This window comes from Haladaptatus sp. QDMS2 (assembly GCF_029338295.1).
Lineage (GTDB): Archaea > Halobacteriota > Halobacteria > Halobacteriales > Halococcaceae > QDMS2.
Window position 1 is genome coordinate 876,156 of record NZ_CP119791.1, and the last position, 109,365, is coordinate 985,520.

The window sequence follows — 109,365 nt, forward strand, 5'->3', positions numbered from 1 at the left end:
GCCTTCGGGACGACAGACCCGATGGAAATCATCCCCGAGGTCATCAAACGCGGTGAGATACAGATTACCGCAGAGCAGCGCCGGGAGATGCAAGAACAGAAGCGCAAACAGCTCATCGCGACCATCGCCCGCAACGCCATCAACCCGCAGATGGACGACGCCCCCCACCCGCCAGACCGCATCGAGAAGGCCTTGGAGCAGGCGGGATTCAAGGTCGACCCGATGGAGCGCGTCGAAAACCAGGTCGAAGACGCCCTAGAGGCGCTGCGCCCAGTCATCCCGATTCGCTTCGACACGGTCACCATCGCGGCGAAGATTCCGGCCCAGTACGCAGGCAGCGCACAGGCTCGCATCCGGAAGTTCGGCGACTTAGACCGCGAGGAGTGGCAAAACGACGGCTCGTGGGTCGGCGTCCTGACCTTCCCTGCAGGGTTGCAAAACGACTTCTACAGCCTGGTAAACGAACTGTCGAGCGGGGAAGCAGAGACCCAGATAATAAAGGACGAAGACGACATAAAAACGCGGTAGCGAGAGCGACCTGAAACACGGAGCCGAAAGGAGCCTGAAAACGACAGACAGGGTCGCCTCGGCAATCGCCTTTTTACAGCCTGACTGCTGAGTCTGTGACATGTTCGGTCAATTCGGGGCTCCCTTCGGACTGCCCACAGCACTCGCAGATTACCAGGAGGTTCTCGCCGAAATCGTCGCGTTCCTCGTCGGAGCGACAATCGTCTATTTCGTCGGCAGAATTCTCCTCTCACCGCTCATCCTTCGGGTCGTCAGGGCGCGCAATCACAACAACCCGACTATCGAGACGGCAGTCGAGACGTACCTCAAGGTCGCCTTCGCGCTCCTCGCCATCTTCACGGGCATCATCGCTGCCGGACACGGGGACGTTCTCACCGGGTCTGCGGTCATCATCGCTGCGCTCACCTTCTTGCTCGGTATCTCCGGTCAGGAGGTGTTCGGGTCGCTCATCAGTGGCATGTTCCTCGTCGCGGACCCCGATTTCAACGTCGGCGACTGGATTTCGTGGTCGGGCGGGGCAGGCACCATAGAGGCGGTCGACTTTCGGGTGACGCGGATTCGGACCGCGAACAACGAGACGATAACCGTCCCGAACACCGAACTCACGACCAACTCGCTCACGCGTCCGTTCGGTCGGGCGACGTTTCGCGTCACCGAGCGGGCGTTCGTCCCGTACAACGAGGACACAGAACAGGCACTCTTGGCGCTACAGCAGGTGGCGGCGAATCAGCCACAGGCACTCTCGGACCCGGCTCCGAACTCGCGCATCACCGACCTCGGAGCGAACGCCATCACCCTCCAGGCTGAGTTCTGGGTGGACGACCCCGCACGGAGCAACGTCGCGACGATTCGCTCTGACTTCAGACGCGAGTTGAAACGTCGGTTCGAAGAGGCGGGACTGACCCTCGCCCCGCCGTCGGGCCAGGAACTCTCCGGGTCGATTCGTGTCGAACGCGAGGCTGTCGAGAACTGAGTTCGAAAAAGCGGGGATTGGGCCTATCCTTTGCGGAAGCCAAGGAGGAAGCCGGCGGTGAAGGCGGCTCCAACCGAGAGCGTTTCGAGAATCGACGTGAGCCACGACGGCGGGGTCGCAGACGTGGCTTCCTCGCCGACCTTGACGAAACCGGCGGTGAGTCGCTCCCAGTCGACGGTGAGAATCTGGCGCGATTCTAAGAATTTGAACAGGGCAAGTTCGAGGCCGATGATGACGGCGATGAGCTTTGCCACCTTCTTGGCCGCAAAGCCGATTATCGCCCCGATGAGGGCACCACCCCCGGCTTCGATGCCGAGTTGTTGGAGGTTGATATCCACCATACCCCACACTCCGCACGTAACTGTTAAGACTTTTGTCCTGAATGGGCCGGTTCCACGTCGGTCACCGCGGGTGGTACGCCGTGACATTGAAGATGCGAGGGCGCATACAGGCGGGCATGAACGTCAGGAGAACAGCGGAGGTGGTCCGCCGTCGATAAGTTGGACCACGATGTGGTGTCGTACCGCATCGAGACGGGTGTATCGTCGCTCCGTGACGCTGCTGACGGGGACCTGCTATGAAGGCCGTTATCGTCAAACGCGTCGACCGGGGGAGTGCCGATGTTGGAGAGATCTGTGACCTCGCGCAAGCGGCCGGCTACACTGTCGCTGGCACGCTCACGCAAACGCGCGAGCAGGACGCCGCCCTCCACATCGGTTCAGGGAAAGCGGACGAACTCGCCGACCTCGTCGTCCAGACGGGAGCCGGCATCGTCATTTTCGACAATCGGCTTGGACCGTATCAGGTGTTCAACCTCGGAAAGCGCCTCCCAGACGGTGTCGAGGTCGTAGACCGCTTCAAACTCGTCCTCGAAATCTTCGGCCAGCGGGCTCGCACGCGCAAAGCACAGTTGCAGGTCGAACTCGCGAATCTTCGGTACGAACTGCCGCGAGCGGAAGCAAAAGCCAGCCTCGCAAAGCGCGACGAGCGTCCGGGGTTCATGGGACTCGGTGAGTACGACCAGAACCGCGAACGTGACATCAAATCGCAGATTTCCCGCGTCCGCGACGAACTCTCGCGCATCGAACAGCGCGAAGAGCAGCGCCGCGAGCACCGCCGGGAGACGGGATTCGACCTCGTCGCCCTCGCCGGGTACACGAACGCGGGTAAATCGACGCTTCTGCGCCAACTCGCCCGCGACATCGAGGTCGACGAAAACGACGACTTACACCCCGACATCGAGGCGACCGCCGAGTCTGAAGACCGCCTCTTTACGACGCTCGGAACCACGACCCGGCGGGCAGACATGGAGCGAAACGTCCTCGTCACGGACACGGTTGGGTTCATCATCAACCTCCCCCACTGGCTGGTCGAATCGTTCAAATCCACGCTGGATGCGGTGTACCACGCAGACCTCGTGCTCCTCGTCGTGGACGTTTCAGAGCCAATCGAGGACATTCGCGAAAAACTCGTCACCTGCCACGACACGCTCTACGAGCGCAACGAAGCACCCATCGTCACCGTCTTGAACAAGGCAGACGCGGTCGAACAGGCGGAGATTCAGGAGAAAATCGAGGCGCTCTCCGCGCTCGCACCTGACCCCGTCGTCATCAGCGCGAAGGAGGACCTGAACATGGACCTCCTGCGCGACCGTATCGAACGCGCCCTGCCACCGTTCGAACACGAGCGCCTCGTCCTCCCGATGACGGACGAAACCATGAGTCTCGTCTCGTGGATTCACGACAACGCCCGCGTCAACGACGTGGATTACGGCGACCAAGTCATCGTAGACTTCGAGGCGCGGCCAGCCATCGTCGAAAAGTCCCGCTCGAAGGCTGGCGACCTGCCAGTTGCAGAATCAGCCTGAATATTCGAGCCTGCGGAGCGTTCCCATCCGGTCGTCGAAGACGTACATTTCTGACTGGGAGACGACAGTGAGTTTGATGGGCCTGTTGTCGAGGTTAGCACTCCACTGCTCGGTTCCGTCGGCGGCGAACTTGACGAGTGCATCGTCCGCCGAAAGGGCATACACGTTACCCTCGGTGACGTCCACGAAGTGAATGGTGTGCTCCTCACTTCGCCACTGCACTGCGCCAGTTTCTACGTCGAGTGCGGTCATCGGGCCCGCACCGTCCGGGTCTTTACTCCAGCGAAACGCGGGAATCTGCCCCCAGAGATACACCTGCGAATCGACGAGCGGCGACCGACTGGGATTGTAGTCCGTCTCTCGGTCCCACACCTGCTCACCAGTCGCCGGGTCGAACGCCGTGGCTGACCCTTCGCCAACCGCGACGACGGCATCCGAGGATGCGCCGACGAACGAATCGAGGCCCACCTCGCTTGTCCATAGTTTGCTCCCGTCTGCCGGGTCGATTACGATGACCTCGGTCACGGCGGCGAAGAACGCGCGTGTTCCGTCGGTTGCGTAATCTCGAATTTCGGTATGGCTCACGGCATCGCTTTCCCACACCTGCTCGCCAGTCGTCGCCGCCACTGCTTCGAGGGCTCCATCTTTCGTCCCGATGAGCGCCATATCCTCGAACAGGTGAAATTCGATGAGTTCCGTCTCGTCGAACGTCCGTTCCCAGACTTCGGTCCCGTCGAAATCCATCGCCAGGATTCGTAGTTCCGCGGCGACGAGGACGACGTCGTCGACGACGTATGGACCAAACCACACGGCTGAGCCATGCCGCGTCGAATCGTCGAAGTCGTACGATGCAGTGACGTCGCCCGTTTCCCGGTCGATGAGATGCACCTGGCCGTCGTACTCGCTCCCCGTCACCACCGTGTCCGACGTGAACGCGAGTTTGCCGACCGGTGAACCCCCGCTTATCTCTGCACTCCAGACTTCTGATACGGGTTCAGGTAGTGGATTTGCTGAACAGCCAGCGAGTGCTGCACTCGCGCCTGCAACAGTAGCGAGAAACGACCGGCGTGACGACGGCTGCATTGCGCCAGACTCCTCAACCATCCAGCAAGTGCTTTCCGGTCAGTCCAGTGACTTCTTTTCTTTGTCCAGCACGCGAACGTTCGAAATCTGCGTCGCTGGATACTGGCCGTCTTCGTCCTTCTCGACGGCTTTCACCATGTCCCAGACGACGTTAAGGCCGGTGGTGACGCCTTCGAGCGCTTCCATCTCACAGCCTGTTTTGCCGGTGGTTTCGACGGCCACGGTCAGCGTAATTTTCTCGTCTCCCACGTCGAACTCCGTGTCCACGTTCGTAATCGGAATCTGGTGACACATCGGGATGGTCTCCCATGTGTGCTTGACCGCCTGAATCGCGCCGACGCGGGCGGTTGCGAGCACGTCGCCTTTACCGATTTCGCTTTCGCGAATCGCGTCGATAGTCGAAGCTTTGAGATGAATCTCACCGCGCGCGACGGCGCGGCGGGCGATGTCGGGTTTCTCCCCGACGTTCACCATCTGGACCTCACCCGTTTCGGTCGTGTGGGTCAGGTCGTCACTCATCGCGCTCACCCCAGAGCGCAATCGGGAGGTTCGAGAGCAGGTCAGTTGCCATCATGCCATAGCCTCTTTCCTCTGCGACTATATCACCAGCGCGTCCCGTCGCGTAGGCGGCGATGGCCGCGGCCTGTGGTGGGTCGTGCGTCGCGGCGAGTGCACCAGTCGCACCCGCGAGGACATCGCCGGTTCCGCCGACGGTCATGCCGGGGTTCCCGGTTCGATTCACGCGAATCGTCTCGCCGTCTGAAATCACGTCGTAGGCGCCTTTCACGAGCAGCGGCTGCTCCAGTTCGGCGGCGAAATCGGCGACGAGGTCTTTGCGAGTGCGCCAGTCCGAGTCAGTTTCCCCGCCCATCTTCTGGAGTTCACCCTGATGGGGCGTGCAGATGAGTGTGGCCTCTGTCTCGACGTTCGGAACGACTTGCAGGGCGTCTGCGTCGATGACGGCGGTTCCGTCGAGCGATTCGAGGAACTCACCGACGGCCTCAAGCGTCTCATCTGCGCTCCCGAGGCCCGGACCGAATACGACGGTGTCGTGGTCTGCGGCGAGTTCGAGGAGCGACTCGACGTGGGCGGGTTCGAGCTGGTCGCCGTCGAAGGGCCGTACGATGAGGTTCTCGCTGTAGCCCTGAATCTCGCGAGCGATTGATTCGGGACAGGCGACGCGCACGAGGTCGGCCCCGGCGCGGAGGGCAGACTGGGCGGAGAGTGCGGGCGCACCGGTGTACGGGCCGCCCCCGACGACGAGCACCTCGCCGTGGTCGCCCTTGTGGCTGTCCGACTGGCGCGTGAGCGACTGGAGGTCGCCCGGCCCGACGAACAGTTCGGCGGCTGCCGGAATGCCGATGTCCGCGACTGTTACGTTCGGGAAGTTCTCGAGGCCGGGTTTCATGTCGTGGAAGGTAACGACGTGGTCTGCGCCGACGGCGATTCCTTCCGAGGACCCAGTATCTGCGTCCATGCCCGTTGGAACGTCTACCGAGACGACCGTCGCGCCGGCAGCGTTGATGGCTTCTGCCGCCGATTTCTCGGGTTCGCGGAGTGCGCCGGTCACGCCCGTGCCGAGCATTCCGTCGATGATGAGGTCGGGGCTTCCGAGGTCGAGGTCAGTCGAGTCGCGAACTTCGCGGGAGTCGTACTCCGCTTCTTGCAGGGCTTCCCAGTTCTCGCGGGCGATGTCGGTCGAGATGGTCTCCTCGCGGCCGAGGAGGTGGACCGTCACGTCGTACTCGTCGAGAAACCGGGCGGCGACGAAGGCGTCACCGCCGTTGTTCCCCCGGCCCGCGACGATGGCGACGGCTGCCCCGGGTGCTACGAGGTCGCTGACGACGCGGGCGACGGCGTTGCCACTCGACTCCATCAACTGCTTCTGTGGAACTCCGAGGGCCGCGGCGTTCGCGTCGACGGCGGCCATCCGGTCGCTCGAAATCATGGCAGGGAGTTGTTCCCCATCCCGGTTAAACGTGCGGGGGCGGTGGAGTCAAATTCCTCCGACCCCTCCTCTCGCGTGTGAACGTCTTCTGGTTGGACGAAGACCCCCGAAAAGCCGCCCGCTATCACTGCGACCAGCACGTGAACAAGATGCTGCTCGAAGCCGCACAAATCCTCTCGACGACGCTCCGCGCCCACGGCCACGACGAGGCGTTTCTATACCAGCCGACTCACACGGGCCATCCGACCGTGAAGTGGGCCTCGCACTCGCGAGAGAACTGGCTCCGGCTCTACGAATTCGCTGGCGCACTGAACGAGGAGTTCATGGAGCGATTCGGCCACGACGAGGTCCATGCGAGTTGGCGTATGCTTCAGTTAATCGACCGCGACAGCATCGCCATTCCGGCGCGAGAGCCAACAGAACCGCCTCAGTGCATGCCCGAGGAGTACTGCCGCGAGGACCTCGTGGACGCCTATCGCGCCTACTACGCCAACGACAAGGAGTGGGCCGAGTGGAAGTACACGGCGGAACCCGACTGGCTGCTCGAATACCGACTCAACGCTTAATTTCGAATCCGTCGAGGCCTTCTGGTGGCTCGAACTCGGATTCGACGCTCGTCACGTCGGCGGCCGGACTGCCGGTGTAACACCACTCGATCATCGACTTCACGCGGTCTTTTTCACCCTCGAAGATGGCTTCGACGCGGCCGTCGTCCAGATTTCGCACCCAGCCGTCGACGCCGAGTTCCGTCGCTCTGTCTCGGGTGTTTGCACGGTAGTAGACTCCCTGTACGGTTCCAGTCACGTACACGTGAGCGCGCGTTCGCTCAGGCATGTGCATGCGTGCAAGCGCGAGGAGCAAAAATGTCCGGACTCACTCGTCGTTGGCCGGGCCGCCGGTCCGGAGATAGTGGAACACGTACGTCTGGGCGTACCCTGCGTACTCACCGCCGAACTGCGCGCGGATGGACCGCGACGTGTTCGTGTAGTTCCCCTGGTCGCAGTCGGGATAGTGGTCGGCGATGGCCGATTGAATCCACGTGTCGAGTGGGACCGCTTCGAGGTAGCCGAGTGAGAACAGCAATACGCAGTCTGCCACTTTATCCCCCACACCGACGAACGTTTTGAGTTCCTCGCGGGCGTTCTCGTAGTCCAGACCTACGGCATCTTCGGGATGGGCGAGCCCCTGCGCGACGATTTCAGCGGAGCGTTGTACGTAGGGTGCGCGGTAGCCAAGGTTCAGGTTGCGAAGTTGCGCCTCGCTCGCGCCCGCGAGTGCTTCGGGCGTTGGGAACGCGTGGTACGTCCGGCCGTCGAACTCGACTTTCTCGCCGAAGGTGCGCGCGAGGCCGAGTTGCATCTGATGGATGCGGGCGACGCGCATCTGCGCAGAGCAGATAAACGAGATGAGCGTCTGGAACGGTGGGTCGCGCACGAGGCGCATCCCCTCGTAGGCGTCGTAGGCCGCGTCGACGAGTGGGTCTGTCGGGATGGCGTCGAAAATCGCGGGCAGGTCGTCGTCCAGGCGGAGCAGGTGGCCGAGCGTCTCCGCGGCGTCGAACTGCGATTCCCACTCTAGCTTGTCCCCGCGCTGGCGGACGCGCAGGACGGCTGGGTCCCCGTCAGCGTAGGTCCCGGGAAGGACGGTGTAGTACCACGCTTCGCCGCCGTAAGCGGGCGTCTGTTCGTACATCCGTCCGTCTTCGCGTCGCCACAGGTAGGACTGACCGCTTTCCACCGTCGATTGCAGGTCGAATTCTCCCTTCAGGTTGCCAAGTGCGAGGGTGCCCGACTCCATTATCACCGCAAAGGAGTGGCGGGCGTTTTGCGCTTTCGACTCCAAAATGACAAACAGGTCACAAACGCGACGTATGACGATTTTGCCTAACCTTCTTACGATAGCGGCGTGAATAATACTCTATGGACTGCAGAGTTGTCGTCGAAGCCGCAGTCCCGGTGTACGACGTCGGAACGCCGGACGAGGCGGTACGCATCGCCATCTCAAAGACTGGTGAGATGCTCAACCCCGACTTGAATTACGTAGAAATCAACATGGGAGAACGGGTCTGTCCGCACTGCAAGGAAGACCTCGACCCCGCTTTCCTGAGCGCAGACGAGAGTCTGGTCGCGCTCGAACTCGAGATGACGGTGTTCAACGTCGAACGGGAGGAACACGCCTCACGCATCGCGCGCAAGGAAATCGGCCAACGACTCCACAACATCCCACTCGAAGTGCTCGACGTGCGGGTACTCGACGAGGACGACGACGAACCAGCGACGGAGGAAGAAGACGACGACCTGCTCGAAATCGAAGAAGTCGCGGACAACTGATGGCTCGCTTTTTTCGAGCGTTGTGACTCGGCGGTGAGTTAGGTCCGGAAGAACGGCGTCTTCGGCGACGCGCTTAATCGGCCGTGGCGGAGATCTTTTCGGATTCCGCCTCGGTCATCTCTGCGGTGATACCGTCTGCGAGTGCGAACACTGCTGCTTTGTGGTCAGTTTTCGATTTGTGGATTGAAGTCGGTCGTACACCGAGAGACTCGTACGCTTCGTGTTCAATTGTAATTCCAAACTCTGTCTCGTAGTGGTTGCATACCTCCGAGAGGAGGCCGTGCAGGTGGATGAGCTCCTGCTTCTTCATAACAACACCATCTAACGAGCGGAGGGTTATATTACTATCTTGAGTCTCGTTAGCATACTTACCGGTTTAGACGGGCTGTATCGACAGTATTCGCCGGAATTTCGTCCGGCTCCCTTCGGGCAGTTGACGGGTCTATTGCGTGACCTTTGACTATGGTTGTCACACGAGTTAGGCTCCGGCAAACTGATTTTTACGAATTCCTAACGAGCCACTCCCACAGACCGTCCCTCGTGTTGACCACAAGTAGGAAACGCAGGTGCTTTCGAGTTGAGCTGATGCGTCGCGAAAAAAATCGAGAGTACGGTTTTGCAGACCGTCACCGCGTCTATTCGAACTGTTTCACCGTGTCGAGGTCGTGGTCCGTGCGCATGAACTCAGAGAGCCGACGGCTCGCGTGACAGTTCGGACAATGAAAGGTCGTTTTGAGGGGCGGAAGTTCACCCGGCGTCGATTCCCAGTCTTTTCCACATTCAGGACAGAGTAGACGGACGTATGCTTCCACCATGTGTGCCTACCTTTCGCAGGGGTAAATGAAAAAGGTTGTTGCCTTGCTCACATCGGGACGTCGCTGCCCTGCGCTTCGAGGAGTTCCTTGTAGCGGTTTCGGATGGTGACTTCGCTGATGTTCGCCACGTCTGAGACCTCGCTCTGGGTGACCTTCTCGTTCGAGAGCAGTGCGGCGGCGTAGACGGCGGCGGCGGCGAGGCCGACCGGCGACTTGCCGCTGATGATGCCGAGTTCCTTCGCGTTGCGGAGCAGGTCGCGTGCCCGGCGCTCTGCCTCGTCAGAGAGGTCTAAGTCGGAGGCGAACCGGGGCACGTAGCTCTCTGGGTCCGCGGGCTTGATTTCGAGGTTGAGCTGGCGGACGATGTAGCGGTAGGTCCGGGTGAGTTCCATCTTGTCCACCCGCGAGACCGTCGCAATTTCGTCTAAGCTCCGGGGCATGCCGGCCTGGCGGGCGGCGGCGTAGACTGCCGCCGTCGCGACGCCCTCGATGGAGCGTCCGGGCAGGAGATTCTCGGAGAGCGCGCGGCGGTAAATAACCGACGCCGTCTCGCGAACCGTGCTCGGAAGCCCAAGGGCCGAAGACATGCGGTCGATTTCCCCAAGCGCCTGTTTGAGGTTGCGCTCTTTCGAGTCACGCGTGCGGAATCGTTCGTTCCAGGTGCGAAGGCGCTGCATCTTCGCGCGCTGGCGGCTGCCGAGGGACTTCCCGTAGGCGTCCTTGTCGCGCCAGTCGATGTTGGTCGAAAGCCCCTTGTCGTGCATCATCTTCGTCGTCGGCGCACCGACACGGGACTTCGAGTCTCGCTCGCCGGCGTCGAAGGCGCGCCACTCCGGGCCGCGGTCGATTTCTGCTTCCTCGACCACGAGGCCGCAGTTGCGACAGACCGTCTCACCGTGCTCTGAATCGGAGACGAGCGGCCCAGCGCACTCTGGACACACCTCAGTCTCGTCTACCCTCCGTTTCTCTTTTTCCTGTGGCTGTTCGCCAGTGTATGTCCTGATTGTTGTGTCACTCATGATTGTCTCTCCGTCGGGCCAGGGATGCGGGCGTCTACCGGGGGGTGGAAAACCCTAAAAAGCCGGGCGCTTGACCTTACGTATAGTTAGTCCGTAAAGCTTATAAATGTTTTGCTTGTGTGCACAAGCCAAAAACACACGACTGCAACCGGACGATTCGGATTTACTCGAAGTAACCGTCGAGGGCCGACATCGCCGCTTCGTCGGTCACCTGTTCGAAAGTTTCATAAAACTGTCCCACGGCGGTGAAGTACGCTGGCGTCATCTCGCAGATGACCTCGTCGGCCTCGCTCATGAGTCGCTCTGCGCCCGACTCAGAGGACACTGGAACCGCCAAAATCACGCGACTCGCTCCGGCGGCTTTGGCCAGTCGAACGCACGCAAGCGCCGTCGCGCCCGTGGCGATTCCGTCGTCCACGATGACGACGCGCTTGTCGTTCAGGTCCGGCGTCTCGCGCTTTCCTCGATACCGCTCTGCTTTCTCGTGGGCGTTTTCCCGCTCTTTCGCAATCGTCTCCTCTAGATACCCCTCTGTCACGCCGAGCGAGTCGATGAGCATCTCGTTTCGCCAGACGCTCCCGTCTGCCGCCACCGCGCCGATGGCCAGTTCTGGGTTGCCGGGCGCGCCGAGTTTTCTGGCGACGATGATGTCGAGCGGCGTGCCGAGCAAGTCGGCGACGATGCGTCCGACTGGAACCCCTCCCCGCGGAATCGCGAGGACGATGTCGGCTGCAACGTCGTGGGCGTCCACGACGCGAGCCAGTTTCTCCCCCGCGTCCGTTCGATCTCGGTACATTGTCTGAGATAGGCGCGGCCGGGGCTTAAACCTCGGTAGCGACGCCCCTCACGTCGTCGTCTCGGTACCGTCGTCTGTGGTGGTCGTTTCGGCACCGTCGTCGGTGGTCGTGGTCTCCGTTCCCTCTCCGTCCGTCGGTTCCTCACCGGGTTCTCCACCGCCGTCCTCCGAGAACAGTTCCTCGGGGTCGAAGGTCGGAATCTCGCCTTCGAGGTCGGTCCACGCAACCGGACCGTTTTCGACGATGTTCTCGGGTCGAAGCCGGTCTGCGTCGAGGACGGCCGCGACTGGAGGTGGAAGCTGGTCGCTTCCAGCCGGTGCTTCGGGCGCTTCACAGCTCTTCTTGGTGACGACGACGCGCATCACCATTCCCAGTTCGAAGTGGGGCAGACACTGAATGTCGTAGACGCCGGGTTCCGTAAACCGATAGAGCCAGTTCTCGTCGGTCATTACCGGCGGTGAGGAGAACGGCGCTGCGCTCTCGGGGATGCGCTGGGGGAGCCCGAAGAAGCGCGGATGGATGGCCGTCACCGTGTGCAGGTCCGCCGAGGGATTCTGGAACTCGATTACGTCCCCTGCCTCGACGGCGATGCCGACCGGGTCGAAGTAGAAGTCGGGGAAGCCCTCCGTTCCTTCGCCTTGCCCGTCCGTGTCGGTCTGCTCGTCTGCCGGCGTCTGCTCCCCGTCTGCTTCCTCGGGAAACAGCACGTCCGCGTCGTCCACTCGCATCTCGACTGTGTGCTGGGGTCTGAGCGCCGTCGGCACATCGAGTTCCGTCGTCAGCGAGGCGTACCCTGCGAGGTCGTCGATGCAGGGCGGACAGTCTGTCTCCTGTAGCCCCCACGTTCCCTGTTTTTCGTCACTTTTCGTTTGTGCCGTCGCCACCCCGCCGAACGACGCCACGGCAGTCCCTGCCCCGAGCGTGCGCAGGACGGTGCGCCGCGTTCGTTGCCAATCCCTCGTTTGCTCGCCAGTTTCCCGTGACATGGCGACAGAAGATTCACCGCGAGGGTTCGTTATTATCCAGATGCCAAGGTATCACCCCACAGGAACGCAGAAAGTGGTGGCCGCCGCGGCGAAACCTGGTTCTAACTAATGTGCATGCCGTGGGTCGGTTTATTGAACGGTCAGAAGGCTAGACTCGAACCAGCGTCAGTCCCACGCCGTCCAGGAGAGAAACAGCAAGCCGACGAACTGCAAGACAGCGAGCAGCATCATCGACTGCCAGACGATGGTCGGAACGGCGGAAGCGTACCACGCAGAGAGGTCCGGGTCGATGAGGTAGTAGTAGAGCGTGAGCGCGTTTTGGGCGAGCAAGAACACCGAGAACATGAACAACCCGATGGTGTGTTTCGAGCGGAACTTCAGGTAGTTTCGGCCCCACACGTAGCCGAGACCCGCGAGGAGGAGCACGTTCAGCGCGGTCGCGCCCTGTGCGACCGTAACCCAGATACTCATCTACCTTCACCTTCCCAACGGGTTGTAATAACGACTAGCCCAAATTCGGCCATAATCACTCCACCTGCTCGATGATTTGTTCGATGGTATCCCAGTGGTGGCGGGCGTTTTCGCTCGGCAAGTAAATCGCTCCGTAGTCGTCGCCGCTTGTAATCACGATGTTGTTTTCCATGAGCACCTCGAGGTGGTGGCGAATCGTCTTGTAGTTCAAATCCAGATCCTCCGCGAGCTGGTTTGCGTTCCGGGGTTGGTCGTGGAGGGCCTTCAACAGTCGAACCCGGTTGGCTCCGCCTCGGGTACCGGTTAACACGTACCAGAGGGCAGCCTCCATTGAAACAACCCTCTCTCCCCGGCCATGTAAGCCCATCGACAGGGGAAGGTGTCGTACCGGCGTCGTCGGCCGCTTCAGCCGCAGTTCGGGCCAGTCAGACGGTGAACAGGTGACCCTCGTCTGGCACCTTGAACAGCCCAATGCGAGCGCCGGCGTCCATCCAGCCGTGACCGTAAGAGAAAGAGGCGAGCGCGTTCACGAGGTCGTCGTTCGCCTTGAAGTGACGGCCATCGTCCAGATACGACTGGGCCATCTCGCGGTACTCGGCGGCTGACTCGCCGAGGGGCGTGTTCGGCGGGTTCACGTCCTCTGCGGCGTCCAGTGCCTCTGCGAGTAACCGCTCGTACCGGTTCGTCTTCTCCGCTAAGTCCGCAGGCATGTTCGATGCTTGCTCGGGTGGGCATATGGGCCTTCCCACCGTCGGCCGAATTCTGCCTGAACGAACACCCGGAATCGCACCCCGACTGCAAGACAGCGCAAGGTAAATACTTGTCCACGGTCAAGTTGTTCGCATGTCGAAAGGGGACGCAACCGAGGTCGAGCACCACCGACTCGTCATCGCCGGGTCAGGCATCGCTGGGCTCACCGCGGCCATTTATGCTGCTCGCTCGAACAACGAACCGCTCGTCTTAGAGGGCACAGAACCCGGTGGCCAGCTCACGCTGACCACCGAAGTGGACAACTATCCGGGCTTCCCGGAGGGAATCAGCGGGCCCGAACTCGTGAACAACATGAAAGCGCAGGCAAAGCGCTTTGGCGCAACCGTGAAAAATCGCGTCGTCAAATCCGTCGACGCATCCGAGCGCCCGTTCAAAATCGAACTCACGACGGGCGACGTCATCACGGCCGACGCCTTCATCGCCGCCTCGGGTGCGAGCGCCCGAACGCTCGGCATCCCCGGCGAGGACGACCTGATGGGCTACGGCGTCTCGACGTGTGCGACCTGTGACGGCGCGTTCTTCCGCGACCAGGAGATGGTCGTCATCGGCGGCGGCGACGCCGCGATGGAGGAAGCCTCTTTCCTCACGAAGTTCGCCTCGAAAGTCTACCTCGTCCATCGCCGCGAGGAGTTCCGCGCCGAGGACTACTGGATCGACCGCGTGAACGAGCAGGTCGAAGACGGTACAATCGAAATCCTTCGCAACACCGAAGTCACCGAGATTCACGGCACGCCAGAAGACGGCGTCAGCCACGTCCGGATGGTCCGCCACCCCGAGGGCCACCCGACCGAGAAACTCGACGACCCCGAGACCGAGGAATTCGACTTCGAGACGGGTGCCGTGTTCCTCGCAATCGGCCACACGCCGAACACGGACTACCTCGAAGGCACGGGCGTCCAGCTGGACGACGCGGGCTACATGATCACGAAGGGCGGCAAGGGCGCACAGCAGACCGCCACGGACGTGGCCGGCATCTTCGGCGCGGGCGACGTGGTGGACTTCCACTACCAGCAGGCCATCACCGCAGGCGGGATGGGCTGTCAGGCCGCCATCGACGCGGACGATTACTTAGAGGACTTAGACCGCGAGAAACGGGCCGAAGAACCAGTCGCCGCGGCAGAGTCAGACGACTAAGCTGTATTTCTCTTCGTTTTCCACGCCAGCGAGCGCCAGCCACGTTTGTGCGCACACCGGGCACGCATTCCACAGGCCCTTTACGTCCGGACGCGAAGTCCCTCCCATGTCCGACTCCCTAGACACAGCCACGTTCACCATCGAATCGTCCGACGGCTCGACCGACGAGGTCGAACTCCCGACCGAACTCATTGACATCCTCTCGGAAGAAGAGACGACGGCCGAGGCCGTCACCGACGTCGTCCTCATCGGGTTCGCCCAGCGCGCCCACGCCATCGTCCACCACGCGCAGGCCGACTTCGACGCCGACGTCGAAGCCCTCGAAGAAGCCGTCCTCGACACCTTCGAAGAGCGTTTCGGCATGACGTTCGCCGAGATGACCGGCCACGACCACTAGAGTCGACGATTGGTGTCGGCCCACGACCGCAGCCGGTCGAGCACTCGCTTTTCTCGCCGCGAAATTTCGTCGTCACGGCCGAGTTCGTCGCTCTCGAGGGCGTTGACCACGGCCACCGTCGCCGGGTCCAGCCACTCGAACAATCGAGTGACGTCGCTCCCGGCCGCCTGAAACGGAATCGTCGCGTCGTTTACGAACGCTGCCGTGGGCGTCGGGGCCGTTTCGAGCAGCGAGCGTGCCCGAGTTGCGTTCTCACCCGCAAGTTGGGACGCTTCGGCGGGTGAGGAGGCAGCGGCCCGCGGTGCGTGAGCGTCGATGACTCCGTACCAGACGCCCTCTGGAATGTCGAGAAACCGCGTGAGTCGGCCGCCGAGAAGTCGCCCGTCGCGTTCTACCTCGGGGGCGAAGTCGAGGACGACCACGCCCTCGGTTCCGTGGCCTTCGACCCACGCCTGCAATGCCTCGGCGGTTCGTTTCGTCTTTCCGACGTTGGAGGGCCCGGTGAAGAGCAATCGTCCGGCGGGAGGGCTTTCGCGTGTCATCACTGGGTGGCGGCCCGGGGCGTCTCTTCTCTGAGCGCGGTTCGGACGGCCAGTCCGAGGACGACGAGCGTCGCGGTGCCGAGCACTGCGGCGAAAACGAGGACGAACGCGCTCAGCGGTTCCCCGGGCGTCGAGAGGTGGCCGCGGACGAACGACCCGGCGGTGAGCACGGTGATGCAGATGAGCACGACGCCGCCGAGATTCGTCCACGGAGCGGGGGTCTCGCCGACCACTCGCCGGTCGTTCAACAGCGCGAGGACGATGGCGATGGCGAAGGGTGTCCCGACGAGGCCGAACGCGAGCACCAGCACGAGCAGCGGGAAGAACGACCCGCCGACGAACGGGCCAACGGCGGAGACGAGCGCGAACCCGGCAAGGAGCAGGCGGTAGCGCGAATCCTCGACGGTGGTTCCCCAACCGAGTTTGTCCGCGAGCAGAAATGGCGGGACGACGGTGTTGCCTCCGAGCGTGGAGACGGCGGCCCCCCAGAGGCCGAGCAGGAACAGCCACTTCGCGTTCGCGCCGACGAGCGGGCCGAGCGCCTGCGAGGCCGAGACGTGCGTGAGTCCCTCGGGCGAAACGGCCCCGTGGAGCACGCTCGCGGCGACGAGGAAGATAGCGAGGCTGTAGATGCCGAAGGCGACGAACATCGACGCCACGATGTCGGTGGTGGCGATGTCTGTGTCGTCGCGGGTCCAGCCACGGGCACGCATGGTGTAGGAGTGCATCGTGATGAGCGTGATGTGGACCGCTCCACCGAGGATGCCGGCGACGACGAGCGCCCCCGACAGCCCAGCGGGCATCGTCGGGACGAGGCCGGCGATCGCCGCACTGGGGTCGATTGGGACGACGAAGAGGGACGCGATGAAGGCGCAAACGACGGCCGAGACGAGAAGTTTTGCACCGAGTTCTGCCACGCGGTACCCTCCCCCCGCGAGACCGAACGCGAGGACGAGTGCCCACGCAACGCCCCAGATGCGGGCGTCGATGCCGGTGATGGTCGCGCTGATGTCGGCGACGCCCTTCATGATGACGAGTTGGGCAAGTCCCGCGGCGAGGACGGCGTCTGCGACGAGCAGCCACGCCCAGCCACCGCCGAGGTGTCGTTCGACGGCAGCGACAAGGCCGGTTTCAGTCCGGAGACCGAGACGCATCGCGAGGTACTGAGCGAACGTTCCGAGGATTGCAGAGAGCACGACGACCCAGAGAAGCGCGAATCCGAACGACGTGCCGGCGGTCAGCAGTGAGGCCATCGTCGCCGGGCCCGCCGCAATCGCCCCGGCGAGCCACGAGGGCCCCATCTTTGCGTACAGTTTAGCGCCGCCACTTCTGAGCGCGGTGAATGTCATACACCTCTCTCGACGAGGCCGGATGATAAATGGGTGGTATTACTGGGTGGTTTCCGGAACGTAGCTGAGCACTACGCCGTCGTCCATCCGCTGGACGTCGGTCAGTTCGAGGCGGGGGAACCCAGCGACGAATCCCTCACCGTCCGCGAGCGTCGGGGCTTCGCGCCCGCCGATGATCAGCGAGCCGACGAACACGGTGAGTTCGTCGACGAGTCCCTCCTCGAACAGCGAGAAGATGAGTTCGCCCCCGCCCTCGACCATGATGGACTCGATGCCGTGGTCTGCGAGCGCATCGAAGGCGGCGGTGAGGTTCACCCGGTCTTCGCCGGCGACGATGACGGTCACCCCTTCGCGCTCCAGTTTGCGGATGCGCACGGGATGGGCGGATTCGGTCACGAGTAGGTAGGTGTGTGCCCGGTCGTCGAACACCTGGGATTCGCGGGGGCAGCGGGCGTGGGAGTCTGCGACGATGCGGGCGGGATTCTCGGGGACGCCGCGGGCCTCACGGGCGGCCCGGCGGTCGGGGTCGTCAACCGTCAGGCTGGGGTCGTCGGCGACGACGGTTCCCGCGCCGACCATCACGGCGTCGTTTTCGGCGCGGATGGCGTCCATCCGGTCGAAGTCGTCGTCTCCGCTGATGACCACCTGTTTGCGGCGGCGGTGGGAGAGCTTTCCATCCACGCTCATGGCTGCATTGACGACGACGCGCATGGATGGTGATACGTCAGAGGGGTGAAAACCGCTTTCGGTGGGGAGTTCCGCGAACGCTTTTTATGGCATCCGGACGAAGATTCGGTGATGAGTCTCGACGACACCGCCGAAGAGCTCGCCTCCGCTCTCGGCGCAGACAAAGCGGAGGTCAAACGCGACTTAGAAAACCTCGTCCAGTACAGCGTTCCACTGGAGGAAGCAAAACAGAGCGTCCGTCGGAAGTACGGTGGCGGCGGGGGGAGCGCACCCACGCCCGAAACCGTCTCCATCTCGGACATCACCACCGACAACTCGAACGTGACGGTGACGGCGAAGGTGCTCACGGTCGGCAAGCGCTCGATTCGCTATCAGAACGAAGACCACCTCATCCACGAGGGTGAACTCGCAGACGAGACCGGCAAAATCTCGTACACCGATTGGCACGATTTCGGTCTCACCGCCGGCGATACCGTGACCATTACGAACGCCGGCGTCCGCGAGTGGGAGGGCAATCCCGAACTCAACCTCGGGGACAGTTCCTCGGTGGACCCGGCAGAGAGCATCGAGGTGCCGTTCGCCGTGGGCGGGGACAAACCGCTCACCGAACTCGCACCCGGTGACCGTGGGGTCAACGTCGACGTCGTCGTCAGTGAAGTAGAGGAGAAGACCATCAGCGGTCGCGACGGAGAGACGACGATTCTCTCCGGCGTCTTCGCCGACGAATCCGGTCGTTTGCCGTTCACCGACTGGGACCCCCACCCGGAACTCGAGGCCGGCGCGTCGATTCGCGTCAGTGGGGCGTACATCCGCGAGTTCCGTGGCATCCCCTCGGTGAACATCTCCGAGTTTTCGACGGTCGAAGCGCTCGATGCCGACCTCGAAGTGAGCGACGACGCGCCGCGAAAGCGCATCGACGAGGCCGTCGGCATGGGCGGCCTGTTCGACGTCGAACTCGTCGGCAACCTCCTGTCGGTGCGCGACGGTTCTGGCCTCATCCAGCGCTGCCCCGAGTGCAACCGCGTGACCCAGAAGGGGCAGTGTCGCTCCCACGGACAGGTCGACGGCTACGACGACCTGCGCGTGAAGGCCATCCTCGACGACGGCACGAGCGCGCTCACGGTCATTCTGGACCGTGACCTGACCGAGCAGGTGTACGGCGGGTCGCTCGAAGACGCCCTTGCCGCCGCCCGCGAGGCGATGAACCAGGAGGTCGTCGCCGACTCGATTCGTGAGAACATCGTTGGCGGCGAGTTCGTCGTCCGCGGCAGTCTGAGCGTCGACGACTACGGCGCGAACCTGGACGCGACCGCGTTCAGCGAGTCGGCGGACGACCCGGCCGCGCGTGCTGCGGCCGTGCTCTCGGAGGTGGACGCATGAGCGCCACGCCAGTCGGCCGCGAGGTCGCCCACCGCCTGTTCGCGGCCGAGTTCGACGACGCCTCGCTTTCCTACTCCGAATCGGACGAGGAACGCGCGCCGAACTACGTCGTCACCCCGACCGGCGCACGGGTCAACCGGATGTTCGCCGTTGGCGTCCTCACGGAGGTCAATACGGTGAACGAAGACCAGCTGCGCGCCCGCATCGTCGACCCGACCGGCGCGTTCGTGGTCTACGCCGGCCAGTACCAGCCAGAGGCGCTCACGTTCCTCGAAAACGCCGCCGTCCCGACGTTCGTCGCGGTGACGGGCAAGGCACGGACCTTCGAACCGGAGGACTCCGACCGCGTCTACACGTCCATCCGGCCCGAGAGCATCAGCGAGGTGGACGCAGAGACCCGAGAGCGGTGGACGGTCACCACCGCAGAGCGCACCTTAGAACGCATCGAAACGTTCGCCGGGGCGCTCGACGTGGACGCCCGCGGTGAAGACCTGCGTGCGCAGTTGCTCGCACAGGGAGTAAGCGAGAGTCTCGCCGCGGGCATCCCGAAGGCAATCGAACATTACGGCACCACGAAGGCTTACCTCGAAGCGATGGAGACGCTCGCGACGCAAGCACTCGAAGTCGTCACCGGCGACCGCGACTCGGTTCCGTCGTTCGATGCGGAGCCGTCGATGGCCGGCCCGGAGACGCCAAAACGCGTCCGCTCGTTCGAGTCGGTCGAGACGGCCGCAGACGCCGATTCAGCAGGGGCAGACGCCGTCGAAGCGGAAGTAGAAGCCGAACTCGAAGTCGACGGCGACGATTCTGCGGCCGTGGCCGAGACGACGGAACCCGAACCGAGCGACGTCGAAACCGACGAACCAGTCATCGAGGACAGTCCGCCCGAGGAGTCAGAACAAGTCGTCGAAACGGAGCCAGCCATCGACACGGAACCACCTGAAGACGACGCGACTGGTACGGTTCCCGAGGCCGAACCCGTCGACGCTGCGGAGGCGACGGCGACGAGGCAGGGGGAACCGGACGACGATGTGGACGACGCACTCGGCGAACCAGCCGAGAACGCACTCGATGAGGTGGCGGAGTCAGTCTCGGACCCGGACGACGACGTGGAGGACTTCGACCCCGGCGAGGTAGACGAGATGTACGAGATGGACGAGGAAGAGCGCCAGCAGGTCGAAGAAGAGTTCGGCACGGAGTTCTCGACGGGCTCTGAAGTCGGCCCCGCGGGCGAGGCGGGCATCGACGTGCCAGACCCCGAAGAAGTCGAAGCAGAGGCGGCTGAAACGGCCGCCGAACCGGAACCCGAACCTGAAGCCGACGAACCGGAAGCAGAAACCGACTCCGAAGCAGATGGTGACGTGGACCTCGAAGACGCCGTCCTCTCGGCCATGCGCGAACTCGACGACGGCGACGGTGCGGACCGCGAAGCCGTCATCGCCGCCGTGGTCGAAGAACACGGTGTGGCCGTCGACGCCGTCGAAGACGCGATTCAGGACGCGCTCATGGACGGCCAGTGCTACGAACCTGACGAGAACACGCTGACCGCCATCTGATGGCGAGTTCGGTCGAGCCGATTCCGGGGCAGGCGGCGGCGATAGCTGACCTGTCCGGGGAGCGTGCGCTCGTCGTCGCCGACTACCACGCGGGCCTCGAAGTCGCCCTCCGGTGGGATGGCGTTTCCGTCCCGAGCAAGGCCCCAGAGCGACGCGAGCAGCTCGTCCGCCTGCGAGAGGAATCGAACACAGACCGCGTCATCGTTTTAGGTGACTTCGGCAACGCAATCGGCGCAGGCTCGAACGAAGAAATCGAGGAAATTCACACGCTCCTCGCCGCCCTCGACTGCCCCGTAACCGTCGTCAAGGGCAACCACGACGGCGATATCGAGGAACATATCGATGGCATCGACGTGACGCCCGCCCACGGCATCCGCCTCGGTGATGTTGGCTTCGCCCACGGTCACACCTGGCCGGCCCCAGACGTTCTCGACGCCGAGATTCTCTGTACCGCCCACGAACATCCACAGGTCAGACTGACCGACGACGTGGGTGGGCAGCGCACCGAGCGCGTCTGGCTTCGCGGGACGGTGGACCCTGCGCCGTTCGCGGAGTTCCACGGCCGCGAGTTCGACGGCGGCGCGCCGTTCGTCGTCTTCCCGGCGTTCAACGACCTCGTCGGCGGGACGTGGGTGAACGTCCAAGAAGATGGCTTTCTCTCGCCGTTTCTCCCCGCGGGTCTCCGCGACGGCGAGGCCTATCTGCTCGATGGGACTCGGCTCGGGAACTACGACCGAATCTGACTGGCCGCGCTGCTTATTCTCCTCTGGCCATTAGGAGTGGCAATGACTGACGGCGAGGTCGCGGGAGCCGACGCATTCACTCACCTCGGCGAGGCGGTTCGCGAGGCCCTCTCTGCGCGTGGCTTTTCGACGCCGACGGCTCCCCAGCGGCGGGCGATTCCGCCGCTCGCATCCGGTCGGGACGCGCTCGTCATCGCGCCGACTGGGACTGGAAAGACGGAGACAGCCATGCTGCCCGTCTTCGACGCCATCGTCGCGAAATCGCCCGAGGAGCGCGCGGGCATCTCTGCGCTCTACATCACGCCACTTCGCGCTCTGAATCGCGACATGCGCAGTCGCCTCGAATGGTGGGGCGAGACCCTCGACGTGGACGTGGACGTTCGTCACGGGGATACGACGCAGTACCACCGGAGCAAGCAGGCGAACGACCCGCCAGACGTGCTCGTGACCACGCCGGAGACGCTGCAAGCGATGCTCACGGGGAAGAAACTCCGCAAAGCCCTCGAAGACGTTTCGCACGTCGTCGTCGACGAGGTACACGAACTCGCCGCATCGAAACGCGGCGCGCAATTGACCATCGGTCTGGAGCGGCTGCGCGAACTCGCTGGCCCGTTCCAGCGAATCGGCCTCTCGGCGACCGTCGGCGACCCGAGGGAGGTCGGGAAGTTCCTCACTGGCGACCGAGGGTGTGCCATCGTCGAGGTGGACGTGGGCAGTCGAATTGACCTCACCGTCCACGAACCTGAACTCGTCGACGAGGACGAGATGCTCGCCGGGAAACTGCTGACCGACCCGGACATCGCGAGCCACGTCCGCGTCATTCGCGACCTCGTGGCCGACCACGAATCCACGCTCATCTTCGTGAACACCCGACAGACGGCGGAAGCCCTCGGGTCGCGGTTCAAGGAACTCGACCTGAACATCGGCGTCCACCACGGGTCGCTCTCCCGAGACGCCCGCGTCGAGGTCGAAGACCAGTTCAAGGCGGGCGAACTCGACGCCCTGCTCTGTACCTCGTCGATGGAACTCGGCATCGACGTGGGCCGAGTCGACCACGTCATCCAGTATTCGAGTCCCCGCGAAGTCTCGCGGATGCTCCAGCGCGTCGGGCGGGCGGGCCATCGCCGAGACGCCACCTCCCACGGCACTATCGTCACGACGCGCCCGGACGACACCTTCGAGGCGATGGTCATCGCTCGCCGCGCCGGGGTCAACGAGGTCGAGGAGGCGAACATCCACCACGGTAGCCTCGACACCGTCGCCAACCAGATTGCGGGCATCGTCATGGATTTCGGCGACGTGTCGGGGCGCAAAGCCTACGACATCGTGACGCGAGCCTATCCGTTCGCCGACCTCACCGAAGAACAGTTCAAGGAGGTCGTCGAGGAACTCTCGTACAACCGCATCGTCTGGCTGGACGAGGAGAAAGACCTCCTCTCGAAGAGCGGCGGGACGTGGCGTTACTTCTACGCGAACCTCTCGATGATTCCCGACGAGGAAACCTTCGAGGTGTACGACATGGCGAGTGGGCGGCAGGTCGGCACCCTGGACGAGCGGTTCGTCGTCAACTTCGCTGGCCCGGGCGAGGTGTTCATCCAGCGCGGCGAGATGTGGCGCATCACGGAAATCGACGACGAGAAACAGCGCGTGCAGGTGACGCCCATCGAGGACCCCTCCGGCGAAGTGCCCTCGTGGACGGGCAGCGAGATTCCCGTCCCGTTCGAGGTTGCCCAGGAAGTCGGCGAACTCCGAGGGGTCGCCAGCGACCAAATCGACGACGACGAGGACCGCGAAGCGGTCGCCCGGTTCATCGCCGGGCGGTATCCGGCCGACCACCGCACCATCGAGGAAGCCCTGAACCCCATCGCTCGCCAACGCGAACAGGGTCACCCAATTCCGACCGACGACCGCGTCGTCATCGAGTTCCAGGGGCGGACCGTGGTCGTAAACGCCTGCTTCGGACACAAGGTAAACGAGACGCTCGGCCGCGTGCTCTCCGCGCTTATCGGCCAGCGAACGGGTTCATCCGTGGGCCTCGACGTAGACCCCTACCGCATCGAACTGGAGGTGCCCCGCGACGTGACCGCGAGCACGGTGGTCGAGGTGCTCGAAGCGACCGACCCCGACCACCTCCAGCCACTCATCGAACTGAGCCTGAAGAACGCAGACGCGCTCAAGTTCAAACTCGCGCAAGTTGCGGCGAAGTTCGGTTCGCTGCAGAGTTGGCAGGGCGATTCGAACCGCCAGTTCGGCCTCAGCCGCCTGCTCTCGGCACTCGCGGAGACGCCCGTCTACGACGAGGCGGTCCGCGAAATACTCCACGAGGACTTAGACATCGCCCGCGCGGCGGCCGTCCTCGAACGGATACAGTCCGGTGACATCGAACTCGTCAAGGTGGGCGGACGCACCGCCATCGGGGTGGACGGCCGCTCCTCGGGACGCGAACTGCTCGCCCCGGAGAACGCAGACGCGAGCGTCATCCAGACCGTCCGCGAGCGCATTCAGAACGACCGAATGTTGCTGTTCTGTCTGCACTGTCAGGAGTGGGAGCGAAAACAGAAGGTCAGCCGAATCCCCGACCAGCCCCAGTGCCCGCTGTGTGACTCAAGTCGCATCGCTGCGCTCAATCCCTGGGCCGACGAGGTAGTGTCGGCGGTCAAGGCACGGGAGAAAGACGACGAACAGGAGAAGATGACGCGCCGAGCCTATCGTTCGGCCAGTCTCGTCCAGAGTCACGGCAAGAAGGCAATCATCGCGCTCGCGGCGCGCGGCGTCGGCCCGCACAACGCCGCGCGTATCATCGGAAAGTTACGCGAAAATGAAAACGAGTTCTACCGCGATATTCTGGGCCAGGAACGCCAGTACGCTCGAACGAAGTCCTTCTGGGACTAATCAGGTGAGGTGCGGTCGCGGGTACCTCCGCGCCCAACGGGCGAGTTGGAAGGCGTGTTCGAGGAAGTCGAGGTACTCCCGTAGAGACAGCTTCGACTCGCCGTGCTCGCGTTGGTGGAACACGTAGGGAACGTCGACGACGAGCGTGTACTCACACCGAACGAGGAGTTCGAGAAGAATCTTGTAGCCGATCGGAGCGAGCGTCACTCCGGAGACGAGCTCCCGTCGAAACGCGAAGAAGCCGCTCATCGGGTCGGTCACGCTTCGCACCTGCGGGATGAGGAGTTTTGCGATGACGAGCGCTCCACGACTTACGAACCGCCGGTACGGCGACCAGTTCTCAATGCCGCCGCCGGCGGTGTATCTGCTGGCGATGGCGATGTCAGCCCCCGACTCGAGGGCCGCGAGGAGCGCCGGAATCTTCTCTGGTGGGTGTTGCAAGTCCGCGTCGAGGATTACACAGCAGTCGTACGTCGCGGCGCGGATACCGTGTGAGACTGCCGTCGCGAGCCCACGCTCCTCGGTTCGTCGGATGACGCGTATTCGACTGTCACCTGCGTACACGGTACTCACAACTCGCCAGGTGCCATCCGGCGAGTCGTCGTCCACGATAACGATCTCGAACGGATGGCCGGCGAGTGCCGTTCGACACCGGTCTATCACGCGTTCGACGTTCTCGGATTCGTTATACGTTGGGATGATAACCGACACCGAAAGGCCACTCGTTGTCTTCACCGACTCGTCGTACGTTCGGTCTTCTCTAACTGCTCCCTGCTGAACCGGTGGTCGGGTAGGTAGCTGGGCTGCCGGTGGCGCTGTTGACGTTGCCATCTTCGCTCGTTGAGAGAGCCAAGTGCAGACCCGCGTAAAAACGCCGAATATCGTTCACGAATATGGGTCCGCGTTAATTGCCGTCGTATTCACAGTGTATGGAAAAACGGAGTGTTATAGATCATCGTACCAACTCGTTGTGGTGAGACGGTCACGTTCGCAAGCAGGTAGACTCACGGTGTAACCAGCGCGGGTAGCCGTCACGCCATCGCTTTTTTCGGGCGATTGCTCGTCCGGCCTGTGCCCATGAGCATCTGGGTTCAGGGCAGGCTGAGTGTCGAGAGTACTGGACCGTTATCGCCAATCGTTCCAGTTGTGTTTCCGTTCACACGACCCCGTTAATCGACCTCCATTCCTGACCGACAGAATTAACAGAAGTATACTAATCACGTCGCTTCTCCTCCCTACGGGACAATGGAGAGTCAGCGATCTCGTACGTTCTGTGCGCAGGTTCTATTCGACGTAGAGGGCTAATGCGCGTCGTCCTCTGTCCCCACCTCTCGCTCGAACACTATCGCGGGGGTGAAAAATGGACCGCAGCACTCGCAAACCGCCTGGTCGAAGATGGCGTCTCGGTCGCCGTCCGAGCGCTCCCCTACGCGCCCGATGGAGTCAGACGGGTCGCCGTCCGCGACGTCCTCGACAGCCGTGTCTCCTACCGGGAGGCCTGGCACCACGACCTCTCGGCGTTCGACACTGCGTACCTCTTCTACAATCCTCTCTCGCAGTTGTTTTTTACCGGGGCACCTCGGTACGTCGCGGGTATCCACTCGTGGCTGTTCGTCACCGACAGACTGTACGAACCGTTCTACGGCGTCGTTCCCACTGGCGTCAAACTCCTCTACCGGCTGGTAGGTCCGCTCGACTTACGGCGATTCGACGTCGTCCACTCGGTCACGCGGGCCTACCGCGCTGTCCACCCGCGGACGGTGTACATTCCGAACTTCGTGGATACCCATCGTTTCTCTCCCGACCGCGCTCCGCTCGCATCCGAATTTACGATTCTCGTGACGGCGGCGCACATCCCCGAGAAGGGGTGGGACCTCGTCAGGGAGACGGCAGACCGGTTGCCGATGGACATGCGCCTCGTCACGACGGGAACGTGCGACGATGCGCGCATCGACGGTCTCGGGTTCGTCACCGAGGACGAACTGGCGATGGCGTACGCTCGCGCACACGTCGTCTTGCACCCGGCGCGAGTGGACACCGACAGCATGGTGATAAACGAGGCGTGTGCGTCTGGAACTCCGGTCATCACCACGCCAATCGCGACCCATCTGCCGGCAACAGACGCGGTGCTTCACGCCGAAACGGTAGAGGAGATATTCATACATCTCCGATTGCTTCGAACGGAGTGGGAACAGAACACCGGCTACACGGCGCGGTGTGAAGCTGCCCGCGCTGCCGGAGAAGCTCACGATTTCGACCTCATCTACCCGCAGCTCAAATCACTGCTTCTCGGTTCCGGAGGAGAGGCCGCGTGAGTGTAGTCACTGAATTTCTGCAAGCGCGACTCCCGGTCGAATCCCAGACGCGCCGGTTCGTCCAATACCTGCTGGTCGGCGTGCTTGGACTCGCGATCAACGAAGGGACGCTCTTTCTCGTCACGTCGGTCGCCGGGGCGTCCTACGTCATTGGCGGCGTCCTCGGACGGGTCGTGAGCATCCTCGCAAACTACGCGGTAAACGACGTCTGGACGTGGCGCTCTCGCGGCGACCCGGGCGCTAGGAACTGGCTCCTGCGGGGCGGGAAGTACGTCCTCACGCGCGTTGTCGGCATCGCTATCGGACTCGCCACGCTCATCGTCCTGGTCGAACTGTTCTCGATGCACTACCTCATCGCGAACGTACTCGCGGTTGGGGTCGGCGTTATCTGGGGGTTCGGAGCGAGCGACCGCTGGGTTTGGCCCACGACGGCGAGCGTCCCTGTCACCGACCGGGTCGAGACGCTCTGGACGCGAACGGCGGCTACCCGTCGCCGGTTTTGGACGCGACTCGGAGCGATAGACCGGCCGACGTGGTATGTCATCGGTCTCGCCGGCGTGCTGTTCGTCTGGTTCTCGTTTTACACCAGCCTCCTCTATCGAGGCTACATCCTCACCGGTGCCGACCTCGGCACGTACGTCCACATGTTCTCGACCACGCTGGACGGCCACGGCTGGCTCTTACAGGGGAAATATCGCGTTAGCCACCCCGGTGGTTCCTACTGGGGGGCACACTTTACGCTCACGCTGCTCGCCTTCCTCGTGCCGTACGCAATCGCTCCCTCCGCGATAACGCTTCTCGTCGCGAAGGCGTTCGTCTTAGCGGCGAGCATTCCCCTGTGCTGGCTGGTCGTCCGGACGCACGTTGCTGACGTTCGCCTCGCTGGCCTCGTGACGGTTTCCTACGCGTTCAATCCTTTCTTCTGGTCTGCGTGGTCGTTCGACTTCCAGGAACAGGCAGTCTTGCCGCTGCTCATCTTTCTCACCTACTACGCGTTCGTCAAGGGGCGCGACGCGCTCTTTCTCGGCGCGTTTTCGCTGATGGTGCTCACCAACGAGTTCATGATTTTCATCGCCTTTGGCTTCCTCGTTGGCCTCACGTTGCTGAGTCATCGCGAGAACAGGCTCGCGTCTCGCTCCCGAATGCTCGGCTCGGGTTTCGTCATCGCCGTCGGCGCACAACTGCTCGCCGGCTACGTCATCTCTCAGTTCAGCGTCGAATCCGGCATCCCCACCCGGGCGGTTGCTGTTCCCTTCCAGCAGTACATCGAGGGGACCCGAGTCGCGGTCGGCAGCCTCGTCGGCATCGTTCTCGCCCACCCTCAGGTGCTCATCGACTCGCTGTCCATCAGTCTCTCTGCTAAGTTCCTGTTCTTCATCGCGCTGCTGTTACCGGTGGCGTTTCTCTCGCTCACGGACGAACTGACGCTCTCGTCGCTCACGCCGTATCTCCTCTTCGCGTGGTTCCTCGGCCACAAGCAGGCGTACTTCGCCTTTGGTGCCCACTACCCGTTCTACTTCTTGCCCGTGCTCTACATCGGAACTGCGCGGATTCTCTCTCGCGTCCAGTTGCCGCGTCTCTCCCGGGAGACGGCGAGTCGAGCGCTGGTGTACGTCATCTTACTCAACGTGGCGAGCGGACTCATTATCGCCGGCGGGAACATCCAGCCGTTCCCCGTCATCGACGACCACACCCGGACGCTCGACGCGGCAATAGCCACGGTTCCCGAGGATGCGACGTTGGTGACTCAGAACAACATCTATCCGCACGTCGCAAATCGCCCCGGTGCCTCTTTCATCATCAGCCCGTACGAAATCGAGGTGTATCAGGCTGCGTACGGAGTGCTCACGCCGGAGTACGTGCTCTACGATTCCCAATCGAAGTGGGCGCGCGTCGTCGAAGACACGTTCGTAGACCGTCTCGACGGAGAGTACAGTCTGTACCGGTACGAAGACGGTATCTGGGTGTTCAAGCGAGGGTACGACGGCCAAGCGACGACGATAACGTCCGGTGAACCTCTCTCGTGGTTCGCGGGCACAGAGCGGCGGTACGATGCACAAACCCTCTCGGTCGGGTCGGGAACCCAGGTCGAAGGGACTATCGTCGGAGGCGGTGGGCCTCCAGGCGAAGCCATCTGGTACGGACCCTACGAGACGCTCGCACCGGGAATCTACACGGTGACCTACCGCGTGTTCGTAGCGGGAGAGACGACCGGCTCGGTCGCTCGCCTCGACGTGGTCGGCGGCGAGGACCACCGCGTGCTCACCAGAAAGACGGTCATGCCGGCGAATCGCTGGCAAGAGGTGACGACCACCTTCACGCTCACGCGACCCCAGTCGAAAGTCGAGTTCCGCGGTCACTCGACCGGGAGAGCGGGAACCGTCACGCTCGATTGGGTCAGAATCGAACGCCGGGAGGCCACATCGTGAACATTCTTCTCATCACCATCGATGCGTGGCGGGCGTCGCACGCGTCGTTCAACCCCGGAAGCGACCCGACCTATACGCCGACCCTCGCCGCGTTCGCCGAGACGGGCACCGTATTCACGCAAGCGGTCAGCCATGGTCCGTCGACACCCTACGCATTTCCCGCAGTGTTCTCCTCGTCGCTTCCGCTCGATTACGGCGGGTACGAGCGACTCAGCGACGAGCGTGTCCTCCTGAGCGAGGTGCTCTCGACCAACGGATATCGGTGCGTTGGCGTCCACGGCAACCCGTGGCTCGGTGGTAAGTACGGCTACGCCCGCGGCTACGACGAGTACCGCGACATCGGGGAGTTTTCAATCCCGTTTCTCGACAGTGGGCGAGAGGTCCTGATTCGACGATTCGGCCTCGACCACCCGGTCTACCGGATGGTTCAGTACCTCTACCGGTACGCAAGCGACCCGATTCGCAGATTCTGGAGCGGCACGTCGGAGGTGGATGTGGCGCTCGAAGCGCTCGATTCGGCTGTGAGTGACCAGTTCACCTGGGTGCACATACTGACGCCGCACGCTCCTTACACCCCGCCAGCGCGTCACCGGGCCGCCGTTTCGATGCCCGCATTCTCCGGGTCGGCGACGACGCTCGTCACGCGCGCTCAGCACGACCCAGAGCGCCTCACCGAACGCGAACGAGCAGTCGTCCGTGGACTCTACGCCGCTTCGGTTCGCCACGCGGACGAGCAGGTGGGCCGCCTGCTCGAACGCGTCCCTGACGACACGCTCGTCATCGTGACTGCAGACCACGGCGAGGCGCTGTTCGACCATGGTCAACTCGGGCACGAACCGGCGTTGTACGACGAACTCATCCGCGTTCCATTGCTCGTTCGACCACCTGGTGGCCGCGCGGGGAGCGTCGGCACACAGGTCAGACACATCGATATCGCCCCCACGATACTCGACTACGCCGGTATCGAGTCGCCCGCGTCGTTCATCGGTCGGTCGTTGCGTCCGGCAATCGAGGGCGCGGTGGACGTCGACCAGATCTCAATCGCCGAGGTGGCATCGACGGCGCAAACGCCCGGTCGAATCGACGCTGACGCGCTCCAAGTGTCTGTGCGGCTACCCCACCGAAAATTGCTGTACAGAAACGGGACGACGGTCGGGTTTGATCTCACGACCGACGCGACAGAACAGCACCCCATCTCGGACCGTACGGGCGTCGAGTGGGACCCGCTCAAAACGGCGCTTGCAGATCGGTTGGCTTCGCTCGACGTTCGGAGCGGCGCACGGATCGACTACGACCCGCGAACAGAGGAACGACTGCGAGACCTCGGCTATCTCGACTGACTATTCGACTGGCGGGTCTTTTTTGAGGACGGTTCACCTTGTGGACAGTGGACCAGTTTCACCGGATGAATGTAGTGTCCACAGGGCCTGAACACGCCGTTGTCGGGCCCACTGATGATTGTTCCAGTGACTGGCCTGTCGCAAACGGGACAGGAGCGAAGGTACGTGAGTTTGGGTGTGTTTCTCTCCCGCATACACTCTCAATCAACGTGATAATATACTAATATATCGGATTGCTAGAGATTGTCACTCACTATTCCAGAATCGCTCGATTTGCGAGTCGAGGAACATCGGCGTCATACGAACCTGCTCGGTGCGTTCTTCGGCGGAGAGACACGCCCTGACGCCGTCTCTGCGTGCGGTGTCGCAGTATCGCTGGTCGAGCAACGCGCGAACGCCCCGCTCCTCTGGGCCACGGATGACGCGCCCGAGTGCCTGCCGCGTTCGGCGCACGGCGGGCACGGTGAGCGCGTATTCGAACGCATTCTCGGGGCCGAACGCGTCCGCGTAGGCGTTGCGGACGGCTCGCACGCGGGGTGAGCGCGTGTTCACGAGGGGGACGCCGACGACGGCGCAGGTGCCGAGTTTGTCGCCGTCGTAATCGACGCCCTCGGTGAGCGTGCCGCGGGTGCTGGTCACGAGCACTTTCTCCTCGCCGTCGAAGAATGCCTGTTTGAGCGCCTCCGTCTCCTCGTTCGACGAACTCTCGTCTACGAGCACTGGTTTGTCGATTTCTGCGCGGAGTCGTTCCGCGGCCCACGTCGCTTCCCGATAGTTCGGCATACAGATGAGCACGTTTCCGGGACTGCGGGCAAGTTCCCGCAGGGCGTAAGCGTACTCCTCGCGAACGGCATTGTCGTCCCCTGCGGTCGGTGACCCTCTGTTCCGCGCGGTAAACGGAGTGAGGTCCACGCCCCACGTCGCCCGGTTCTCGCGAGGGAAGCGCAGGTCGAACGTGTGGGTATCCACAGGACGGTCTGCGTCGAACTCGTCGAGGCCGACCACCTCCTGAAACACCGAGAGCGGTTCGAGCGTCGCACTCATCAGGACGCCGCCACCGACGGTTTCGAACACGTCACGACACTCGGCCGCGGGCAGGCAGTTGTACATCACGAGCGCCGGGGTGAACGCACGCTCCCAGACGTTTGCCGTCTCGCCGAGGTCTTTCGGCGAGTATTCGAGGACGAGTTCTCGGAAGTAGGTCGCCCGGCTCTGTGTCCACCAGCGAGTCAGAAGCGTGCCGACGGCCCCACAGACGGTGCTTCGATTCGGGTCGATTTCTTCGAGCACGGCCCCTGCCGCCACGCCGAGCGGACCCATCGATTGCCAGAGATTCTCGCCGTATCCCTCTCCCTCCGCCCACGCGGAGAGGGCGTCTACCTCCTCGGTTTCGGGCGGTCTGAGGGGGATTTCGATGTCCTCCTCGGGCAGGTCGCCGTACTGGATGGCTCGTTGCCAGTCGTCGAACTCCGCGTCCAGGTGGGCGGTGATGCGTTCGTCTAGCCAGTCGGCGATGGCGTCGTAGAACTCGATGGCCCGCCGGACGTGGTCGAGCGAGACTTCGTACGTCGCGAGGGCTTCTTCGACCTCCGTTTTGTGTTCGCGGGTCTTGTTCGCGTGCTGGACGAGCATGCGAAGGTCACCACGCGCCCGCCGCAGCGAGTGGAGACCGATGCGGTCTGAGAGGATGTCTCGGACGCGCTCTTCGACGCGGTGGGCCTCGTCGACGATGACGAACGTGTTCTCGTCCAGAATTGCGTCGGTGAGCACGCGCGTCTGGCGGTCGAACAGGTGCATGTAGTTTCCAATGACAACCTCCGCGTTCTGGAGGAGCACCTGCATCACGCGGTGGGGACAGGTGCCGTGCTCGACCGACTGCGGGAGGAGTTCGTCGATGGTCACGACGCCGCTTTCTGCGTCAGCAAAGCCCACGGGCGACCCCTTGTCGCGGGCGTACCAGTCGGCCTCGAACGGGCAGTAGAGCGGGTTGTTGCCGTTCGAGGAGTCGAGTGCGTCGTCGGGCGCGGTGGGCTGATGAGTCGGATACGGTGACTTCGCGCCGGCGGTTTCGAGCGTGGCGGTGTTCAGCGACTGCCAGGATTCTGCGTCCTGTCTGGCCGCGGCAGCGAGTTTTTCGGCGCGTGCCGGGTCCCACCACTTCTCTGCGTCCTCGCGTATGCCGGGGACCGCGCTCTCCTTTGGCAGGCCCCCTTTCTCGCCGTCGTCGAGTTTGACGAGCGAACTCGTCTGGTCGCGGAGGTCCTCACATCGGTCGTGGACGCTCGCGTCCTCGGGAAAGATGCCTTCTCGTTCGTAGGGACAGAGGTCGCCCTTGCTGTCGAGGGCGACGGTGGAGAGTGGCTCTTCGCGTCCGGCGTTGAGCGCGCGCATGTCGGCGACGAACTGGGCGAGTTGCTGTTTGACCGGCGTCACGACGACGACGCGGTCGTACAGGTCGGTCTCGCGGACGAGGTAGGAGGCGGCGGTGAGCGCGGCCATCGTCTTGCCCGTCCCGCAGGGGCCTTCGAAGAGGAAGTAGCCCTTGCCCCTCGCGGTGCGGATGGTGCGCTCGATGACCTTCGCTTGCTGGTCGTAGGGGGCGTCGAATCCGAAGTAGTCGCGCCAGTCTGCGTCTGTGGACGCGGTCGCCCCCGGCTGGTCACTCATTCGAATACGGACTAGTTCGCCATCGCCTAAGAGTGATTGGGTTCGTACGGTTCCCACCCGGTGCGGTAGCCGTCCAGCCCGATGACGCGAACTTCGATGCCGTCGTCGCGCTCGCGGAGTTCGACCATGCCGTCGAACACCTGCTTTATCGTGTTGACCGCCTGCTCGTCGTGGACGCCCGTGTCGAGGGTGAACACGCCGAGGTAGCCGACCGATTCGAGGCGGGCGGTGAGGACGTGACAGAACTTGAACACCGTCCTGACATCGACGTACGAGAGCAGCGTCGAGACGGAGTCGAGGGCGAACCGCGTCTGGCGGATGCCGTTCTTGTTGAACCGCTGCATGAACTCGGATACCCCGATGCCGATGCCCGTGAGGTCGGCGGGAGACGTGACGGAGTGGACGAACGACTCATGCATCGTCGCCCCCGATTCCGTCGTTTCGACGATGCCGAGGGCAGCTTGATTCGGCGCGGCCACCAGCGTTTGGTAGTCAGCGAGCGTCGCCTCCGCGCCGTGGTCGGTGGAGACGAAGATGTTGCCTTCTTCTGCGTTCGCTCCCTGTGCGAGAATCGAGAGGGTAAGCTCGCGCTTTCCGCTCATTGGCGGTCCGGCGACGAGCAGGTTCGTGCCCGGTGAAACGTGAATCGTTTCCGTGGGAAGCACCGCGTCGAGTTCGTATCGCATTTGTGGGTCGTCGTTGTTGTCAGTTCGATTGCGCTCCATCCATCCCCCCGATGTCCCGGAGTGCGCTGATGAAATCAGCCTCGTCTGTGAACCCTCCGAGCGTTTCGTTCAACTGCGTCCGGACGGCATCGAGTTCGGCTTCGAGTGCCTGGTACTCCTCGTTGCCTTCGAGTTCCTCCCGGCGCTTGCCGGTCGTGAGCGCCGCCTTGGTCTCTGCGAGCGAGTAGTACTCCTGTAGCAAGGTGGAGTACTCCGCCCGTTCGAGGAGCAACTCGACCGTCTCGTGTAACTGTGCCTTGCTCACCGGTTTGCTGAGATAAGCGTCGAACCCCATCCGGATGATGTCGAAGTCGGGTTCGACGGCGGTCACCATGGCGACCCGACAGTCCAGTTCGCGTTCTCGGATCGTCTCCAGCACCTGGTCGCCCGTGAGCCCCGGCATCATGCGGTCCAGGAGCACGACGGCCACGTCGTCGGTGATGGCGTCGAGTGCATCGCGCCCGTTCGGTGCGACGATGACCTCGTAGTCATCACTGAGCCAGATTTCGTACGTTTCTGCCACGTCAGCTTCGTCCTCGACAACGAGAATGACTGGCCTGTCTCCGTCACCCATCAGTTCTACTCCACGTTTCAGTTCAATCGTGAAAGCATTACTGTTTTTTCACTGTCATTTGCGCGCGCCTGAACTCGAATCGAGGCCGAAGCGGTCAGGTCAGCGACGGTTCGACCTGTTCGAGCGCCCGGGCGAAGTGGGCCGCCGTAATCACGAGTTCGTCCGCGCGGGCGTTCGCCTCCGCTGGGCCGATGTCCGCCGCCAGGTCACGGATGGCGAACATCGCGGCCTGGCGGACGAGCGACCGCAAGTCGGCCCCTGAGTACCCGCGGGTGTCGGTTGCCAACTGCGCCTGGTCTACGTCGTCTGCGAGCGGTTTCCCCGCCAAGTGGACCGCGAGAATCGCCTTCCGGGCCGGTTCGTCGGGCGCTGGCACCTCGATGTGGGTTTCGAGGCGGCCCGCCCGCACCAGCGCGGGGTCAAGCACCTCCCGGCGGTTCGTCGCGGCGAGCACCATCAGGTTCGGGTTGTCCACGACGCCGTCCATCTCGGTGAGCAATTGGGAGACGACGCGCTCTGTGACCTCGTGGCTGTCGTCGCGACGCGCCGCGATGGCGTCGATTTCGTCGAAGAAGACGATTGCGGGGGCGGCCTGTCGCGCCCGGTCGAACACCTTCCGGACGGCCTTCTCCGACTCGCCGACGTAGCGGTCGAGCAACTCTGGCCCCGCGACGTGGATGAAGTTCACTTCGCTCTCCCCGGCGAGAGCGCGCGCGAGGAGGGTCTTACCCGTCCCAGGAGGCCCGTAGAGCAGCACACCGGAAGGCGGGTCCGTGTCTGCGGCGTCGAACAGCGCCCCGTATTCGAGCGGCCAGATGACCGCCTCTTCGAGGGTCTGTTTCGCCTCGTCGAGGCCGCCGACGGCGCTGAAGTTCACGCTCGGCGTCTCCGCGACGTACTCGCGCATGGCGGAGGGGTCGACCGCCGCCATCGCCGCGTCGAAATCCGCCCGGGTCACGGTGAGCGGTTTTCCTTCTTCCCGGCCGCGAAGCGCGTGCATCGCCGCCTCCGTGACGAGCGTCTTCAGGTCCGCGCCGACGAACCCGTGGGTTCGCTTCGCGATGCGTTCTACGTCCACGTCGTCGGCGAGGGGCATCCCGCGGGTGTGAACGTCGAGAATTTCTCGACGCCCCTCGATTCCGGGGACGCCGATTTCGATTTCGCGGTCGAACCGGCCGCCGCGGCGGAGGGCGGGGTCGATGGCATCCACGCGGTTGGTCGCGCCGATGACGACGACCTGTCCGCGTTCGTTCAGGCCGTCGAGCAGGGTCAGCAACTGGGCGACGACGCGTGTTTCCATGTCTGCGTCGTCGTCGCGGGTGCCGGCGATGGAGTCGATCTCGTCGATGAAGATGATGGCCGGCGCGTTCGCCGTCGCCGTCTCGAAGGCTTCACGCAGCTTTTCCTCTGACTCGCCTTTGTACTTCGAGACGATTTCGGGGCCGGAAATCACCGAGAAGTGGGCGTTCACCTCGTTGGCGACGGCTTTGGCGATGAGCGTCTTGCCCGTCCCGGGCGGCCCGTAGAGCAGGACGCCCTTCGGCGGGTCGATGCCCAACTGGGTGAACAGGTCGGGTTCCGAGAGCGGGAGTTCTATCATCTCCCGAACCTGCTCTAGCTCGTCGTCCAGGCCGCCGATGTCCTCGTAGTTCACCCCAGAGGGGCGAGTCGGCGCGGTGCTACTCACGGCCGGTTTCTGTGGGGAGTCAGGTTCGAGTAACGTGATACGCGTCGTCTGGGTCACCCGGACGATGCCGTCTGGCCGGGTCCGCGATACCGTGAGCGGGCCGTTGCCGAGTCGCTGGACGTGAATCTGTTCGCCAGCGGTGAGCGGGCGGTCCATGAGTGCCTCGCGGATGGCCCGCGTCGCCTCATCGTCGTCCGCGAAGTCGCTTTCCGGCTTGACCTCGATGCTCGTCGCGTCTGCCACCTCGACCGGTCTGACGGTGACTTCGTCACCGATGTTGACCCCGGCGTTGGCGCGGGTGTCAGCGTCGATGCGGACGGCCTTCTTCGACAGTCCGGCCCCGGCGGGCCACACTTTCGCGACGGTCGCGGCCGCCCCCTCGATGATGACGGTGTCGCCGCTCAACACGCCGAGTTGTCTGCGGGCGGCCTCCGGCAGACGTGCGACACCCCGCCCGGCATCGCGTTTCTCTGCACTCTGGACGGTGAGTGTAAGTCCCTCGTCTCTGACACCCGAACTCATAGCAGACCGTTGACGCCCCGCACTCTTTACGGTTCGCTCGGAGAAACGAATTTACCGCCCCACGCCAGTTGTTACCTATGGTCTCTACGACTGAACGCGATGGCATGACCTGGTATCAGTGTGATAGCTGCGGGCTCATGTTCGACGTCGAAGAAGACGCGCGTCAGCACGAGAAAAACTGCGAGGGTGAGGACGCAGATTACATCATGTAGCTACGCGTCGGCGGGTGGAGAGACGATTTCGAACGAGCGTTCGCCCATATCGTCCTCTTCGAAGACGAACACACGGCCACGGACCGTCTCCGGGTCCGCCTCGACTTCGACGCGATAGCCACCCGCATCGCGAATCGTCACGCCGGGGAAGATAGACGTTTCCTCGTTTTCGTCGAGCAGGACGCGGCCGACGCCCGTCGATTCGAGAATTTCGTCCGCCGTGTTGCGGTCGTTGACGTAGACGATGACGCCCTCCGTCTCGGTGGGGTCGGTGACGAGAATGTGGACGTCTTTCGCGGGAGCGGTCTTGACCGTCCCTTCGACCTTCGCGGGAACCCCGTTGTAGAACACCTCTCTGCCGTCCGTGTAGTGGACCACGACGCCGCCCTCGGTGAGTTCGATGCCGAGCGTCTCGGGCGAGATGTCGTTTCGCAGGCTCATACCCAGTGTTCGCCCGTCGCCGGGAAAAACCCGGCGTTGTCCGTCGGCTAAATCCGCACCAACCGCCACGTGTAAGTAGGCCCGTCGGGGAGGAGAACCTGTACCATGGAGGGCACGGCACAGGCACCCGCCGCAGGAACCATCCTCAACGCGCTCGCCACCGGCACGGGCGCGGCGTTCGCCATCGACCGCTACACCACCGCGCACGTTACGCTGAGCGACGACCCCGGCGTGACCGGCGAGATCGCGAACGCGCCGGACGCGGACACTCGCCTCGTCGAACGTTGCGTCGAACTCGTCACCGAACGCTTCGGCGACGGGCAGGGCGGGCATGTCCGCACCGAAAGCGATGTGCCGATGGCCTCCGGCCTGAAGAGTTCGAGCGCCGCGGCCAACGCCACGGTGCTCGCAACCCTCTCCGCCCTCGACGCAGAACTCGACCGTGAGGACGCCGCACGTATCGGCGTCACCGCCGCCCGCGAGACCGGCGTCGCCGTCACCGGCGCGTTCGACGACGCGAGCGCGAGCATGCTCGGCGGCGCGACGGTCACGGACAACACGGCTGACGAACTCCTCCACCGCGAGGAAGTCGACTGGGACGTGCTGGTCTGGACGCCCGACGAGCAATCGTTCAGCGCGGACGCGGATGTGGCTCGCTGCAAGCAAGTCGCCCCGATGGCCGACCTCGTCGCCGACCTCGCGCTCGCTGGGGATTACGAACGGGCGATGACGGTAAACGGCCTCGCCTTCTGTGCGGCCCTCGACTTTCCCACCGACCCGCTCGTCGAGGCGATGCCCCTCTCGAAGGGCGTCTCACTCTCGGGAACGGGGCCGAGTTTTACGGCGGTCGGCGACCGAGACGCACTGGAACAACTCGAAGACATCTGGAGCACTAACGACGGACACACATGGCTAACGACGACACAGAATCACGGCGCGCGACTGAAGTGACGCTCGACGAACACCGCGAGGAGATACAGGAAATCGACCGCGAACTGGTCGAACTCATCGCCCGGCGGACCTACGTCGCGGACACGATTGCGCAGGTCAAGGAGGAACTCGACCTGCCGACGACCGACGAGGAACAGGAGGACAAGGTGATGGAACGCGCCGGGAAGAACGCAGAGCGATTCGAGGTGGACGCGAACCTCGTGAAGGCCATCTTCCGGTTGCTCATCGAGTTGAACAAGGTCCACCAGCGCGAGAATCGGTAGCCGAAACGGCGTCGCCAGTGTCATTTTGCCGTAGTACGAGAAAAAAGAAGCATGGGTGTAACAGTCCTGGCGGCGGAACGACGACACGTCGATGGTATCTGCCGCGTCTGCGCCGACGGCTGGCGTGCGACGTACACTGGTATCCTTCCCGAGAGGGAAATCGAGGCGACTATCGAGGAGTTCTACACTCCCGAGCGCGTCGCACGAGAGGTCCGCTCGCCAGAGGACTGGGACGGATGGCTCGTCGCACTCGAAGATGGGGGCGGTCGTCGGCGCGGGTGGCGGTGGTCTCACTGCCCCGACCGTCGGTGAAGTGTTCGTATTGTACGTTGACCCGGCGAAGAAGCGGCAGGGAATCGGTTCTCGATTGCTGGAAACGATGACGAGACAGCAACGCGAACGAGGTGCGACTGAGCAATGGGTGTCTACGGTCCCCGACAACGAGATTGGGATTTCGTTCTATCAGAAACACGGCTTCGAGGTCGTGGGTGCGCGAAATTCCTACGGCGAGGCGAGTGACCGCACGTCGCTTCGACTCAAACGACCTCTCTGAACGACGTTGTGGTTTGAGATGACGACGTGAATACCATCTGCAATGCCAGTGGGAGCGCGAACACGGTACCTCGGCGCGAGACGCGGGAACGCGCATTTGCTCGCACGGAACGTTATCATCACTCCACGCGAAGGCTTCGACGATGCCCGACTGGTCCCACGTAGAGCGTGACCTGGCTGCCGTCGACTACGAGGACTTTGAATTCGATTCCGGCAAAACCGCTGTTCCTGGGCTTTCAGGGGAGTGGTTGGTTGGTAAAATCGACCGGCAGGGGCCTCTCAAGCGAGAGAACTTGTCACTCCGATTGCGACTCTGGGATGCCCTTCCCGGCGTCGCATCGATTCCAACCGAACCCGAATACGCGCCAGCAAACATCCGCGAGATTGCAGCGCGACACGAGCTTGATGTCGTTCTGATTAGCGCCGGGCGCGATTGGGTGCGGGTGGCGCTCGTCGCGCCGGAGTCAGCTTCGACTTCGTAGCGAACCACCCAGTCATACTTCGATCCACGACGAGACGGTCGCGGTCGCGTTCTTAGTCCCGGCCGGGCACACGACGTAGCCAAGCCGCCTGTCGTCGGCGGGGACGTTCTCGAAGGTGAGTTCCGGCGGCGGGGTGTCACACTCGACGGCGACCGTCACCGACGAGAGGCCGACGTTCTGCTGATTTTCGAGTATTACGGCCACCCGGAGGTCGCCGTTCGGGAGGGGCGTCACGTTGCCTACCGCGGCGGTCGGTGCGGCGAACGTCGGCGTCGCCACTCCCTGCCAGACGACGAAGACGAACAGCGCGATGGTGAACGCCGTACTCACCACGATGAGCACCCGTTCGGGCAGGGAATCGAGGTCGCCCTCACGCTCGCTCATCCGAGTACCACCCGCGCCCCGCTCGCGCCAATCGTCGCCGGGAAGCCGAGTACGATGGCCAACTGAACCCAGACCGCGAGCGGGGCCGCCCTGAACTGTCCGAAGGCAGCGAGTAGCGCGACGGCGACGACGACACCGACTGTGTAGGAGACGAACGCGTGACCCACCTGGTCTGCGAGCGTCTTTTCGAACGACCGGGTGCGCTGGCCGCGGAATTCGAGTTCGTAGAGAACGAGGTAGGCGACGACGAGGCTCAGGACGAGGACGAGTGCCAGTCGCGTCCAGTTCGCGTGGGCGGCCATGAGCGCCATTTCGTCGGTCGGCGCGAGGGTCAGCCCAACGAACAGTGCGCCGACGGCGAACACGCCGAGGTGTCGGTAGAACGGGCGGTCGGGGGATGGCTCGGTTTCTGCTTCGTACAGCAACTCGTCTGCGAGTGCCGCGCCGAAGCCGAGGGGGACGACGAAAAAGAGCCCGAGCCGGGCGATGAGAACCGGCGGGTCGCTCAGTTCGATGATGCCGAACAACAACAGGACCGCGTAGGCAGTGAGAAAGCTCTGGAGCAACAGTTCGGTGAAGTCGGTCACGACGGTGGCGACGGTCAGCGGGGTCTCGTCTCCCTTCCGCGACCCGATGGACTCCCGGATGGCGATGACGACGGCGAGCCCGACGACGGCGTACACGAGCAACCACGCGGTCGGGAGGTGCGACCCCTGGACCCACATCTCCGTCGTGAACAGCAACTCCACGCTGACGATGAGGGCACCAACGACGCCGCGAATCTGTCTTCTGAGAACTGTGCCGACACCCTGTGCCATGGGATATCAATCGATGGGTTGACAGATAAAGTGGCAGGAGAGACCACCCGTCGCTTTCGAGTCGTTCAGTACTCCCAGACGCGGTCGACCCACTCGCCGAGTTCTGGATGTTCCTCACGAAGGCCTTCTGCGCTGCGGTTCCCGTTCACGTTGACGACGTACACCTTGCCTCGCGGCCCTCCGTACACGTCCATGAAGTCGTAGACGACGCCGATAACGTCTACGTCGTCGGGAATGTCGCCGCTCTCTTTTAAGAACTCGACCTGCCAATCGACGTTGTACTCGACGAGCCGATTGATGGCTCCGTTTCGGTCTACGTCGTCCGGGAGCAGGTCCAGGGCCGGTTCGAGGTGCGGTTTCAGGAGGTCGATACAGTGTTCGATTCCCGGCGGCTCAGAGAGGCCGTCGGTGAGTTCGTCGTAGGTGGCTGTAACTGCTCCACAGCCAGAGTGACCAATGACGACGATTGTCTTCGTCCCGGTGTGTTCGACGGGGTAGAGCACGTCGCCGGAGACTTCCTCGCCCACGGCGGTTTGCTGAACCACTCGGTTGCCGATGTTCCCGACGGTGAAGATTTGGCCTGGCTCGTCGTTCCCCCAGATGTGGTCTTGCAGGACGCGGGAGTCCGAACAGCAGACGGTGACGACGCCCGGGTGTTGGCTGTCCTGAACGTCGTCGAACCGGGATTTGAAGGTCTCTACGTGCTTTTCGTTGCTCTCCAGTAGTTCCACGACCGTCTCGCACATATGTGACCAGATTCGCGACTGGGTAGTTAGGTTTCGTGGTTCAGGTTCGATTCGCCTCAGCGGTCCCATCACGCTGCGCTCTCGTCACCGGAACAATCCGATTACGGCCGCAATCTCAAATCCTCGTCTTCGAGCGTAAAGCCGGTCGATTCGAGCGAGTGCTTCGAGACGGTGACGATGCGGAGCATGTAGGAACTGAGCAGGACGTACGGCGACAGCGCGACGACGAAGGCGATGGCGATGTAGAGAAAACGACGCTCGATGCTGAGGACGGTAAATCGCGGGAATAGGCCCGCATCGATGGCGAGGAGCACGTAGGCAGTGAAGACGATGACTGGTAGCGCGAGGATGAGGAGGTCGTTCGACAGGTTTCGCAGTTCGCGCTTGAAATAGAGCGTCGTGAAGTATTCGCGCCCGGAGGCGAACAGCACGAGCACCTCAGAGAGGTTGTTGAGCGATTTGAGCTTTCGCTCGGGGAGGGCGCTGCTCAACTCGGCCTGGAGGCGTCGCGCGGCGTTGATGTGGCTCGCGTAGTCGTAATCGAGTCCCGCGAGCAGGACGGTGGACAGGCGTCGATTGTCAGCCCGGAGGCGATTTTCGATTTTCGAGAGCTCTGCCTCCACGTTTTCGACGAGCGAGAGCAACGAGTCGCGCTGGTCTGCGTCCGAAACGTCGGTCGCGCCGCGTTTGAGTTGGTCGGTTTCGCGCCGAAGCGCCCGCAGGATGAATGCGAAAAACGGGCCGATACCGGCCGGACTGACCCCCAGTTGGGCGATTTCTTCGAGTTCCATCTGAAACTCGATTGAATCGACGATTTGGGCCTGCTTGACCTGGAGTGTGCCGAACTCCTGTGAGAGCGCGGCCGTGTTGATGGAGAGCACCACCGAGACGAACAGAATCACGCCGCCGAGCAGCGTGTTGAACAGCGCCTGGACGGCTCTGGTTTCTGTGACCAGTCGCTCCATTTCAAATTCAAAAATCGTTCCGATGACGAGGAGCAAGAGGAGAATCATCGCGGAGATGAAAAACGCAATCCACCGCCGATTTCCATACAGCAACACCCACTGTCGGAACGTCGGGTCTACCGCGTTCGACGACGATGTCTGGGACGTGGCTGGCGCAGACTGCGTGGAGAACAACTGTCGAAACGGGCGCATCGGGGTCTCCGTACTGTTGGAGAGCTAACAGCATAACCCTTCGCGGAGGCGACGTGCTGTCCGACTACCGATTCGTCTCGAACCACTCAACGGCGAAGTCAACGAGCGCCGGCTGGTCGACGAGTTTTACTGTCGCTGCGCCGACCGTGCCTTCTGTGATTCCGTGTTCGCGCTCGAATGCTGCGCCGACCTCCTCGAAGTCGTCGGTGTCGGTTTCGATGTCCTCGAATTCGACGAACACGCGCTCGCCGTCGCGTTCCACAGGGACGCGCTCGGTGAGCACCTCCTGGTCAAGGTCGGCGCGGTACTCGGCGAGGTGTATCGACGTGTTGTTCGCGTGACCGACGCCGAGCAGCAGTACCTTCGCGTCCCTGTCGTAGAGTTTGGCGAGCGGCGACCCTTCGCCGAGGCCGTAGGCGAGTTCGTGGTCCGCGACGAGGTCCGCAGCGCCAGTACCCCACGCAGCGAATGAAGTTATCGGGTGCTGGCTTCGGACGACCCCCGCGTAGTTCCGGAAGCACTCCCCTATCGCGCCCATGCCCCGAGTCGGGGTACTCTCCGGTCTGTAGGCCGGTCGCAGGTCTTTGATAACCTCGACCCAGTCGTCGGGAACCGGCGGTTGCGACCAGAACTCGGGATTCGAGTATTGGGAGGTGAAACTCGGCATCACGAGCGTTCCCGTCTCCGTGAGAACGTCCATCAGGGCGTCGACGACGGCGGGGGCGTCACCACAGACCCAGCCGAGCGAGCTTAGCGACGAGTGGACGATGACGGTGTCGCCGGCGGAGAGACCGAGGTCGCGAAAATCGGCAGCGAGAGACGAGACGGTGGCAGGAGCATCCACCTGCTCGATTGCATCCTGTTCGGTCATGTTCGTCGCATCACGACAGGCTGGTATCAGCTTTCTCCTCTCGGTTCGCTCGCCGGGCCGTCCACGTTGATTGCAGGGGGGCCGGACCCGACGAAGCAGATGACAGCGACCCAGTCTTCTCGCGTCCCGTTTACCACCCGTCGAATCGTCTGCGGGGGAACGTAGACGAAGTCACCGGCCGCCATTTCGACCGATTCGTGTCCGCCTGGGCCGTATTCGAGCGTCGCCGTCCCCGAGACGACGTAAGCGTAGACGTGTCTATCGCCGTTGTGGTGCCACCCGGTTGCCGCGCCGGCGGCGACCCGTGACTGCACCATGAGCGTGTCCGCAGCGTCGAACGTGCTGGCTCTGAAGACACCTGGTGTGCTCTCTGTTTCTGCGATGTCCTCCTGTCTTCTGACGGTAATCCGGTCCATCTACATGCACCATCCGTAGAGACGACGCGCCAGTGCAAAGCCTCTCGTGGCCCAGTGCGCCCCGCTAACCGGTGTCCCGGGCGACTGCATAGCTCAAGTCGAATTTTGTCCTTACGACTCGTTTATGGTTTCTTCCAACCCTTCTTGACTATGAACATTCGTATCGGTCGTGAACTGCTGCTGTGCGCTAGTGGCGGCCTCCTGCTCCTCGTCGGCGCGAACCTGCCGTGGGCGCAGGTGAACCCGCACCTCCCCGCATCGGCCGAACTGCCCTTCCTCGTTAGCAACGGGCTGGCGATCGGGTTCGACGCGGTGGACCTCTACATCCTGCTCCCGGCCGGCGTGGTGCTCTGCTTGCTCTTGTTCGACGCCCACCCCACTGTCCGGTCCATACTCGCGATTCACTCGGGGGTACTGACGCTGTTTCTCGCGCTCAGGTACCTCCTCGGCAACTCCCTGTTGGCTGCTAATGCCACGCTCGTCCCCGCGGTCGGACTGTATCTCACGCTACTCGGCGGGGCGGTGCTGTTGATTGCGGGCTGGACAGGCTCCGAATCTGCCGCCCCTGTCCCGAGTCCCACCGCCCGATAGCCGGGCCTGCTGGGGGAAGGGGCCACGTAGATTTATCAATCTTCACGACTGATTTTCTGTATGAACAGACGGCGAGTACTCACGCTCTCCTCCAGTCTGTTGTTCCTCGCCGGGTGTGTCGGAACCACGGACGCCGCGAAACTCGCCCGCATCGAACTCGCAAACGAGAGGTCCTCTCGCGTCTCGATTTCCCTCTCGGTCGTCGATGCGGGTTCGTCGGTGTACTCGAACGAGTTCGCCGTCCCGGCGAAAACGGGCGACGAACAGCCGCCGCAGGTCGTCGTGAGCGACGCGCTCCCCGACTCGCCCGGAGAGTACGTCGTTCGCTACACGGTCAACGAGTTCCCGACGGAGACGTTCGACGTGGCTTCGAACGTGCTGACCGACTGCACCAAGCTTCGACTCACGATTCGAGAGGAGTTCACCGAACTCACCTACTCGAACGGGTGTTAACCGGCTGCCGGAGCGAACAGTCCTGAATCACGGTGTGTTGCTCAACGATAATCTAAGCTGCCGTCGAAGTAGTCGCTACCACTCGCGCTCAGTGAGTAGCGGGGGGTAGGTGGCAAAATGGCGACGACAGACGTTCATGCGGCGAACAAACGGTTGGTCCAGCGCGAGGTGCGCGAAGTGTGGGCAGAGGTAAACGACGAGAGCATCGCGGCGTTGTTCGCACCTGACGTCGTCATCGGAACTCGTCGGATGGGTGACGAAGAAACACTCGCCTCGCGTGACGACATTAGGGAACACCACCGTGAGTGGATGGATGGATTCCCCGATGCAACGTTCGAGATACACGAACTTCTCGCCGAGGGAGACGCCGTCATGTTTTACTGGACGATGGAGGCAACGCATACGGGGCAGTTTCGTGGCTATGCACTCACCGGAAACGCCGTCTCGATAGATGGCTTTGGCTTCCGTCGTATTCAGGACGGGAAAATCACCGTATCAACTGACTCAGCAAGCATGGTCACGCTCCTCGACCAGATTGGTGTGACGATTCCGTCGAGTTAGGTGAGCGGTCCGAGTGGAGAGTGGAAATGCTCGTCCGGGTGACAGTCACCACACCGAGCGTGTTGCTCAACAGTCTTCTTCCGTCCCAACGAAGGAAGTGGTGACGGTCGCTCGTACGACGGGCGGTGGTGAAACCATGGCAACAGCAGACGTATCCAACGCGAACAAGGACCTCGTGAACCGCGAGGTCAGGGAGGTGTGGACTGAAGACAACCTGGAGGTCATCGACGACCTCTACGCGCCAGACGTGAAAATCGGCACGCGCCGGATGGGCGAGCCACAGAAGCTCGCGACCCGAGAGGACATTAAAGCGATACACCGCGAGTGGGACGAGGGGTTCCCCAACGCAACGTTCACGACGAACGCGATGGCAGCCGAGGACGACGTGGTGTTCCTCTGGTGGACGATGCGGGCGACGCACACCGGGCAGTTCCGGGGATTCAAACCGACTGAAAATCCGGTCGAGGTAGATGGCTTTTCATTCCGTAGAATCGAGGACGGGAAAGTCGTCGAGGCCAAAGACAGCGCGAGCATGACCACGCTCCTCCGCCAAATTGGCGTCGAACTGCCGACCGAGTAGCCGGCTCCCTTTTTTGGACAGTCCTGCCAGTTAGTTTATCCGCCGTGGGTGAGCCATGCAGAACGATATGTTGCCCAACCGAGACCCACACCAAGACGACGAGCGCCGGGCCGTGACACGGCGCACGCTCCTTCGCGGCCTCGCGGCGAGCGCCGCAATTGGGGCGAGTGCGACGAGCGTCACGGCGACCGAGACGACCGAGAGCGACGCCTTCACCCGCACCCAGCGCGTCGACATCGAATCGTTCGACGGTACGACCATCGCGGCGAGCCTGTACGAACCAACAGCCGAGGGACCACACCCGGCCATCCTCATCACTCACGGCTGGGGCGCGGATAGAAACGCCGCCTACGTCCGTCGCTGGGCGGAGAACTACGCGAGCAATGGCTACGTGGTCCTGACCTACGACTCGCGGGGCTTCGGCGAATCGGGCGGCGAAGTGGGCGTCGACGGCCCGAAGGAGGTCGAGGACGCATCGACGCTCGTCTCGTGGCTGGCCGCCCACGACGCGGTCCAGACTGTCGAAGGTGAGCCGGACAACCCGCGAGTCGGCATGGACGGCCTCTCCTACGGTGGCGGCATCCAGCTCAACGTCGCGGCCGCGGACGACCGTCTCGACGCCATCGTTCCGCGATGGGCGTGGCACGACCTGCGCTACGCGCTCGAACCCAACGAGGTCGTCAAAGTCGGCTGGGCAGCACTGCTCTACGCTGCTGGCGTGGGTGGGTCGCGCGGTCTCACCTCCGGCGATGGCCTTCCCGACGAGGACGACGCGGAGTACGGCCTCCCGCCGAAACTCCACGAAATCAACACGAAAGCGGCGGCGACCAACGAAATCGACGAATCCGGAGAGGCCTACCTCGGTGTTCGCTCGCCCGCAGTTAAACTCGACCAACTCGACACACCGGCGCTATTCCTCCAGGGATGGCCCGACACGCTGTTCGTCCCGAACGCAGCCCTCTGGACGGCCCAGGCGCTCGAATCGAACGATGTGCCGACGCGACTCGTCTTCTTCGAGGGTGGCCACACCGCCACGGACGCCGCCGGGGAGGACCAACAGCAGCGACTCGACGCGATGGCGCTGTCGTGGCTCGACGCCTTCCTGAAAGCCCCGGCACAGGCCGACCAGACGGCACGCGCGGCGGACGCGAAGCTCGCTCCCGTGACGTACTACGAGGTCCAGACAGGCGAGTGGCGCGAGGCCGAAGACGTGCCGAAACCCGACGCAGAAACCCAGACGCGCCGATTCCGAGACACGAGCGACGGCGATTCGACGGTCGTTCTGAACAGCGTCATTCCGACCGCGACGAGCCACTTCGTCCCCGAGAACGAGGACACGGCTGGCACGGCGGTCGATTTCGATTTCCCTATCGAGCAGGCACAGGAGATTTTCGGCGCGCCGACAGCACGGCTCACCATCGAGCCACTTGGCCCCGAGACACGCCTCTTCGTTCGAGTGAAACACGTCCGCGACGGCGAAGAAACGCTCATTAACAATCAGGTGACGCCGGTTCGCGTCGAGGGACTGGAACCGACAGAAATCGACCTCGAACTCGTCGCCTTCCAGCGGACCTTCGAACCCGGCGACACCCTGCGGATGACGATTGCCACGACGGACGCAGGTTTCTTCGCGTCTCGTGAATCGGCGGGGGCGCGAATTCACCACACGGCGGAGCGCCCATCCACTGTCGAGTTCCCGACGGTCTACTGGTAAGTTTCGGCGAGTGCCGTCAGCGCCTCGTGGTGTTCTGTCGTATGCGGGGCGGTGAGCGGCGAGACGCTGATGCGCCCCTCGACGACGGCACGGCGGTCGCTTCCCCGCGGGTCGGGGATGTCGCCTGCGGCCATCTTGTCCCAGATGCGGTCGTGGAGGGTGACGGTTTTGCCGTTCTGTTCTGCGTCCATCTGGTAGACGTGAGAGGGCCGGGTGATTTCCATTTCGGCGGGGTCGTCACCGGGCATCGGCGCGTTCACGTTGAGATAATCGGCTTGCTCGAACACGCCGGCGTTGATGGCGTGGTCTGCGAGGTATTCGGTCGCGCGGACGGCCTCGCGGTAGGCGTCGGCCGACTCGCGGTGTTTCTTGAACTCCTCCCAGCCACCGGGAATGTACAGCGAGACGGCGATGGCGGGAATGCCGAAGAAGGCGGCTTCGACGGCGGCACTCACGGTTCCAGAACGTCCGAGAACGTACTCCCCGAGGTTCGCTCCGCGATTGATGCCCGCGACGACGAGGTCGGGGTCAGGGCCGAGCGACTGGACGCCCGCCACGACGCAGTCGGCCGGCGTTCCCTCGATGGCGTACCCCAGTTCGTGTTCGTGGACGCGGACCTCTCGGGACATCTTTCGCCCGACCGCACTCTGGTCTTCCTTCGGAGCGACGGCCGTCACGTTCCCGACCGTCGAGAGCGCATCGTACAGCACGCGAAACCCCGTGCTGTCGATGCCGTCGTCGTTCGTCAGCAGAATCTCCATGCTCATATCTCTCATGCGGACGCCGGGGCAAAAACACCTCGCCTACGCTGGCATCGAATCGACCGTCGTCTTGCCGTCCACGACGAGATTGTACGCCTCTTCGTCGTCGTTCCAGAGGACGAGCACGTTCTCGAAGATGAGCAGATCGCCGTAGTCGGCGTCGGCGAGCGGCGCGTTTAGCGACGTTTCTTTCGTCCGAACGGCGTAGTGGTCGATTCGCTCCGACCCGTCGCCGATTCTGAACAGTTGGTGGGAGTCACCGTCGGAGAGCGAGTGACTCAACTTCACCGCGAGCAGGTCGATGCGCTTCGTGACGTGCTTTTCCATCTCGTTCATCCGGGCGTACAGGTTGATGTTCGGGTCGATGTCGAGGCGCTGTTTGTCGTCCGTCCGGAGAACGGTCCAGGAGTACTGGACATCGACGTTTTCGAACTCACCGTAACCGCCGCCAGCCCGGTCGAGTTGCGCCTGAAACGGCGGCACTTCGAGGTCGGGTTTGACGTCGAACGACCAGCCCTCGTCTTCGGGTTTGAATCCTGGCCAGATACGCACCGCTGGTCCCCAGACCGAGAGGCCGTCTTCGACGGTTCGCTCGACCTGCCGAAGACCGATGCTCGTGTTCCGGTCTGCGGGGGCGATGGCGACGATAGAGCCGTCGTCTGCGAGGTGCTTTTCGTATTTCCTGACGACGGAAACGGGGTCTTCGAGTTCGCTCAGGACGTTCGAGAACAGCACGACGTCGTAGGTTTCGCTCGGCTGGAAGTCCTCTGCTGTCTCGCGATGGACAGTCGTCCGGAAGGTGTCGCGCGTCTCCGCGAGCATGTGCTCGAAGATGTCTGCGCTCTCGCTCGGTTCGAGCGCGTGGTAATCGACGAGCGCGTCCTCGGGGAACAGGTCGTGAATGCCGAGCGCCGGGCCACCCGTTCCTGCGCCCACGTCGAGGATTCTGGTGTGTTCACTCACGAGGCCGTGGCGAAGCATGTCCGCGAACACGTACTGGGTGCTCGCGTAGTAGTCGGGCAGGTGGTAGACGGCGTAGGCGAGCGCGGCCACCTCGTCGTACTCGACCGGGTTCTGGGCGAAGTAGTCCTCTTTCAGCTTGCGGATGGTGTGGCGGAGAACGTCGCCGCCCTCACCGTTGGGCCACCCCGGTCCGTACTGACCCACGATGCGGTCTTCGAGGCGTTCTGCGTACGCGGCGGGAAACGCCTTCACCCCGTGGAATGTGGTCGATATCGGGTCGTCAGAGGCCGGAACGAAAGTTCCGTCGCCCGCCTCGACGATACCGAGTTCGACGGCGTGTTCACGGAGCACCTGTCTGACGACGGCCGGGTGGGGTTGCCCGTCTACGTATTCGAAAATCTCGTCCGGGTCGATGGGTCTCACCGAGCGGAGGTACTTGGCGTTCGAAACGACCTGCGTGCGTTGTTTCTGTTTCATCGTCGTGATTCGCGATAGAGGGCTTCTACGCCCGCTGCATCTGATTCGGCGATTCTGCGTGCGGCTTCGGCGACGTCGGCTGCGCCCTCGAACGTCTCTTGAATCTCGGCATAGACACGCGGCGTCCCAGCGGTGACCTGTGAAACCAAGTCGAACAGTCCCGCCGAGATGGGCGTGTGAAACTCCGCTGGCACCTCTTCTGCGGCGAGTGCAAAGGCGAGAATGGCGGCGTGGGCCTTCGCCTGGACCGTCTCCATCGCCTCGTCGTGTTCGCGGGCCGTCGTCTCGAAAATCGTGTTCCCGGCGGCTTCGAGCAGTTGGATGAGGGTTTCGGTGACCGGCCCGCCGGTCTGGGAGACGGCCGCAATCGTCCCGGGTGCGTTGTCCGGGCCGAAGAGGGGGTGGAGGCTCACTCGCTCTGCATCGGGGGCGTGTTCTGCCATCACCGCAAGTGGCGTCTCCATGACGCCGCTCAAATCGAGGAGCGCGGCGGTCGCCTTCTGGGCGTGGGCTTCAATGGCCCGTCCGACGACGGACATGGGGACGGCCACGCAAACGACGTCGAACTGGTCGTCTGCCGCGAGTGAGACGGTGTCGCCGCCGACGGATTCTGCGGCGGCGGTTGCGGCCGCTGGGTCGGTGTCGGCAAACGTAATCTCCCATTCGTCTGCGACGCTCTGGGCGAACCAGCGGCCCATCGCGCCCGCGCCGACGACCAGCAGTTCCATGTCTGCGACCTACCGGGGCGGAAGCAAAAAGGGGTTCGTTTCCCTGAATGCGGAGTAAGCTATATCCCACATGTCTGAATAGTTGAATTATGTATTCTCGAATGATTTTTTCGTCTCTATGCTGTCTCTCCCTCGTCCTCGCTGGATGCTCTGGCGGCCCGTTCTCGTCGCTTACCGACGGGAATGACGTTCCGTTTGGTGGCTCACCGACACTTGATACGGTCGAGTATCCTCCCGGGGCGTCGAAAGCTGGGTTCACCGACCCCTCACGCATCGTGAATAATTCGAGTGTGGCACTCGCCGAGCGCAGTTACACCATGAGGGCTGTGATCAGTTCCACCGACGGCCAGCGGACGTGGAACCGAATCCAGTACTTCGAGAGCAACCCGACTGAACCCGCCGCGTACACGCTGCAAAAATTTCCAGGGGATACGCACGAAGAGTACGTCAATCGGTCGGGTCGGTACTTCAGGTGCTGTGACGAGGACCCGTCGTACGGTTACGACACACCGGAACAGTGGTCGCCACACGACGTTCATCAAGCCGGTATCGATACCAGCACGCGCTATCTGGAAGTCGCCCTCGAGATTGGCGAGTACACGGCCACGGACGTGATTCAACGGGAGGGAACGACACTCATCGTGTACAATTTGACCGAGCCCGCAGAGACGTACGACAATCGCTCAATCACGGCGGCGAAAGGGCACCTTCTCGTCGACCAACAGGGGGTCGTTCACGGAATCAATTTGTACGTCGCAGGAAGTCGACTCGACGAGCCACGAAGCTATACCCGCACGAAACTCACATACCGCGTGACGCTTACAGAGTCCGTAACCGTCGAAAAGCCGGCGTGGGTCGAGAACGTAACCACGAAGACTGCCTAGGGGAGGACGAATTCTTTGGGGTAATCGGTCAGATTCTCGTAGCCGTCCTCGGTGACGACGACGATGTCCTCGATGCGGACGCCACCCACTTCGGGGTCGTAGAGCCCCGGTTCGACCGTGATGATGTGGCCCTCTTCCAGTTCGTAGCCTTGCGGGGCGAGCGCCGGCCACTCGTGGATGTCGAGACCGACGCCGTGGCCCGTCGAGTGGATGAACCCGACTTCGGTCGTCTCGTCGGACCGGAGCGTCGGGTAGCCTGCCTCTTCGTAGATGTCACAGACGACGTTGTGAATTTCCTCGCCGGTCACGCCGGGTTTCACCGCGTCGAGTGCGGCTTCGAGCGCCTCGTCGGTGATGTCGTACCACGCCTGGAGTTCGTCGCTCGGCGTCCCCTTGACGAAGGTGCGGGTCATGTCGGCGAAGTACTTGCTCTCCTTGTCGCGGGGGAAGATGTCCACGATGATGGACTCGTTTGCGAGCAGTGGGCCACTGCCCCGGTCGTGGGGGTCTGCGGCGTCAGCGCCACAGGCGACGATGGTCTCGTCGAGGGCACACCCGTGGCGCAGCAGCGTCAGTTCGATTTCCTGGCGCACGCGCTCTGAAGTGAGCGGCTCGCCCTCGTAGTGGAGGACGCCGTCTTCGACCGTCGCCTCGCGGATGAGCATCTCGGCGGTGTGCATCGCCTGCTCGTTTGCCTTCTGTGCCGCCCGGACGTGGGCGATCTCCTGGGGCAATTTGACCGCGCGGATGTCTTTGAGGATGTCGTCTTCGTCTGCGGTCACCGCGATGCCCTGCTCGCGGAGGCCGTCTGCCTTTCCGACGGGGAAGTCCATCGGGACGAGGACGGATTCGACGTCGTGGGATTCGAGGAACCGTGCGTGGACGCGGTGGGAAGCCCCGATTCGCCCGTGCTCTTCGACGAGTTCGCGGTAGCCGAAGTCGCTCGGCCGCGAGAGCGAGGCCGCGCCGCTCTCTTTTTTCGCTCGTCCATATTCGAGCGGCGAGACGTGGAGGTGAACCGCGCCGTCGTAGAGGGCCATGAAGGGGTCGGGAGCGTCGAACCCGGAGAGGTAGCGCTGGTTCGAATCGTCGCTCGACGCGTAGATGAGAAAGCCGTCTGCACCTGCGTCGTCGAGGGCGTCGTCGAGTTTAGAGAAGTCCGGTTGCATATTCAGGGATGTGTGAGGGAGGGCTAAAACCCTACCGGGGCGACGCATTTTGACGTGGCAGACCTGTCCGTGTCCGGTATCCTGATACCGGGTCGTCCCATTGGTAGCGCCATGGACGTTGACATCTCTCACTCGACCGTGTCGGGGAGCGCGAAGGCCCCACCGTCGAAAAGCTACTCTCACCGGGCGATTCTCGCCGCCGGCTACGCCGACGGCGCACTCGTCTACGACCCCCTCATCAGTGCTGACACGAAGGCGACTATCCGGGCCGTGGAAGCCTTCGGCGGCAACGTCGAGGAAGTCGACGAGGGCCTCGATATCTCCGGCTTTGGCGGAAAACCAGGGACGCCCGCCGACATCATCGACTGTGCGAACAGCGGGACGACGATGCGCCTCGTGACGGCCACCGCCGCGCTCGCAGACGGCATCACCGTACTCACCGGCGACCGCTCGCTTCGCTCTCGGCCACAGGGACCACTGCTCACCGCGCTCACCGAACTCGGCGTCAGAGCCGAGAGCACCCGCGACAATGGGCAGGCCCCGCTCGTGATTCGCGGCGCGCTCTCCGGCGGCGAAGTCTCGATTCCGGGCGACGTGTCCTCCCAGTACATCACTGCCCTGCTCATGGCTGGGGCGACCACAGCGGACGGCATCGGCATCCACCTCGAAACCGAACTCAAATCGGCCCCCTACGTCGATATCACGCTCGAAGTGCTCGCCGACTTCGGCATCAAAGCTGAACCCACCCAGGACGGCTTTGCGGTCGCCGGCGGCCAGACCTACGAACCCGAAGACGGCGAGTACCACGTCCCCGGGGACTTCTCTTCGATGTCCTACCTGCTCGCGGCGGGCGCCATCGCCGCCGAGGACGAACTCACCGTCACCGGCGCGTACCCGAGCGCACAGGGCGACAGCGCCATCGTGGACGTACTCCTCGAAATGGGCGCGAATATCGACTGGGACGACGATGACGGTGTTATCACCGTCCGAAAATCCGACCTTTCTGGCATCGAGTTCGACGTGGGCGACACGCCCGACCTGCTCCCGACCATCGCCACGCTCGGTGCGGTGGCGGACGGGGAAACCAGAATTACGAACTGCGAACACGTCCGATTCAAGGAGACAGACCGCGTGAGCGCGATGGCCGAGGAACTCACGACGATGGGCGCGTCGGTCACCGAACGACAGGACGAACTCATCGTCAGGGGCGGCGAATCTGACCTGTCTGGGGCGACGGTCGATGGCTGGGCCGACCACCGCATCATCATGGCGCTGGCCGTGGCGGGACTGGTCGCAGAAGGGACGACGAAGGTGAAGGGCGCAGAACACGTAGACGTCTCGTTCCCGAACTTCTTCGACCTGCTCTACGACCTCGGCGCGCAGGTGGACCAGCGCGTGGGGTGACCTGCCAGACCGCAATCCTCTTTTTCTCGCTCCGTCCACGTCGTATCAATGCGACAAGACGACGTTGCCGCTTCCCTCCGCGACCGTCTCGTAGAAGACGGCTTTCTCTTTCCCGACTACGATGGCTTCTGCTTCGCCAACGTTCCCGACACGGTACTCTCCCTCTTCGATGCGCCGACCCGACGCACCCTCCCGGACAAGGCGTTCGCAGGCGTCGAAACCGACGCAGACCACGTCGTCGTGCTCCTGCTCGACGGCTTTGGCTACGAGCAGTGGACGCGCGACCAGCACAAGCATTCGCACCTCGAAGCGCTCGCCGAGCAGGGTACGGTGATGCCGCTCACTTCGACGTATCCCTCAGAAACGTCGGCAGCTATCACCACCATCTCGACGGGCACCCAGCCGGTCGAACACGGCCTGCTCGGCTGGTTCCAGTACTACGAGGAACTCAACGAAGTGCTCACGACGCTGCCGTTCTCGACGCTCGACGGCGACTACGCCCCGAAGAAGTTCGACGGCGTGGATGGCACGCTCCTCCTCTCGCCACCCGAGCAGACGGTATACGAACGCACTCGCCACGCCACACGTCGTCATGCCAGAGCGAATCGCGACGTCCGAACACTCGAATCTCGCCATGGCCGGGGCGGACGTGACCGGATACGGCGACCTCGCGCACATGGGCCGAGTCGTTCGCAAGACGCTCGAAGCCGCGGAAGGGCCGACATACACCTACGCATACGTCCCGCACATCGACGCCGTCTCCCACCAGCACGGGACCGAATCGCCCCAGTACGATGAGATGGTGGCGACAGTGCTGGGGCACGTTGAGCGCGAACTCATCGGGCGACTGGACGCAAATGTGGCCGAGAACACCCTCCTCGTCGCCACAGCGGACCACGGCCACCTCAACACCGACCCAGAGACGAACGTCGACCTGAACACGATTGCGGGCCTTCACGACCACCTGCAACGCCGTCCACACGGTGAGCCAATCCCGGCAGTTGGATGCGGGCGAAACCTCCAGTTCCACGTTCGCGAGGGGCACGTCGAACCGCTCCGCGACCTGCTCTCTGCCGAGTTGGACGTTCTCACGTTCGACCGCGAGGAGTACACGTCGCGTGGATTGTTCGGTGACCGCACTCCTTCCGCGCACTTCGAGGCGCACGCGCCTGACCTCGTGGCCGTTCACCGCGACAAATTCGTCTGGTACGACGACGGCGAACTGAACCAGGTTGGCTCCCACGGCAGCCTGAGTCCCGACGAGATGTTGTGTCCATTCGCGGTCTGTCGGCTTTCCGACCTCCAGTAAGCGGCAACTTTGCGCCACGTCCTGTAAACACTAAATGTGCGGCCACCCGAGTGGCCTGCAATGAACGGTAACGAATTTGGCCGCCTCTTCCGGGTCACCACCTATGGGGAGAGCCACGGCGACGCGATGGGGGTCACCGTCTCCGGGTGTCCCGCCGGGCTGGAACTCACAGAAGACGACATCCAGGGCGACCTGGACCGACGCAAACCGGGCCAGTCGATGATAACCACGAGTCGCGGCGAACCCGACGAAGTGAAGATTCACAGCGGGGTACAAGACGGCTACACCACGGGCACGCCAATCGGGATGACCATCCAGAACAAGGACGCTCGCTCGGGGAAGTACGAACCCTTCATCACCGCCCCACGTCCGAGCCACGGCGATTTCACCTACTCTGCGAAGTTCGGCACGCGCAACTGGGGCGGAGGCGGTCGCTCCTCGGCCCGGGAGACGGTCAACTGGGTCGCCGCCGGGGCAATCGCGAAGAAGATTCTCGCCACGCAAGATATCAAAATCAAGGCCCACGTCAACCAGATTGGCGACATCGTCGCGCCCGACGTGACGTTCGAGGAGATTCTCGAACATTCTGAGGAAAACGAGGTGCGGTGTGCGCATCCCGAGACGGCAGACGAGATGCGTGAGCGCATCAACGAGTATCAGGAGCAGGGCGACTCTATCGGCGGGAGCATCTACTTCGAGGCACAGGGCGTCCCTCGCGGCCTCGGCGCACCCCGTTTCGACTCGTTCTCCGCGCGCCTCGGACAGGCGATGATGGCCGTGCCCGCCGCTTCCGCGTTCGAGTTCGGTCTCGGCCGCGAGGCGCGAACCTACACCGGCTACGAGCGAAACGAAGACTGGACCTTCGACGAGAGTGGCGACCCGACGCCCGTCGGCAACGACCACGGCGGCATTCAGGGTGGCATCACGACGGGGCAGCCAATCTACGGCGAGGTGACGCTGCACGCGCCGACCTCGATTCCGAAGACCCAGACGACGGTCGACTGGGAGACGGGCGAGGAGAAGGAGGAGAAGGTCATCGGTCGCCACGACCCAGTCCTGCCCCCGCGCGGCGTCCCGGTGGTCGAGGCGATGTTCGCGCTCACCATCTTGGACTTCATGCTGCTCGCCGGGCGTATCAACCCGGACCGTCTCGACGGCAAGGTCGGCGAGTACCGAACCGATTATCACCCACGGAACCCCGAAAACGTCGAGTGATGGCGGCGAATCCCGACAACCTCAAGAATCCGTTCAACATGGACGAGGCGTGCGAGAACTGCGAGAAACTCTGCGAGACGCGCACGAACGTCGTCCACGGCTACGGCGACGTGAGCGCCGAGTTCGTCTTCGTCGGCGGCCAGCCGAGCGCGGGTCCAGACGAGACGGGAATTCCCTTCACCGGCAACGAAGGAGGTAAACGCCTCCAGCAGTTGCTCGGACGGGTCGGTTTCAGTTCGTCAGACCCGGACGCCGCCGAACCAGACCTGGAAAACGTCTTTCTCACCTACACCACGCGGTGTCGCCACCCCGAACGCGGGCCGACCGACGCGGAACTCATGGCCTGCGACGGCTATCTGACGGCCGAACTCCGGATGATAAACCCACAGATTATCGTACCGGTCGGCCAGCAGGCGCTCTCGGCGCTCGCGTTCGAATACACCACGCGTGACCCGGACGCCCTCGACATCGACGAGTGTCACGCGACGACGCTTCGCGGACGGGGTTTCGAGTTGATTCCGCTGCTCGACCCGGCAGACATGGACGACGACGAGTACGAACAGTTCGTCAAGCACCTCTCTGCCGAGATGGGACGCGACTACCGCCAGACGAAGGGCCGACGCGGGCGGTAGCTTACCAGTACGGGTTGGCGAGCCATTCTGCCGATTTTCTCGCGGTCCAGATAGCGCCGCCGAGCGCCACGAGAATGAGCGCAATCGTCACGAGCGACGCCGGGGTCGCGAGTTCGCCGGTCACCACGAGGTTCACCAGCGCCCCGGCGAAGGTGAGACCGGTGAGAAGGAGCACGAGTCGTACGAGCCACTGTTGCCACGTCATGTGCGAGTGCGCGTGCGGGGAACACATAAATATAGTCACCCGACGCGCTGGTCGTGCCCCGACGTCTCAGATTCTGTACAATTGGCAACATGACTATAGTGGTAATTCGCAAAGGGGGTTCTATGGCGACGCAGTTACGGACGCATCTCGTCGCTCTGGGACGCGAGTTACAGGGGACGTCGGGGTATCGACACCAGCAACGCGAGGCGGTCACGCTTTCGAGTCGCCGGAGTCTGGCGCAGTCGGAGGGGCTCGACTCGCGATGACGTTCGAGGCGCCGCCGTCGTGGCACGGCGATTCGACCGACCCGAACGACGAACAGTTCGGCGACGTGATTTCTCACGTCTCGCTCGACTCCGCCGACGAGTACGACGCGGTCATCGTCGGTGAACCGTACGACGGCGCGGTCATCGGGCGTCCCGGTGCCCACGGTGGGCCCTCTGCCCTGCGGGCGGAGCTGGCGACGACGAAGACCTACCACTTCTCGGGTCGCGAAATTCAGTCGGTCGCCGACCTCGGAGACGTTGCCCTGCCGGAGGGGACGGTGAGCCAGGTCCAACACGCCGCCTACGACGCGACGAGCGCGGTGTACGATACGGGCGTAGTCCCGGTGTTTCTCGGCGGTGACAACTCGCTCACCGTGCCGAACGTGAGTCCGCTCGTCGACCGCGGGTCGGTCGGCGTCATCAGTTTTGACGCGCACCTCGACTGCCGAGAGGTTGGAGACGAACCGACGAGCGGGACGCCCTACCGCCAGTTGTTCGAATCCGGCCTCGCCGAGTTTGCGGTGGTTGGCGCGCGTCACTTCGAGACGGCGGGACCCTACGCCGAATTCGTCGAAGAGAAGGGCGGCACCATCGTCACCGCCTCCGAGGTGGGAACCGAGGGCGTGACGGTCATCGACCGCATCCTCGACGACATGGCACACGTCGATTCGGTCTACCTGAGCGTGGATCTGGACGTCCTCGACACGACTGCGGCCCCCGGCGTGAGTGCGCCGACGCCGGGCGGACTCACCACGCGCGAACTGTTCGAACTCGTCCACCGCGCGGCCGAGGACCACCGCGTGGCCGGGTTCGAGGTGGTCGAATACTCACCGCCCCTCGACATCGACAAGCGAACCGCCCACGCCGGGGCGCGCGCCGTCGCCCACTTCCTCGCGGGACTCCACGGCGAGGTTCGCTATGTGTGACGGCCCGCTCGAAACCGACTTCACGCAATCCGACAAATTTGCAGGTATGCTCGCTGCACACGCTCTGTCGGGTGGTCACCGATGACCGAGTCGGTCGTCCTGGACGGCGAATCGCTGACGCCGGAAGCCGTGGCTCGCGTCGCCCGCGAAGACGCGCCCGTGGTCGTCGCCGAGGAGGCAAAACGTGCCGTCCGCGATGCCCGCGCTCGCGTCGAAGACGTCGTCGAGTCCGGAGAGGCGGTCTACGGGGTCAACACGGGATTCGGCCAACTCGTGAACGAACGCATCCCTCGCGAGGATATCGAACGACTCCAGACGAACCTGCTCCGCAGTCACGCGGCAGGCGCGGGACGTGAACTCGACCGCGAAGCGGTCCGGGCGATGCTCGTCACCCGGGTCAACGCGCTCGCGAAGGGCTACTCCGGGGTCCGACCTGTCGTCCTCGACCACCTCGTGACGTTCCTCAACGAAGGCGTCCACCCGGTCGTGAAATCTCGCGGGAGTCTCGGCGCAAGCGGCGACCTCGCCCCGCTCGCCCACATGGCGCTCGTACTCCTCGGTGAGGGAGAAGCGGTCGTAGACGGCGACCGCCTCTCGGGCGCTGACGCCCTCGCTCGCGTCGGTCTCGAACCGCTCACGCTCGCCTCGAAGGAGGGGCTCGCGCTCATCAACGGCACGCAGTTGACCGTCGGCCTCGCCGCGTTGCTCGTCGTGGACGCAGACTCACTCCTCCGGGCCGCCGACACGGCCGGCGCACTTACCACTGAGGTGACGATGGGGACGACAGCGTCCTGTGACCCTGCACTCTCGTCGATCCGCCCCCATCCCGGGCAGGCGGCTACCGCACGGAACGTAAAGCGACTCACCGCGGAATCAGAAGTCGTCGAATCCCACCGCAATTGTGACCGCGTGCAGGACGCCTACTCGATTCGGTGTCTGCCACAGGTCCATGGCTCGGTTCGAGAAGCCGTCTCCCACCTCCGCGATGCCGTCGAAATCGAACTCAACAGCGCGACCGACAACCCGCTCATTTTCCCCGGCGGACAGGTCGATTCGCGGGCGAGCGGCACCGACTCAGCAGCGGTGCTGTCCGGAGGCAACTTCCACGGCGAGGTGCTCGCCCTGCGCCTCGACTACGTCGCGAGCGCCCTCACCGAACTCGCCGCCATCAGCGAGCGGCGAACCGACCGCATGGTGAACCCGAACATCCAGGAAGCCCATCTGCCGCCGTTCCTGACCGAACACAGCGGCCTTCGGTCGGGACTGATGATCGCGCAGTACACGGCCGCCTCGCTGGTCAACGAGTGTCGATCCTTCGGACGAGCCTCCACGGACAACACGCCCGTCAGCGGCAATCAGGAGGACCACGTCAGCATGAGCGCACAGGCCGCCCACAACGCGCGACAGACGTTCGAAAACGCCCGTATGGTCGTCGCCGTCGAACTCCTCTGTGGCGCACAGGCCGCAGAATTCGTCGATGACGACCTCTCCCACGGCGTCGGGACGGCCGCGGCCTACGACGTGATTCGGGAGGTCGTCCCGCCACTCACCGACGACCGAGAGCTCCACATCGACATGGCCGCCGTGGACGACCTGCTCACCGCAGGCGTGCTGGACGACGCGCTCGCGGCGGCACTTCCAGAATCGCTCGAGTGAACCGCAAACGGCGGGTTCAAGGGCCCGCCGAACGGACCTGTTTTCATGACCATGGTGGCCGTACTCGCAGACCCGCCACGACCCGGACTCGTACTCCCCGAGTTGGCCGCGTCCACGCCACTCTCGGAAGACGAATGCGCTGACCTCTACGCCGCGATGCTGAAGGACGTGCTCCGCGCCGTCGAGAACAGCGGCGGCGACCTCCTCGTGAACTACCGGGCGGATGAAGACCTACCCGAAGAACACCAGTCGATTCAGGCCGTCGAGTCCGAACTGCGCGACCTGGCCGAGGACTGCCTCGACGCACCCGAGGACGCCCGCTTCGAGGTGCAGGTCGGCCAGACGTTCTCGGGCCGAGTTGGCAACACGCTCACCCATCTGCTCGACCGCGAGGAGGTCAAGACCGCCGCTGCCGTCGAACCGACCGCGATGTTCCTCACGCGCAAGGAAATCGACAACGCGGCGATGAAACTCCGCCGCCACCCGGTGATTCTCGGCCCCTCGACAGACGGGCGCGTCTACTACGCGGGGTTCGACGACCCAATCAACTTCGAGGGGGCATACACCTCCCCGGCAGTCGAGACGCTCACCGACCGCGGCCTCGACGCCGGGTTCGAGGTGGATTTCCTCCCGAACCTCCCCGTCGTCGAGACGGTGTCCGACCTCGTCACCGCCATCACCCTCATCAACGCCCGACAGGCGGCCGGTCGGATTTATCCGCGTCACTCCGCAGCGGTTATCGAAGCCCTCGGTCTCCGCGTCGAGAAGTCGGCCGACGGACTGGCCCTCATGCGCGACTGAAAAGCGACAGGCCTTAATCGGATGCCGAGGTATGTCGGGGTGTTGGTGAGATGGCAGAGTGGCCAAATGCGCCAGTCTTGAAAACTGGTAGCCGCAAGGCTTCATGGGTTCAAATCCCATTCTCACCGCTTCTTCAGGAACAACTCAGTGAGCGCCGCGGAGCGTACACTCCCCAACTCTGTTTTCAACTCGCCACCTGTTTGCAGATTAATTCAAGTGTCGGCAGGTGCTAGCAGAAGATATGACTACGCCCGGCCACCTCCGTATTGGCGTTTTGAGTCTCCACTCCTCGAAAGAGACGAAGGCGATTCTCAACGCCATCGACGCGCTGGGGCACGACCCGGAATGGCTCCGGCGAGACAACACGGAAATCCGGATTCAGGACGGGACGGCCACGCTGTCGCCCGACGTGGACATCGTGATAAATCGGCTGTTGCTCTCGAAGGCAGATTACACCATCGAGGCGCTCTGCCTCGCGGATAGCATCAAGGGGTTGAAGCCGGTGCTCAACGACCCGGCGAAGGTCCTCACGTCGATGCACAAGTACTCGACGGCGGTGCGCCTCTCGGAGGCGGGCCTGCCGGTTCCCGACCAACTACTCGCGCTCAATCCGGGTCGATTGAACGAACTGCGGTCTGCGTTCGACGACGAGGCGGTGTACAAGACCGCCATCGGAACCCACGGCGGGTGGACGTGGAAGGTCACGCCCGACGAGGTGCTCTCTCCGCAGGTTGGTAATCGGTGGGCCTTCTTACAGGAGTTCATCGAGGTGGACCCGGACCGCCATCGTGACCTTCGGGTGTACGTGGTCGGCGACGAAGTCGTCGCCGCGATGACGCGCCACGCGCCGGAGGGCGACTGGCGGACGAACGTGGCCCTCGGCGGCGAAATCGAAGATGCCACCGACGAACTCACAGCCGAGGTTCGAGACATCGCGCTCCGGGCGACGAACGTGGTTGGCGTCGATTACGCGGGTATCGACCTCGTGGAGGGAACAGACGGCTGGTACGTCCTCGAAGTCAACCCGACCGCCGGGTTCAAGGGGCTGTTTCGCGCGACCGGAATCAACCCGGCCCCGTACATCGCAGCCCTCGCCATCGAGCGGGCAGGCGGGTCGGTGGACCGAGCGCTCGTCGCCGACCTCGCGGCCGAATTTGACGACTCGACCCCCTCATTCGTCGTCGAACAGGCGGCGGATTCACGCTCGGAGGAGCGACAGATTATCGGCTACACGAACGAGGTGACGGTGTACGGCACGTCCGGCGCGAAGACGGTCACGGCGAAGTCGGACACGGGAGCGACCCGAACCAGCATCGACATCTCGCTCGCGGCGGAAATCGGGGCGGGCCCCATCACTGACCACACGCGCATCGTCTCCGGGAGCAACAAGAAAGGGAAGACGCGACCCGTCGTGGACGTCACCATCGAAATTGGTGGGCGGACGCACACCCTCATGGCGAGCGTCGAAGACCGCAGCCACATGACCTACCCGGTCATCATCGGACGGGACATCCTGAAGGACTATCAGGTGAACGTCGGGGCGTGACGGGCGATTAGCCGAGGAGGCCGGAAACGACGTGGGATTCCGCTTTCCTGAGATGTTCGTCTACGGTGCTCGGCGCACAGTCTAGATTCTTCGCGAGGTCCTTGTGTGTGGTCCGACGCGGCACTTCGTAGTAGCCTCGCTGGACGGCGGTCTTGAACACTTCCAGTTGTCGCTCGGTGAGCGGCGAGAGGAGTTCGCCGCGACCCGGTGTGTACTCGCCCGCTTGCTCGACGGAGATGTGGAGTTCGTCTGGAATCGAACAGAGCGCCTCCCTGAGCCTGTCGTGAGTGCCGACGAGCGTGACCCGAAGGCCGTCTTCCGTGTATTCGAGTGGCGTGTCGATAATGAGGGCGTTCTCGTGGACCAGCGAGATGAGTTCGCCACCGACTTCGTCTGCGTCCACCTGAATGTAGATGTGGAAGGCGTCATCGTCCATGTCCACGAGTTCGTATGCCCGCACGTCGGGGTGGGCGGTGAGCGACCGTCCCAGTGCTCCCGGATCGCCTCGCAACCGGTACAGCAAGACGCCAGCGCCGTCCGGAAGGGAATCGACGTGTAAGAGCGCCTCGTGCGTGACTTCCGGATGGTACTCGATTGTCTCATCGATTGGGTGGAGTGCTCGCGTGGTTGGTGAGATGACGAACTTGAGGTATTTCATGGTCGTTCATGCCTGCCCCCGGCACTGGCAGAAAGTCACCCAGAATCGGGGTTTAACATTGTGACAAACCCATCCAAACGTCCGGCCACCGCCGGAACATAAACCCTTTTGAGAGTTCGGGACTGTCAAAACGCATGGACTGGCCCCACGACCCAGACGGTGAGGAAGGCAGCGAGGGCATGCGTAAATACGGCCACGCCATCCTCGCGAAGAAGATAAACGAAGAAGCGGACTTCCCGCTCGCGAAGGCGGACTACGTCGAGCAGTATGGGGACCACCCGATTCGCATCAACTACCAGCGCGTCGTGAGCGTCGCTGACATCTTCGAACACGTTCCAGAGGAGTCCTTCGCGGACTTCGTCGAGTTCCACAAGGCCGTCGGTCGCGGAATGCGCCGCGGTGGCTTCTGGGACTACGACACGAACGTCGAGAACCCAGACCGGCAAAAAGCGTAAGTTACTCAGGTCGCCCGGGACTCGACGCCTCTCGTAATTCCGTCGCGGTGCCGTTGATTTCTGCCTGTACCTTGTCCGCGAGCAGGTTTACCGCCACCCGATTCGCTCCTTCTGGGATGATGAGGTCTGCGTGTTTCTTCGTCGGTTCGACGAACTGTTCGTGCATCGGTTTGACTGTGTTCAGATACTGCTGGATGACGCCGTCCAGGTCACGACCCCGGTCGATGACGTCGCGGCGGATGCGCCGGAGGATACGCACGTCGGCGTCGGTTTCGACGTACACCCGGAGGTCCATCATGTCGTTCAGCGCCTCGTCGTAGAGCGAGAAGATGCCTTCGAGGACGATGACGTCCGTTGGCGCGACGGTGATGCGTTCGTCCCGGCGGTTGTGGATAGTAAAGTCGTACTGGGGCATCTCGATGCGCTGGCCCTCCATGAGCGCGCGCATGTGCTCGCGGACGAGTTCCCACTCGAAGGCGTTCGGGTGGTCGTAGTTGACCTCGGCGCGTTCTTCCATGTCGAGGTGTGAGAGGTCCTTGTAGTAGTTGTCGAGCGGGATGCGGGTGACCGAATCGCCTGCGCCCTCGGTGAGTTCGCGGGCGACGGTCGTCTTCCCGGCACCGGTACCGCCCGCGATGCCGATGACGAACGAGGGAATCATCGTTTCCCGACTCCGTGGGCAGGCAGTTTTAATCTGCGGATTTCGATTGTTCTGGGTTCTACCGAGGGGCAGTCTTTCCTCTGGAAGTGCTCTCAGAACGGCAACATATATGCCTCCGAGATGAGATGTCAGGGTATGTTATCAGTGGGGAGTCACGCGCCGTCGTTTTCTTTGGCGGGCGTGCAAAATGGGGGACGTGAATCGTACGACCTAACAACGCACACGTCGGCCGGGAATGCAGTGTTGGTGCTGTTCTACCCGTTCGATTTTAGCCCGGCGTGTACGCAGGAACTGTGCAGTGTTCGGGACGCAGAGTGGTTTACGCTTGTTGACGACCTGCACGTGTGGGGCATCTCGACCGATTCGACGTACGCCCACGAGCAGTTCGCGGCGGCATACCAGTTTCAATTCCCCCTGCTGTCAGACACAGACGGCAGCGTGGCGTCGGCGTTCGGCGTCCTGTACGACGAGTGGGAGGAACACAAGCACGTCCCGAAGCGAGCGGTGTTTCTCGTCGATAGCGACCAGACGATTCGGTACGCCTGGGCCACCGACGACGCTTACGACGAACCGGAACTGTCCGCCATCAAACGAGCACTCGACGAATTGGGTTCGTTCCGAGCAGACTTCACGCAGTCGGACGGGGTGTTCGACTCGTAGACGAAATCACATCGAAAAGAAAGATACGCGCGGACTTCGTAGGGCCGACCAACCGTGACGAACACGCAGATAACGCTGATCCAAATCGACAACTACGGGCCCTGGACGGTCACGCCGGAACCACGCCGCGAAGTCGACCTCCAGACCCTCCAGTCGCGATTGTACGCCGACCTCTCACAACTGTTCGGGAACCGCGATGGCTACATCTTCTTCAGTCGCTTCGACAACATGATTGCCGTGAGCAATGGGCTCTCGATTGCGGACCACGCCCGGATTCAGGAGTCCGTGCGCAACCGCTACCCGGTGACTGTGAGCCTGAGCGTCGCGACGGGAACGACGCCGATTCAGGCGCTCGAAGACGCCACAAGTCAGTTACAGGAGGCGGGCAGCGCACAGGACAAGACGCGGACGGAAATCCTCCGGGGGCGCACCATCGACGAGGAGTTCCGAACGACTGAGGACGTGCAACTCGCTCACTTCGACGTAAACGACGCGACGGGCCAGTACACGGACCGACTGAACGAATTTGACACGTTCATCAACATCGAGCAGGGCTACGCCGAACTGATGCGCTACATGCGCGAGGAAAACGGGGCGCTCTCGTTTTTCGTCGGTGGGGACAACATCATCGCCGTCTGTCCTGACATGGACGAGGCAGCGTACCAGGGCGCAATCGACCACGTCCGCGAGGCCGTGAACGTCGAACTCAAGGTCGGTGTCGGCCGGGCGCGCTCTCCACAGGACGCTGGTATGGCGGCAAAACACGCCCTCGAGACGTGCCGGGCCGTCGGGACGTCCGTCGAATTCGACTTCGAAACGGCGTAATTACTCACATACGGCGGGCGTATGCTTAAACGTGATGGGGGTAGCTTTTAGCCATAGTGTGCCAACTATTCTCATATGGAAGATACCGTCACGATTCGGGATGTGATGACGCGCGAATTTATCGGGGTGAGTGAGTCCGATTCGGCCGTGAACACGGCACACCTCCTACGCGAAGAAGGGCAGGGCTGTGCCGTGGTACTCCGCGGACAAGAGGCAGTTGGGCTCGTTACCGAAGGCGACATGCTGGCGCTCTTTTTGAACGGCGCGAACCCGGAAAAGGCGACGGTCTCTGACGTGATGCATCCGGGCATCGTGACCGTCGGCGACGATATGTCCCTCGAAGAAGCAGCCGGAATGCTCACTCGTGGCGATGCCGGCCGACTGGTGGTCTTAGAAAACGAGAAACCTGTCGGAATTGTCACTGAAAAAGACCTCGTCACGGCATCAATCCTCGGGCATCTCGGACTCTCCGAAGAAACTGAGATCGAACCGAACATATCAGAGGTTGACCAGCTCGATACGGAATACTCGAATCAGAGCATCTGTGAGGTCTGTGGGTCGCTTACGCGCGATTTGGTAAACGTGAATGGCCAACTCGTTTGCACCGATTGTCGTGACATTTGAACGGCGCTTTTATTTCGACAATTAATCAAAACCACGCCAGGGAGTCACATATTCAAGGGTAGTTTTATAAACTTCACGACCAATAGAGCGAGTTGTATGGCACCAAATAACGAACGCCGTAAATTCCTCAAGGGACTCGGCGCAGCAGGGATTGCTGGATTGGCCGGCTGTATCGGCAGCCCAGGCGACGACGGAACGACGACGACGGGTGATGGCGGTGGAAACGGAACCGGTACCACAGATGGTGGCGGTGGCAACGGTGGCGGCGATGGTGGCCCCGACATCATCACGGTCATTGGCTATCCCGAATCCGGTATCCAACTGTTTCGTGACTACTACAACCTGAGCGATGGAAGTGAACAGATCCTCGTTCCCGACGGATTGCAATCGACCACGCTTCCGGACCAGGTCGGTAACGACATGGCGAACGTAACCGGGACGGCTCCCGCGGCGGGCGGTCCGAACCAGGAAGCGTTCAGCCAACTATTCCAGGACGAGTTCAACGCGGCACCGTCCGTGTTCACCTCTCAGTCGTACGACTCGGTCGCACTCCTCATTCTCGCGAACGTCGCTGCCGGCGAGAACAACGGCACGTCGATTCGCGACCAGATGCGCCGTGTTGCAAATCCGGAAGGTGAAGAGTTCGGTCCAGCGAACCTCTCGGAGGCAGTCGAGGCCGTTGCCGCAGGCGACGACATCAACTACCAGGGTGCATCCTCTGCGACGAACTTCAACGAGCTGGGTGACCCAGCGTCCGCAGCCTACTCCATCTGGGAGTTCGACCGCGCGAACCAGACCACGCCCACGCTCGAAACGCAGAGCTTCGAGGGTGACAACCCAGAAGGCTCCGGCGCGATGGCCGACTCGGCCCCCGGCGGCACGGACCGCGAAGTAAAAGTCGGAATCCTCCTGCCCGAGACCGGTGACCTCGCGGCAGTCGGGCGACCGATGATCAGCGCAGCACGCCTCCCGGCACTGCAAATCAACGACGCGAACCCGGCTGGTATCTCCGTCGATGCACAGGTCGAAGACACGCAGACGTCGCCCGACTCCGGTGTCGCAGCGGCACAGTCGCTCGTCAACGCCGGCTACCCGGCCGTCTGTGGGTCCGCCTCGTCCGGTGTGAACGTCCCTGTCTCACAGCAGGTGTTCATCCCGAACCAGGTCGTCGGTTGCTCGCCGTCCTCGACGGCGCTGTCCGTCTCGAACCTGGACGACGACGACTACATCTTCCGGACGGCACCGTCCGACTTCCTGCAGGGCCGTGTCATGGCACAGGTCGCCTCCGAACGCCTCGGGGGAGCCTCCGCTGCGACGCTGTTCGTCAACAACGACTACGGCCAGCAGCTGTCCGACCGCTTCGCGGACGTCTTCGAGAGCCAGTTCGGCGGCACCATCACGAACAAGGTGGCGTTCAACATCGGCGAGTCCTCGTACACGTCGGTCATCGAGCAAGTCCTCGGTCAGTAAATCGACCACTTTTCTTTCGACGCGAGACGACGAGCCGCAGGGTTCTCGCTACGATTGATACGGCTTCACCGTCGTCGTCGCCTTCTCATCCCCGTCGCGCCAGAGCATGGTGTAGTGCATCTTCCTCCCTTCCGCAGACGACCCGAGCGACGGCGTGTACGGGTAGGACCACGTCGTTGTCGCCCCCGCTTTCACATCCAATGCCACCTTCTGCACCGGCGTGTAGGCGACTTGCGGTCCGATTCGGTTGAGTGCGCCGACGAACGTGCCGTCCGTCGTGCCCGTATTTTCGACGATGAGAGTGAGCGTCACGTTCTCACCTGCTCGTACTGACTCGGGTGTCGTAAATTCGCGGACGGCGAAGTTCGTCGGGTCGGTGGCGAGTTGTGCAGTCGTTTCTTCGGAGAGCGGATGCACCTCGTCTCGCCACCGAATCGAAATTTCTTGTGACGCTACCGGTTTCGGCACTTGGAAAACCAGATACCCACCCGTGGACTGCTCGTACCTAGTGGACCGATACTCCCAGAGGGTCCCGACGTCCGACCCATAGCTGGTATCGAGCGCGCCAAACTCGTTTTCCGCTATTCTGAGGTTGAACTTACCACGTTCCAGCGGGTCGTCGGTTTCCGTTCGCACTCGGGCGATGACGAACTGTTGGTCTCGCTCGCCGACGACGCCGATGGAGTCGGGGGAATTCAGGCTCACCACTTCGGGAGTAACGTGAACGTCGGTGACGGTTACGCTGGGCGCGTCCGGTGTTTGCTGGGTCGTCCCGCTTGTCGTAGATTCGGGGCTTTCCGACCCGCTCGGTTGCGCGCTCGTGCAACCGGCGACGAACGCGAGGCCGAGGCCGCCGATTCGCAGCAGGTCGCGTCGCGTGGGGGAGGACATCATGTAGCATTGCTATGGTAATTTGCCATAAGCTTTCGGTGGACGCACCGACTAAAAAATGAAACTCCGCGACCGAACTTAACCGCCGAGGAACTCCTGGCGCACTTCCTGGTCGCCGAGGAGCGCCTCGCCCGTGTCCATGAAGCGGTTGCGGCCGTTCGCGAGCACGTAGCCGCGGTCACACCGCCGGAGGGCTTCTTTCGCGTTCTGTTCAACCATCATGATGGCCGTGCCAGCGTCGTTGATTTCGTCGATTTTGTCGAACATCTCCATTACGAGGTCCGGGGCGAGGCCCGCGGACGGCTCGTCGAGCAAGAGGAGTTCGGGTTCGAGCATGAGCGCCCGACCCATTGCGAGCATCTGGCGCTGACCACCGGACATCGTCCCCGCCTTCTGGTTCTTTCGCTCCTTGAGGATGGGAAAGCGTTCGTACACCGCGTTGAGGGCGTCCTGTGGGACCTCCTCTAAGATGTACGCGCCCATCTCCAGGTTCTCCTGAACCGTGAGCGTCGGGAAGATGTTCTCGTTCTGTGGGACGTAGCCGATGCCCTTGTGGATAATCTCCTCCGGTCGCAGTCCCGAAATCTCCTCGTCTTTGAACTCGACGCTCCCGCCCATGTGGGTGGTGAGCCCGAACACCGACTTCATCACCGTCGATTTGCCCGCGCCGTTCGGGCCGACGATGGTCACGTATTCGCTATTGCCGACTTCCATCTCCACGTCGTGGAGAATCTGGAGGTCCTTGCCGTAGCCGGCGTCCAAGTCGCGGACTTCGAGCAGGCTCATACGGTTCCTCCGAGGTAGGCTTCGATGACGTCCTCGTTCGCCTTTACCTCCTCCGGTGGGCCTTCAGTGAGCACCTTCCCCTGGTGCATCACGATGACGTGGGAGGTGTTGTTCATGATGAGGTCGATGTCGTGTTCGACGATGAGGAAGGTGTAGCCCTGCTCACGCAGTTCGTGAATGTGCTTGAGCAGGCGCTTTTCGAGCGACGGGTTGACCCCGGCGAACGGTTCGTCGAGCAGGAGCATGTCCGGGTCGGTGAGCAGCGCCCGCGCCATTTCGAGCAGTTTTCGCTGGCCACCAGAGAGGTTTCCAGCGTACTCCTCTGCGAGGTGGTCGATTTCGAAGAATTCGAGCATGCCCCACGCGCGGTCGAGTAATTCTTCTTCCTGCTCGATGACCTCGTTTCGCGCGAACGGTAGCACAGAGCGCCAGAGCGCTTCGCCCTTCTGGTACTTTGGGGCGAGCATCATGTTCTCTAAGACGGTCATGTCCGCGAGCTCGCGGGCAATCTGGAAGGTGCGCACGAGGCCGCTGTTCGCGATTTCGTGGGCCGGATGACCCGTGATGTCGCGTCCGTTGAAATGGACGGTGCCAGCGTCCGGCTTGTGCGTCCCCATGATGAGGTTGAACGTGGTGGACTTGCCAGCCCCGTTCGGCCCGATGAGGCCGGTCATCGTGCCGCGTTCGATTTTGAACGTGGCACCGTTTACTGCCTGAATACCGCCGAAGGACTTATACAGACCTTCGACTTCGAGGGGGTATTCGGTGAGGTCTGGGCCGTCTACTACCGGTTGTGCAACTTGTTCTGTGTCGCTCATTGGTCGTCGCCTCCGTCGGTCACCGTCGGCTTCTTGGTCGTCTCAGGTCGCCCGAGGTCGATGCTCGCCGCAATCTCCTTGCGGTGGCCGAGCATTCCCTCGGGGCGGTTGTGCATCAGCCAGATGAGCACGAGGCCCATGAACACGAGCTGTAGCGTGTTGATGCTGTTCAGCGTGTAGATGATGAACGGCATCGGGTCGAAGTTCGAGAACAGCGGCCCGATGGCCTGCCCGAAGTTCGGCGGCCCGCGCTGTGGGATGTCGAGTGCCGTCTGCAGCAAGTTCTTCGCGTAGAGTGGTCCCTGGAACAGGAGCGCGGCGAACACCGCGCCGCCGAGGACGCTGCCGGTGTTCGACCCGGCACCGCCGATGATGAGCGCAATCCACACGTAGAACGTGATGCGCGGTAGGAAGAAGTTCGGCGTCACCGACCCCGACCCCATCAGCCAGAGGATGCCGCCGAGGCCGATGAGCGCACACCCGAGCATGAAGGACTTAATCTTGAACCGATTGGTGTTCTTCCCGAGTGCGTTTGCTGCGTCTTCGTCCTCGCGAATCGCCTTGAGGACACGCCCGAACGGTGACTCACCAGTCCGCTTCATGAGCCAGTAGAACATGCCCACGAACAGGAGCAACATCAGGCCGTAGGCGAAGTTGTCCACGACCGGTTTCGGATTGTCGGGGATGATCGTGCCGAACACAGAGACGATTCCGAGGTAGATGTCCCAGAGGAACACCGTCTCGAGAAACGCCTGAAGCGGGTCGGTGAAGTTGAGGATGAGGCCGCTGCCGCCACCCGTCCCCGTGGTCAGTCCAAACAGGGTGAACTTCTGGAAGGTTCCAGAGAGGTAGGCAAAGCGGATGATTTCTGAGAACGCAATCGTCACGATTGCAAAGTAGTCAGCACGGAGTTTCAGCGCCGGCAACGCGACGACGAAGCCGAAGATGGCCGCCGCCGCCATGCCTGCGAGGATGCCGACCCAGATGGGAAGCCCCAGTCCGGGGGTAAGCGACGACCCCGCCTGCACGGTCGCCGGTTTCGAGACCATCGCCATCGTGTAAATCGCGATGGCCATGAAGCCCGCGATGCCGATGTTGAACAGTCCGGTGTACCCCCAGTGGAGGTTGAGCGCGAGCGCCAGCAGCGCGAAGACGCCGATGTAGAACGTTAGGTTGGCGATGGCGTTAATCTGCCCGCGAACCGGATTTCCGAGCAATATCCCGCTGATGATGTAGGCGAGATAGATGAGCCCGAAGACTGCCGCGACCTTGACGATGTCGCGCTCCCAGAGCTCTGCGAGTGCTGCCTTCTCGTTGTCGATGATGTCTTTTCCGCTCATGCCGTTGCCCTCCCGCTGAACAGGCCGCTTGGCTTGAACAGCAAGACCAGGATCATCACGATGAACGCGGCCGCCCGGGCGAACTCGGACGGAATCCAGATGACGGAGACGGACGCCGCGAGGCCGATGACGAGGCCACCGGCGATTGCGCCGTACACCGAACCGATGCCGCCGAGGATGACTGCGGCGAAGATGAGCAGCAACAGCAGCCACCCGTCGTTGAAGCTAATAGTCCCCTTCCAGAGGATGAAGACGTAGCCAGCGACGCCGGTGAGACCGCCGCCGATAATCCAGGTCGCCCGAATGACTTCCTCTGTCGGGATTCCCGTAATCCGTGCGAGGTCTTTATTGTCAGCCATCGCACGCATTGCCTTGCCCAGCTTCGTTCGCTGGAGCAGCAAGTGGACGCCGAGCATCAGTCCGACGCTCGCGACGACCAGTGTGACGTCGTGCGCGGTGATTTTGACCGCCCCGTCGACGAAGTACGGGGCAAATTCCGGCACGTTGCCGGCGTCAGTCGTTCCGCGCACGTCCGAGGTGAACACGAACAGTATGAGGTAGCGAATCGCGAAGGCCACCCCGATGCTCGTGATGAGCAAGGCGATGCCTTCTTCTGCTCGCATTGGCCGGTAGACGAAACGGTCGATTAATAGGGCGAGCGCTACCGAAAAGACGCCCGCGACGACCATCCCGATGATGATGGCGAGCGGTGTCGCCGTGATGCCGATGCCGAGCGCCCCGCCGAACACGGAGCCACCCGCACCGACGAGGACGAGCGAGCCAATGTCTCTCGTGCCGAATCCGGCGATGACGTACGTCGTCGCCCAGCCGGCAAACGCGCCGCTCGTGATGTAATCACCGTGTGCGAAGTTTGCGAAGTTCAAAATGCTGTACGTCATCGAGAGGCCGATACCGGCGAGCCCGATGACGAGACCCTGCATGAGGCCGTCCCATACGAGGGTCCCAACCCGTGAAAATTGGATTCGACCCGTCGCCAGTCCATCGAGGAGGTCGATGATCATGAGGACGAAAACGAATCCGACCAGTAGCGCGAACGGTTGCTCTATGACAAACCGCCGTCCACGCGTGTAAGTTTCTGCTATACCCATTGAGAACGCTCCACATGGATACCGGGTCTTGATACATCAATAAACCTTTCTTACTTCGGCCGGTTTTTCTGACAGATTTATGGTCACTTAATCAGACAGGTGACCATGAAAGGGCCGGGATTCATATACCCGCCCAGTCTTAGTTTTTTGCCCTTCCTCCATTTACTTTCGTGATAGAGGCGCGCGACCACGACACAGGGGGCGCGCGTCGGAGCAGAAAGGAATTTGTGACGGCGCAACGCAGTCGTGGCTAATGATTCAGACCCTCGACGACCTCTCCGTGGACGGAACCACGATTGGGGTGCGCGTCGACGTCAACAGTCCGCTCTCAGACGATGGCTCTCTCGCAGACGACGCGCGCATCCGGGCGCACGTGGACACTCTCTCTGAACTTCTCTCTCGCGGTGGGCGCGTCGTCATTCTCGCCCATCAGGGCAGACCGGGCGGTGAGGACTTCTCCGGGCTCGAACCACACGCAGAACGCTTGAACGAACTCCTCGACTTTCCCATCTCCTACTGTGACGGCAACTTTTCGGAGAACGCGCGCGACGCAATCCGGGCACTCGAAAACGGCGAGGGCGTCCTCCTCGAAAACACGCGCTTCTACAGCGAGGAGTACATGGAGTTCGACCCCGAGGTTGCCGGGCAGACCCACCTCGTCGACCGACTCGTCCCCGTCCTCGACGCGTTCGTGAACGACGCCTTCGCGGCCGCCCACCGCTCGCAACCCTCGCTCGTCGGATTCGCGACGCGCCTGCCCGCCTATGCGGGCCGCGTCATGGAGCGCGAAATCGACGTGCTCGGCGACATCGAGAGCGCCCCCACACCCCGAGTGTACGCCGTCGGCGGCGCGAAGGTGAACGACTCCATCGACGTCGCAGAGAGCGTCCTCGAACGCGACCTCGCCGACACGGTGCTCACCACGGGCGTCGTCGGGAACGTCTTCCTCATCGCAAACGGCATCGAACTCGGCAAGGCGAGTTCCGAGTTCATCTTAGACGAAGGGTACTGGGACGAAGTCGACCGCGCCGGCCGATTGCTCGATACCTACGGGCACAAAATCGTCCTCCCACGGGACGTGGCCGTTGAACGCGACGGCGAACGGGTCGAGATTCCACTCGCGGACCTCCCGGCAGGAGACGACGAACCAGCCCTCGACATCGGGACGCGCACGGTTGACCTCTACAGCGACATCATGGCGAACGCTGGAACGGTGATTCTGAACGGGCCGGCGGGCGTCTTCGAGATGGAGCAGTTCGCCGTTGGGACGAAGGGAATCTACAACGCGGCGACCGAAGCCGAAAACAGCATCGTCGGCGGCGGTGACACGGCAGCGGCCCTCAGACGACTCGGTATCGAGGGCTTCACCCACGTGAGCACCGGGGGCGGCGCGGCGCTCAAGATGTTGACCGGCGAACCACTGCCCGCCATCGAGGCGCTCGAACGCTGATGGAACTCGCGGTGCCGGACACGGAGGCCGTGGAGGTGCTCACCGACCTCTGGATAGCTCTCGCCACGGACCAGCGGTCGTTCGGGTCCCACCTGTTGCCAGAAGCCAACCGACCGACGATTCGGGCGGCAATCACCCGGTTCGTCGTCGCGGACACCATCGTCGTCGCCCGAGACGACGACGCGATTCTCGGATTCGTCATGTTCGACCTGGAAACCGGGATTTACCAGCAGGACGTGACTCGCGGCGTCGTCATGAACATCTTCGTCCGCCCGGAACACCGCGGGCAGGGCGTCGGGTCCGCACTCCTCGCGGAGGCGGAATCACGACTCGAAGCGGCGGGCGCGGACACGGTCACCCTCGACGTGATGGCCGCGAACGACCGAGCCATTCAGTTCTACGAACGCCACGGCTACGCCGCCCATCGAATCCAGTTGGAGAAGCACATCGAAAACGATAATCACTCAAAGGAGCAGGATTAAGCACGAAGTGCGCCAGGGGAGCATGGGTGGTTCATGCACTCGACTTGTAATCGAGACTCCTCGGGTTCGAATCCCGACCCTGGCTTCTTCTTGCGCTCACAAACCCGTGAGCGCGTTGAATACTATATACGGAATTCGAACTCCGCTGAGCAAAGCCCAGCGTGGTCACACTCGCGTTCGCTCGCGTGACCCCCGGTTCTGGCTTGATTGCGAGCGCCAATTCGGCGCGACTGCTTTGTTCGGGCCAATCGTAGGGTACTGCATGATACAGCGGGTGGCCTATCACTGCCTCAAATGTGGGCGGTTCTACCAGCAGCTGGTCTCGGACCCCCCGGTCACGGTGTGTACCTGGTGTGGGGCGGAAAATCGGATGGAACGAATCGATCACGCGCCGACGGCGACCTAAACCGCGCCGCGACCGACGGTGTCGTCTACCCGCTCTTCTTCGACCAGTTCTACCTCGATGTCCGGGGCCATGATGCGTCCCACGAGGTACCGCCCCGCGAGGAACGCGAGGCCGAGGACGACGATCGAGACGAGCATCAGGACGAATCCAGTGGTGACTACCATACTATAACTATCACGTTCTTTAATAAAGAATCTAGCTTCGCGGGCAGGTCACTTCGACCCGAACCGATGTCGCAACCAATCGGTAATCGTCGCCGAATCGAGTTGACACTCGGTACAGATGAGCGACCCCGGCGTCGGTCCAATTCCGGGGACGTGCGCGCCGTCTTCGCAGGCGGCCTCGAGTGACGGCGTCACTTCGCCCACTGGCGATTTCCACACTCGATGCACTCGTACAGCGGATACGCAGCGGTCCCCCGTCCGACGGATTCCCACGAGGTTTCGGTTCCGAGCCAATCGCCAACCGTCTCACAGTTATCGCACTTCATTTCTTGTCACCCCATTGTGCAAAGTATATTTCCATAATGTTAATTGTTACCATCCATCAAGACAATTGAATGTTTACGGGATAGCCTAATATTCTGTCTGACCAATCTCAGGTTGGTAAAACGTGGCCTCGGTCATATCAATCTCAGGTTGGTAAAACGTGGCCTCGGTCATATTAGGCACATTGTTGTCATTTTCCGGATTGTCTGACGCTACAGTTAATACTGCTTACGTGTTTGCTACAGATGCGAAGACAGAGTAGGCAACGAGCGAGTCGGCGCACAGTCCCTTCCCCCATACTCCCCTGACTGTGAACCGACTGGGAACTATTTCCCACCCCCCTAACACACTTTTCGTGTCTGGATTCGTCCGAACCGTTTTCTTTATGCACTACCTGAATACGGTATGACCTATTCGAAGCAGCGGGCCCGCCCGCTGCCGACTGTGGCGATCGCCCTGGTCGTCGCGGCCATTGGCCTCGTGGCTGGTGTCGCGCTCTCTCTCGGCGCAATCGTGGTGCTCTCTGCGCTCGGTTTCTCGCTGGCTGCGACCCAGTTGCTCGTCATCTCGCTCGTGATGACCCAGGGCCTCGCCTTCGGCGGTGTCGCCCTGCTATATCTCCGATTTCGCGGCCTTCCGAGCTCGTTCATCGGTGCCCGCATCCCAACCCTCGGCGACCTCGGCTGGGTCGTCGGTGGTTACATCGCGGCCATCCTCGCCGCGCTGCTCGGCGGCGTCCTCATCGTCCTGACGGGAGTCCAGGCCGCCTCGAACCAGGCGGCCGAATTCGGTATCGAGAACCCGGAAGCCCTCCTCCTGTTGATTCCGGCGTCCTTCCTCCTCATCGGGCCGGGCGAGGAACTCCTCTTTCGGGGGGTCGTGCAGGGGACGATTCGTAAAGCACTCGGGCCGGTTCCCGGCGTCGTCCTCGCGAGTGCGGTCTTCGCCGCGATTCACTTTTTCGCCCTCACGGGTGGCGCCAGTGCCCGGTTCGTGAGCATCGGGATTCTGTTCCTCCCGGCGCTGGTGTTCGGGTTCGCCTACGAGCGCACCGGAAACATCGTCGTCCCCTCGTTGATTCACGGGACGTACAACGCCACCTTGTTCTCGTTGCTCTACCTCTCGCTTCAGTTCGGCTGACCGGAGCCGCTGGACCCTTACCCTTACGGGGGTCGCTCACGGATACTCACTCGACATGGATACCGTCGTGGTCAGTCTTGCCCTCGCAACCGGATTCGCCGCTGGTGCGCTGTTCGCCTTCCTGCAGATTCCGATTCCCGCCCCGCCGAACCTCGCGGGCCTCATGGGCATCGTCGGCATCTACCTCGGATTCAAACTCGTAGAGCGCTTCGACGTGGGGTTCGACCTCCTCTCTGCGCTCGGCCTCTGAAAGAGCAAAGCCCTCACCCGCCGTGAGGGACGTGTGAACACCGTATTCCATCTCTCTGACGGGAGTGACGACGCACACGGTCACGCACTCAGCAACGTCGAGAATCTGCTCGCAGACGACTCCATCGCCGTCGAATCGGTCGTGTTGCTCACGAACGGCGACGGCGTCTCCCTCAGTCGAACGGACGGACCGCGTGCCGAACGAATCGACCGCCTCATCAGGCAGGGGGCGTTGATTCGCGTCTGTTTGAACTCGCTTCGCACTCGTGACATGGACGCCTCGATGCTCCATCCAGGAGTGACGGTCGTTCCCTCTGGGGTGGGCGAACTCACGCGGTTGCAGTCGGCGGGCTACGCCTATATAAAAACACCATGAGTGGTTGTCACGTCATTAGCAATGTGCATAGGTCAGCTTAGACGGCCCATAATAATGGGGATACGAGGCTGATAGCCGATATGCCCATGAATGACCTGACTGGTTTTCAGCGCGACCTGCTGTACGTAATCAGCGGGCACGACAAACCACACGGCCTCGCTATCAAAGAAGAAGTTGAGGAGTACTACGAGAAGGAGATTCACCACGGGCGACTCTACCCGAACCTCGACACGCTCGTCGACAAGGGATTCGTGGAGAAAGGTGAACTGGATCGCCGAACCAACTACTACGACCTGAGCGAGAAGGGCCGAGCCGCGTTTGAAGAACGCGAAGAGTGGAAGGCCCAGTACGTCGACGCTGAATAACCCTTTTACAACCCCTCATGGACCGCCGACATTTCGTGACAGCGGCAGGACTGCTGTTCGCCGCAGGCTGTACTGGCGCAGGCGAGACGCAATCGACTGAGTCGTCTACGACGCAGTCTGCAAAGACGAGCGACCAACCAGACCAAACCACGACCGGGACGGACGAACAGACCACCGAAGAACCAGCAGAACCCCCAGAAATGAGTACCGTTTTCCACCTCCAGACCTACGGCGCAGAGCACGAACGAAAGGCCCTCAACAACGTCGAGAACCTGCGAAACGACGAGACAGTCCCTGTAGAGGACGTCGTTCTCGTCGCCAATAGCAAGGCCGTCAACTCGCTCACGAGTGAGGGTGCGGAGTACCCAGACCGGATAAAACAGCTTCAGACTGAGATGGACGTTACGTTCTGTGCGTGTCAAAACTCGATGGAGGCGGTCGGTATCGCGAAAGGAGAGCTCCTCGATGACGTCAAAATCGTTCCGTCCGGTGTCGGGGAGTTTACCCGTCTCCAGACGAAGGGGTACGCCTACATCAAGGTCGCCTGATTACCGCGAAAAATCCCGAATGAAGCGTTCTGGCACCCGCTCTAGATACCGCGTCGGCACCCGCGGGATGAGGCGCTCTGCCAGATACACGATGGGTTTTCGGACGAGCGCGTAGGCGAGTGACACCGCGAGCGCGACGAGGACGACCTGTTCGAGCACCCCGTCGTAGAGCCACAACGCTGGCAGGCCCATCGCCCCTGCGAGAAGCATGTCCTCCGGTGCGCCGTCGTACCGAATCCATCGACGTGGTGGAAGCCACTCGCCGCGGAAGTGGTCGTAGACGGCCCGGTCTGAGATGCCCTGCCACGGCTTGAGTTCGAGGCCGCCACCGAAGATATCCATCACCGAGTGGGCGGCCGCCGCGAGCAGGAAGAACGCGAGCGCAATCGTCCAGACCGAGGGGTACACGAGTGCACCAATCGCCGCGCCGAACGAGGCGATAGAGAAGTACACTGGGTAGTGAAGCGTCTGCCGGTGCCCCCAGTAGAGGTCGAAATCCGGAAAGACGCCGCCAAGGAGGCCTGCTGTAACTGCAACTGGCGTGTACTCAGGGGCGAGAAACAGCGTGACAGCGGCCAACATCGCTCCCACGAGCGCGTGGGTCGTTGCCATCATTTGCACCGCTTTTAGGCGTGGGGAGTATAAATCTGTGCGCCCAGTCGTATCAGCGATCCTGTAAATGGCGAGACCTTTGCTCTCACCGCTCGTATCTACGCTTCATGGAATTGGCGCAGTTGCAGGTTTCGACCCGCCACCAGCGACAGGTCGGACAGGTGATGCAACTCGCCATCGTCGCCGTCTTCGTCGTCGGCGCACTGAACAGAAACGTTAGCATCGTCGTCAACGCGCTCATCGCCCTCTCGATTACGTTCCTCCCGGCGATTCTCGAACGCGACTACCGAATTCCGTTGAACCCGGCCCTCTCACTCTGGATTACGCTCGCGGTTCTCCTTCACGCGGTGGGGATGCTCGGTCTCTACACGACCGTCTGGTGGTGGGACCACGTCACCCACACCCTCTCTGCGACCATCGTGGCGGGGGTGGGCTACACGACGGCCCGCGTCCTCGACAAACACCGCGCCGGCCTGTCGTTCCCACAGCCGTTTCTATTCGTCTTCGTCCTCACTTTCACGCTCGCGTTCGGCGTCTTCTGGGAGGTCATCGAGTTCGCTGTCCACGGCCTCGCAGAGGCCTATGGCTTCGGACCGGTGCTCATCCAGTACAGCCTGGAGGATACCATCGAAGACCTCCTATTCGACCTCGTCGGGGCGGTTCTCGTGGCGGTTTTCGGAACCAGAACGCTCGCGGACTTCGCGGACAGGGTGGCGATGGCCCGCGCTCGCGTCCGCGACGTGCGCCGCCGATGACGCGATTCGCCACATTCTTGCGCTCGAACCGGCGAGAATAGCACATGGACCGCCTTCGGCGAGTGTCGCTCGCCGCCCTCACTCTCTGCCTCACGTCCGGCGTCGCCAGCGCCCACGAAGTCGGCGGGTCACGCTTCGAGGCACCACTCCCGCTCGGCTTGCTGTTCGCAGGTGCGGGCCTGACTGTCGCCATTACCGCCGTCTGGGTCGGCTTTTCTGCCACCCGGTCCGAACGAGCGACAACCACGCCCATCGGAACCTTCTCAGCAACCCCGGCCCGGCTCGCCTCGCGCGTCGCGAGCATCGCGTTTCTCACGCTCGTCGTGGCCGCCGTCGCGTGGGGACTGTTCGGCAAACAGGTCGGCGCGGAAAACCCCGCGACGTTCTTTACCTGGTGGGTCTGGCTCAAGGGCCTCGCCGTCGTGTCCCTTCTCGTCGGAAGTCCGTGGCGAATACTCTCTCCGTGGCGCACCATCTACCGAGGCCTCTCGGCCCTCGAAGGACGTGCCCTCCGGTATCGCGACTATCCGAGTCCCCTCGCTCACTGGCCTGCCGTCGCTGGCTTCTTGCTCGTCGTTGGTGTGTTCGAGAATCTGACTGCCGTGCCACGTGACCCGCAGGCGACGGCGACGTTCGTCGCCACCTACGCGCTCGTCATGATACTGGGTGGCATCGTCTACGGCGAGGCGTGGTTCGAGCGAGCCGACTTCTTCGCCGTCCTCTATCGCCTGTTCGGACGCGTCGCGCCGTTCACGTTCACGCGAGCCGATTCTGGCGCGGTGCGTCTCTTGGTGCGCCGCCCGTGGACCGGCTGTCTCGACCCAGCACCGAACCTGAGCCTCGTCGCGTTCATCGTCGGGACGGTGTACGTCGTCAGTTTCGACGGCTTCACGAGCACCCCCGAGTTCCAGACGCTCACGACGGGGCTTCGCTCTATTCTCGGCATTGGAGCAGTCGCTGACCTTGCGCTGTTCCTCGTCGGCTTTGGGCTGTTTCTGACGAGTTACGCGCTCGTCGCCCTGCTGGTCAGTCGTGCAGGGGGCCGGACGACGTGGGCCGGGGCGACACTCGCATTCGCGCCGAGCATCCTTCCCATCGCCGTCGCCTACGACCTCGCGCACATCTATCCGTTCGTCCTCGACAACACCGGACAGTTCGTCGCACTCACCGTCGCCAGTCTCACGGCGCTGCCAGCTCCGACCGTAACGCTCACCGACTGGCTCTCGCTGCCGGTGTTCTGGGGGTCGCAGGTGCTGCTCATTATTGTTGGCCACGTCGTCGCCGTCGTCGCCGCCCACGGCGTGGCGATTCGACGCTACGCGACACCCTCGCTTGCCCGCCGGTCGCACGTCCCGCTCGTCGCCCTCATGGTCGGGTACACCGTCCTCTCGTTATGGATTATCTCCCGACCGGTCGTCACGGGCTAAGCAGAACACATTTTCCTGCGCGCCCCTAACTCAACGCCGATGGACCCACGCACCAACCGAGGTCTTTCACGCCGGGCATTCGTGAAGAGCGCGGTTGCAATCGGCGGTGCCACAGCCCTCTCCGCCTGTCTGGATCGTGAGGAGAACCCGGACGTGCCGTCCGGGCCTTCTGACCTCTCTTCGTACCCTGCGCGCCAGCACGCCTGGAACGACGCCCTCACGAGGAGCGAGGCGGGGAACGTTCTCATGCCGAAACACCACCTCCTCCTGCCGCTCAGGTACACGGGTGACGGGCCGACAGACGAGGAGCGCGAAACCGTCGAGGCCGCCCTCCAGAGCCTCGAACACGCCTACGCACGCGGCAACGACGGGTTGCTGTTCACCGTTGGCTACTCGCCCGCCTACTTCGACCGGTTCGACGACTCACTCCCGGAATCGGTATACCTCCCCATGCCGAAAGCCCTCTCCTCGTTCGAGGAACCCGAACTCGAGGATTACGACGCAATCGTCCACCTCGCGAGCGACTACGGCCACGTCGTCCTCGCCGCGGAGGAGGCGCTCACGGGCCGCCAATCCACGCTCAACGGCTACGAGATGGACGCCTCGTTCGATGGCATCTTCGAGGTCCAAGAGCGCCGCACCGGTTTCATCGGCCGTGGCTTGCCGGCAGAGAATCAGGACGTAGACGGGGTTCCAGAAGGCGACCCCGTGCCCGAAGATTCGCCGCTCTACATGGGATTCGTCTCTGGATTCGAGGAGAATCAGGCGACAGAAGACCGGGTGACGATTGCCGAGGGCCCCTTCGCCGAGGGTAGCACCCAGCACGTCTCGCGCATCCGTCTTCGCCTCGACGACTGGTACGATGAACAGAACCGCGAGGAGCGCGTCGCGGAGATGTTCTGTCCGTTCCACGCAAAAGAGGGACTCGTCGAAGGCGCAGGCCACAACCTCGGAACCAGTTCGCAGGTAGACGACAAGTGCGCAGAAACACTCGACGAAGACGCCCGAACCTACGGACGGGTCGGTCACTCACAGAAGATGGTAAGCGTCCGCGAAGACGGCCGTCCCATCATCCTTCGACGGGATTTCGACTCGACCGACGGCGGTGAGGCAGGCGTTCACTTCGTCTCTCTCCACCGAGGAATCGGTGACTTCGAGAAGACCCGCGAGGCGATGAACGGCGAAAAACAGGTTCAGGCGAGTCCCGCAATCCGCCAGCGGGTGAACAACGGCATCCTCGAATACATGTTCGTCAAACACCGCGCGAACTACTTACTTCCCCCACGCGCCCACCGCGCGCTTCCTACCCCGAACCCCTGAGTCGGCTCAGTTCTCGGGGTCCCACTGCTCGCGACAGCCTTCGTTACAGAAGTGTCGCGACTGGACGGCGTTGTCTTCGATCCACGTGAGCACGCGGTGGTTGGGATCGTTTACGATACTTGACCCGCAGGTCGCACAGCGGGGGGCGTTTTCCTCGGTCACGTCTTCGCCGAGGTCTGATGTTGGGTCAACCATGGTGAGTGAGTCAATGTAGCACGACTACTTAGAAGCACCCGTTACGGCAGTGCTGTCTGTCGATTCGGTGATTATTTTCCGTGACTATTGGCCGTAGTCGGGGTCGAAAAACTGTGCCGAGAGCGGCGGTGGCGACGCCCCCTCGACCACACTGTACGGCGAAAAGTCCGTGACCCCCGCCTCCCGAAGCACCTCCTCGTCGTAGAAGGCGTTGCCCGTACATTCGTCGGGGTCGCGGCTGAGAATCTCCTTGACCGCATCCGCGACGATTTGTGGGCTACGCCAGTCTGCCTCCGTTCCGAGGCCGAAGTGCCGGGTCGCCTGCGAGTCGATGGCCGTCACGGGCCAGATGGAGTTGACGCCGACGCCCTCACCGCGCATCTCTTCTGCGAGTGACTTCGCGATGAACGTCATGCCCACCTTCGAGAGCGCGTAGGCGGCTTTTCCGGGCGCACTGTCTGCTTTGATTGGCGGCGAGGACATGAGGATGTGGCCGTAGCCACGTTCGAGCATGTGGGGCAGGACAGCGTGCGAGCACGTGTACGCCCCGCGTGCGTTCACGTCCATGAGCAGGTCGAATCGCTCGGGCGGCGTTTCTGTGACTGGGTGCATGTCGATGGCCCCGGCGTTGTTGATGAGGAAGTCAATCTGCCCGAACTCCGCGATGACCTCGCCGACGGCCTCCTGGACGGCCGTCTCGTCGCGAATGTCGAGTTTGATGGCCATCGCGTTCGCTCCTCGTTCGCGCACCTCGTCTGCGGTCCGATAGATGGTGCCGGGGAGGTCGTCTTTTGGCGCACTCGTCTTGCCGGTCGAGATGATGGTGCAACCCTCGTCTGCGAGCGAGAGGGCGAGTTCTTTCCCGATACCGCGGGTGGTGCCGGTGATGAACGCGACCCGACCGTCGAGTGACTCCATGATGAGACCCGCTTCTCAGGTCAGGGTAATAAACGAACCTCGCTCCGCAAAATTCGCACCGGGACGGGCACTCAGCGGTCGCGCAGGACGGATTCGCCGGGTTTCGTCGTCGCGCCCGGCGAGAGCACGACACCGGCGTTCAGGCTGGTGTTGATGGCCGTCTTCGCGCCGTCGCCGACGACGATGCCGAACTTGCGCCGTCCCGTGGAGACGCGCTCGCCTTTCACCGTCATCTTCACGTCCGCGTCGTCGTGGCGGAGGTTCGCCACCTTGGTTCCCGCCCCGAGATTCACGTCCGGCGCGAGGAGACTGTCGCCGAGGTAGTTCAGGTGCGGGACGTTCGTGTCGTGCATCACGACGCTGTTTTTGATTTCGACGCTCTGGCCGACGTGGCAGTTCTCGCCGATGAGCGTCGCCCCGCGAATGTAGGCGTTCGGCCCGACGTGCGCCCCGGACTTGATGAGGACGGGACCTTCGACGACGACGCCGGGTTCGACGACGGCACCCTCTTCGACCACGACCGTACCTCGCAGTTCCGCGTCGCCGAGCACCTCGCCCTGAATATCGCGCTCTAACTCGCCGAGTTTCCACTCGTTGGCTTCGAGCAGTTCCCAAGGACGACCCACGTCCATCCAGCGGGTGACCTCGACCGGCGTCACGTCGTACTTGTCGATGACGCGGGCGACGACGTCCGTGATTTCGTACTCGCCACGCTCTGAGAGTTCGACCTCGTCCAGCCAGTCGCGAGCCTCGGCTGGGAAGGCGTACGAACCGGCGTTCGCGAGGTTCGTCGGTGGGTTCTCGGGTTTTTCGACGATTTCGGTCACCCGGCCGTCTTCTGTCGAGAGGACGCCGTAGTTCGACGGTTCTGGCACCCGGAAGGCGGCGATGGCAGGGGCTTCGGAGAAGAGTTTCTTGACGCCCTCCTTGTCGTAGAGATTGTCGCCGTTGAGGACGGTGAAGTCGCCGTCGATGTGCTCTTTGGCGGCCCGGACGGCGTCTGCGGTACCGTTCTGTTCTTCCTGAACCGCAAAACTGACTGGCACGCCGCGGTACTCGTCACCGTAGTACTCACGGACGGCTGCAGATTCGTATCCGACGACGAAGATGAGTTCGTCTGCGCCCGCCTCGACGGCGGCGTCCGCGGTGTGCGCAGAGAGCGGTCGGTCCGCGACGGGGAGCATCGGTTTCGGCGTGGAGGTGGTGAGCGGTCGCATCCGCGTGCCCTCTCCAGCGGCGAGGATGACTGCTTGCATTGACTGAGAGTTCGAATACTGCACAAAAGAACTATCGGCCACCGTGGGGCAGTTTCACAGGCCGTTGGGAGTGTTTAGCTGGTTGAGAGTTACGTGCGAGAAGGTGGTTCAGGGCCGTGGTTTGTCGGTGGTGAAATCGGATTACTGGTAGCCGCGTGGTCGCACGATTGCCGACGGCAATGGACCGCACTGCGACCGCACGTGACCGCACCGCACGTGGACTGAGTCGCGAGCGCGTCGCCACTCGCTGGTCTGTGAAAACGGAAAGGAAGAATTCGCTCAGTAGGAGCGCTCTTTCGGCTCGTAGGTCTTCTCCTCGCCTTCGAGGATGACCGGTTTGTAGTAGAGCTCCGGCTTGCCGTCGTTCCAGGCCATGAGCGTGTGCTTGATCCACTCTTCGTCCTTGCGCACCTGGTGTTCTGCACGCCAGTGTGCGCCACGGAACTCGGTGCGAGCGAGCGCACCGGCCGTGATGGTTTCTGCGATGTCGATGAGGTTCTGGGTCTCGATGGTGTGGATGAGGTCCGTGTTGAACGTCCGACTCGGATCGGCGACGTAAACGTCCTCGTAGGCCTCACGGGCCTCGCGAATATCTCGCAGGGCCTGCTTGAGGCCATCCTCCGTCCGGAAGACGTTGACGTTGCGGGTCATCGCCTTCTGGAGTTTGTGGCGGATTTCCGCGTGCTGGACGCCCTCATCTTTCGTCATGAGGCGCTCGATGCGGGTGTTCTCGGCCTCTACGGCCTTCGACAGGACCGTATCCACGTCGACGGCCGCGCCGTCTGCGGCGACGTCGCCCTCCGGTGCATCCACCGCGCCGAGTGGGACGGGACTGTCGATGTGGCCGTCCTCGGACTTCGCGGAGTAGCCGGTCTGAATCTGTGGCTCGCCGAGGTCCGTTCCGGCCGCGTGACGGCCCGCGCGGGCCCCGTAGACGATGAGTTCTGGCAGCGCGTTCCCGCCAAGGCGGTTCGCGCCGTGGACGCTCACACAGGCACATTCGCCAGCGGCGTACAGCCCGGAGATGCAGGTCTGCCCGTTCTCGTCGGTCTCGATGCCGCCCATGGCGTAGTGCTGGCCGGGTTTGACCGGCATCGGCTGGGTGAGCCCGTCGACGCCCTCGAAGTCCTCCGCGAGGTGGAGGATGTTTTCGAGGCGGTCGATGATGCGCTCTTCACCGAGGTGGCGCATGTCGAGGTGGACGTACTCGTCCTCGATACCGCGGCCCTCGTTGACTTCCGTCAACTCGGCGCGTGACACAACGTCGCGGCTGGCGAGCTCGCCAGCGTTGTTCGCGTAGCCGTACTCGAACATGAGGCGTTCACCGTTCGCGTTGTAGAGGATGCCACCTTCCCCACGGACACCCTCGGAGATGAGGACGCCCGTCGAAGGGAGGGTGGTCGGGTGGAACTGGATGAACTCCATATCTTCGAGTGGGACGCCAGCGCGGTAGGCCATCGCCGGGCCGTCACCGGTACAGGAGACGGCGTTGGTCGTGTGGTCGAAGGCCTGACCGGGGCCACCGGTCGCGATGATGACGCCCTGTCTGGCTTTGAACCCCTCGACGCGACCGGTCTGAATGTCGATTGCGACGACACCGTGGCAGGTCCGGTCTTCCGGGTTCTCGTGGTCGGTCACCGCGAGACGGGAGACGTACCACTCGTCGTAGACGGTGATGCCGCGTTTGACGACCTGCTCATACATCGTGTGGAGCAGGTGGTGGCCGGTTTCTGCACCGGCGTAGGTCGTCCGCGGGAACGAGAGGCCACCGAACGGGCGCTGGGAGACGCGGCCGTCTTCTTCGCGGGAGAACGGCATCCCCCAGTGTTCGAGCTGGATGACCTCGTCCGGGGAAGTCTTACAGAGCGTTTCGATGGCGGGGGCGTCGCCGAGGAAGTCAGACCCCTTCATCGTGTCGTAGGCGTGACTTTCCCAGGAGTCACCCTCTCGGAGGGCGGCGTTGATGCCACCTTCTGCGGCACCCGTGTGGCTTCGCACCGGGTGGAGCTTCGTGACCATTGCCACGTCCGCACCTTCTTCGTGGGCCGCCACGGCCGCGCGGAGTCCCGCGCCGCCTGCGCCGACCACAATTACGTCGTGTTCGTGCATGTTACCAGAATTTCAGGTTGTTCTTGACCGCTTCACGCTTGAGTTCCTGAATGTGCTCGGTGAGCGGGATGTCCTTCGGACAGACGTTCGTACAGGAGAACTGGGTCTGACAGCGCCAGACGCCGTGTTCCTGCTCGATAATCTGGAGGCGGTGTTGTTTCATGTCCTCGCCCTCGCGCTCGTCCATCGCGAAACGGTAGGCCTTGTTGAGCGCGGCCGGGCCGAGGTACTCGTTGTCGCCGGCGGCGATGTTACACGAGGACATACACGCCCCACACCAGATACACCGGGTGGACATCTTGACCTTCTCTCGGTTCTCGCGCGTCTGACGCTGTTCTTCGCCCTCGGGCAGGTCGTTCGTTTGGAAGTACGGTTCGACCGCTTCCATCTGGTCGTAGAAGTGCTCCATGTCCACGACGAGGTCTTTGACGACCTCCTGGTGGGGGAGCGGTTCGACGCGAACCGGTTCCGAGAGTTCGGAAATCTGGGTCTTACAGCAGAGACGCTGTCGCCCGTTTACGAACATCGCGTCGGAGCCACAGATGGCCTGTCGACACGAGTGGCGGAACGTAAGACTCGAATCGAACAGGTCACGCGCCTGCATGAGCGCGTCGAGAACCGTCATCCCCTGCTTGAATGGGACGTGGAAATCGTCGAAGCGCGGCTCCTTTTTCCCCTCGACCTCGGGGTCGTAGCGGAATACCTTGAGGTGAATCGTCTCCTCGTCGGCTGCGGCGTCGGCTTTCGCCTCCGCCTCACGTTCTGCCTGTCGCTCTCGTTTTTCCGCGAGCCGGCGCTGTTGGTGCTCCGGCTTCGAGGATTGTTCTAGCTCCTGTTCTTGCTCGGGTTCGGATTCGGTTTCGGGAACTTGCGTACTCATTTTAGAGACTCACCCCGGTCATTGCAATCGCCACGCGAATGCCCTGCGCCGTGAGCGCGAGGCCGGCGATGATGAGGACGTACTTCACGACGTTCTTCTGGGTCCCCTGGAGACCCTGGTTGACCAGCGCGTTGTAGACGCCGTTTACGCCGTGGAAGGTCGCTGTGGTGAGGAACAGGACCATCGTGACGAAGTAGCCCGGTTGTTGCATCCGCTGCAGCGTCTGGGCAAACGTGATCTCAGAGGGAAGATTCGCAAAGTGCAGAAGCATGAAGTGGAAGGCCAGAACGACGACCAAGAACGCGGCCGTCAGGCGCTGGAGCAACCAGCGCGTGCCCCCGTACTCGAACGAGGAGTAGCGCTCTGCCATCTTAGAACACCCCGTGCATGAACGTCGGCACACTCGCGACGACGATGGCACCGGTCAGGATGAGCGATGCGTAGAAACTCTTGTCCTCGGCTCCGAGACCGACGCCGAGGTCAACGAACAGCAGTCTGAGGCCGTTGAGGATGTGGAACACAGCCACAGCCAGCAAGCCGACTTCGAGGAATCGAACGAGCATCAGGCTCTCGAGCCCCTGAATGGTGTTGGTGTAGACTGCGGGGTCGCTGGCGGTTGCGGTGCTCAACACGGCGATGTGCGTGAAGAGATAGCCGATAAGAACCCAGCCGGTGAATTTGTGGAAGATCCAAGCCCACATCCCGGCGGAGAACTCCCGCCAGCGGCCGAAGTCCTCGATTAGGCCACGATTGTAAGACTGACTCATGGGTACCTACTGGAAGCGTGGCACTACGGGTGTATAGAAGTTACTAACCCGGCGGAGTGAGCAGTGTGCAAAAGTTGACGATTTATGCCTGTTCGTTCTCGTGGACGGCTTTCATCGCCGCCGTCTGCTCGCGTTCGAGCGCACGTTGGGTCGTTTCGTCGAGTTTCACGAGGTGGCAAATCGGATTGCCTGGGTAGACGAGGGGGTTTTCGAGCACCCCGACGAGCAGGCCCGTAAAGGGCGCTTCGATGGTCGAGGTGTCCGTTTTGAACGGATTCGTGATTTTACAGATACGGTCGCCCTCGTAGACGAGCGCCCCCCGTTCGTAGTGCATATCGACGAGGCCGCCGGCGTCTGCCCGGAGCCACGTCTTCTCGCTCGTGTCCTCGATGATGGTGCGCCAGCCGGGCCACATGACCGACTTCGTCGGTCGCATGCCGAACTCGGCGAAGACGCTCTCTACGCCTTCGAGCGCCCTGTCGATGAGTTCGCGCTGGAAGCGGTGGGCCTCGCCCATCTCGATAGTGATACACGGGACGCCGTAGCGCGTGGCTTCGCCGCGCAGCGACCCGTCGGGGGCCTCTCCCGAGAGGATGACGTTCGACGCGAACGCTTTCGCGAGGCGGGCGACCTTCGCATTCGCCATGTCGCCCCGAACGTGGAGCATGTTCGTCCGGCCGCGCGTCGAGGTATGAAAGTCCAGTGCGAAGTCGCAGGGTTCGATGAAGTTCTTGAAAATTCGGTTGGCCATCCGTTTCGCGCTCGTTCCGTAATCGTTGCCCGGGAACGAGCGATTGAGGTCACGGTCGTAAATCGGGAGATAGCGCTGTTGTGCGATGAACGCGGGGACGTTCATCACGGGAATACAGACGATGGTACCGTGGAGTTCCGAGTGGTCCCATTCGTGGGCGACTTCGCGGACGACTTCGATGCCGTTCAGTTCGTCGCCGTGGGCGGCCGCGCCGATGAACGCCGTCGGACCGGGGTGGTCGCCATTTACGATGGTCACTGGAATCCGAACCGGGTCACCGAGGTACGTCTCGCTCACGGTGTACCGAAAGTTCCGCGTCTCGCCGGGGTCGACCCGCCCGCCGTCGAAGGTGAACGGCGGTGCCGCGTTAGACATACCTGTTCTCTGGGCGGGTAGTATAAAAAGGGTTCACCGTGCGTCTAACACCGTCAATTCTTTTGAAGGGGCCCGAGTAGAGGTGGCCATGACCGATGACATTACTGTAGGTGTGCTGAGCACACACAACAGCAAGGAGACGAAGGCGATCCTCAATGCTGTTGACGACCTTGGTTACGAAACTGAGTGGCTGCGAGACGAGAACACGGTAGTGGACATCGAACACGGTGAAATCTCGTTCGAACCAGACGTGGACATCATCGCGAACCGCCTCCTGCTCTCGAACGTCGAGCAACCGGCGGAACGACTGGGCCTTGCGATGACCTTCGAGAAACTCCGCCCGATGCTCAACACGCCGATGGCGACGATGACGGCGATGCACAAGTTCGCCGCCGCCTCCGCACTCTCCGCAAACGGCATCTCCGTCCCCGACGCACTCCTCGCACTGTCGAGTGACAACCTGAACGCCGGTCGGAACCGCTTCGGCGAGGAAGCCGTGTACAAAACCGCAATCGGCACCCACGGTGGAGGGACCTGGCGGGTCAATCTCGACGACCCAGTCAACCCGAAAGTCGGCACCCGACAGGCGTTCTTGCAGGAACTCATCGAGCGCGACGGCGAGCGCCACCGCGACCTGCGCGTCTACGTCGTCGGTGACAAAATCGTCGGCGCGATGAACCGCTACGCCCCGGAGGACGACTGGCGGACGAACGTCGCCCTCGGCGGCGACGTCGAAGACGCGAGCCAACGGCTTCCGGACGAAGTCCGCGAGATGGCCCTCAAATCCAAGGAAATTATCGGTCTCGACTACGCTGGCGTGGACATCGTCGAAGGCGAAGACGGCTGGTACGTCCTCGAAGTTAACCCGACCGCTGGGTTCAAGGGCCTCTACGAGGCGACTGGCCGCAGTGCCGCGCCGTATATCGCGCAACTGGCTATCGAGGCGGCGGGCGGCGAGGTAGACGGAGAGCGCGTCCGCGAACTCTCTGCCACCCTCGACGACTCCGTGCCGGCGTGTAAGCCACGCCGCGCACAGAAAGCTCCCTCCGAGCCAATCATCGTCGGCTACACGGAGGAAGTTCACGTCTCAGGTACCCGCGGCAGTCGCACCATCCTCGCGAAATCCGACACGGGCGCAAAGCGCACCTCTATCGACGCGCAACTCGCCGCCGAAATCGGAACGGGCCCCATCAAGAACATCGTCCGGGTCAAATCCGGCAGCCTGAAATCCGGTCGCTCGCGCCCCGTCGTCGACCTCGTCGTCGGTATCGGCGGCACCCAGCACACGGTGACGGCGAGCATCGAGGACCGCAGCCACATGGACTACCAGCTCCTGCTCGGCCGCGACATTCTGAAGCACTACCACGTCGACGTGCGCCGCCTCGCAGAGGAGGATTTCTCCGAGGACGAGGAAGAAGAGCAGGATATCGAAGAGTAACTACCGCGTATCGCCCAGATAGACGGGCGTTTTTTCGTTTTCTTCTGCCGTCAGCAGCGACGCGAGTTTTCGCGGGTAAAACGCCTCGCGCTCTAAGTCAGTCACTCTGAGCCACTGACAGCCGACCTGATGTGGGTCGTCGGTATTGGCCGACTGGACTTCCCCCTTGATGCGCTCACAGCGAAAGAGGAAATTCGTCTGCTGGCGACCCTCGTGGCCGTGGTTCTCGGGGATGAACTCCTGGACGGCGAGCAGCGGCCCGACCGAGATATCGATACCAACCTCTTCGCTCACTTCGCGCCGAAGCGTCTCGTGGAGGGTCTCGCCGGGGTACTGGCCGCCACCGGGGGTCAGGTACCAGCGGTCGCCGTTTCGCTCGTTTTCGGTCGTGAGGAGACGGCCGTCTTCGACGATGACTGCACGGGCGGCAGTGCGGATGGACATGCACATTCTCAGAAACCGGGCGATAAAACGGTTTGCTCACGCCGACCGTCGGCGCGGAACGACGACGATTGGCGACTTCGGTCGCGTGGTAATCGACGGTTTGAGGTTGAGGTCGCGTTCAGAGATGAGGTCGAAGCGGAACCGTTGGTACATCGTGGCGAGCACCAACACCGCCTCCAGCATGGCAAATCGTTCCCCGATGCACTTGCGCGGGCCGCCGCCGAAGGGGAAGTAGGCGAACCGTGGTAATCGGGCGGCGAAAGCTTCGGTCCAACGGTCGGGGTCGAACTCGTCCGGGCTTTCGAAGTAGCGTGGATCGCGGTGGACGACCAGCTGGTTCATTGCGACGACCGCACCGGCAGGAATTCGGTAGCCACCGATTTCGTCGGGTTCGATGGCTTCACGAATGATGCCGAAGACGGGGGGATAGAGTCTGAGCGCCTCTTTCACGATATTCTCCGTGTAGGTGAGCGAGCACACGTCTGCAAACGTCGGAGTTCTCCCACCGAGAACGGTATCCAGTTCCGCTTCGAATTTCGCCGTTACTTCGGGGTGGGTTGCAATGGAGTGAACGGCAAACGTGAGCGCGACCGCCGTCGTTTCGTGCCCGGCGAACAACAGGGTGAGCAGTTCGTCTTTGAGCTGTTCGTCGGTCTGTGGCGTTCCTGAGTCCGCTTCAGCCCGCAGTAGCATCGAAATTACGTCGTCACCGGCAGCCCCCGCTGTTCTGCGCTCGACGATGAGTTCAGTGAGTATCCCGTCTAGCGTATCGAGTGCTCGTCGGTATCGTCGATTGCTCGGCGTCGGTACCCACATCGGCGGCGTGAGAGGCGAACTGGTCCGTCGCACGAGATGGGCGAGCACGACGTTGACGGCTTCGGTAATCGCTCGTTCGTCCTCGCGAATATCAACGTCGAACAGAGCGTGGGCGACGATTTCGAGCGTCAACTGACTCATCTGGGGCTGGAGGTCCTGTGGGACGTCGCCTTGCCACGTATCGAGTAGCCGCGTTGTGAACGCCGTCATGGTATCTGCGAAGCGTGCGATGCGGGTGGGATGAAACGCCGGTTGGACGAGTTGGCGTTGCTGACGCCATAGGGCACCGTCGCTCAGCAACAATCCCTCGCCGATGAAATCGTCGAATTGCGCCGTGAGAAACGACCCCTTCTGGTAGTTCTTCTGGTTGTGAATGAGGACGTGTTCGATGTGTGCCGGGTGATTGAGCTGGTAGAACTGACGCCCGAGAACGGTAAAGTTCACCACGTCGCCGTAGCGTGCGGCGCACTCACGGAGAAATGAAAAGGCGTCGCGACCAAACTGGAGCGTGTTGCCGAGTAACGGAACCCCTGCGGGACCTGGTGCTTGGTCGTCCACCGGCATCGGGGCTGCCAACTGTTGTGACACATACTATACACGATGGGTGAGGACAAAAGCGTGAACCCTGCGAATCGAACGTGTTCGTTCAATCAATCGCCCGCCAGATGTAGCGACTCGCGTAACTGCGATACGGTCGCCAGTCTTCTGCCTTCTCGACCATCGCCGGTTCCGCCTCCAAGGCGTAGAGTTTAGCCATCCCATTGCGGATTCCCAAATCTTCGACGGGAAACACGTCTTCGCGTGCGAGGACACTCATCAGGAACATCTTCGCCGTCCAGACGCCGACGCCCGTGATTTCGGTCAGGTCGTCGATGACCTCCTCGTCGGTCATCTCGGCGAAGTAGTCGTGTGAGATGCCGTCGTCGAAGTGGTCGGCGATACTCCTGACGTAGCGAATCTTCTGTCCCGAGAGGCCCACGTCTCGCAGTCCGTCTTCGTCGGCGGCGCGGATACCGTCGGGCGTGATTTCGTAGCGGTCGAACAGGCGTCCTCGGATGGCCGCTGCGGACTGCACGGAGAGTTGCTGGTTGATAATCGCCGTCACGAGGCGGGCGAAGGGGTCCTCCGCGCGTTCGAGCGGAATCTCGCCGTGTTCGTCGATGAGTCTGGAGAGCGTCTCGTCTGTTCGGAGGTGGGCGTACACGTCAGTCACACCGAAATGGAGAACCCAGATGCAAAAAGCGGTTTGCCTACTCGACGGCTTTTGCGGGCACGCCAATCATCGTCGCGCCGGGGGCTACGTCCTCGATGACGACGGCTCCGGCCCCGATTTGTGCGTCGTCCCCAACCGTAATCGGGCCGAGCAGCGTCGCGTGTGCGCCGAGCAGTACTCCGTCGCCGAGCGTCGGGTGTCGCTTTTTCGGGTCTTCTGACGTACCGCCAAGCGTGATCCCGTGGAACATCACCACGTCGTCGCCAATGACGGCGGTTTCCCCGATGACGACGCCCATCCCGTGGTCGATGAACAGGCGGCGGCCGATTTTCGCCCCCGGGTGAATCTCGATGCCGGTGAGAAAGCGCGCGAATTGCGAGATGATTCTGGCGATGAGACGAAAGCCGCGGGTGTGGAGTCGGTGGGCGAGCCGGTGAAAGAGGAGTGCGTGAACGCCCGGGTAGGTGAGGGCTTCGGCCGTGGATTTCGCGGCGGGGTCGTTTTCGATTACGGTTCGAACGTCTTCGCGGAGTCGGCTGAACATTGGATGTGAGATGGCTGAGTGGTCGTCGGACGGGACACAGACGTGAGCAGGAAAATCAGCAACAACAGCCAGCCGCGAGCGTGCGCTGGTGAGCGAGCGAATCCGCAGTCGAGTCACGGGCTGTGACGACCATCGATATGCGTGCTAAGAGAGGGTGTCCTAAGAGCGTTTCCCGTCGGCGTGGCGAAATTGCGAGAATGAAGAAACGAGGTCGGTGCGGATGCGGTGCGGAAGGGAGGATTAGCAGCCGAGCGAGCGCGGACGCGCTCGCACCGCTTTTTGATGAACCTTTTTCGCGGCGCGCTTTCATGTGCGCCGCCCAAAAAGTTGCGTTAGAAGCCTTTCCCTAACAGCTCACGGGCGATGATGTTCTTCTGAATCTCGGTGGTACCCTCGTAAATCTGGGTAATCTTCGCGTCGCGGTAGAAGCGCTCGACGTCGAAGTCGTTGACGTAACCAGCGCCACCGTGGATTTGGACGGCTTCGTCTGCAACGTCCACAGCGACGCGCGAGGAGAATTCTTTGGCCATGGAGGCGAGTTTCGTCAGCAGGCCGTCCTCGTTGTCGACAGACCACGCGGACTTGTAGGTGAGGTTGCGGGCGGCCTCGGTGCGGGTGTACATGTCTGCGAGTTTGTGCTGGATGGCCTGGAAGTCGCCGATTGGGCGGCCGAACTGCTCGCGTTCTTTGGCGTAGTCGAGGGCACGCTCAGAGGCTCCTCGGGCGATACCGACGCCCTGTGCGGCGACGCCGGTGCGGGTTTCGTCGAAGAACTGCATCTGCTGCAGGAAGCCCATGCCGCGAGTGCCGATGAGGTTCTCTTCTGGCACGCGGACGTTGTCGAAGATGAGTTCGGCCGTGTCGCTCGCTCGGATGCCGAGTTTGCCGGTGATTTTGTCGGCTTCGAAGCCGTCGCGGTCGGATTCGACGATAATCTGGGAGAAGCCGTTGTAGCGGCCGTCGGCGTCGGGGTCGGTCTGACAGAGAACGACGAAGAAGTCACCGACCGAACCGTTCGTAATCCACATCTTGTTGCCGTTTACGACCCACTCGTCGCCGTCTTTCTCGGCCTTCGTGGAGACGGAGGAGACGTCAGAACCGGTGTCGGGTTCGGAGATGGCAGCACCCATGATGGAATCGCCGCTCGCGATGCCGGGGAGGTACTCCTCTTTCTGTTCGTCGGTGCCGAATTCCATGATGGCTTCCCCGCCGAAGCCGGTGGAGGTCAGACAGAGACCGATGCCGGGGTCTGCGGCGAACAGTTCTTCGATGATGATGGCGAGTTCGAGCGTCGAGTAGCCAGCGCCCCCGTACTCGATTGGGATGTTTGCACCGAGCAGGCCCATGTCGGCGGCTTTGTCGATGATGTCGTGGGGGTACTTTTCTTCGACGTCGTACTCCGTCGCGACAGGTTTAATCTCGTTTTCTGCGAACCGGCTAATCTCTTCACGAATCTGCCGTTGTTCGTCCGTTAGGCCAAACTCCATGGCGGTGTGAATGAGGATAGCATACTTAATTCCTTGTAACCAGCTGTAAACTAAATTCGGGTTTTTCCACCCCGTAGATAAACTACTCGTGAGTTTTGAAAATCACCCAAGGAAAACGTTGAAACCCCTGTGACGTGGACATACGACCAGACGTATCATGGAACTTGATGACATCAACACTATTGCGGTTCTCGGAGCCGGGAACATGGGCCACGGTATCGCCGAAATTGCGGCCCTCGCCGGTTACAACGTAACCCTCCGCGACATCAAAGACGAGTTCGTCCAGAACGGCTACGACAACATCGAGTGGTCGCTACAGAAACTCGCAGAGAAGGACCAGATCTCAGAAGAGGAGGCAGACGCCGCCCTCGAACGGATTACTCCACTTGTGGACCTGGCAGAGGCCGTCTCGAACGCCGACTTCATCATCGAAGTCGTCCCCGAGAAGATGGACATCAAGAAGGAAGTCTACGCTGAAGTCGAGGAGCACGCTCCCGACCACGCCATCTTCGCGACCAACACCTCTTCGCTCTCCATCACGGAACTCTCCGAGGTCACCGACCGCCCAGAGCACTTCTGTGGGATGCACTTTTTCAACCCGCCCGTCCGCATGGCGCTGGTCGAGGTCATCACTGGCGCGTACACGAACGAGGACACCCTGAAACTGACCGAGGAACTCGCCGAGTCCTTCGGGAAGACGCCAGTCCGCGTGCGCAAGGATAGTCCCGGTTTCATCGTCAACCGCGTGCTCGTCCCGCTCATGAACGAGGCCTGCTGGATCGTCGAAGACGGCACGGCGACCATGGAGGAAGTCGATTCCACCGTCAAGTTCGACATCGGCCTTCCGATGGGCGCGTTCGAGCTCGGTGACCAGGTCGGCAACGACGTCACCTACCACGTCCTCGAATACATGCACGAAGTGCTCGGCGACGCCTACGAGCCTTGCCCACTGCTCGAGGAAACCGTCGAGAACGAACACTACGGCAAGAAGGTCGGCAAGGGCTTCTACGACTACGAGGACGGCGACGGCGCGAACATTCCGACCGACAAGGGCCGCGAGGACGTGAAACACCGTCTCCTCGGTATCATGGCGAACGAAGTCGGCAACCTCGTCGGGAACGACGTCGCACCCGCGAAGGACGTAGACGAGGCAGTCATGCTCGGCGCAGGCTTCCCGAAGGGGCCAGCCAAGATGGCTGACGAAGTCGGCCTCTCGGTGCTCGTCGAAGCCCTCGACGACCTCCACGAGGAGACCGGTGCAGCACGCTACGAGGTCGCAGACGCCCTCCGGGAGCACGCAGAAGAAGGCGGCTTCTACGCCGGCGAGGACGAATCGGTCGAGTTCTCGACCATCGAACTCGAGTACCCTGGCGACATGATTGGCCACATCATCCTCTCGCGCGAGGCCCGCATGAACACGGTCAACGAGGAGATGCTGGACGACCTCTCGAACGCCATCGACCTGCTCGAAGCCGACGACGAGGTCCGCGCCATCCTCATCACCGGCAAGGGCGGTCGCGCCTTCTCCGCGGGCGCAGACGTTTCCTCGATGGCCGGCAGCGCAGACCCACTCGACGCCATCGACCTCTCGAAGAAAGGCCAGGAGACCTTCGGTAAACTCGAATCCTGCTCGATGCCCGTGCTCGCAGCCATCGACGGCTTCGCGCTCGGCGGCGGGTTCGAACTCTCGATGTGTGCGGACCTCCGCATCGCCTCCGAACGCTCCGAGATTGGGCTCCCAGAACACAGCCTCGGCCTCCTGCCGGGCTGGGGCGGCACCCAGCGTCTCCAGCGCCTCGTCGGCATGAGCCGCGCGAAGGAGATTATCTTCACCGCAGAGCGCTTCGACGCGGAGACGATGTACGACTACGACGTCATCAACGAAGTCGTCTCGAACGACGACTTCGAGGAGCGCGCTCACGAACTGGCCGCGAAGCTGGCCGGTGGGCCGCCAATCTCCCAGAAGCTCACGAAGCGCGCGATGCTCCGTGGCTGGGAGAACGTCGACGCTGGTCTCGAACTCGAAGCAAGCGCCTTCGGTCACCTCATGGGGACCGACGACCTCATGGAGGGCGTAACCGCCTTCATGAGCAAGCGCGACCCAGAGTTTGAGGGCAAATAACACAGCGCCGACGGAACGGAACGTTTAAACTTTTCTCCGCAAAACGCAGTAATGTACCCTGACGAAGCAGGGGAATCGGTCGACAGCAGGTGGATGAGCTCCACTGTCTGACCGAGCGAAAGCAATCCGTGGTCACACGGAACGAAGTAAGCTCCGTTGGTGTAGTCCGGCCAATCATTTCGGCCTTTCGAGCCGATGACCAGGGTTCAAATCCCTGACGGAGCATTTCTCTCGAAGCAACGTACCGAGCGACAGCGAGGGATGTTTGGATTTCGTAATGCAGAGGAAGGGATTTGAGCAGACGAGTCGCAGCGCGTGAACAATGCGAACGCAGTCGTCTCGTCGAGTTCGTATCCCTGACGGAGCACTTTTCCAAATTCAACGTTCACAAGCGACCCGTTTTATCGCGTCTTCGGTTTGATTCGACGCCATTCACCCCGAGTCGATGATTTCGACGCGTCCATCCGCAGTCGTCAATCTAACGTAGAAGTTCGCGGCGAAGTAGTTCGATTTCTCGAAGCGAACGGTGAGTGTCTCGATGACCTGTGAGCTGTCGCCGTTGCCAGATTGCTCGGTGAGTTTCGCGTGGACTGTTCCATTGGCGTTGAGGAGTTCAGTGAGCTGCAGCGAGTACCCGCCACTGGGGAGGACTGCCTGAAAGATGAACAGGCTAAAGCGGTCGAAGTCTGTCTCCTTGACGAACGTGAGCAACTTCATACTTCCCTCGAATTGGCTGAGGTAGTCGGTGTTGAACCGGGCGGTTTCTGGAGCCTCGTTCAGGAGGGTTACGAATCGCCGTTCGGGATTCGCGCCGGTCAGGCCGCCCTCGATGATGCGGCGGTTCTCGTCGTAGGTCTGTTGTCTGAGTGCGATGCGTGGGTGGGTAGGTTGTTCACTGGTCGATGAGGACGAATTCGCGGGGCCGAGTGTGGAACAGCCAGCGAGGAGACTCCCGCCTGCTGCGAGCGATTTGAGTGCCGCGCGACGGCGCATATGCTCTCAAAAGAAGATGCCTCGGAAAAAATGTGTTGTCCCCCACCCCGCGTGGTAGAATTAGTCGACGTAGTGGCTCCAGACCATCTCTTCTAGGTACTCGCGCTGGTCCTCTTCTCCCCCATCAGCCTTGATGTCCGTTGGTTTCTCGACGAGCGGGACGATTGGCGCACCGGTGTTTTCACCGTCGGTGTACTGACGTGCAGTCATCACTGCCAAAGTCTACGCATCAGTAGATAAACTTAATTATTGTTAATTAGAGATTCAGTAAAGTGGACAGAACAGTTCGGATTTAAAGTACATTATTTTCTGACGTTTCGCGTGTGTATCCGCCATCTATCACCGCTCTACACCTTCTCGTGGTGAACGACGAGCCGGCAGCAGAACTGGGGCGTATCTGAGGACTGGAGAGCGGTTCCCGCTGCCGATTATTGCTTATAAATACCCGTGTATGCGCCGGACAAAAGACATGGGACCGTGCTAGGAATCAACAGCCGAAGACAGCAATCGACGTGACAGGTCGCTTCTCGGATCGCTCCGGCAGCACGGCGACTCATTCCACAGACACTCGATGGTCGCACGCACCACTCACGAGGCGACCACCGTGGCTCGTGTCGCATTCGCGGCCGGCCTGTCCGCTGATTGCACACGATTTCGCTTCTCGGCGGAGTCGTTTTCATCTCTCACCCACCATGTCAGAAATCGAATCACGGTCCACAGGTCACCGCACGAACGCACACCAGACCCCGACGTATCGCCGGTTATGGGCACGCCGCCCGCTCTTCGGAAGCAGTCTCCTTCTCATCGCCGGGGCCCTCATCGCAATCGCGCCGTTCGAACTCCCGCGCTACGCGAACATGCCGGGGGCGTTTACGTCCGCGGGCTTGCTGTTCGCGTTCCTCGTCGTCCTCTGTGGCGCCGCCGCGTACGTCCAGCCGAGTCTGTCCACGTTTTTCGGCGTCGGGGGCATCCTCTTCTCCATCGCCTCGCTCATGGGGGCGTTCAGCGTATACTCCATCGGGACCGTCTTCGGCGTCGTCGGAGGGGTTCTCTGTGCCGTCTGGGAGCCGGCTGTCGAATCGGAAGGGGAAGCAGTTACATCCGGTGAAGCCGTTGGAAAAAATATGACTGCGGCCGACTGTCGAACGGCGGAAACCGACTACAGCGACGAGGTCATCGCCGACGACACGATTCCACGAATGTTCGAGGCGAGCGCGAACCGCAATGCACGACGCGACGCCCAGATGTACAAGGCCGGCATCTACGACCGGTCGCTGGTTCCAGACGTAGTGAAGGAACCGACCGACGGGCAGTTCGGGTGTATCAGCTACGCGAAGATGCAGGACATCGTCCACAACTTCGCTGCGGGCTTCCGTGAACTCGGCGTCGAAGACGGCATGCGAGTCGGGATGTTCGCGAACACTCGCATGGAGTGGGCCCAGTGTGACTTCGCACTGCTCGCCGCGGGCGGGGTCGTGACGACGGTGTACACCGAGTCCTCGCCCACGCAGGTCGAGTACCTCCTCTCTGACCCCGGCGCTCGGGGCGTGGTCGTCGAGAACGAAACCCTCCTCGAACGCGTCCTCGAAGTCGAAGATAATCTCGACCTCGAGTTCATCGTCGTGATGGACGAACTCTCAGAAGCGTACGGTGGCGACAACGCGTTCACGCTCAGCGACGACGAGAACGGCGACGTCGCCGCGTCAGATGGTATCCGCGACGACATCTACACGCTCGCGGAGGTTCACGAACTCGGCGCGTCTGCCTTCGACGAGGACGCCTACGAACAGTGGCTCGTAGACCGGTCGCTCTCCGACCTCGCGAGTCTCATCTACACCTCCGGCACGACCGGTCGCCCGAAGGGAGTGCGGCTCACCCACGCAAACTTCCGGGCGAACGTGAACCAGATTCGCCGGCGGTTCGCCCCGCGACCCGACCGCGACCCCGACGTGCCGTCGCTCGACGCGGATGCGACGACGCTCTCGTTCCTACCGCTCGCACACGTCTTCGAGCGGACCGCTGGTCACTTCGTGATGTTCGCCTCCGGGGGGACAGTGGCCTACGCAGAGAGTGCGGACACCGTGAGCGAAGACATCGTTCGCGTGCGCCCTACGACGGCGACGAGCGTCCCGCGCGTCTACGAACGCATCTTCGACTCGATGCGCGAGCAGGCGAGCGAATCCGACGTGAAAGAGCGCATCTTCAATTGGGCCGTCGGCGTCGGTCGGGAGTACTATCGCGTGGCTGACCCCGGGCCAGTCTTGAAGGCGAAATACTTCGTCGCGAACCAGCTCGTCTTCTCACAGGTCAAAGAGCAGATGGGCGGCAACATCGAGTTCTTCATCTCCGGTGGCGGGAGCCTCTCGAAGGAACTCGCGGAACTGTTCCAGGGAATGGACCTCACCATTCTCGAAGGCTACGGTCTCACCGAAACTGCACCCGTGCTGACCGTCAACCCGCCCGAGGACCCGCGTCCCGGCACGCTCGGCGTCCCGCTCGTGGACGTGGAGACGAAGTTCGACGAAACCGTCGTCTCCGACGACCAGCGCGAGAAAGCCTCGGGCCCCATCGGCGAACTGCTCGTGAAGGGGCCGAACCTGACCGAGGGTTACTGGATGAACTCGGAAGCGACTGCGAATGCGTTCACGAAAGACGGCTGGTTCCGCACCGGGGACATCGTCGAGGAGGCCGACGACGGCTACCTCGTCTACCACGACCGCCTGAAGCAACTGCTCGTCCTCTCGACCGGTAAGAACGTCGCCCCCGGCCCCATCGAGGACGCCTTCGCGACCAGCCCACGGGTCGAGCAAATCATGGTCCTCGGCGACGACGAGAAGTTCGTTTCTGCGCTCATCGTCCCGAACTTCGAGAACCTGCGCGACTGGGCCGACCGCGAGGGCATCGACCTGCCCGCAGACGAGGCGGCGATGTGTGACGACCCACGAGTCGAACAATGGATTCGCGCGGAAGTTACCGAGAAGAACAAGCAGTTCAGCAAGTCCGAGAAGATAAAGAAGTTCGAACTGGTCCCCGTCGAGTGGACCCCCGAGAACGACCTGCTCACGCCGTCGATGAAGATGAAGCGCCGCAACATCCTCTCACGGTTCGATGACGCCGTGGACAGCATCTACGGTGAGGCAGAGGCGGAAAAGGCGGCGACGTCGTCGTAATCAACGAACGAGCGACGTCAGCACACGCGATTCGGCTTTTCTCAGGTGCTCGTCGACCGTGCTCGGCGCACACCCCAGTTCTGCTGCGATGTCTTTGTGGGTTGCCCGTCGCGGAATCTCGTAGTACCCCTGTTCGACCGCCGTCTGGAACACTTCGAGTTGGCGGTCGGTGAGCGAGGAGAGCAGATTTCTACCGTCGGGACTGTAGCGGCCCACCTGCTCGACCGAGATGCGAATCGAGTTCGGAATCTCTTCGAGGGCCTGTCTGAGCATGTCGTGCGTGCCGACGACGGTGGTCCTGATGCCGCCGGTTCCCGTGAACTTGAGCGGCGTGTCGATGATGAGCGCGTACTTCTGGGCGAGTTTCATCAACGTTCCCGCCGGTTCGCCGGGAACGACGTGGAAATAGATGTGAAACACGTCGTCGTTCACGTCGAGCAGGTCGTAGTTCAACACGGCGTCCTCCGCGCAGAGTTCGTCGATGAGCGGTTCGGGGTCGCCGCTGAGTCTGTAGAGCAAGACGCCGGTGCCGTCACCGAGCGAATTTACGTGCATCAGCGATTCACGGGTGACACCGGGAAAGTCGGCGATGGCTTTGTCGACCGGGTGAATCGCGCCGTCTTCGGGTGTCAGGGTGAAATCGAAATACCTCATATCGTCACTGGGGTGGAGCGGGGGTGATTCATAACTACAAATTCTCGTTTTTGGTTTATGGCTTGTGGCTCCTCGCGGCCCGCACTGTGGATACCGTGTTCGCAACTATCCTAATTATTCGTTTGCAATCGTGCAAGCGACGGACAGGACACTGTTTCGCCATCCGACGACGTCGTCGCTGCATCGAATCTGTGGGTTACAGGCGGTCTCCAAGGGATTCGTCTCGCGTAAGCAGCTGGTAGCCGGCGGCAACGCAGATACACACGAACCAGGTGGCCGACCAGACCTCCACTGCAACCTGCGAAACGTAGGGCACGTCCGTCACGGTTGCTCCGACAGTCACGAGGCCGAGTGCGGCGACGCCGAAGTAGTACTCCGTCCAGGTCAGTCCGTACTCCGGTTCGATCGTCATGTACGCCTCCACCTCGCCGACGCGGTTCGCGAGGCGCACGACTTTGTGCTCCTCGTCGTACTCGACGATGTCGAGGTCCGCGAGTTTCGGCAGGTGGGTCTGGTGGAGCGAGACGTAGACGCTCTGGCGGATGTTCTTCGGCGGCGGTGACTGCGACGTCTCGTGTTCTGCGACGAGTTCGGACAGCGTTCGCACGCTCAGTTCTCCTCCCGCATCGCGGAGGGCGTTCAGTGCAAGTCGTCGGCGGTCGTTTCGGAGGACATCGTGAATCTCTCCCGTATCTAGTTCCCCGGTAATCATGGAAACCCCATCGGCCAGTCTCGTCAACTAGCCAAGTAGTCACGCAGGCTGAAAAATGTGAGCGACCTATATCAGAATATCGCCTGTCAGGCCAGCCACTCTTTTGGCTTCGTGTCGTAGTCTATGTCGTCTGCGGCGATGTGTTCGACCTCTTCCCAGGGGAGGTCCTCTACCGTGATGGATTCGCCGTCGTAGCGGAGGAGTTTCCCGCGCTCTTCGGGTTCCGGTTCGCGGTCGCGACGGCGAGCGACCTCGATGGCGTGGTCGTCTACCTCCTTTACGATGGTCTTGAGACACACCGGACGTCCCCAGAGGTCGAAGACGCGCTCTATCACCTGTTTTGCTTGCTGGAGGTCGAGCATGACGCCATTGTAGCGGTGGCCGAGCAACAGTTCGTTACGGTTGTTATAGTTGCCATCCAGCACTAGAACGGTCGGTCGCCCGAAGTTCGTAAACTGGAGCATGAGTTTCTTCTTTACGTCCCGGTGGTCCACGCTCGTCACGCGGAAGTCGCGGGTCGTCTGGACGTACTCGTAGGTGAAGTAGTGGTTCTCGTCGACGAACTCCTGGGTGAGGAACTCGTCTAAAAACGTCACGTCGTTGTGGCTCTCTCGAATCTCGAACATCCGGTCCCAGCCAGCGGTGAAGTCCACGTCCGCGAGCGCCTCGCCGACGTCGGCGTACTGGCTGTCGTCGAACATGTACCGGGAGAATCGTTCGAGTTCCTCCTGCGTGATGCGCTTTACGAACCCCTGGTTCTGCTGTTTGACCAGCGAGAAGTGGCGTTCTGCGAGTCCCTCAAAGGTGAGCACCTTCCACGGGTACTTCTCGACGTCGAACTCGCCCGCTTTCGCCTGTTCGAGTGCCTCCGCGTCGATTCGCGGGTCCTCGGGGTCCAGATTCGACAGCGTCTCGGGGCGAATGGCATCAACCATGCCGTCCGGCTGGAGCGATTCCATCACGGCGTCGAAGTCGATGACGTCGTGGAAGTTGCGCCAGGTAACGCCGTCGATGCGGAGCAGGCGCTCTGCGACCATCGCCCGGTTGGTCGTGTTCTCTACGTACTCCCAGAGTTCCTTGCCGAGTTTGTACGGGTTGAGCCCCGGCGACCCGAGCACCTTCGCCTGGTGGTCGGCGTAGCTGATGAACTCGTCCGCCCCGGCGAAGTGCTCCTCGCCCATCATCACGGACTCCCAGTACGCCGCCCAGCCCTCGTTCATGACCTTCGTCATCTTCTGGGGGGCGAAGTAGTAGGATTCGCGGCGAAGGATTTCGAGCACGTCGCGCTGCCACTCCTCCATGTCGCGGGCCTTCCCCGACTTCTCGTCGAACTGCTTGCCGAAACTCCAGAGGAACGCGAGCAGGTCCTTCTCGGGTTCCGGCGGGAACGTGGGCGTCTCGTCGCCCTTCCGGCGGGCTTCGAGCCACTCTTCGTCGAACACCTCGCGCAGCACCTCTTCTGAGATGTTGAGACTCTTCAGGCGCTCGTCGATGTCTTCCTCGTCGGGCAATCGAGACGCGCGGTAGGACGCAGACCGGAACGGTCGGTGCTGGTCGATGTTGTCCTCCAGACAGAGGATGGAGTCAATCCAGGCTTCGATTTCGGAGCGGTCGATGTCCGGGTCGGCCATGTACTCACCGATGGTTTCGGCGTGGCGTGCGAGCATCGCGGCGGCGTTCGGCTGGGTTTCTGCGAACAGCCGGAACCAGCGGTTGTTGCGGAAGAAGTCCGCATGGGCTTCGACGTGCGTGATGACCGCCTTCTGGTCGGCCAGCGAGTTCGACACCTGCAGGAAGGCGTTCGAGGGGTTGTCGTTGTTGACGATTTCGAACGCTTTCCCGCCGAGGAACTGCGTCTGCTTTTTCTGCTGTTCGTACTTCATCCCCCAACGCCAGTGGGGGTAGCGCGTCTGGAACCCGTCGTAGGCGATGAGGGCGTTCATCTCGTCGTAATCGACGATCCAGTAGTTGACCTGGTACGGCTCGAGGCCGAGTTTTCGCGCGAGCGCGTTCGCTTCGCGCACCGGCTCTTCGAGTTTCGCCGCGACTTTTCTGGTTTCGTATTGGTCTCCGGTCATGCTTCCTCCGTGCTCAGGATGGTGTATATCGCGTCGAGGACGTCCTCGGGGCTCGTGACGTAGGCCACGGCCACATTGTCACGCTCCGTGAAGTGGCGCTCGACTTCCTCTGCGTGGGTCGCGTTGATGGCGTTGCCCGAGGGCTGGGTCTCCACGTAGGCGTGGAGGTTCGCGTCGATGCTCTCCATCAACGGGATGACGCGCTCTTCGGTATCGTTCGAGGAGTTCTCGCTGTCCCCGGCGGCGAACACGTAGCGGTTCCACTCGGCCCACGGGTACTCCTCGTCTAGGATGACCTTCGCGAGTTCGTACGCCGAGGAAATCTTCGTCCCGCCACCGGAGCGGATGCCGAAGAACTCCGGTCGTTCGACCTGCCAGGCCTCCGCGTCGTGGGCGATGTAGACGAACTCGGCGTTGTCGTACTTGCCCTGCAGATACCAGTCGAGCGGCGTGAACACGCGTTCGACGAGTTCGCGCTTCGTCTCGCGCATCGACCCCGACACGTCGCGGATGTTCACCACGACGACGTTCTTCTCGCGAGTCTCGATGATTTCCGGGTAGCGGTAGCGTTCGTCTTCACGGCGGAACGGCAGGTGCTTGATGCCGTCGCGGCGGATGCGCTCGATGGAAGTCGTCTTCTCTACGTTCTCCTCCATTTCCTCTATCGAGGACCAGGTGGTTCGTTCGTCGGCTGGAATCTCCTCGTAGCGCTTTTCGAGCCACGCCCGCGAGACGGGCATGTGCTGGCCTCGCGCCCACTCGAAGACGGCTTTCGGGCCCCAGCCATCGACTTTCAGCGCCTCAGTGACGTAGTCGCGGTCGAAGTCGAAGGCGAGTTTTCGTTTCAGGCCTTCCTTGAACATCCGCTCGAAGTCGAGCGTACTCGAGGGGCCGGTTCGGGTGATGTCCGTGTACTCACCCTCGATTTCCTCGACGATTTCCTTGCCTTTCGGCTCTAAGTCGAGGCCGAGGGTTTCGTCCAGTTCCTGAGCGAACTCCTCGGGGTCCATCTCGTAGTACTCGTGTTCGCCACCGTCCTCGCCGGGTTTCCCTTCGTCGCCGTCGCCGGGTTGTGGCTGTGGCTGACCGACTGGCGAGCCAACGTCGGGGGTGCCACCCTGGCCCTGGCCGACGCCGCCGCGGTCCCGGCGGTCGTACTCGAAGCCGGGTAAATCGACGATTTTGATGGGAATTTTCACCTGGTGGGGGAGGCTCCGCCCGAGGTCGCCGTACTGGATGAACTCGGCCAGGTCCTGGCGTCGTTCTTCCCCGACTTCACGGTACCGTTCGACGTCGTCTCTCAGTCCCATTTGTACATCACCTGGCTCATGACGTGGCGGCTCGTGAGCTCCGCCGAGGCCTCGGAGTAGTCGAACAGTTCGACCATGTTCTTGATTGTCCGGTCTTTGATACCGGCCGTCTCCGTCCCGCGCGCTGGGTCGTCCCACTGGCGCGGATTGAAGTCGGGATAGATGCGCATCACGTCGTCCCAGTCGTGCAGTTCGAGGACGGTCTTGATGATGGGAATCTCCTTTAAGTTCACGTCCTGGACGTGGAAGTCCTCGTCGCGGTTCTGCCACGCGTGGCGGTTGAGCGCCGTGATAATCTTCTCGCGGCGGAAGTCCTCGACCGGCGCAGTCGGGCGGTTGCCGTTGTAATCTTCGCCGTCGAATCGCCCGAGGTGCTCGGTCTCGAAGATTTTCATCTTGAGCGGGTCCGGGTCGACGGACTCACCGCGGGCGTTCACGATCTGTTCCTCGTTCGCCCACGCGTAGACGTGTTCGACGTACTCCTCGACGGTCGCCTCGTCGACGCGCTTTTCGCGCATTATCGCCTGGAGGACGTCCTGTTCTTGCTGGTGGAAGATGTGGTTTTTCACGGTCACGACGCGGTTTTCGAACTCGGCGCGTTCGCCCGAGGAGAACACCGGCGCTTCGGCCAGTCCCTTCGACATGGCGTTGAGCAGGTCCCGGGGCATGATGACGTGCTGGACCGGCAGGGTCGCGTGGTAGCGTTCCTGCTCGCGGTTCAGCAGGTCCGCGATGATGTCGCGAGTGAAGGTGACAGGAATCCCTCGTTCGCCATCGCGGCTGTCCGGGTCGAACTCGAAGTCGTCGATGTCTCTGCGTTCGTCACCCTCCTGGAGGTAGCCCTGGTCGAACAGGAGCGCCTTGTCCACGAGGTTGAGTCCTGCGGGCAGGTCCTCGTTGTCGAGGCGGGTGACGACGCTGTAGAGCGCCGCCGCCTCGACGGCGTGGGGTGCGAGTTCCTTTTCGACGACCGTGTTTCGGTCGCCGCCGCGCACCTGCAGGCGCACGGGTTGGCGAATCAGGTCGCGAACCTCGTTGTAGTCGTCTTTCTTCCACACCTGCCGTTCGTTGGTCACCTCGCGGCGGACGAGTTCGGCCTCCAGACTCAGATTGGTCAGGTAGCCGAATTCGTGTTTGTCGAGGCGACGCTTGAGCGCCTTCAGTGGGTCCTGGTCGTTGCGCTCTGCGTGCTGGTTGAGTCTGGCTTCTAAGTCCGGGTTCGAGATGATGACCAACTGGGTGTCGATGTCCATTCCGATTCCCTTGTCGAGTTTTACCTGTGACTCGTCGGGTACGTTGAGCAGGCGCTGGAGCAAGTCTGCGTGCTGGGCCGCGTCCTCGACGACGGTGAGGACGCCATTACCCTGCGAGAGCACGCCGTCGTAACTGAACGCTTGCGGGTTCTTTCGTCCGCGCGAATCGAGTTCGCGGAGCATGCCGGCCATCCACGACCCGACGAGGCGCTCTTTGGGCGTGCCGTCGTCCTCCGAGTGAAGGACGCCGACGCCCTGACCCACGTCCACGACGAAGTTCTTCACGCGCAGGTGTTTTGGGTCCGTGATTGCGCTGAAGAGGTCGTGTTTGCCCTCGCGGCGGTACTTCTCCTCTAAGAAGTTGTACGCCTCGCGGCAGAACGGGTCGAGGCGGCCCTCGACGACCACGTCGATATGGTCGCCGGAGCGCTCGTTGAGTTCGCGGAGTAGTTCGGCGCGAACCTCGCGGGGGAAGACGGTGAGCGGGTGTACCTGCACCGGGCTCTCGTACCAGTCGTCCTCCGTCGTTTCGATTTCGTCACCGTAGGTGAAGCCACTGCCACCGCTGGCCGAGGCGATGTTCCACTCGACGGTGTAGCGACGGCCCTCTTCGGTCATCGAGTAGGCTTGCAGGCCGTTTACGAGACAGCGTTTCAACTCTGACTTGCCGGTGGCGGTCGGGCCGTGGAGCCAGATTATCTTCTCGTCTTTCCCGCGGCGGGCCGCGATAGACCGGAGGTCGTCGACGAAGGCGTTCAGCGTCTCGGTGTTGCCGAGAATCGCGTGTTCGCCGTCGTGTGACGGGTCGTCGAAGAAGCAGTAGCGCTGCTTCTCCTCGCCGTTCTCGATGACGGTGCGCGTGCCGGCCGCCTCGATGGCTTCGAGGAGGTACTTCGTCGCGTGGCTCGCCAGCCGCGGGTTGTCGAGGATGACGTCTACGTACTCCGACAGCGACATCGGCTGTTCGTACGCCTCCCGGAGGGCCTCGTTCGCCGCGGCGATGAAGTCGGTGCCTCTGCTCACGGCATCATCACTCCTCCATCTCCGCCTTCGCGACCTCCGCGCCGGCGAATTCGAGGACTTCTCTGGCCCCTTCGACCGAGTAGCCCTGGTCGACGAGTGCCTCGATCCAGGCGTTGCGCTCGTCGTCGTCGAGTTCTCCGGCCGAGACCAGCGCGGAGAAGTTGATGTTGTGCTTCTTGTCCTCCCACAGCTTGCGCTCTAAGGCGCGGCGGAGGCGTTCGTTGTCCTGCGGGCTGAAACTCGTCCCTTCGCGCGCTCTGCGCGAGACCCAGTTCGACACT

At 62.4% G+C, this 109,365-nt stretch carries 120 protein-coding genes, 3 tRNA genes and 1 pseudogene (2 of these 124 running past the window's edge); 57 read left to right on the forward strand and 67 right to left on the reverse strand.

Annotated features, from left to right (window positions below):
• Positions 1-528 carry the 3' portion of a ribosome assembly factor SBDS gene (locus tag P1M51_RS04880; RefSeq protein WP_276247064.1) on the forward strand. Its footprint begins 198 nt before the window's first position, so 528 of the gene's 726 nt are visible here — the last part of the coding sequence; its start codon lies beyond the left edge, outside the window; its stop codon occupies positions 526-528.
• A gap of 100 nt (positions 529-628) precedes the next feature.
• Entirely contained in the window at positions 629-1,501 is an 873-nt protein-coding gene (locus P1M51_RS04885) for a mechanosensitive ion channel family protein (protein WP_276247065.1), read from the forward strand.
• 23 nt (positions 1,502-1,524) lie between these two features.
• Here the strand turns inward: P1M51_RS04885 and P1M51_RS04890 are convergent, their stop codons facing one another.
• Complete coding sequence (locus P1M51_RS04890; protein ID WP_276247066.1) at positions 1,525-1,842, reverse strand: FUN14 domain-containing protein; 318 nt, start codon at positions 1,840-1,842, stop codon at positions 1,525-1,527.
• Positions 1,843-2,078: 236 nt separating this feature from the next.
• Here P1M51_RS04890 and hflX point away from each other — a divergent pair, with 236 nt between their 5' ends.
• A complete protein-coding gene (hflX, locus tag P1M51_RS04895; RefSeq protein ID WP_276247067.1) occupies positions 2,079-3,368 on the forward strand; it encodes a GTPase HflX in 1,290 nt (429 codons plus the stop codon).
• On the opposite strand, the gene P1M51_RS04900 is transcribed toward hflX, so the two are convergent.
• From P1M51_RS04900 to P1M51_RS04910, 3 genes are read right to left on the reverse strand one after another with little or no spacing between them, the layout of a single operon-like run.
• The gene (locus P1M51_RS04900; protein ID WP_276247068.1) at positions 3,360-4,451 is read right to left on the reverse strand and encodes a PQQ-binding-like beta-propeller repeat protein; all 1,092 of its coding nucleotides are present in this window, start codon (positions 4,449-4,451) and stop codon (positions 3,360-3,362) included. The two genes, hflX and P1M51_RS04900, sit on opposite strands and share 9 nt — an antisense overlap.
• A gap of 39 nt (positions 4,452-4,490) precedes the next feature.
• Entirely contained in the window at positions 4,491-4,970 is a 480-nt protein-coding gene (gene moaC / locus P1M51_RS04905; protein WP_276247069.1) for a cyclic pyranopterin monophosphate synthase MoaC, read from the reverse strand.
• Positions 4,963-6,399, reverse strand: a complete 1,437-nt coding sequence (locus P1M51_RS04910) for an NAD(P)H-hydrate dehydratase (RefSeq protein ID WP_276274851.1) — start codon at positions 6,397-6,399, stop codon at positions 4,963-4,965. Before P1M51_RS04910 ends, moaC begins: the two co-directional genes overlap by 8 nt.
• Positions 6,400-6,476: 77 nt before the next feature.
• Here P1M51_RS04910 and P1M51_RS04915 point away from each other — a divergent pair, with 77 nt between their 5' ends.
• On the forward strand, positions 6,477-6,965 hold the full coding sequence (locus P1M51_RS04915; protein WP_276247071.1) for a hypothetical protein: 489 nt from the start codon (positions 6,477-6,479) through the stop codon (positions 6,963-6,965).
• Here the strand turns inward: P1M51_RS04915 and P1M51_RS04920 are convergent.
• The gene (locus P1M51_RS04920; RefSeq protein WP_276247072.1) at positions 6,955-7,233 is read right to left on the reverse strand and encodes an acylphosphatase; all 279 of its coding nucleotides are present in this window, start codon (positions 7,231-7,233) and stop codon (positions 6,955-6,957) included. The genes P1M51_RS04915 and P1M51_RS04920 overlap by 11 nt on opposite strands.
• Before the next feature lie 39 nt (positions 7,234-7,272).
• Positions 7,273-8,196 (reverse strand): DNA-3-methyladenine glycosylase, encoded by a 924-nt coding sequence (locus tag P1M51_RS04925; protein WP_276247073.1) that lies wholly within the window; start codon positions 8,194-8,196, stop codon positions 7,273-7,275.
• Positions 8,197-8,318: 122 nt separating this feature from the next.
• On the opposite strand from P1M51_RS04925, the gene P1M51_RS04930 reads away from it, so the two are divergent.
• The gene (locus tag P1M51_RS04930) at positions 8,319-8,729 is read left to right on the forward strand and encodes a DUF555 domain-containing protein (RefSeq protein ID WP_276274852.1); all 411 of its coding nucleotides are present in this window, start codon (positions 8,319-8,321) and stop codon (positions 8,727-8,729) included.
• A 73-nt stretch (positions 8,730-8,802) separates the two neighbouring features.
• Here the strand turns inward: P1M51_RS04930 and P1M51_RS04935 are convergent, their stop codons facing one another.
• From P1M51_RS04935 to P1M51_RS04970, 8 genes are all read right to left on the reverse strand, one after another.
• The gene (locus P1M51_RS04935) at positions 8,803-9,039 is read right to left on the reverse strand and encodes a UPF0058 family protein (protein ID WP_276247075.1); all 237 of its coding nucleotides are present in this window, start codon (positions 9,037-9,039) and stop codon (positions 8,803-8,805) included.
• 325 nt (positions 9,040-9,364) lie between these two features.
• Positions 9,365-9,544: a hypothetical protein gene (locus P1M51_RS04940; protein WP_276247076.1), complete on the reverse strand. Its 180-nt coding sequence runs from the start codon at positions 9,542-9,544 to the stop codon at positions 9,365-9,367.
• A gap of 47 nt (positions 9,545-9,591) precedes the next feature.
• A complete protein-coding gene (locus tag P1M51_RS04945) occupies positions 9,592-10,563 on the reverse strand; it encodes a transcription initiation factor IIB family protein (protein WP_276247077.1) in 972 nt (323 codons plus the stop codon).
• 163 nt (positions 10,564-10,726) lie between these two features.
• Positions 10,727-11,359 (reverse strand): phosphoribosyltransferase, encoded by a 633-nt coding sequence (locus P1M51_RS04950; RefSeq protein ID WP_276247078.1) that lies wholly within the window; start codon positions 11,357-11,359, stop codon positions 10,727-10,729.
• A gap of 48 nt (positions 11,360-11,407) precedes the next feature.
• Positions 11,408-12,346 (reverse strand): plastocyanin/azurin family copper-binding protein, encoded by a 939-nt coding sequence (locus tag P1M51_RS04955; protein ID WP_276247079.1) that lies wholly within the window; start codon positions 12,344-12,346, stop codon positions 11,408-11,410.
• 165 nt (positions 12,347-12,511) lie between these two features.
• Positions 12,512-12,817, reverse strand: a complete 306-nt coding sequence (locus P1M51_RS04960; protein WP_276247080.1) for a hypothetical protein — start codon at positions 12,815-12,817, stop codon at positions 12,512-12,514.
• A gap of 55 nt (positions 12,818-12,872) precedes the next feature.
• The gene (locus P1M51_RS04965; protein WP_276247081.1) at positions 12,873-13,148 is read right to left on the reverse strand and encodes a winged helix-turn-helix domain-containing protein; all 276 of its coding nucleotides are present in this window, start codon (positions 13,146-13,148) and stop codon (positions 12,873-12,875) included.
• A 94-nt stretch (positions 13,149-13,242) separates the two neighbouring features.
• A complete protein-coding gene (locus tag P1M51_RS04970; RefSeq protein WP_276247082.1) occupies positions 13,243-13,527 on the reverse strand; it encodes a DUF357 domain-containing protein in 285 nt (94 codons plus the stop codon).
• Between the two features lie 133 nt (positions 13,528-13,660).
• Here P1M51_RS04970 and P1M51_RS04975 point away from each other — a divergent pair, with 133 nt between their 5' ends.
• Both P1M51_RS04975 and P1M51_RS04980 read left to right on the forward strand, forming a co-directional pair.
• Entirely contained in the window at positions 13,661-14,722 is a 1,062-nt protein-coding gene (locus P1M51_RS04975; RefSeq protein ID WP_276247083.1) for an NAD(P)/FAD-dependent oxidoreductase, read from the forward strand.
• Between the two features lie 106 nt (positions 14,723-14,828).
• The gene (locus P1M51_RS04980; protein WP_276247084.1) at positions 14,829-15,119 is read left to right on the forward strand and encodes a hypothetical protein; all 291 of its coding nucleotides are present in this window, start codon (positions 14,829-14,831) and stop codon (positions 15,117-15,119) included.
• On the opposite strand, the gene P1M51_RS04985 is transcribed toward P1M51_RS04980, so the two are convergent.
• From P1M51_RS04985 to P1M51_RS04995, 3 genes are read right to left on the reverse strand one after another with little or no spacing between them, the layout of a single operon-like run.
• Entirely contained in the window at positions 15,116-15,661 is a 546-nt protein-coding gene (locus P1M51_RS04985) for a hypothetical protein (protein WP_276247085.1), read from the reverse strand. The genes P1M51_RS04980 and P1M51_RS04985 overlap by 4 nt on opposite strands.
• The gene (locus P1M51_RS04990; protein ID WP_276274853.1) at positions 15,661-17,010 is read right to left on the reverse strand and encodes an NRAMP family divalent metal transporter; all 1,350 of its coding nucleotides are present in this window, start codon (positions 17,008-17,010) and stop codon (positions 15,661-15,663) included. The genes P1M51_RS04985 and P1M51_RS04990 overlap by 1 nt, the downstream gene beginning before the upstream one ends.
• Positions 17,011-17,049: 39 nt before the next feature.
• Entirely contained in the window at positions 17,050-17,721 is a 672-nt protein-coding gene (locus P1M51_RS04995; RefSeq protein WP_276247087.1) for a 2,5-diamino-6-(ribosylamino)-4(3H)-pyrimidinone 5'-phosphate reductase, read from the reverse strand.
• Between the two features lie 87 nt (positions 17,722-17,808).
• On the opposite strand from P1M51_RS04995, the gene P1M51_RS05000 reads away from it, so the two are divergent.
• The 4 genes from P1M51_RS05000 to P1M51_RS05015 are packed head-to-tail and all read left to right on the forward strand — an operon-like array spanning position 17,809 to position 24,268.
• Positions 17,809-19,077: a Single-stranded DNA binding protein gene (locus P1M51_RS05000; protein WP_276247088.1), complete on the forward strand. Its 1,269-nt coding sequence runs from the start codon at positions 17,809-17,811 to the stop codon at positions 19,075-19,077.
• Positions 19,074-20,633 (forward strand): RPA family protein, encoded by a 1,560-nt coding sequence (locus P1M51_RS05005; protein ID WP_276274854.1) that lies wholly within the window; start codon positions 19,074-19,076, stop codon positions 20,631-20,633. Before P1M51_RS05000 ends, P1M51_RS05005 begins: the two co-directional genes overlap by 4 nt.
• The gene (locus tag P1M51_RS05010; RefSeq protein ID WP_276247090.1) at positions 20,633-21,376 is read left to right on the forward strand and encodes a metallophosphoesterase; all 744 of its coding nucleotides are present in this window, start codon (positions 20,633-20,635) and stop codon (positions 21,374-21,376) included. The genes P1M51_RS05005 and P1M51_RS05010 overlap by 1 nt, the downstream gene beginning before the upstream one ends.
• Before the next feature lie 42 nt (positions 21,377-21,418).
• Entirely contained in the window at positions 21,419-24,268 is a 2,850-nt protein-coding gene (locus tag P1M51_RS05015) for a DEAD/DEAH box helicase (RefSeq protein WP_276247091.1), read from the forward strand.
• Here the strand turns inward: P1M51_RS05015 and P1M51_RS05020 are convergent, their stop codons facing one another.
• Entirely contained in the window at positions 24,269-25,099 is an 831-nt protein-coding gene (locus P1M51_RS05020) for a polyprenol monophosphomannose synthase (protein ID WP_276247092.1), read from the reverse strand.
• 473 nt (positions 25,100-25,572) lie between these two features.
• Here P1M51_RS05020 and P1M51_RS05025 point away from each other — a divergent pair, with 473 nt between their 5' ends.
• Genes P1M51_RS05025 through P1M51_RS05035 form a run of 3 tightly spaced genes read left to right on the forward strand, consistent with a single transcriptional unit; the run spans position 25,573 to position 30,352 of the window.
• Positions 25,573-26,583: a glycosyltransferase gene (locus tag P1M51_RS05025; RefSeq protein WP_276247093.1), complete on the forward strand. Its 1,011-nt coding sequence runs from the start codon at positions 25,573-25,575 to the stop codon at positions 26,581-26,583.
• Positions 26,580-29,012: a DUF2079 domain-containing protein gene (locus P1M51_RS05030; RefSeq protein ID WP_276274855.1), complete on the forward strand. Its 2,433-nt coding sequence runs from the start codon at positions 26,580-26,582 to the stop codon at positions 29,010-29,012. Before P1M51_RS05025 ends, P1M51_RS05030 begins: the two co-directional genes overlap by 4 nt.
• A complete protein-coding gene (locus P1M51_RS05035) occupies positions 29,009-30,352 on the forward strand; it encodes a sulfatase (RefSeq protein ID WP_276247095.1) in 1,344 nt (447 codons plus the stop codon). Before P1M51_RS05030 ends, P1M51_RS05035 begins: the two co-directional genes overlap by 4 nt.
• 246 nt (positions 30,353-30,598) lie before the next feature.
• Here P1M51_RS05035 and P1M51_RS05040 read toward each other — a convergent pair whose 3' ends face one another.
• The 4 genes from P1M51_RS05040 to P1M51_RS05055 all read right to left on the reverse strand — a co-directional run bounded on the left by P1M51_RS05040 (position 30,599) and on the right by P1M51_RS05055 (position 36,527).
• On the reverse strand, positions 30,599-33,019 hold the full coding sequence (locus P1M51_RS05040; protein WP_276274856.1) for an ATP-dependent DNA helicase: 2,421 nt from the start codon (positions 33,017-33,019) through the stop codon (positions 30,599-30,601).
• 26 nt (positions 33,020-33,045) lie between these two features.
• Positions 33,046-33,744, reverse strand: a complete 699-nt coding sequence (locus tag P1M51_RS05045; protein ID WP_276247097.1) for an ATPase domain-containing protein — start codon at positions 33,742-33,744, stop codon at positions 33,046-33,048.
• On the reverse strand, positions 33,725-34,318 hold the full coding sequence (locus P1M51_RS05050; RefSeq protein ID WP_276247098.1) for a response regulator transcription factor: 594 nt from the start codon (positions 34,316-34,318) through the stop codon (positions 33,725-33,727). The genes P1M51_RS05045 and P1M51_RS05050 overlap by 20 nt, the downstream gene beginning before the upstream one ends.
• A 94-nt stretch (positions 34,319-34,412) precedes the next feature.
• Entirely contained in the window at positions 34,413-36,527 is a 2,115-nt protein-coding gene (locus P1M51_RS05055; RefSeq protein WP_276274857.1) for a CDC48 family AAA ATPase, read from the reverse strand.
• A gap of 77 nt (positions 36,528-36,604) precedes the next feature.
• On the opposite strand from P1M51_RS05055, the gene P1M51_RS05060 reads away from it, so the two are divergent.
• Positions 36,605-36,739 (forward strand): hypothetical protein, encoded by a 135-nt coding sequence (locus P1M51_RS05060; protein ID WP_276247100.1) that lies wholly within the window; start codon positions 36,605-36,607, stop codon positions 36,737-36,739.
• Here the strand turns inward: P1M51_RS05060 and P1M51_RS05065 are convergent, their stop codons facing one another.
• Complete coding sequence (locus tag P1M51_RS05065; RefSeq protein ID WP_276247101.1) at positions 36,740-37,180, reverse strand: DUF5796 family protein; 441 nt, start codon at positions 37,178-37,180, stop codon at positions 36,740-36,742.
• Between the two features lie 105 nt (positions 37,181-37,285).
• Between P1M51_RS05065 and P1M51_RS05070 the strand changes: the two genes are divergently transcribed.
• From P1M51_RS05070 to P1M51_RS05090, 5 genes are all read left to right on the forward strand, one after another.
• Positions 37,286-38,131: a shikimate kinase gene (locus tag P1M51_RS05070; RefSeq protein ID WP_276247102.1), complete on the forward strand. Its 846-nt coding sequence runs from the start codon at positions 37,286-37,288 to the stop codon at positions 38,129-38,131.
• The gene (locus P1M51_RS05075; RefSeq protein WP_276247103.1) at positions 38,089-38,394 is read left to right on the forward strand and encodes a chorismate mutase; all 306 of its coding nucleotides are present in this window, start codon (positions 38,089-38,091) and stop codon (positions 38,392-38,394) included. Before P1M51_RS05070 ends, P1M51_RS05075 begins: the two co-directional genes overlap by 43 nt.
• A gap of 51 nt (positions 38,395-38,445) precedes the next feature.
• The gene (locus P1M51_RS05080) at positions 38,446-38,706 is read left to right on the forward strand and encodes a hypothetical protein (protein WP_276247104.1); all 261 of its coding nucleotides are present in this window, start codon (positions 38,446-38,448) and stop codon (positions 38,704-38,706) included.
• On the forward strand, positions 38,651-38,947 hold the full coding sequence (locus P1M51_RS05085) for an N-acetyltransferase (protein ID WP_276247105.1): 297 nt from the start codon (positions 38,651-38,653) through the stop codon (positions 38,945-38,947). The genes P1M51_RS05080 and P1M51_RS05085 overlap by 56 nt, the downstream gene beginning before the upstream one ends.
• Before the next feature lie 142 nt (positions 38,948-39,089).
• Positions 39,090-39,428 (forward strand): hypothetical protein, encoded by a 339-nt coding sequence (locus tag P1M51_RS05090; protein ID WP_276247106.1) that lies wholly within the window; start codon positions 39,090-39,092, stop codon positions 39,426-39,428.
• Between the two features lie 12 nt (positions 39,429-39,440).
• Here P1M51_RS05090 and P1M51_RS05095 read toward each other — a convergent pair whose 3' ends face one another.
• The 6 genes from P1M51_RS05095 to P1M51_RS05120 all read right to left on the reverse strand — a co-directional run bounded on the left by P1M51_RS05095 (position 39,441) and on the right by P1M51_RS05120 (position 43,820).
• Complete coding sequence (locus tag P1M51_RS05095; protein ID WP_276247107.1) at positions 39,441-39,812, reverse strand: hypothetical protein; 372 nt, start codon at positions 39,810-39,812, stop codon at positions 39,441-39,443.
• Complete coding sequence (locus tag P1M51_RS05100) at positions 39,809-40,630, reverse strand: DUF2391 family protein (RefSeq protein ID WP_276247108.1); 822 nt, start codon at positions 40,628-40,630, stop codon at positions 39,809-39,811. Before P1M51_RS05100 ends, P1M51_RS05095 begins: the two co-directional genes overlap by 4 nt.
• Positions 40,631-40,695: 65 nt before the next feature.
• Complete coding sequence (locus P1M51_RS05105; protein WP_276247109.1) at positions 40,696-41,376, reverse strand: carbonic anhydrase; 681 nt, start codon at positions 41,374-41,376, stop codon at positions 40,696-40,698.
• Between the two features lie 101 nt (positions 41,377-41,477).
• Positions 41,478-42,533: a hypothetical protein gene (locus tag P1M51_RS05110; RefSeq protein ID WP_276247110.1), complete on the reverse strand. Its 1,056-nt coding sequence runs from the start codon at positions 42,531-42,533 to the stop codon at positions 41,478-41,480.
• 64 nt (positions 42,534-42,597) lie between these two features.
• Positions 42,598-43,404, reverse strand: coding sequence for an aminoglycoside N(3)-acetyltransferase (locus P1M51_RS05115; protein ID WP_276247111.1), 807 nt, complete (start codon positions 43,402-43,404; stop codon positions 42,598-42,600).
• A 26-nt stretch (positions 43,405-43,430) separates the two neighbouring features.
• Positions 43,431-43,820 carry a cupin domain-containing protein gene (locus P1M51_RS05120; protein WP_276247112.1) on the reverse strand — a complete coding sequence of 130 codons (390 nt, stop codon included), beginning with the start codon at positions 43,818-43,820 and terminating at the stop codon, positions 43,431-43,433.
• Positions 43,821-43,970: 150 nt separating this feature from the next.
• On the opposite strand from P1M51_RS05120, the gene P1M51_RS05125 reads away from it, so the two are divergent.
• The 5 genes from P1M51_RS05125 to P1M51_RS05145 all read left to right on the forward strand — a co-directional run bounded on the left by P1M51_RS05125 (position 43,971) and on the right by P1M51_RS05145 (position 47,719).
• A complete protein-coding gene (locus P1M51_RS05125) occupies positions 43,971-44,411 on the forward strand; it encodes a hypothetical protein (protein WP_276247113.1) in 441 nt (146 codons plus the stop codon).
• A 60-nt stretch (positions 44,412-44,471) separates the two neighbouring features.
• A complete protein-coding gene (locus tag P1M51_RS05130) occupies positions 44,472-44,864 on the forward strand; it encodes a hypothetical protein (protein WP_276247114.1) in 393 nt (130 codons plus the stop codon).
• Positions 44,865-44,981: 117 nt separating this feature from the next.
• Positions 44,982-45,425 carry an ester cyclase gene (locus tag P1M51_RS05135; protein WP_276247115.1) on the forward strand — a complete coding sequence of 148 codons (444 nt, stop codon included), beginning with the start codon at positions 44,982-44,984 and terminating at the stop codon, positions 45,423-45,425.
• 136 nt (positions 45,426-45,561) lie between these two features.
• Positions 45,562-46,005, forward strand: coding sequence for an ester cyclase (locus tag P1M51_RS05140; RefSeq protein WP_276247116.1), 444 nt, complete (start codon positions 45,562-45,564; stop codon positions 46,003-46,005).
• Positions 46,006-46,072: 67 nt separating this feature from the next.
• Positions 46,073-47,719 (forward strand): CocE/NonD family hydrolase, encoded by a 1,647-nt coding sequence (locus P1M51_RS05145; RefSeq protein ID WP_276247117.1) that lies wholly within the window; start codon positions 46,073-46,075, stop codon positions 47,717-47,719.
• Here the strand turns inward: P1M51_RS05145 and surE are convergent.
• The 3 genes from surE to P1M51_RS05160 are packed head-to-tail and all read right to left on the reverse strand — an operon-like array spanning position 47,710 to position 50,648.
• The gene (gene surE / locus P1M51_RS05150) at positions 47,710-48,480 is read right to left on the reverse strand and encodes a 5'/3'-nucleotidase SurE (RefSeq protein WP_276248471.1); all 771 of its coding nucleotides are present in this window, start codon (positions 48,478-48,480) and stop codon (positions 47,710-47,712) included. The two genes, P1M51_RS05145 and surE, sit on opposite strands and share 10 nt — an antisense overlap.
• 42 nt (positions 48,481-48,522) lie before the next feature.
• Positions 48,523-49,920, reverse strand: coding sequence for a small ribosomal subunit Rsm22 family protein (locus tag P1M51_RS05155; protein WP_276274858.1), 1,398 nt, complete (start codon positions 49,918-49,920; stop codon positions 48,523-48,525).
• Positions 49,917-50,648: a prephenate dehydrogenase/arogenate dehydrogenase family protein gene (locus P1M51_RS05160; RefSeq protein WP_276247119.1), complete on the reverse strand. Its 732-nt coding sequence runs from the start codon at positions 50,646-50,648 to the stop codon at positions 49,917-49,919. The genes P1M51_RS05155 and P1M51_RS05160 overlap by 4 nt, the downstream gene beginning before the upstream one ends.
• A gap of 317 nt (positions 50,649-50,965) precedes the next feature.
• On the opposite strand from P1M51_RS05160, the gene P1M51_RS05165 reads away from it, so the two are divergent.
• The gene (locus P1M51_RS05165) at positions 50,966-51,532 is read left to right on the forward strand and encodes a hypothetical protein (RefSeq protein WP_276247120.1); all 567 of its coding nucleotides are present in this window, start codon (positions 50,966-50,968) and stop codon (positions 51,530-51,532) included.
• Here P1M51_RS05165 and P1M51_RS05170 read toward each other — a convergent pair.
• Complete coding sequence (locus P1M51_RS05170) at positions 51,529-52,701, reverse strand: Xaa-Pro peptidase family protein (RefSeq protein ID WP_276274859.1); 1,173 nt, start codon at positions 52,699-52,701, stop codon at positions 51,529-51,531. The genes P1M51_RS05165 and P1M51_RS05170 overlap by 4 nt on opposite strands.
• Positions 52,702-52,812: 111 nt before the next feature.
• Here P1M51_RS05170 and aroA point away from each other — a divergent pair, with 111 nt between their 5' ends.
• Complete coding sequence (aroA, locus tag P1M51_RS05175; protein WP_276247122.1) at positions 52,813-54,105, forward strand: 3-phosphoshikimate 1-carboxyvinyltransferase; 1,293 nt, start codon at positions 52,813-52,815, stop codon at positions 54,103-54,105.
• Between the two features lie 45 nt (positions 54,106-54,150).
• On the opposite strand, the gene P1M51_RS05180 is transcribed toward aroA, so the two are convergent.
• Positions 54,151-54,402, reverse strand: a complete 252-nt coding sequence (locus P1M51_RS05180; RefSeq protein ID WP_276274860.1) for a hypothetical protein — start codon at positions 54,400-54,402, stop codon at positions 54,151-54,153.
• Here P1M51_RS05180 and P1M51_RS20105 point away from each other — a divergent pair.
• From P1M51_RS20105 to P1M51_RS05195, 4 genes and pseudogenes are all read left to right on the forward strand, one after another.
• Positions 54,346-54,501 (forward strand): annotated as a pseudogene (locus tag P1M51_RS20105) (alkaline phosphatase family protein); the annotation flags it as partial. The gene P1M51_RS05180 and the pseudogene P1M51_RS20105 overlap by 57 nt on opposite strands.
• Positions 54,502-54,628: 127 nt before the next feature.
• Entirely contained in the window at positions 54,629-55,414 is a 786-nt protein-coding gene (locus tag P1M51_RS05185; RefSeq protein ID WP_276274861.1) for an alkaline phosphatase family protein, read from the forward strand.
• A 60-nt stretch (positions 55,415-55,474) separates the two neighbouring features.
• Entirely contained in the window at positions 55,475-56,629 is a 1,155-nt protein-coding gene (gene aroC / locus P1M51_RS05190) for a chorismate synthase (protein ID WP_276247124.1), read from the forward strand.
• Positions 56,629-57,261, forward strand: a complete 633-nt coding sequence (locus P1M51_RS05195) for a uracil-DNA glycosylase family protein (protein ID WP_276247125.1) — start codon at positions 56,629-56,631, stop codon at positions 57,259-57,261. Before aroC ends, P1M51_RS05195 begins: the two co-directional genes overlap by 1 nt.
• Before the next feature lies 1 nt (position 57,262).
• On the opposite strand, the gene P1M51_RS05200 is transcribed toward P1M51_RS05195, so the two are convergent.
• Complete coding sequence (locus tag P1M51_RS05200; protein WP_276274862.1) at positions 57,263-57,466, reverse strand: hypothetical protein; 204 nt, start codon at positions 57,464-57,466, stop codon at positions 57,263-57,265.
• Between the two features lie 122 nt (positions 57,467-57,588).
• Between P1M51_RS05200 and P1M51_RS05205 the strand changes: the two genes are divergently transcribed.
• The 6 genes from P1M51_RS05205 to P1M51_RS05230 all read left to right on the forward strand — a co-directional run bounded on the left by P1M51_RS05205 (position 57,589) and on the right by P1M51_RS05230 (position 62,661).
• Complete coding sequence (locus P1M51_RS05205; RefSeq protein ID WP_276247127.1) at positions 57,589-57,732, forward strand: hypothetical protein; 144 nt, start codon at positions 57,589-57,591, stop codon at positions 57,730-57,732.
• On the forward strand, positions 57,729-58,658 hold the full coding sequence (gene hutG, locus P1M51_RS05210; RefSeq protein WP_276247128.1) for a formimidoylglutamase: 930 nt from the start codon (positions 57,729-57,731) through the stop codon (positions 58,656-58,658). The genes P1M51_RS05205 and hutG overlap by 4 nt, the downstream gene beginning before the upstream one ends.
• A gap of 81 nt (positions 58,659-58,739) precedes the next feature.
• Positions 58,740-60,314 carry a histidine ammonia-lyase gene (gene hutH, locus P1M51_RS05215; protein WP_276247129.1) on the forward strand — a complete coding sequence of 525 codons (1,575 nt, stop codon included), beginning with the start codon at positions 58,740-58,742 and terminating at the stop codon, positions 60,312-60,314.
• Between the two features lie 45 nt (positions 60,315-60,359).
• A complete protein-coding gene (locus P1M51_RS05220) occupies positions 60,360-61,115 on the forward strand; it encodes a hypothetical protein (RefSeq protein WP_276247130.1) in 756 nt (251 codons plus the stop codon).
• 44 nt (positions 61,116-61,159) lie between these two features.
• A tRNA-Ser gene (locus P1M51_RS05225) sits at positions 61,160-61,243 on the forward strand.
• A gap of 113 nt (positions 61,244-61,356) precedes the next feature.
• Complete coding sequence (locus P1M51_RS05230) at positions 61,357-62,661, forward strand: RimK family alpha-L-glutamate ligase (RefSeq protein ID WP_276274863.1); 1,305 nt, start codon at positions 61,357-61,359, stop codon at positions 62,659-62,661.
• A gap of 7 nt (positions 62,662-62,668) precedes the next feature.
• Here P1M51_RS05230 and P1M51_RS05235 read toward each other — a convergent pair whose 3' ends face one another.
• Positions 62,669-63,319: a helix-turn-helix domain-containing protein gene (locus P1M51_RS05235; RefSeq protein ID WP_276274864.1), complete on the reverse strand. Its 651-nt coding sequence runs from the start codon at positions 63,317-63,319 to the stop codon at positions 62,669-62,671.
• A gap of 134 nt (positions 63,320-63,453) precedes the next feature.
• Here P1M51_RS05235 and P1M51_RS05240 point away from each other — a divergent pair, with 134 nt between their 5' ends.
• Positions 63,454-63,774 (forward strand): DUF5785 family protein, encoded by a 321-nt coding sequence (locus P1M51_RS05240; protein WP_276274865.1) that lies wholly within the window; start codon positions 63,454-63,456, stop codon positions 63,772-63,774.
• Position 63,775: 1 nt separating this feature from the next.
• Here P1M51_RS05240 and udk read toward each other — a convergent pair whose 3' ends face one another.
• Positions 63,776-64,435 carry a uridine kinase gene (gene udk / locus P1M51_RS05245; RefSeq protein WP_276247134.1) on the reverse strand — a complete coding sequence of 220 codons (660 nt, stop codon included), beginning with the start codon at positions 64,433-64,435 and terminating at the stop codon, positions 63,776-63,778.
• A 135-nt stretch (positions 64,436-64,570) separates the two neighbouring features.
• On the opposite strand from udk, the gene P1M51_RS05250 reads away from it, so the two are divergent.
• From P1M51_RS05250 to P1M51_RS05265, 4 genes are all read left to right on the forward strand, one after another.
• Positions 64,571-65,095 carry a redoxin domain-containing protein gene (locus P1M51_RS05250; RefSeq protein WP_276247135.1) on the forward strand — a complete coding sequence of 175 codons (525 nt, stop codon included), beginning with the start codon at positions 64,571-64,573 and terminating at the stop codon, positions 65,093-65,095.
• A gap of 54 nt (positions 65,096-65,149) precedes the next feature.
• Positions 65,150-65,920 (forward strand): GTP cyclohydrolase III, encoded by a 771-nt coding sequence (locus P1M51_RS05255; protein ID WP_276247136.1) that lies wholly within the window; start codon positions 65,150-65,152, stop codon positions 65,918-65,920.
• Between the two features lie 75 nt (positions 65,921-65,995).
• Positions 65,996-66,544: a cyclic nucleotide-binding/CBS domain-containing protein gene (locus P1M51_RS05260; protein ID WP_276247137.1), complete on the forward strand. Its 549-nt coding sequence runs from the start codon at positions 65,996-65,998 to the stop codon at positions 66,542-66,544.
• Positions 66,545-66,640: 96 nt separating this feature from the next.
• Entirely contained in the window at positions 66,641-68,014 is a 1,374-nt protein-coding gene (locus tag P1M51_RS05265) for an ABC transporter substrate-binding protein (protein ID WP_276247138.1), read from the forward strand.
• Between the two features lie 48 nt (positions 68,015-68,062).
• Here the strand turns inward: P1M51_RS05265 and P1M51_RS05270 are convergent, their stop codons facing one another.
• The 5 genes from P1M51_RS05270 to P1M51_RS05290 all read right to left on the reverse strand — a co-directional run bounded on the left by P1M51_RS05270 (position 68,063) and on the right by P1M51_RS05290 (position 72,958).
• Positions 68,063-68,908 (reverse strand): hypothetical protein, encoded by an 846-nt coding sequence (locus P1M51_RS05270; protein ID WP_276247139.1) that lies wholly within the window; start codon positions 68,906-68,908, stop codon positions 68,063-68,065.
• A 75-nt stretch (positions 68,909-68,983) separates the two neighbouring features.
• Complete coding sequence (locus P1M51_RS05275) at positions 68,984-69,691, reverse strand: ABC transporter ATP-binding protein (RefSeq protein WP_276247140.1); 708 nt, start codon at positions 69,689-69,691, stop codon at positions 68,984-68,986.
• Positions 69,688-70,509 carry an ABC transporter ATP-binding protein gene (locus P1M51_RS05280; RefSeq protein ID WP_276247141.1) on the reverse strand — a complete coding sequence of 274 codons (822 nt, stop codon included), beginning with the start codon at positions 70,507-70,509 and terminating at the stop codon, positions 69,688-69,690. The genes P1M51_RS05275 and P1M51_RS05280 overlap by 4 nt, the downstream gene beginning before the upstream one ends.
• Complete coding sequence (locus tag P1M51_RS05285; protein WP_276247142.1) at positions 70,506-71,849, reverse strand: branched-chain amino acid ABC transporter permease; 1,344 nt, start codon at positions 71,847-71,849, stop codon at positions 70,506-70,508. Before P1M51_RS05285 ends, P1M51_RS05280 begins: the two co-directional genes overlap by 4 nt.
• Positions 71,846-72,958, reverse strand: a complete 1,113-nt coding sequence (locus P1M51_RS05290) for a branched-chain amino acid ABC transporter permease (RefSeq protein ID WP_276247143.1) — start codon at positions 72,956-72,958, stop codon at positions 71,846-71,848. The genes P1M51_RS05285 and P1M51_RS05290 overlap by 4 nt, the downstream gene beginning before the upstream one ends.
• A 253-nt stretch (positions 72,959-73,211) precedes the next feature.
• Here P1M51_RS05290 and pgk point away from each other — a divergent pair, with 253 nt between their 5' ends.
• The 3 genes from pgk to P1M51_RS05305 all read left to right on the forward strand — a co-directional run bounded on the left by pgk (position 73,212) and on the right by P1M51_RS05305 (position 74,975).
• A complete protein-coding gene (gene pgk, locus P1M51_RS05295; protein ID WP_276247144.1) occupies positions 73,212-74,408 on the forward strand; it encodes a phosphoglycerate kinase in 1,197 nt (398 codons plus the stop codon).
• Positions 74,408-74,890 carry an N-acetyltransferase gene (locus tag P1M51_RS05300; protein ID WP_276247145.1) on the forward strand — a complete coding sequence of 161 codons (483 nt, stop codon included), beginning with the start codon at positions 74,408-74,410 and terminating at the stop codon, positions 74,888-74,890. Before pgk ends, P1M51_RS05300 begins: the two co-directional genes overlap by 1 nt.
• Before the next feature lie 11 nt (positions 74,891-74,901).
• Positions 74,902-74,975, forward strand: a tRNA-Thr gene (locus P1M51_RS05305).
• A 317-nt stretch (positions 74,976-75,292) separates the two neighbouring features.
• Here P1M51_RS05305 and P1M51_RS05310 read toward each other — a convergent pair.
• From P1M51_RS05310 to P1M51_RS05320, 3 genes are read right to left on the reverse strand one after another with little or no spacing between them, the layout of a single operon-like run.
• Complete coding sequence (locus tag P1M51_RS05310; protein ID WP_276247146.1) at positions 75,293-75,460, reverse strand: hypothetical protein; 168 nt, start codon at positions 75,458-75,460, stop codon at positions 75,293-75,295.
• A 48-nt stretch (positions 75,461-75,508) separates the two neighbouring features.
• The gene (locus P1M51_RS05315) at positions 75,509-75,655 is read right to left on the reverse strand and encodes a hypothetical protein (protein ID WP_276247147.1); all 147 of its coding nucleotides are present in this window, start codon (positions 75,653-75,655) and stop codon (positions 75,509-75,511) included.
• Positions 75,652-75,786, reverse strand: coding sequence for a hypothetical protein (locus P1M51_RS05320; protein WP_276247148.1), 135 nt, complete (start codon positions 75,784-75,786; stop codon positions 75,652-75,654). The genes P1M51_RS05315 and P1M51_RS05320 overlap by 4 nt, the downstream gene beginning before the upstream one ends.
• Before the next feature lie 403 nt (positions 75,787-76,189).
• Between P1M51_RS05320 and P1M51_RS05325 the strand changes: the two genes are divergently transcribed.
• The 5 genes from P1M51_RS05325 (at position 76,190) to P1M51_RS05345 (ending at position 78,462) form a co-directional block, all read left to right on the forward strand.
• Positions 76,190-76,924, forward strand: coding sequence for a CPBP family intramembrane glutamic endopeptidase (locus P1M51_RS05325; protein ID WP_276247149.1), 735 nt, complete (start codon positions 76,190-76,192; stop codon positions 76,922-76,924).
• Positions 76,925-76,979: 55 nt separating this feature from the next.
• Positions 76,980-77,174 carry a XapX domain-containing protein gene (locus P1M51_RS05330; RefSeq protein WP_276247150.1) on the forward strand — a complete coding sequence of 65 codons (195 nt, stop codon included), beginning with the start codon at positions 76,980-76,982 and terminating at the stop codon, positions 77,172-77,174.
• Between the two features lie 33 nt (positions 77,175-77,207).
• Positions 77,208-77,549, forward strand: a complete 342-nt coding sequence (locus P1M51_RS05335) for a DsrE family protein (RefSeq protein WP_276247151.1) — start codon at positions 77,208-77,210, stop codon at positions 77,547-77,549.
• An 86-nt stretch (positions 77,550-77,635) separates the two neighbouring features.
• A complete protein-coding gene (locus P1M51_RS05340; RefSeq protein WP_276248472.1) occupies positions 77,636-77,914 on the forward strand; it encodes a PadR family transcriptional regulator in 279 nt (92 codons plus the stop codon).
• Between the two features lie 35 nt (positions 77,915-77,949).
• Positions 77,950-78,462 (forward strand): DsrE family protein, encoded by a 513-nt coding sequence (locus P1M51_RS05345; RefSeq protein WP_276247152.1) that lies wholly within the window; start codon positions 77,950-77,952, stop codon positions 78,460-78,462.
• Here P1M51_RS05345 and P1M51_RS05350 read toward each other — a convergent pair whose 3' ends face one another.
• On the reverse strand, positions 78,463-79,077 hold the full coding sequence (locus tag P1M51_RS05350; RefSeq protein ID WP_276247153.1) for a metal-dependent hydrolase: 615 nt from the start codon (positions 79,075-79,077) through the stop codon (positions 78,463-78,465).
• Between the two features lie 104 nt (positions 79,078-79,181).
• Here P1M51_RS05350 and P1M51_RS05355 point away from each other — a divergent pair, with 104 nt between their 5' ends.
• From P1M51_RS05355 to P1M51_RS05365, 3 genes are read left to right on the forward strand one after another with little or no spacing between them, the layout of a single operon-like run.
• Complete coding sequence (locus P1M51_RS05355; RefSeq protein WP_276247154.1) at positions 79,182-79,829, forward strand: hypothetical protein; 648 nt, start codon at positions 79,182-79,184, stop codon at positions 79,827-79,829.
• A 44-nt stretch (positions 79,830-79,873) separates the two neighbouring features.
• Positions 79,874-81,256: a hypothetical protein gene (locus tag P1M51_RS05360; protein WP_276247155.1), complete on the forward strand. Its 1,383-nt coding sequence runs from the start codon at positions 79,874-79,876 to the stop codon at positions 81,254-81,256.
• Between the two features lie 39 nt (positions 81,257-81,295).
• Positions 81,296-82,576 carry a Tat pathway signal protein gene (locus P1M51_RS05365; RefSeq protein WP_276274866.1) on the forward strand — a complete coding sequence of 427 codons (1,281 nt, stop codon included), beginning with the start codon at positions 81,296-81,298 and terminating at the stop codon, positions 82,574-82,576.
• 6 nt (positions 82,577-82,582) lie between these two features.
• Here P1M51_RS05365 and P1M51_RS05370 read toward each other — a convergent pair whose 3' ends face one another.
• The 8 genes from P1M51_RS05370 to P1M51_RS05405 form a co-directional block, all read right to left on the reverse strand.
• Positions 82,583-82,771, reverse strand: coding sequence for a hypothetical protein (locus P1M51_RS05370; protein WP_276247157.1), 189 nt, complete (start codon positions 82,769-82,771; stop codon positions 82,583-82,585).
• A gap of 84 nt (positions 82,772-82,855) precedes the next feature.
• Positions 82,856-83,689 carry an SDR family oxidoreductase gene (locus P1M51_RS05375; protein WP_276247158.1) on the reverse strand — a complete coding sequence of 278 codons (834 nt, stop codon included), beginning with the start codon at positions 83,687-83,689 and terminating at the stop codon, positions 82,856-82,858.
• A gap of 71 nt (positions 83,690-83,760) precedes the next feature.
• On the reverse strand, positions 83,761-84,945 hold the full coding sequence (gene glmU, locus P1M51_RS05380; protein WP_276247159.1) for a bifunctional sugar-1-phosphate nucleotidylyltransferase/acetyltransferase: 1,185 nt from the start codon (positions 84,943-84,945) through the stop codon (positions 83,761-83,763).
• Positions 84,946-85,224: 279 nt separating this feature from the next.
• Complete coding sequence (locus tag P1M51_RS05385) at positions 85,225-87,054, reverse strand: FAD-binding protein (RefSeq protein WP_276247160.1); 1,830 nt, start codon at positions 87,052-87,054, stop codon at positions 85,225-85,227.
• A gap of 1 nt (position 87,055) precedes the next feature.
• Positions 87,056-87,934 (reverse strand): succinate dehydrogenase/fumarate reductase iron-sulfur subunit, encoded by an 879-nt coding sequence (locus P1M51_RS05390; protein ID WP_276247161.1) that lies wholly within the window; start codon positions 87,932-87,934, stop codon positions 87,056-87,058.
• A gap of 1 nt (position 87,935) precedes the next feature.
• Positions 87,936-88,304 carry a succinate dehydrogenase hydrophobic membrane anchor subunit gene (locus tag P1M51_RS05395; protein WP_276247162.1) on the reverse strand — a complete coding sequence of 123 codons (369 nt, stop codon included), beginning with the start codon at positions 88,302-88,304 and terminating at the stop codon, positions 87,936-87,938.
• Between the two features lies 1 nt (position 88,305).
• Entirely contained in the window at positions 88,306-88,701 is a 396-nt protein-coding gene (sdhC, locus tag P1M51_RS05400; RefSeq protein WP_276247163.1) for a succinate dehydrogenase, cytochrome b556 subunit, read from the reverse strand.
• 82 nt (positions 88,702-88,783) lie between these two features.
• On the reverse strand, positions 88,784-89,827 hold the full coding sequence (locus P1M51_RS05405) for a succinylglutamate desuccinylase/aspartoacylase family protein (RefSeq protein ID WP_276247164.1): 1,044 nt from the start codon (positions 89,825-89,827) through the stop codon (positions 88,784-88,786).
• An 88-nt stretch (positions 89,828-89,915) separates the two neighbouring features.
• Between P1M51_RS05405 and P1M51_RS05410 the strand changes: the two genes are divergently transcribed.
• Positions 89,916-91,265 (forward strand): RimK family alpha-L-glutamate ligase, encoded by a 1,350-nt coding sequence (locus tag P1M51_RS05410; RefSeq protein ID WP_276247165.1) that lies wholly within the window; start codon positions 89,916-89,918, stop codon positions 91,263-91,265.
• Here the strand turns inward: P1M51_RS05410 and P1M51_RS05415 are convergent, their stop codons facing one another.
• From P1M51_RS05415 to P1M51_RS05435, 5 genes are all read right to left on the reverse strand, one after another.
• Positions 91,266-91,709: an NUDIX domain-containing protein gene (locus tag P1M51_RS05415; protein ID WP_276274867.1), complete on the reverse strand. Its 444-nt coding sequence runs from the start codon at positions 91,707-91,709 to the stop codon at positions 91,266-91,268.
• A 36-nt stretch (positions 91,710-91,745) separates the two neighbouring features.
• Entirely contained in the window at positions 91,746-93,113 is a 1,368-nt protein-coding gene (locus P1M51_RS05420; protein ID WP_276247166.1) for a cytochrome P450, read from the reverse strand.
• Positions 93,114-93,171: 58 nt separating this feature from the next.
• Positions 93,172-93,738, reverse strand: coding sequence for a DNA-3-methyladenine glycosylase (locus P1M51_RS05425; protein ID WP_276247167.1), 567 nt, complete (start codon positions 93,736-93,738; stop codon positions 93,172-93,174).
• Between the two features lie 37 nt (positions 93,739-93,775).
• The gene (cysE, locus tag P1M51_RS05430; RefSeq protein ID WP_276248473.1) at positions 93,776-94,282 is read right to left on the reverse strand and encodes a serine O-acetyltransferase; all 507 of its coding nucleotides are present in this window, start codon (positions 94,280-94,282) and stop codon (positions 93,776-93,778) included.
• Positions 94,283-94,614: 332 nt separating this feature from the next.
• Positions 94,615-95,769 carry an acyl-CoA dehydrogenase family protein gene (locus P1M51_RS05435; protein WP_276247168.1) on the reverse strand — a complete coding sequence of 385 codons (1,155 nt, stop codon included), beginning with the start codon at positions 95,767-95,769 and terminating at the stop codon, positions 94,615-94,617.
• A gap of 157 nt (positions 95,770-95,926) precedes the next feature.
• Between P1M51_RS05435 and P1M51_RS05440 the strand changes: the two genes are divergently transcribed.
• Entirely contained in the window at positions 95,927-97,891 is a 1,965-nt protein-coding gene (locus P1M51_RS05440) for a 3-hydroxyacyl-CoA dehydrogenase/enoyl-CoA hydratase family protein (RefSeq protein WP_276247169.1), read from the forward strand.
• A gap of 150 nt (positions 97,892-98,041) precedes the next feature.
• A tRNA-Glu gene (locus tag P1M51_RS05445) sits at positions 98,042-98,116 on the forward strand.
• 207 nt (positions 98,117-98,323) lie between these two features.
• On the opposite strand, the gene P1M51_RS05450 is transcribed toward P1M51_RS05445, so the two are convergent.
• Together P1M51_RS05450 and P1M51_RS05455 are read right to left on the reverse strand one after the other, a co-directional pair.
• Complete coding sequence (locus P1M51_RS05450; RefSeq protein WP_276247170.1) at positions 98,324-98,884, reverse strand: hypothetical protein; 561 nt, start codon at positions 98,882-98,884, stop codon at positions 98,324-98,326.
• 60 nt (positions 98,885-98,944) lie between these two features.
• Entirely contained in the window at positions 98,945-99,094 is a 150-nt protein-coding gene (locus P1M51_RS05455; RefSeq protein ID WP_276247171.1) for a hypothetical protein, read from the reverse strand.
• A gap of 482 nt (positions 99,095-99,576) precedes the next feature.
• Between P1M51_RS05455 and P1M51_RS05460 the strand changes: the two genes are divergently transcribed.
• On the forward strand, positions 99,577-102,054 hold the full coding sequence (locus tag P1M51_RS05460) for a long-chain fatty acid--CoA ligase (protein ID WP_276274868.1): 2,478 nt from the start codon (positions 99,577-99,579) through the stop codon (positions 102,052-102,054).
• Here P1M51_RS05460 and P1M51_RS05465 read toward each other — a convergent pair whose 3' ends face one another.
• From P1M51_RS05465 to P1M51_RS05490, 6 genes are all read right to left on the reverse strand, one after another.
• A complete protein-coding gene (locus tag P1M51_RS05465) occupies positions 102,055-102,708 on the reverse strand; it encodes a helix-turn-helix domain-containing protein (RefSeq protein WP_276247173.1) in 654 nt (217 codons plus the stop codon).
• 196 nt (positions 102,709-102,904) lie between these two features.
• Complete coding sequence (locus P1M51_RS05470; RefSeq protein WP_276247174.1) at positions 102,905-103,447, reverse strand: hypothetical protein; 543 nt, start codon at positions 103,445-103,447, stop codon at positions 102,905-102,907.
• Positions 103,448-103,506: 59 nt separating this feature from the next.
• Positions 103,507-105,498, reverse strand: a complete 1,992-nt coding sequence (locus tag P1M51_RS05475) for a SpoVR family protein (protein WP_276247175.1) — start codon at positions 105,496-105,498, stop codon at positions 103,507-103,509.
• On the reverse strand, positions 105,495-106,808 hold the full coding sequence (locus P1M51_RS05480; RefSeq protein ID WP_276247176.1) for a YeaH/YhbH family protein: 1,314 nt from the start codon (positions 106,806-106,808) through the stop codon (positions 105,495-105,497). Before P1M51_RS05480 ends, P1M51_RS05475 begins: the two co-directional genes overlap by 4 nt.
• Entirely contained in the window at positions 106,799-109,084 is a 2,286-nt protein-coding gene (locus P1M51_RS05485; protein ID WP_276247177.1) for a PrkA family serine protein kinase, read from the reverse strand. Before P1M51_RS05485 ends, P1M51_RS05480 begins: the two co-directional genes overlap by 10 nt.
• A gap of 7 nt (positions 109,085-109,091) precedes the next feature.
• Positions 109,092-109,365, reverse strand: the 3' end of a protein-coding gene (locus P1M51_RS05490; protein ID WP_276248474.1) for a PrkA family serine protein kinase. It continues 1,799 nt past the right edge of the window; the window shows 274 of its 2,073 coding nt (coding positions 1,800-2,073); its start codon lies beyond the right edge, outside the window; its stop codon occupies positions 109,092-109,094.

Coding starts and splice junctions, on each gene's coding strand:
- P1M51_RS05220 (WP_276247130.1), top strand. CDS start 60,360: ATGACCATGGTGGCCGTACTCGCAGACCCGCCACGACCCGGACTCGTA.
- P1M51_RS04955 (WP_276247079.1), bottom strand. CDS start 12,346: ATGTCACGGGAAACTGGCGAGCAAACGAGGGATTGGCAACGAACGCGG.
- P1M51_RS05040 (WP_276274856.1), bottom strand. CDS start 33,019: ATGAGTGACCAGCCGGGGGCGACCGCGTCCACAGACGCAGACTGGCGC.
- P1M51_RS05090 (WP_276247106.1), top strand. CDS start 39,090: ATGCCCGACTGGTCCCACGTAGAGCGTGACCTGGCTGCCGTCGACTAC.
- P1M51_RS04960 (WP_276247080.1), bottom strand. CDS start 12,817: ATGAGTATCTGGGTTACGGTCGCACAGGGCGCGACCGCGCTGAACGTG.
- P1M51_RS04890 (WP_276247066.1), bottom strand. CDS start 1,842: ATGGTGGATATCAACCTCCAACAACTCGGCATCGAAGCCGGGGGTGGT.
- P1M51_RS05230 (WP_276274863.1), top strand. CDS start 61,357: ATGACTACGCCCGGCCACCTCCGTATTGGCGTTTTGAGTCTCCACTCC.
- P1M51_RS05200 (WP_276274862.1), bottom strand. CDS start 57,466: ATGACGTGGCAACAGTGGCTCGTACGACTCGTGCTCCTTCTCACCGGT.
- P1M51_RS05405 (WP_276247164.1), bottom strand. CDS start 89,827: ATGTCTAACGCGGCACCGCCGTTCACCTTCGACGGCGGGCGGGTCGAC.
- P1M51_RS05410 (WP_276247165.1), top strand. CDS start 89,916: ATGACCGATGACATTACTGTAGGTGTGCTGAGCACACACAACAGCAAG.
- cysE (WP_276248473.1), bottom strand. CDS start 94,282: ATGTTCAGCCGACTCCGCGAAGACGTTCGAACCGTAATCGAAAACGAC.
- P1M51_RS05155 (WP_276274858.1), bottom strand. CDS start 49,920: ATGAAACAGAAACAACGCACGCAGGTCGTTTCGAACGCCAAGTACCTC.
- P1M51_RS05045 (WP_276247097.1), bottom strand. CDS start 33,744: ATGGAGCGCAATCGAACTGACAACAACGACGACCCACAAATGCGATAC.
- sdhC (WP_276247163.1), bottom strand. CDS start 88,701: ATGAGTCAGTCTTACAATCGTGGCCTAATCGAGGACTTCGGCCGCTGG.
- P1M51_RS05015 (WP_276247091.1), top strand. CDS start 21,419: ATGACTGACGGCGAGGTCGCGGGAGCCGACGCATTCACTCACCTCGGC.
- P1M51_RS05195 (WP_276247125.1), top strand. CDS start 56,629: ATGGCGGCGAATCCCGACAACCTCAAGAATCCGTTCAACATGGACGAG.
- P1M51_RS05050 (WP_276247098.1), bottom strand. CDS start 34,318: ATGGGTGACGGAGACAGGCCAGTCATTCTCGTTGTCGAGGACGAAGCT.
- P1M51_RS05455 (WP_276247171.1), bottom strand. CDS start 99,094: ATGACTGCACGTCAGTACACCGACGGTGAAAACACCGGTGCGCCAATC.
- hflX (WP_276247067.1), top strand. CDS start 2,079: ATGAAGGCCGTTATCGTCAAACGCGTCGACCGGGGGAGTGCCGATGTT.
- pgk (WP_276247144.1), top strand. CDS start 73,212: ATGATTCAGACCCTCGACGACCTCTCCGTGGACGGAACCACGATTGGG.
- P1M51_RS05355 (WP_276247154.1), top strand. CDS start 79,182: ATGGAATTGGCGCAGTTGCAGGTTTCGACCCGCCACCAGCGACAGGTC.
- P1M51_RS05105 (WP_276247109.1), bottom strand. CDS start 41,376: ATGTGCGAGACGGTCGTGGAACTACTGGAGAGCAACGAAAAGCACGTA.
- glmU (WP_276247159.1), bottom strand. CDS start 84,945: ATGCAAGCAGTCATCCTCGCCGCTGGAGAGGGCACGCGGATGCGACCG.
- P1M51_RS05110 (WP_276247110.1), bottom strand. CDS start 42,533: ATGCGCCCGTTTCGACAGTTGTTCTCCACGCAGTCTGCGCCAGCCACG.
- P1M51_RS05415 (WP_276274867.1), bottom strand. CDS start 91,709: ATGTCCATCCGCACTGCCGCCCGTGCAGTCATCGTCGAAGACGGCCGT.
- P1M51_RS05435 (WP_276247168.1), bottom strand. CDS start 95,769: ATGGAGTTTGGCCTAACGGACGAACAACGGCAGATTCGTGAAGAGATT.
- P1M51_RS04970 (WP_276247082.1), bottom strand. CDS start 13,527: ATGCCTGCGGACTTAGCGGAGAAGACGAACCGGTACGAGCGGTTACTC.
- P1M51_RS05250 (WP_276247135.1), top strand. CDS start 64,571: ATGTTATCAGTGGGGAGTCACGCGCCGTCGTTTTCTTTGGCGGGCGTG.
- P1M51_RS05440 (WP_276247169.1), top strand. CDS start 95,927: ATGGAACTTGATGACATCAACACTATTGCGGTTCTCGGAGCCGGGAAC.
- P1M51_RS05145 (WP_276247117.1), top strand. CDS start 46,073: ATGTTGCCCAACCGAGACCCACACCAAGACGACGAGCGCCGGGCCGTG.
- P1M51_RS05370 (WP_276247157.1), bottom strand. CDS start 82,771: ATGGTTGACCCAACATCAGACCTCGGCGAAGACGTGACCGAGGAAAAC.
- P1M51_RS05240 (WP_276274865.1), top strand. CDS start 63,454: ATGGACTGGCCCCACGACCCAGACGGTGAGGAAGGCAGCGAGGGCATG.
- P1M51_RS04920 (WP_276247072.1), bottom strand. CDS start 7,233: ATGCCTGAGCGAACGCGCGCTCACGTGTACGTGACTGGAACCGTACAG.
- P1M51_RS05130 (WP_276247114.1), top strand. CDS start 44,472: ATGAACAGACGGCGAGTACTCACGCTCTCCTCCAGTCTGTTGTTCCTC.
- P1M51_RS05235 (WP_276274864.1), bottom strand. CDS start 63,319: ATGAAATACCTCAAGTTCGTCATCTCACCAACCACGCGAGCACTCCAC.
- P1M51_RS05125 (WP_276247113.1), top strand. CDS start 43,971: ATGAACATTCGTATCGGTCGTGAACTGCTGCTGTGCGCTAGTGGCGGC.
- P1M51_RS05390 (WP_276247161.1), bottom strand. CDS start 87,934: ATGAGTACGCAAGTTCCCGAAACCGAATCCGAACCCGAGCAAGAACAG.
- P1M51_RS05310 (WP_276247146.1), bottom strand. CDS start 75,460: ATGGTAGTCACCACTGGATTCGTCCTGATGCTCGTCTCGATCGTCGTC.
- P1M51_RS05115 (WP_276247111.1), bottom strand. CDS start 43,404: ATGACCGAACAGGATGCAATCGAGCAGGTGGATGCTCCTGCCACCGTC.
- P1M51_RS05160 (WP_276247119.1), bottom strand. CDS start 50,648: ATGGAACTGCTGGTCGTCGGCGCGGGCGCGATGGGCCGCTGGTTCGCC.
- P1M51_RS05395 (WP_276247162.1), bottom strand. CDS start 88,304: ATGGCAGAGCGCTACTCCTCGTTCGAGTACGGGGGCACGCGCTGGTTG.
- P1M51_RS04930 (WP_276274852.1), top strand. CDS start 8,319: ATGGACTGCAGAGTTGTCGTCGAAGCCGCAGTCCCGGTGTACGACGTC.
- P1M51_RS04885 (WP_276247065.1), top strand. CDS start 629: ATGTTCGGTCAATTCGGGGCTCCCTTCGGACTGCCCACAGCACTCGCA.
- P1M51_RS05095 (WP_276247107.1), bottom strand. CDS start 39,812: ATGAGCGAGCGTGAGGGCGACCTCGATTCCCTGCCCGAACGGGTGCTC.
- P1M51_RS05330 (WP_276247150.1), top strand. CDS start 76,980: ATGGATACCGTCGTGGTCAGTCTTGCCCTCGCAACCGGATTCGCCGCT.
- P1M51_RS05385 (WP_276247160.1), bottom strand. CDS start 87,054: ATGCACGAACACGACGTAATTGTGGTCGGCGCAGGCGGCGCGGGACTC.
- P1M51_RS04950 (WP_276247078.1), bottom strand. CDS start 11,359: ATGTACCGAGATCGAACGGACGCGGGGGAGAAACTGGCTCGCGTCGTG.
- P1M51_RS05000 (WP_276247088.1), top strand. CDS start 17,809: ATGAGTCTCGACGACACCGCCGAAGAGCTCGCCTCCGCTCTCGGCGCA.
- P1M51_RS04945 (WP_276247077.1), bottom strand. CDS start 10,563: ATGAGTGACACAACAATCAGGACATACACTGGCGAACAGCCACAGGAA.
- P1M51_RS05325 (WP_276247149.1), top strand. CDS start 76,190: ATGACCTATTCGAAGCAGCGGGCCCGCCCGCTGCCGACTGTGGCGATC.
- P1M51_RS05275 (WP_276247140.1), bottom strand. CDS start 69,691: ATGAGCCTGCTCGAAGTCCGCGACTTGGACGCCGGCTACGGCAAGGAC.
- P1M51_RS04975 (WP_276247083.1), top strand. CDS start 13,661: ATGTCGAAAGGGGACGCAACCGAGGTCGAGCACCACCGACTCGTCATC.
- P1M51_RS05080 (WP_276247104.1), top strand. CDS start 38,446: ATGGGTGTAACAGTCCTGGCGGCGGAACGACGACACGTCGATGGTATC.
- P1M51_RS05365 (WP_276274866.1), top strand. CDS start 81,296: ATGGACCCACGCACCAACCGAGGTCTTTCACGCCGGGCATTCGTGAAG.
- P1M51_RS05360 (WP_276247155.1), top strand. CDS start 79,874: ATGGACCGCCTTCGGCGAGTGTCGCTCGCCGCCCTCACTCTCTGCCTC.
- P1M51_RS05205 (WP_276247127.1), top strand. CDS start 57,589: ATGGCGACGCAGTTACGGACGCATCTCGTCGCTCTGGGACGCGAGTTA.
- P1M51_RS05025 (WP_276247093.1), top strand. CDS start 25,573: ATGCGCGTCGTCCTCTGTCCCCACCTCTCGCTCGAACACTATCGCGGG.
- P1M51_RS05285 (WP_276247142.1), bottom strand. CDS start 71,849: ATGAGCGGAAAAGACATCATCGACAACGAGAAGGCAGCACTCGCAGAG.
- P1M51_RS05270 (WP_276247139.1), bottom strand. CDS start 68,908: ATGATGTCCTCCCCCACGCGACGCGACCTGCTGCGAATCGGCGGCCTC.
- P1M51_RS04995 (WP_276247087.1), bottom strand. CDS start 17,721: ATGCGCGTCGTCGTCAATGCAGCCATGAGCGTGGATGGAAAGCTCTCC.
- P1M51_RS05480 (WP_276247176.1), bottom strand. CDS start 106,808: ATGGGACTGAGAGACGACGTCGAACGGTACCGTGAAGTCGGGGAAGAA.
- P1M51_RS05070 (WP_276247102.1), top strand. CDS start 37,286: ATGGAGGGCACGGCACAGGCACCCGCCGCAGGAACCATCCTCAACGCG.
- P1M51_RS04935 (WP_276247075.1), bottom strand. CDS start 9,039: ATGAAGAAGCAGGAGCTCATCCACCTGCACGGCCTCCTCTCGGAGGTA.
- moaC (WP_276247069.1), bottom strand. CDS start 4,970: ATGAGTGACGACCTGACCCACACGACCGAAACGGGTGAGGTCCAGATG.
- P1M51_RS05140 (WP_276247116.1), top strand. CDS start 45,562: ATGGCAACAGCAGACGTATCCAACGCGAACAAGGACCTCGTGAACCGC.
- P1M51_RS05290 (WP_276247143.1), bottom strand. CDS start 72,958: ATGGGTATAGCAGAAACTTACACGCGTGGACGGCGGTTTGTCATAGAG.
- P1M51_RS05100 (WP_276247108.1), bottom strand. CDS start 40,630: ATGGCACAGGGTGTCGGCACAGTTCTCAGAAGACAGATTCGCGGCGTC.
- P1M51_RS05005 (WP_276274854.1), top strand. CDS start 19,074: ATGAGCGCCACGCCAGTCGGCCGCGAGGTCGCCCACCGCCTGTTCGCG.
- P1M51_RS05320 (WP_276247148.1), bottom strand. CDS start 75,786: ATGAAGTGCGATAACTGTGAGACGGTTGGCGATTGGCTCGGAACCGAA.
- P1M51_RS05165 (WP_276247120.1), top strand. CDS start 50,966: ATGAGGGCTGTGATCAGTTCCACCGACGGCCAGCGGACGTGGAACCGA.
- P1M51_RS05350 (WP_276247153.1), bottom strand. CDS start 79,077: ATGATGGCAACGACCCACGCGCTCGTGGGAGCGATGTTGGCCGCTGTC.
- P1M51_RS05055 (WP_276274857.1), bottom strand. CDS start 36,527: ATGAGTTCGGGTGTCAGAGACGAGGGACTTACACTCACCGTCCAGAGT.
- P1M51_RS05260 (WP_276247137.1), top strand. CDS start 65,996: ATGGAAGATACCGTCACGATTCGGGATGTGATGACGCGCGAATTTATC.
- P1M51_RS05475 (WP_276247175.1), bottom strand. CDS start 105,498: ATGACCGGAGACCAATACGAAACCAGAAAAGTCGCGGCGAAACTCGAA.
- P1M51_RS04985 (WP_276247085.1), bottom strand. CDS start 15,661: ATGACACGCGAAAGCCCTCCCGCCGGACGATTGCTCTTCACCGGGCCC.
- aroC (WP_276247124.1), top strand. CDS start 55,475: ATGAACGGTAACGAATTTGGCCGCCTCTTCCGGGTCACCACCTATGGG.
- P1M51_RS04990 (WP_276274853.1), bottom strand. CDS start 17,010: ATGACATTCACCGCGCTCAGAAGTGGCGGCGCTAAACTGTACGCAAAG.
- P1M51_RS05065 (WP_276247101.1), bottom strand. CDS start 37,180: ATGAGCCTGCGAAACGACATCTCGCCCGAGACGCTCGGCATCGAACTC.
- P1M51_RS05450 (WP_276247170.1), bottom strand. CDS start 98,884: ATGCGCCGTCGCGCGGCACTCAAATCGCTCGCAGCAGGCGGGAGTCTC.
- P1M51_RS05465 (WP_276247173.1), bottom strand. CDS start 102,708: ATGAGGTATTTCGATTTCACCCTGACACCCGAAGACGGCGCGATTCAC.
- hutH (WP_276247129.1), top strand. CDS start 58,740: ATGACCGAGTCGGTCGTCCTGGACGGCGAATCGCTGACGCCGGAAGCC.
- P1M51_RS04965 (WP_276247081.1), bottom strand. CDS start 13,148: ATGGAGGCTGCCCTCTGGTACGTGTTAACCGGTACCCGAGGCGGAGCC.
- P1M51_RS04900 (WP_276247068.1), bottom strand. CDS start 4,451: ATGCAGCCGTCGTCACGCCGGTCGTTTCTCGCTACTGTTGCAGGCGCG.
- P1M51_RS05340 (WP_276248472.1), top strand. CDS start 77,636: ATGAATGACCTGACTGGTTTTCAGCGCGACCTGCTGTACGTAATCAGC.
- hutG (WP_276247128.1), top strand. CDS start 57,729: ATGACGTTCGAGGCGCCGCCGTCGTGGCACGGCGATTCGACCGACCCG.
- P1M51_RS05460 (WP_276274868.1), top strand. CDS start 99,577: ATGTCAGAAATCGAATCACGGTCCACAGGTCACCGCACGAACGCACAC.
- P1M51_RS05300 (WP_276247145.1), top strand. CDS start 74,408: ATGGAACTCGCGGTGCCGGACACGGAGGCCGTGGAGGTGCTCACCGAC.
- P1M51_RS05075 (WP_276247103.1), top strand. CDS start 38,089: ATGGCTAACGACGACACAGAATCACGGCGCGCGACTGAAGTGACGCTC.
- aroA (WP_276247122.1), top strand. CDS start 52,813: ATGGACGTTGACATCTCTCACTCGACCGTGTCGGGGAGCGCGAAGGCC.
- P1M51_RS05265 (WP_276247138.1), top strand. CDS start 66,641: ATGGCACCAAATAACGAACGCCGTAAATTCCTCAAGGGACTCGGCGCA.
- P1M51_RS05280 (WP_276247141.1), bottom strand. CDS start 70,509: ATGAGCGACACAGAACAAGTTGCACAACCGGTAGTAGACGGCCCAGAC.
- P1M51_RS05180 (WP_276274860.1), bottom strand. CDS start 54,402: ATGCTTGTGCTGGTCGCGCGTCCACTGCTCGTAGCCAAAGCCGTCGAG.
- P1M51_RS05085 (WP_276247105.1), top strand. CDS start 38,651: ATGGGGGCGGTCGTCGGCGCGGGTGGCGGTGGTCTCACTGCCCCGACC.
- P1M51_RS05170 (WP_276274859.1), bottom strand. CDS start 52,701: ATGCAACCGGACTTCTCTAAACTCGACGACGCCCTCGACGACGCAGGT.
- P1M51_RS05120 (WP_276247112.1), bottom strand. CDS start 43,820: ATGGACCGGATTACCGTCAGAAGACAGGAGGACATCGCAGAAACAGAG.
- P1M51_RS04910 (WP_276274851.1), bottom strand. CDS start 6,399: ATGATTTCGAGCGACCGGATGGCCGCCGTCGACGCGAACGCCGCGGCC.
- P1M51_RS05135 (WP_276247115.1), top strand. CDS start 44,982: ATGGCGACGACAGACGTTCATGCGGCGAACAAACGGTTGGTCCAGCGC.
- P1M51_RS05060 (WP_276247100.1), top strand. CDS start 36,605: ATGGTCTCTACGACTGAACGCGATGGCATGACCTGGTATCAGTGTGAT.
- P1M51_RS04940 (WP_276247076.1), bottom strand. CDS start 9,544: ATGGTGGAAGCATACGTCCGTCTACTCTGTCCTGAATGTGGAAAAGAC.
- P1M51_RS05010 (WP_276247090.1), top strand. CDS start 20,633: ATGGCGAGTTCGGTCGAGCCGATTCCGGGGCAGGCGGCGGCGATAGCT.
- P1M51_RS05020 (WP_276247092.1), bottom strand. CDS start 25,099: ATGGCAACGTCAACAGCGCCACCGGCAGCCCAGCTACCTACCCGACCA.
- P1M51_RS05375 (WP_276247158.1), bottom strand. CDS start 83,689: ATGGAGTCACTCGACGGTCGGGTCGCGTTCATCACCGGCACCACCCGC.
- P1M51_RS04925 (WP_276247073.1), bottom strand. CDS start 8,196: ATGGAGTCGGGCACCCTCGCACTTGGCAACCTGAAGGGAGAATTCGAC.
- P1M51_RS05185 (WP_276274861.1), top strand. CDS start 54,629: ATGGCACGCTCCTCCTCTCGCCACCCGAGCAGACGGTATACGAACGCA.
- surE (WP_276248471.1), bottom strand. CDS start 48,480: ATGGAGATTCTGCTGACGAACGACGACGGCATCGACAGCACGGGGTTT.
- udk (WP_276247134.1), bottom strand. CDS start 64,435: ATGATTCCCTCGTTCGTCATCGGCATCGCGGGCGGTACCGGTGCCGGG.
- P1M51_RS04980 (WP_276247084.1), top strand. CDS start 14,829: ATGTCCGACTCCCTAGACACAGCCACGTTCACCATCGAATCGTCCGAC.